This window comes from Pseudomonas putida, assembly GCF_028682635.1.
Classification (GTDB): Bacteria; Pseudomonadota; Gammaproteobacteria; order Pseudomonadales; family Pseudomonadaceae; genus Aquipseudomonas; species Aquipseudomonas putida_AE.
Window position 1 is genome coordinate 1 of the sequence record NZ_JANHLK010000016.1, and the last position, 115,343, is coordinate 115,343.

Consider the following 115,343-nt stretch of genomic DNA (forward strand, 5'->3'; position numbering starts at 1 on the left):
ATCTGTGTAACGCCACAAACCCAACATACCCACAAATCTGTAGGAGCTGGCTTGCCAGCGAAGGCGGCCTCAAGGTCGACCAATCTCTCACGGCTGTAGCCGATCCCCTGTAGGAGCTGGCTTGTCGGGTCGCCGCATCGCAGCGAAGGCGTCCTTGAAGCCGACTAATCCCTCACGGGTGTACCCGGACCTACTGTCCCACCGCAGCAACCCCAGCAGTACATTCAGTGCCACGGATACTTCTTCTCCCACTCCCACGCATGCGCCACGATCTGTTCCAGTGTGGCATATCGCGGTTGCCAGCCCAGCAAGCTCTTGGCCCGTCGAGCATCCGCCACCAGCCGTGGCGGGTCGCCAGCGCGGCGGGGCGCTTCACTGATGAAGATGTCCCGGCCGGTCACGCGACGCGCCGTGTCGATCACCTGCTGCACCGAGAAACCCTGGCCATTGCCAAGGTTGAAAGCCGTGCTGGCCCCCCCCGCCAACAAATAGTCCACCGCCTGCGCGTGAGCGGCCACCAGGTCGACAACGTGGACGTAGTCGCGAATACAGGTGCCGTCCGGCGTGTCGTAGTCAAAGCCAAAGACAGTAATGGTCTTGCGCCGCCCGGAGGCTGCCTGCAGGACCAGCGGCAGCAGGTGGGTCTCAGGTTCGTGGCGTTCGCCCAACTGCCCCTCAGGGTCTGCGCCGGCAGCGTTGAAGTAGCGCAGGCAAACCGACCTGAGCCCGTAGGCGCGGTCGAAATCTTCCAGCACCTGCTCCACCATCCACTTGCTGCGGCCATAGGGGTTGATCGCGGCCTTGGGGTGCGCTTCATCGATTGGCACATACGCCGGGTCGCCATAGACGGCGGCGGTGGAGGAGAAGATGAAGTGCTTGACCTCGGCGCGAACCATCGCCTTGAGCAGCGTCAGGGTCGCCGCCAGGTTGTTCTGGTAATACTTGGCCGGCTCCGTGACGGACTCACCCACCTGGATGAAGGAGGCGAAGTGGAACACCGCATCGAAGCGGTGGGTGCCGAACAGCGTGTCCAGGGCCTGGGCGTCGGCGATGTCGAGTTCGACCAGTGTCCCGCCCAGCACCGCGCTGCGGTAGCCGGTGGAAAAGTTGTCCGCCACCACCAGTTCGTGCCCCGCGCCAAGGAGCTGCTTGACCATGTGCGAACCGATGTAGCCTGCGCCGCCTATCACCAGGAATTTCATGCCGCTCTCCTTGATATCGATGCGGTGTCAGCGCGAGGCGGCCGACCCGTCCTTTAAAAGACCTTTGCTGTCACTTGAGACTGTCACTCGCTTGCGATGCTCGCTTGCGATGCTTTTTTCAGGAACAACCAATTGGACGCCTGCAGGCCGTCGAACTTGATCGTGTAGCGCCCATCCTGGTAAGTGGCCGGCAGTTTCCCAGGTCGTCCTCCGGGGCCGCCCTGGGTGTACAGGGTCAATCCCGCCGGGGCCTGGAGGGTCAGGGTGCCCTCCAGAGGCTCCACGTAAAATGGCGTCTTGTCGCCGTCCTTGGGGATGGCCCGGGTGCCCAGGGAAATCAGCAGGTCAGCGGACTTGCCGACGGGCGCGCCGTCCAGGCTTTGCACGACAACGCTGGCGTAGGCGGTCTTGATCTGTACCTGGATATTGCCCAACTTGATCGACTCACCGCCTATCCAGCCGGTGGCCGCCTGGGTGCGGGGCGTATCGATGGTGTAGATGCCTTGTTTCCAGTTGCGCTTGAGCTCACCGGTGTCCGTGGTGGACTCGGTGGCCGAGGCGTCCAGTAGCGACTTTGCCGGGTCATGAAACACCTGGGCGTTACTGGCGATGACGCCCGGTTGCAACCAGGGCAGTTGCGGCGTCCGGGGCATGGCGATCTGCAGTTTGCCTTTCTCCATGGCGGTGCGCAGCAGGGCCGAGTTGGCCGGTGTAATGCTTTGGTTGAACAGGGTCTCTGGCGTCGGCGCGAAGACATAGGTGGTCTTGGCTTCGTGAACGTCGGCGCGACGATAAAGCAAGGCGGCGGCGGGCAGGGTGGCCAGCATGGCCGGGTCGTTATAGGCGTGCCAGTTGCCCGCCGACATCCCTTGCTCGGAGAGCCCTTCCTGGCTATAGGCATATTGCATCAGCGCGTCCCAGCCCTGATGGCTGGCCGTGCCGGCCACATAGAGTGGCAGCGAGTGGCGGTCGGCGATCGGGAAGGGCTCGTTGTTCCATTCCGTGACGGTCAGGGGTTTGCCGACGACCTGGCCGGCGCCAATCCAGTCCACCAGGCTGGCGCTGGTCAGCGGGTTTTTCTCCAGCGACCCCGGGCCCCCGTAGATATGCACGTCGACCACGTCTCCGGCGGTCAGGGCCGGCAGGGCGCTGAGGCCGTTGCCGCCCCAGCTGCTGGTGGTGGCAATCGGCACTTTCACGCCGGTCTCGCGCAGGGAAGCGATCATGTCGACGTTGAAGCGCCGTTCCAGGTCATTGAGAAACAGCTTGGCGGGGCCAGGCTCCCAGGATCGCCAGGTCTGGTCTTGCGACAGGTCGTGCTGTTTGGCAAAGGCCTTGGCCGCGTTCATGTACAGCTCGGTGTGCCGGGGTACTGATTTGTCGGGCAACAGGGCGTTGCCATAGTGTTGGGTGATGTCGTTTTCGTTGGTGATCAGCACCGCGGCAATCGCCGGATCGTCCTTGTAGGCAAGGCCGGTATAGCTGTTGACGTGGCTCAGGTAATCCCTGGCAAAGCGTTTCATGGCCTGCTGGATTGTGACGTTTACGTAGGCGTAGCCCTTGAGGTCGGCGATGCCATACTGGCTCTTCGGCAATTCATCGAAGCCAAAGATGTTGTCGTTCGCCCAGAGGGCTCGTTCGACGTGCATGTCGAGCCAGACATAGATGCCCTCGTCCTTCAGGCTCTTGATCCACAGATCGAGCTTCTTCAGCGATTCTTCGTTCAGGTGCTGGGTATCGTGCACGACCCTGCCGTCACCGAAGATGTTGGGCAAGACCCACGGCGAGTCATGGTGGTGCAGTCGCACCAGGTTGAACCCCAGGGCCGAGAGGCGCTTGGCCTGCAGCTTGATCGCATCGTCCGGCGTGCGAAACAGCGTATAGGCCGAGAGGTTGGTGCCCCAGAAGCGCGCCGGGGTGTTGTCGGCAAACAGCAGTTGCTCGCCGACCGCCTTGACGAAGCCACGCTTGCCCGCAGGCTTTTCCTGGGCATTGAGAAAGGACAGGTCGACCGGCGCGGTCTTCCAGTCCAGCCTGTCGCTCGGCCAGCTCTTCGGGTCCGCGACGCCGAAGCGCTCGGCGGCGGTTGGCCCCAGCGCCACATCGCCGGACACGCTAAAGGTGGCCTTGACGGTTTTTCGACCGGGCTTGATCCGGTCCTTGTAGAAGAACGCCCGCACCTGGGACTTATCACCCGGTTCGAAATACACACTTTCCAGCGCGGGCTCAAAAAGCATCTCCATGCGCCGCCCCTGGGCATTACCCCAGGACCAGCCACGGTTGCCGGGCAGCAACACCGGCACGCCCATTTCTTCGGCAAGGGCCGGGTCGAAATTGAAGACGATGCCGCCGCCCATCACGTTCGACTTCATGCTGCGGGCATTGAGGACCAGGTCCATGCTCAATGTCTGCTGGTCTTCCTTGCGAATCTGCCCGGTCGCGTCGAAATCCAGCCTTTGGCTCTTGCCTTCCATGGCGTAGACATAGGGCGAGATCACCTTGAGCGAGGGGGTAAAGTCCGCCCAGTCCCAGTTGCTTCCCCAAAACACGAATTGAGAGGCCATGGCAGGGCTGCCGCCGCGCGTGACCTGGGGCAGGCCGCTGCGCTCATCGACGCTGACGACCCACTCCGCCGCCCGGGTGCCGGACGGCCAGATGACAAGAAACAGGAGAAAGACTGATAGCAGAGGCATGCGGTGAACAAAACACGTCATGAGCGTTACCAGGTCTGTTGAAGGGCACTCTTGCTGCTTGCAGTCTCCGCGCGCTTGAGCCTGCGCGCCATCTGAGCATAGGACACGCCCAGTCCGGCCACCGACCAATACACCACGGGGATGACCGTGATGCTACTGACGGTGATGATGGTTATCAGAATCCCGGCCAGGGTCGCCAGCAGCGCCCGTCCCAATCGTCGCGACTCATCATCCTTGTTGGGGTACGAACGCATCGCCTTGCGGATGCCGAGCACAATGGTGGCGAAAAACGCCACGAACAGCGTGAGCCCGATCAAGCCCATTTGCAGGGCGATGCCGATATAGGTGTTGACGATGTCGATGATGCCCTGGCCCTGGATCAGTGACTGCATTTCCGGAGTGCTGCGGTAATCGAAGGACCCCAGCCACGGATTACGCTGGATGACGATCACCGAGTTATCGATCAGTCGCTGACGGTAAGTGATGTTCTCGGCTTCTACCGAGCCGATGAAGGGCAGCAGATCAATGATTTTTTGTCCGCCAGGCACAATGGCCAGCAGCGGCAGGGCGAGTACGGCGGCGACTCCGAGCAGCATCAGGCGCCTGACCGCATAACGGCCGGTGCCGATGAACATGATGATCATGACCGCGGCACCGATCCACGGGCCGCGCGACAGGGGCGCGAACAAACCCCCGGCGAGCAGGAGGGCGCCGAGCCGTCGTTGCAGTTTGCTGCGCACGCCCTCCTGCAGGAACAGGTAAAAGCCGATGGCCACGGCAATCACATAGCCCAGCGCAATGGCCTGGCCGGTGGTGACGCTGGCGCGCAGCGAGCCGCCACGGCTGAGATAGGTGGAGATTTCCCATTGCACGCCCATGGCGTAGGTCAGCGCGTTGTACAGCAGCCAGCGGCGGGAAAATTCGAACAGACCGATCAGCGACAGCACCATGGCGGCGAGTAAAAAGCCCAGCATTACGTCCTTGAAGTCGCTGACATTCTTCACGGCTCGACTGGCCACGTAGTAAGGCAGGAAAACGTCGAGGAACAGATAGAGCGATTGGCGCAGGGTGTCTGTGGGCGTGGTCTGGCGCAGGAAAAGAGCGGACGTCAGGAGCAGATAGGCCAACAGGAGTTTGTCCGGCCAGGTGCGCCCGAAGGGCAGGGTGTCTGGTCGCCTGCGCAACGCCAGGAAAGCCGGGAGCAGTATGCACAGTGACAGTAGCCGTACATGGTTCAGGTCAAACAGATAGTTGATCAGGCCGAAGCCGGGGACCTGCGCCGACGCGGGTGGAATGAGAAACAACAGCAGGAAAAATAACGCCATGGGGTTGCGTTCGCGCTGCCGCGACACCGTCAGGATGATGGCGGTAACGCCCGCATACACCCAGAAACTGTGGGAAAAAAAGGCCACCAGCGTCAAGGCAAACCAGAGGTTGCGCCGCCGCGTGAAATCACTGTGAGGGATCAGGTCTGCCGCCGGTCGCCGTGCAAAAGCGAAGACGATACCGGCAAGGACCAGGATGACGACTAACGCGCGAAAGTGCTCAGGCATGGGCTACCGATTTATTTGATGAGAGAGCGATGGCTAATGGCTAGTGCTTTGCCTAATAGCGACTATAGTACCTTTCGAGTCATCCAATACCGGGGATTGATGTTATGCCTTCAGTTCACATATCGCCATCGTTTGGCCTTCGTCGTAAAGCGATATCTGCTGGGGCATGGAACCTCGGGGCGCTGGTCACCTCGCAAGCGATTCGCCTGGGTGGCAACCTGGTGATGACCCGTCTGCTGATGCCGGAAATGTTCGGCATCATCGCCATCGCCACCACCGTCTTGTTCGTCCTGCACCTGCTGTCCGACGTGGGGTTGCGGCAGAACATCCTGCAGAGCACGCGGGGCGACGACCCGGAGTTTCTCAATACCCTGTGGACCGTGCAGATCGTGCGCGGCTTTGTGCTGTTCGCCTTGACGCTGCTTCTCGCCGCCGCGGCCTGGTATTCGCAAGCCATCGATTTCTGGTCGCACAACTCCACCTATGCCTCACCGCAATTGCCGGCGGTGCTGGCCTGGACCGGCGTTACCGCGATCATCTACGGGTTCCAGTCGACAAAAGTCGACCTGGCCGTTCGCGCTTTCCAGCAAAAGAAAGTGGTGATCGCCGAGTTCGCTTCCCAGGTCGTCGGCTTGCTGGCGATGCTGGTCATCGGTTATTTCACCCATTCCATCTGGTCGCTGGTGGCTGCCGGGCTGATCACCGCGCTGGTCAGCACGCTGCTTGGGCACTACTGGTTCGAGGGGCCGTCCAACAGCCTGCGCTGGGAACGCGCAGCGCTTGACGAACTGGTGGTCTTCGGTCGCTGGATCCTGTTGTCTTCGGCCGTGGGCGTACTGTCCATGCAGGGCGACCGGATCATTTTCGGCGGCAGCATGACAGTCACCGAAATGGGCGTGTATTCCATTGCCGTACTGATCCTCGGCGCGGTCCAGACCGGTGTACTGAAAGTGGTCGGGGCCGTGGCCCTGCCGGCCTTCGGTGAGGCCGCGAGAACCAATGACTTCGATCGTCTGCGCCGGTTGTATTTCAAATTCAAGATGTTGGTCGACGTTGCGCTGCTGTTTCTGTGCGGGCTGTTCTGGGTCACCAGTCCATTGATCATCAGCATTTTGTACGATGAGCGTTACCACGATGCCGGCAAGATGATGGCCATTCTGTCGACGTCGTTTTTCATGATGCGCTACATCGTGGCCAACCAGATCTGGATCGCCCTGGGGCTCACCAAATACCAGGCCATCGACAACATCATTCGTGTCGTTTCGTTATGGGTGGTGGTGCCGGTATTGCTGGCTATCGGTGGCGTCGAATACGCGATCTGGGGGGTCGCGCTGCATACATTGCCTACCCTGGTGCTGGTTGTGTATGTCAATCGTCGCGTGGGTATCCTCGATATCAAGCGCGAGCTGATGGTGTTGCCTATGCTGGTGGTAGGCGCCTTGTGTGGCGAGTTGGTGCTGGTCGTTTTCCGCTGGCTGTTCGGTTGAACCGGTTGGCCGGGAATGTTGAAGCACCCTTGAAATCTGCGATGCAATCTCGATCCCATGGAGCTGTGAGTGATGAGTGAACGCGTGTTGAATAACTCTGCCATCAGTCGCAGAGGACTCATTCGGGCATTTGCCCTGTTAAGCCTGGGGGGGCTGGTAGTGAAATTTTCCGGGTTTGGGGCCCGGTCTCCTGCAGGAAAATCGGAGTTTGTCGTGATCAACGGGTGGGTGTTACCTGCCGCGCATTTCCGGTAACTGCACCTATGATCAAAGACTACCAAACGCAGAAAGACCTGCGCGATCACTATGATTTCTGCATCGTTGGCGCAGGCCCGGCCGGCATCACGCTGGCCTTGCGTTTGGCTGGCAATGGCTGGCGCGTCGTGCTTCTGGAGGGTGGGGGCCGCGAATATGCCCCGTATTCACAAAGCCTCTACAAGACATCGTCCACGGGGCTTGAGGCCTACACGGAAGAAACCCGCCTGCGCTACCTGGGCGGCACCTCCAACCATTGGGCCGGGCGTTGCCGACCCTTGGTGCCTTCGGACTTTACCCTCGCCCCGCAGGGGGATCTGCCCGGCTGGCCCATCGCGTTTTCCGAGATGGAGCGCAATCTGCCAGCGGCCATGGCCATTCTGGACCTGCCACTGGACTCGGGGTTCAAGACCGTCAACGCGGCCTTCAACAGCGACGAATTCGAAGCCGACCGTTTCCTGCTCAGCCCGCCGACGCGGTTTGCCCAGAAATATGCCAAGGAACTTGACGAGACCGAGGGCCTGGACGTCTTCATCAACTGCAATTGTGTCGACCTGGATTTCGACAAGGACACTGGCCGTATCGTCGCCGTTGTCGTGTCCGATTACGAACGCAACCAGGAGCGCATCTCGGCCAAGCAATTCATCCTGGCCACCGGCGCGATCGAGAATGCCAGGCAGCTGCTTAACAGCCAGTCATTGGCCGCCGCCGGCGTGGTCACCGAGGATGGCATGGTCGGTCGATGCTTCATGGAACACCTGAACATCGCACTGGGTAACTTCATCCTCAACGACGGTGAAAGCAGGGAATCCAGGCAGTTCTTCACCAAGGATGCCTTTGTGATCGAGCATCATTCCGGCAAAGGCAATGTCACCGCTTCCCTGGTGTCGCACGTGGAAACCTATGGGCGCATGGCGGCCATCAAGGGCTTTTTCGAGAATCTGGCCTGCAAGGCTGGCGTGGCGCACAAGATCGAGTTCATTGCCAAGTTCAACTGTCCCGGTGACGGGGAACTCGCGACGATGATCGAGCAGTTTCCCAACCGCAAGAGTCGCCTCTCATTGACTGAAGAGCGCGATGAACTGGGGATGAGAAAGGTCAACCTCAACTGGGAGCTCGCCCCCGAAGACCGCGAGACCATTAAAAGCATCGGCCTGGAGGTGGCCAAGTGTTTTGCCGAAGAGGGGCTTGGCTATGTCAAGCTGGACGAAGCGGTCTATGACGTTTCCTTGCCGCTGAGGGTCGGGCCGCATGCCCATCACATGGGCACGACCCGGATGGCGACTTCCCCGGAATTCGGGGTGGTTGATCAGAACTGCAAAGTGTTCGGCACCAACAATCTGTACGTCACCGGCAGCAGTGTTTTTGCCACGGCCGGCGCGAGCAATCCAACCATGCCGCTGTTGCAGCTGACGCTGCGGCTGGCGGACTACCTCAACCATCAAATGGGTCCTGCGCAGGGCAGATATTCTTCAGTGGAACAGTCTTAGGGAGAGCAACCAAAGCAGGGTGCCACTACAACAACAACCATGGTGCATCTGGTCTTGGTACCGATGTGAAACGCTGAAATTTGTGAGGCTGACAGGATGATTGGGCTAGCAAAGCGTGCAATACGTTACTACGTAAACAAAACGGGTCGGGGCAAGGGGCTATTCAAGAAGTTTTGCCACCCCACCGGCTATGAATGGGCAGATTACCTGGCGCGCTGGGGAGGCATATATTCGGTCGGCAAGGGCGTATGGATCAATCCCGGCTGCAACATCCCCGACCCTTCGCTGTTGCGCATTGGCAACAACGTCGGCTTGTCCGATTGCACGATATTCGGGCACGACGGACTCATTGGCGTATTCGAGATCAGCGCGGGTAAACAGCTCGACTCCGTCGGTGCGGTCGATATATTCGACAACTGTTTTATCGGTTATCAGTCCATCATCATGCCGGGTCGCAAAATCGGTCCGAATTCAATCGTCGCCGCCGGTGCCGTCGTCACCCGGGATGTTCCGCCCGGTGTCGTGGTGGGGGGGAACCCGGCGAAGGTGCTCTGCACCGTTGAGGACCTGATCAAGAAAATCGAAGAGCGTTGCGAAGACTATCCGTGGATGGAACTCATCCGCCAGCGCGGCACTCACTTCGACCCGGATTACGAGCCCAAGCTCAAGGCCATGAGAGCGCAGTACTTCTTCGGCGAGAAAGCCAATGAGTAGCGCGCCCCTGGATGTGCTCGTGGTCAACTACAACACGGCGGGCCTGTTGCAGCCGATGTTCAATGCACTGCGCCAGTCCAAGCGTGCCGATCCGGCGCGCTACCTGGTGGTGGACAACGCCTCGGCGGACAATTCGCTGGATTGCCTGGGCGATATTTGCCCAGAGGCCGTGCTGCTGGCCAATAAAGACAATGTCGGCTTTGGCCGGGCCAATAATCAATTGGTCGAACACCTGCAGGGCAAGTACGCGTTGCTGCTCAACACCGACGCATTCGTCTCCGACGACACCTTGGCCAAGACCCTGGAGTACATGGAGACCCATCCCGATTGCGGAATCCTCGGTGTACGCCTGGTCGGTCGGGACGGAGAAATGCAGCCATCCTGCCGCTATTTTCCGACGCCGCTTAATGTGTTCCTCGTGACGGCCGGGCTCGAACGGTTTTTCCCGTGGGTGAAACTGGTCGACGACCTGGAGTGGGATCATGCCTCGGTGCGTGAGTGTGACTGGGTGCCAGGCTGCTATTACCTGATCCGCCGTGAAGTGATCGACAAGGTCGGCTTGTTCGACCCGCGCTATTTCCTCTACTACGAGGAAGTCGATCACTGCCGGCGCGTCAAGCAGGCGGGGTGGAAGGTGGTCTACTACCCCCACACGACGGTGGTACATATTGGTGGCGAGAGTGCCAAGTCGGTCGACAAGCTGAACATGGACGGTCGCCAGCTGCAGACGCTGCAAATCGAAAGCGAGCTGTTGTATTTCCGCAAGCATCACGGTGTGTCGGGGCTGGCGTTTCACATGCTACTGGTCTGCCTGTGTGACCTGATCCTGGGGCTCAAGGCCTTGTTGAAAGGTCGCGGCCGGGCCGCCATCAAGGCCTGTTGGCAACATACACGGGTGACCTGGGCGCTGCTGCGCAAAACCAGACTCGGTAGCCAACCCACACGGTAGGACAGTCCATGTTCGATAACATACGTGCGGACCTGCGAGCATACGAGGGTGACTGGGGCGCCCAGGGTTTCTGGGTGATGCTGGTGTATCGCTTCGGGCGCTGGCGCTATGGTGTGCGCCCGGCGCCGTTGCGCAAATTGCTGTCGTTCATCTACAAAGTGCTCTTCAAGCTGGTGCAGATCGTGACGGGTATCGAGCTGCCGTGTGAAGTGGTGGTCGGGCGCAACTTCGTCATCGATCATTTCGGCGGCATCGTGATCAGTGGTTACGCGCAGTTTGGCGATGACTGCCGGATCCGCAATGGCGTGGTCGTGGGACTGAAGAACGTGAACGAGCCGATTGCTCCGGTGATGGGCAACAACGTCGATATCGGCACCGGCGCCAAGGTGCTGGGCAACATCCGCATTGGCAACAATGTGGTGATCGGTGCCAATGCCGTGGTGTTGACCGACGTACCGGACAACTCGGTGGCCGTCGGTGTGCCGGCGACGATCAAGCAGCGCAAGCTCGTCGATGCCGGGGAATACTCATGACCACGACGACGGGGGTGGGCGTCGTTGTCATCGGTCGCAATGAAGGCCAGCGCCTTGAGCGTTGCCTGGCATCGCTGGTCGGCGCGGCGCAGCAGATCGTCTATGTCGACTCCGGGTCGACCGATGGCTCGGTGCAGATGGCGCAGAGGCTGGGCGTCGAGGTGGTCGAGCTGGACATGAACATTGCCTTCACCGCGGCCCGGGCGCGCAATGAAGGGTTTGCCCGCTTGCAACGCTTGTTGCCGTCGATGCGTCATGTGCAGTTCGTCGATGGCGATTGTGAAGTGGTCGCCAGTTGGTTGCCCCATGCCCAGGCCTTTCTGGATGCGCAGCCCGAGGTGGCGGTGGTGTGCGGGCGGCGCCGCGAACGGTTTCCCCAGCGTTCCATTTATAACCTGATGTGCGATCTCGAATGGGATACGCCAACCGGTGCGACCAGCGCCTGTGGTGGCGATGCCCTGATGCGCGCGGACGCCTTCGCCACCGCGGGCGGGTACCGGCCGGACCTGATTGCCGGGGAAGAGCCGGAGCTCTGTGTGCGCCTGCGAGCCAAGGGCTGGAAGGTCTGGCGCCTGCCTGCGGAAATGACCTTGCACGATGCGAGCATGACCCGTTTCGGCCAGTGGTGGCGACGTACCCTGCGCGGTGGTTATGCCTTCGCCGAGGGCGCGTTTCTACATGGCGGCGCGCCGGAGCGCCATTGGCGCCGCGAGTCGCGCCGTGCCTGGTTCTGGGGCCTGGGCGTGCCGCTGGTTACGCTGATTGCCACGCTGATACTCGGTTGGCCGGGGCTGCTGGTGCTGCTGGTCTATCCCCTGCAGGTCGCGCGCCTGGCCCGGCGCGGTGCAGGCCCGGCGCGGCAAAACTGGTTGCTGGCGTTCTTCCTCGTACTGGGCAAATTTCCCGAGATGGTCGGGCAGGTCAAGTTTCTTTTGAACAGGTTCGGTGCCGGCAAATCCGCACTGATCGAATACAAGTGAGACTTCGATGGACTATTGGTTGATCGTCAAAAGCGTGTTCTCCGTGCACGCCGGCTATTCCCTGAGGGCATTGAAGAACAAACTCAAGTTCCTGCTGTTGGTGGTCAGGAACCGGACCGAGCTGGACCTGTTTTTCGGGCGCATGTCCAACGCGCTGGGCAGTACCGGTATCGAAAAACTCGGCGGCGATGCCCTGGGTGTCGTGCACTGGCCCTACATCAGCAAAAGCTGGGGCGCCCAGGACAAACTGGGGGTCATGGCCTCGCACTACGAGGTGGTCAGCAAGAGCTGCCCGCAATTGCTGCTGTTCGGTCGTGACGACAGCCTGGTCCTGAGCGATCTGACGGCCTGGTCGCCAGGTTGCACCCTGGTGCTGGACCGCCCGTTCTGGTTCATGCGTGAGGGCGAGCTGGTGCTGAACCTGTTCCAGGGCGATCTGCGCATCGCCTCGATCGCCTTCACCCTGTGTTTAACGGACGATGAGCTGTGCATCTTTATCGGCGCCGTCCAGGGCATCCATAAAGGCATCGAGAGCGACAGGTCGCTGGCCATCTACCGGGATGTCACCAAGGACTTCGAAGGCTTGCGCCCCCGGAGCTTCCTGATTGAAGTGACCAAGTACATTGCCGGCAATATCGGTGTCGGCAAGATCTACGCGGTGGGGGACGTCTATCGTCACCATCGCCACCCTTATTTTGGTGCGCACAAAGCCCAGGAGCTGGCCGCCAATTATGATTCGATCTGGCTCGAACACGGGGCGACCCCCTCGGAGCGCGAAGACTTCTTCGAAATTCCCATGGCCTCGTCCAGAAAGCCCCTTGAAACCATCGCTTCAAAAAAACGCGCCATGTATCGCCGGCGCTATGAGCTGCTGGACGATGCCTTTGCCCAGGTCGACAAGGTGCTGACAGGCAGCTACGCAGTGCATTGACGTCACCGGTTACTGGACTACTGTGGGGGGACCTGCAGTAACAAATTCGACGACAAAAGCCGGGTGCCCATGCGTATCGCTTACTTCATCAATCAATACCCGAAGGTCAGCCATAGCTTCATTCGTCGCGAGATCCTGGCGCTGGAACGCCAGGGCTTTGAGGTACAACGCATCGCGCTGCGAGGCTGGGATGCCGAGTTGGTGGACGCCGAGGACGAGTCCGAGCGCAGCAAGACCCAGTATGTGCTGGAGGGCGGCGTCAAGGCACTGTTGAAACCGGCGCTCGAGGTGTTGCGCGCCCAGCCGAAACGGTTTTTTTCGACGTTGTGGCTGGCGTTGCGCATGGGCCAGCGCGCCGATCGATCCTGGCCGTACCATCTGGTCTATTTGCTCGAAGCGTGCCGCGTCCTGGCGTGGATGCAGGCATTCGGCGCCCGGCATGTGCACGCCCATTTCGGCACCAACTCGACCGAAGTGGTGATGCTGGCCAACGCCCTTGGCGGGCCGGCGTACAGTTTTACCGTGCATGGCCCGGAAGAGTTCGACAAGCCGCAGTTCATTCATCTGGGCGAGAAAGTCCGGCGCTCGGCGTTTGTCGCGGCCATCAGCGCCTATGGGCGAAGCCAGCTGTATCGTTGGGTCGACCACGCGCACTGGGCTCGGGTCAAGGTCGTGCATTGTGGCCTGGAGCGGGCCTTTCACGACGTGCCGGCGGTGGCGGTGCCGTCCGCGCCGCGGTTGGTCTGCGTGGGGCGCCTGTGTGAACAGAAGGGCCAGTTGTTGTTGCTGGAGGCCGCGCGCCGCTTGGCTGAGCAAGGCGTGGCGTTCGAGCTGGTCCTGGCCGGCGACGGCGAAATGCGTCCGCAGATCGAAGAACTGATCACCCGGCATGGCTTGCAATCCCATGTGCGAATCACCGGCTGGATCAGCAGCGAGCAGGTGCGCACGGAAATTCTCGCCGCGCGGGCCCTGGTGCTGCCGAGCTTCGCCGAAGGCTTGCCGGTGGTCATCATGGAAGCCATGGCGTTGCGCCGCCCGGTGCTGACCACCTATGTCGCGGGCATTCCGGAACTGGTACGCCAGGGCGAGAACGGCTGGCTGTTTCCCGCAGGCGCGGTGGACGAGTTGACGGCGGCACTGGCGGACTGCCTCGCGCAACCTGTCGAAGTGTTGCAGCGCATGGGCGAGGCGGCTTACCAGCGCGTGCTCGAGCGCCACGATATCGATACCGAAGCGACCAAGTTGGCTCATCTGTTCAAGGCGCAAGCATGATCACATTCCTCAATTGGCTACTGGGCGTACCGCTGGCAATCCTCCTCCTGCCGGTGCTGGTGCTGTTCGTGCAGGTGCTGCTGGCGGGCTTGCCGGTGCGAGCGTCGGCACCGGCGCGACGCCCGCGACCGCGGGTGGCGGTGCTGGTGCCGGCGCACAATGAGTCCTCGATCATCACGGCCACCCTGGATTCCCTGCGCCCGCAACTGCTGGAGGGCGACCGCCTGCTGGTGGTGGCGGACAACTGTTCCGACGACACCGCGGCGACGGCTCGCGCGGCGGGCGCCGAGGTGGTGGAACGCAGCAACGATCAACAGCGTGGCAAGGGCTATGCGCTGGATTTTGGCGCGCGTCATCTGGCCAGCGATACGCCGGACGTCTTGATCATTGTCGATGCCGATTGCCAGGTCAGCGAGGGCTTCATCGAGCGCCTGGCCATCCAGTGCATGGACTCAGGAAGGCCAACCCAGGCCCTTGACTTGATGCGTGCGCCGGCGGGTTCCGGGTTGAAGGTGCAGATCGCCGAGTTTGCCTGGTGCGTGAAAAACAAGGCACGCCCGCTGGGCTGGGCCCGGCTGGGATTGCCCTGCCAACTGATGGGCACCGGCATGGCGTTCGTCTGGCGCGACCTGCCCTTGATCACGCTGGCCAGTGGTCACATCGTCGAAGACCTGAAAATGGGCCTGGATTTCTGTCGTGGCGGCAAGCCGCCGTTGTTTTGCCCCGACGCCCTGGTGACCAGCTATTTCCCGCGCAGTGACGAAGGCCTCACGACCCAGCGCACGCGCTGGGAGCACGGCCACCTGGGGGTAATCCTGGGAGACGCACCAAAATTGCTCGGCGAGTCGATTGCCCGCGGCAACTTCAACCTGCTGGCCATGACCCTGGATCTGCTGGTGCCGCCGCTGGCCTTGCTCACATTGTTGCTGGGCGCGGCGTTTACCTTGTCCTGGCTGGTGTTCTTCCTGTTCGGCGCCTGGCTGCCGGCCTTGATCGCTTCGCTCGGGGTGGCCCTGTTGATGGTGACCATCCTGCTGGCGTGGAGCCGGTTCGGTCGCGACATCATCGCCTTTTCCGCGTTGCTCTATGCGCCGTTCTACGCGCTGAAGAAAATTCCCCTGTACCTGGGCTTCCTGGTTAAACGCCAGGTTGAATGGGTGCGGTCCAAGCGAGACGACTCCTGATGCACGCTTTGACCTGGCAGCACAACTGGCAAACGATCATCCAGTCACTCAGGGTCATCAGCGACGCCGATGAACAGCAGCGCCTGATCGAGACCTTGTCCAAGCCGCAAGCAGCGACGGTGCTGGGGTTCGTCAATGCCCATGCGATGAACCTGATCGCCAGGGACAATAGCTACTACCAGGCACTCTCGGCCGCCGACGTGTTGCTGCGCGATGGCTCCGGCATGTCCATCCTGTTTCGCCGACTGGGCCGGGTGCCGGGGCTGAACATGAACGGCACGGACTTGATCCCCAAGTTGCTGGCGGCGTACAAGGGACGGCGCGTGGCCTTGTGGGGCACGCAGGAACCTTTCCTGGCCAATGCGGCCAGGCATTGCGAGGCGGCGTGGGCGGTCAATGTGGTGTCTGCCCACCATGGTTTCGCCGAGGTGCAGACCTACCTCGACCTGGCCCGGCAACATCAGCCGGAACTGGTGGTACTGGGCATGGGCATGCCCAAGCAGGAAGTCGTTGCGGCCAGGCTGGCGGCCAGCGGCGTGCCGTGCCTGATCGTGTGTGGCGGGGCGATCCTGGACTTTCTCGGCGGCAAGGTGAGTCGCGCTCCGCAATGGATGCGTGGCCTGGGTTGCGAATGGGTGTTCAGGCTGGCCAGTGAGCCCAGGCGCCTGTTCAGTCGATACGTAGTCGGTAACCCAATGTTCATCTTGAGGACGCTTGCCTGCACGGCACCGACTGGCGGGTAAGTCGGGGGCCAATATATACAGGGTCGGCGCTGTAATATCTTGCAAAACTCTGGCGCAGCATCTTTACTGCTCATATACGCGACGACTTGCTGGCGCGGTCGGTACTTGTGTCGTAATTAGTGAAAAAAACGACGAAAGTTTGACGTCAACCGCCACCGTATCGAAGCCTGGGTTGCAGTGTCTTATTCATTGATTCGAACTTTCGAATAATCTTTCCTTAATTAATTAGTGTTAATACCAAATGAAAGAATATGTGAAGGCACTGTTGCGTCAGTTGATTACGCCGTCGGTACGCTTTGAACTGAGGAAAGCCCATGCCTGGCTGCGCGATATCGCCGGTCGAGCCTGTTTCTGGCGCTGGGAATTTGTCAGGTTCAAGCTGCGCGAAGAGAGCGCTTACGACATTTTCTATGTGGGGCGCAAAGCCCAGCGCGACTTTGTGAAAGTTCTAATGGGCGCTGAACCTCAGGTCGCCAATCAGCAAGTTGAACCGGATAAATCGGGTCGAACGGTATTTGTCAGTGAAATACCGACGCCGGGCGCACTCTGTGTACCGCAGTATCTTAGCGCTGTTGTACCCCTGGGCAGATCGATCGAGGATATAACCGCCAGATACAACTCCGAATTGCGCCGCAATCTTCGCAAGAACCGCCTGCGCTATCGCCTGAAACAGGCGTTGAACGATGACGAAATCGAAAGCGCCGACCAGGGCATGCTGCAACCCTATGCCAGCGCCAGGCATGGCACGTCCGCTTCGCAAATCGAGCAGCAGGAAGTGCGCCGGGTGGCGAAAACCGCCGCCGGGCGCCTGGATCTGGTGCTGCTGGAGGACGAAGTCGTCGCCTGTCACCTTGGCTGCGTGATCACCCGCGCGGGCAAGCGCTACTGGAGCACGATCCGTTTCGGCTACCCGGAAACGGTCTACTCGGATGCGAAGAAGCTGCGCGAGATCAACTCCATCACCACCTTCATGGCGCTGGAATGGGCCTTGGAAAACGGCTTTGACTATTACGATATCGGCACGTGCCTGGCGCGTCCGGACGATGGCTTGCTGGAGTGGAAAAGAAGGCGCGGCGGCGATGTCGATACGCTGAACAACCACGGCTATCTATTTGTCCGGTTGCCAAAAGTGGGCGTCGCGCAATTTCTCTGGGAAACCCCTCTGTTTGCCGTAGAGGGTAAAAAACTGACCTTGCATCTGGGTTTGCCGGACGGGCCAAGCGATGAGGAAATCGCCGAGCGTTATCGTGAAATGGGTTTTGGTGGGCTCTCCAGGGTCTATCTGCATTGCGCCAAGGCGCCACCGGAAAAACTGCTCGAGACCTTACGCGGTCGCTACAGTCATCTGAAATCGCCCCCTGCCATGGAAAGCCTGATGTGCAACTGAACCTGACGTCGAGCAAGCGATGACAAGCGTTATTGGTAGTTAAACGTATTCAGAGTGGTAATCCTTATGTCGCAATCGAACCTGTTGGTGAGCGGCGCTGGGGCGAAATGGAGTTTTGCTGCGTACAAACACATGTTCAAAGAGAAACTTGCCAGGAAACCGCCGCTGGATCTGCAAAGTGTCGCGGTGAAAACCTGGGAAATGGCCCCAGCGGATGCATCGGTCGCGCCGCCTGCGTTTTACCTGCCCAACCAGCTTGAGCGGGTGACAGGATGGCAGTTTTATCCCTTCGAGCATCCCCGTCGCACCATGGAGGGCAACGGTCTTGTCCAGCACGGCCCGACACGCGCGTTTCTGCTCAAGGACGCCTGGTTGATCGACGGCGCGCTGTACAAAGGTGATGCCAAAACCTGGTTATCGCCCAGGTCCGGGTGGTTGCCGAAGGTTCGCATAGAAAACGAAATCGATCGCGGGGCGATGTATTGCACCGTGGGTGGGAACAAGTGGTTTGGCTCGTGGATGGTGGATGACTGTATCACCTATCCAATGGCCGCCCAGGAGGGCATCCCGGTCACCACGTCGCTCGCTGAAACCTCCATTTCCGCCGCCAGGCACGGGATACTTCACGCGCCGGGTTATGAAGACTGGCTGGGGATGAATCCGGTTCGTGTGCGCAATGCGTTTTTTCGCGAGCTGGTGATCTTTGACGACATCAGTCACAACCGTCATAAGCACCTGCGATTTCGCGGAATGTCTGAAAAGTTGCTGTCCCATGTCGATGCCAGTTCTCACCCAGGCGTGTTCGTCCTGCGGGGCAACAAGGGCGAGTTGCGTTTGTTGCGCAATGAACTGGAGCTGGCCGAACGTCTGCGTGAGCGCCGGGGGTTTCGCATCATTGACCCGTCCAAGTGCGATGTACCGACCATCGTCGCGGCCTGTGCCGGGGCCAGGACAGTGATCGGCATCGAAGGCAGTCAGCTCATACATGGCGTCAATCTACTGCAACCCGGCGGTTCGCTGCTGATCCTGCAACCGCCTGATCGTTTCGTCTGCTTCTTCAAGTACCTGACGGATCGCGATCAGCAGAACTTCGGTTTTGTGGTGGGTACCCCGGACGGCGAAGGTTTCCGCATCGACCCCGACGAGGTTGAGCGCACGCTCGATCTGTTCCCGGCCTGAACCCCTGTCTCGTTTGTAACCCGGTAGCGCTGATAACCAGCGCTACTCGAGGTTATGCATCCATGACGCAACTAGTAGGCATGCTTGCCCGAGAAGGCGGTCACCGTGCGGGCAAGAATGACGAAGTCGAGCCACAGCGACCAGTTGTTGATGTATTCGATGTCAGAATCGACCCGACGGATCATCTGCTCGATATCCTTGGTTTCACCCCGGTAGCCGCGCACCTGGGCCAGGCCCGTGATGCCGGGCTTGATGTTGTGGCGCGCAAAGTAGTCGGCGATGTCGGGTGAATATTGCGCATCGTGCTGGATGGCATGGGGACGAGGCCCGACCAGGGACATTTCGCCCATCAGCACATTGAACAGCTGCGGCAGTTCGTCCAGGCTGGTCTTGCGAATGAAGGCGCCGACCCGGGTCATGCGCGGATCATTCTTTTGCGCTTGCTTGACCACGCCGTCTTCAGGCTGGTGGACCTTCATGCTGCGAAACTTCCAGATGCGAAAGGGCCCGCCACTCCAGCCCATCCGTTGCTGGCGGAAGAACACCGGCCCCGGGCTGTCGAGCTTGATCGCAATGGCGACGATGGCCAGCACCGGCGCGGCAAACAGCAGGATGAGAAAGGCCAGCACGCGGTCTTCCAGGTTCTTGAGCAGCAGGCGCATGCCCATCAGTGGCGTTTCGGACAAGGTCAGCACGGGAATACCGGCAATCTCGCGAACGCTGTGATTGATCAGGCGCAGGGAAAAGATGTCCGGCACCCAGTTGACCGAGATGTGCTTGTCGAACAACTTCAGATACACATCCTTGATCACCTGCGAACCGTCCAGGGGCGTGACGAAATAGACGGTGCGAATGGAATGTTGCGCGACCAGGTCATCAAGGTCGGACAAATTGCCCAGTATCGCCAGGCGGTTGGGGTTATCCGAGCCATCCTTGCCATGGTCATCGGCCGCTCCGATCAGTACGGAGCCGACGACCCGTTCACCCAGCCAGGGATTGTTACTGATTTTCTGGTGGAGGAAGTCGGCCAGTTCTCCCGAGCCAATGATCAGCGCGTTGTCCCGTTGGGTGGGATGCGCCAGAAACTTCTTTTGCAGTTCACGCGTCCCGAGGTGCAACAGCAGCTGGGCAAAATAACCGATGACGAACAACTCACCGACCAATAGTCGTGAGTAGGTTTCGCTTTGTTTCGTAAGAAAGGCCATGGCGACGAGAAAACAAAAGGCGGCGGTCCATGCCTTGAACAGTTTGAAGGCCTTGACGGCGAACCCGACGTTGCTTCGATAGATGGCGTAGTGGTCGTACACGACGGCCAACGCCCCCAGCAACAGCAGGACCATGATCACATAGGCCTGGGTGATGTAGCCGATGTGATAATCAATCAGGTACCACGCGACACCGGTGACAGCCAGGCTATCGAGGCCGGCCTGGATAAAGATACTGGTGCTGCTTCTTCGCTGGAGTACGGAACGGCTACTGCTCGGCTCAAAAATCATGATCAGATCCCATTTTTGCTACCCCCTCGCGCCCAACAGGAACGCGATCCAGGTCAAAACTACCCTCGTTTCAGAGCTTTAGCCTCAGCGGCAAGCTACTTATAGTCGAGAAATCCACCCTCCACCGAAAATCCCGAGGCAGGGGAGAATGCGGGTCCTGTGCTATCACTTTAGCAGCACTGTGGATTCATTCACGTTATGGACGAAGTTTAGTCGGGAGCAGTGATGCAGGCGCCGGCTGGCCTGCTTTTCGGGTATCTGGACGACCATCGGTCGCAAGGGGATTATTCGGGCAGGCGCGAAGGCCTGGGCCCCGGTTGTGTCAATGCGTTCGCTGCTGTCAGTTGTTCATCCCGTCTTCGATGGCGATGCCTTGAGCGCGCATCCTGTCGATCAGTTCGGCGCGGGTGCCCGGCAGATTGAGCATGGTCTTGGCGCGCAGCGCCGCCACTTCGTCGGCACTGTAGGGCTGGTAGTCGGCGGGTCTGCTTTTGCCGGCCATGCCATCCTCGCGCATCAGCCAGTTGAGCAGGTCAGCCAGTTGCGCGTTGTTCAACGCCGATTGCGACATGCCCGGCACACGCACCAGGAATTCACGGCCGCCCGGCACTTTCAGGAAGTTGCCGACAAACCCGGTCATTCTCGGTGTGTCATTGGCCGCCGAGCCCATGCCGTTGCCCAGGTGGCAGCCGGCGCATTGCAGCTGGTAGTTCACGCCCACGCTGTAGCCGGCTTCGGCGATGGGCTTTTGCAGTTCTTCGTTGCCGGGGGCGTGACGCTGCGTCGGGTCCGGGATGGCCCGGGCATGGACGAGCGGGGCGCTCAGGGCGCAGACGAGACCGAGGACCAGCAACTTGCGCATAGATGTCTCCTTTTGTAGGAGCTCGGCTTGCCGGCGAAGGCGTCCTTATAAACGCCTTCGCCGGCAAGCCGGGCTCCTACAAATCAAATGCCGGTTGCCAGGGCAACCGGCGGTGGGTGTCAGACCGCCACGCCACGGATGATCGAAACGGTGCAGTGATAGATGTGCGATTTGGCCGCCAGGCACCAGTTCACATCGTTGTTGTTGAACGGGCGGTAGGCCGGTTCTTCACTGTCGTTGCGGGTGCAGGCGCACTGCGCGCAGCTTTGCTTACCGCAGCAGTCGTTGTACGAAATGATGTAGTCCTTGCCGTCGGCCGGGTTTCGGCAGGTGCCGATCCAGGTCACTTGCGAGGCTTCGGTGCCCGGTGGGCAGGACGTCACCGATCCGCCGCAGCAGCTGCACAGAAAACCGTCGATGGAACAGTAGCGCCAGTAGTCGCAACTGTTCGGATCACCCGGGTCACCGGCCTTCGGGTCAGTGGCGGCCAGCGCCTTGCTGGTGCGATCCAGGGGCAGCAGCAGGGGCAGGGCGGCACCGGCCACCATCAGCGAGCCCATGCGCGACAGCAGTTTGCGGCGCGAAGTAGTGTCGGCAACACGGCGCGTCGAGCGCTCGAACAACAGATCCAGCAGTTTCATGAAGGTCTCCCTGCCTTATCAGTGGCTATGGCCGTGGCTGTGGTCATGGTCGTGGGGCTGCGCGTTGAGGTATTGCTGCAGCGTGGCGTGCTTCAAGTGCTCAACTTCGAACAGGCTGTCCAGGTGTTCGCGGGAGTTGACCAGGCCTTTGGCGCGCAGGGTGCCGGACTTGTCGATCAGGGCGGCGTAGGGCAGCTTGCCGATCTGGTAGGTCATGCCCACTTCCGGGCCGACCACGTAGGTGGCGTCTTCGAGCTTGTGTTCGCGGATCAGCGCTTGCTGGGCATCCATGTCGCCATCGCTGACGAACACCACGTCGAGCGTACCGGCCTGTTCTTTGGCGATGGATTTGATCGCCGGCAGCAAGGACTTGCAGATCGGGCAGGTCGGCGAGAGGAAAAACAGCAGTTGCGATTTTTCACCGGCATAACCGAAGTTCACCGGGCGGCCCTTGCGGTCGGCGGCGGTGATTTGCGGTGCGGCTTCGTTGACGGCCACGCCTTTGTCGACCATCAGCGCGCCGGCCGGCGCCAGGCGACCGTGCAGCACGCCAATCTGACGGACCAGGCCCATGACGACAAACGCCACGGCCACCAGCAGCACCCAGAGCAGAACATTGGAAACTATCAAGCCTTCCATTTCGATTACCTACCAATCAATTTGAGCAGAAGAGGGGAGTTCGCCAGCAGGCCATCGGCCGCGGCGTAGATGAGCAGCGCGACAGCGGCGGCGGCCACGGTGACGAAGCCATCGAACACAGTCATGTCACGCACCACCGGCGCCACGCTGGCCAGCAGCGCCAGCGCCACCAGCACGGTGTTGCGCAGCAGCAGCACCGGGCGCAGGGGTTGTGCCTGGTCTGGACCGGCACAGCCGCAGTCGATGTCGCGACGACCGCGCCACAGGTTGATGCCGATGGCGGCGGCGTACAGCGCCAGCAGGCTGGCCGCGCTCAACGCCGCCCAGCCCCGGCTGACCGGGACCAGCAGCGCGAAAGCGATGGCCAGTTCCAGCAGCGGGATAAGCCTGGCGCTCGGGCGAACCAGTGCGGCAGGCAGCAGTTGATAATCCGCCAGCTGTTTGGCGAAGCGCCCCGGGGCGCGCACCTTGTGGGTCGCGGCACTGGCCAGCAGCGCCGAAATGGCGAGGGCGCAGGCATTAATGAAGATCGGATCTGATTGCATGGGCCGAATCTCGTTTAGTAGCTCATGACCTGGGTCGCGGTTTTGGCGACCTTGGCCATGCTGCCGGTGTGCTGGTTGGTCTTGAGGTCGAAGATCTGCAAGCCACCTTCAACGTCGGTGCCCAGCAACAGCGGCTTGTCGTCGCCGGTTGCCTGCATGCTCCACACCGGTGCCGGGGCTTGCAGGGTGGCGACTTTCTTCATGGTCTTGAGATCGAAGGCCCAGATGAAGGGGCTCGGGTCTTCCCATTTCATCGGTTCGTGGGCGTCATGCATCAGCACGTACAGGCGGTTGAGCTTCGGCGCGACGGCCATCAGCTGCCAGCCGCCCGGTGCCCAGCCGGCTTTCTTTTCTTCGTCGGTGGTCAGCGACCAGCTCGGCAGGATTTTCGGCGTGTCGCCGGAGAAATCCACGGCGCGCACGGTGCCGGTGGTGGTGGTGAAGTAGTAGGTGTCGCCGACGTTGACCGCGCGCTCCACCAGTTTTTCTGCGTTCGGATCGAAGTACGGCGTGCGGTTGCGCGCGGTTTCCTGGCCCTGGTCGTTGAGGGTCACCACCTGCAGGCTGCCGTCGCCGCACAGCGAGGCGAAACGGCGTTTGCCGACCGGGTAGTTGAGCACGCAACCGGGGATCGAGACTTCGCTGGCGACGGCCTTGCTCTGGGTGTCGACCACGGTCACCGAGGTCGAGGGGGTGAAGTTGTAGACGTAGACGAAACGGTCATCGCCGCTGGTCTTCAGGGCGTAGCGCTGGGTCAGCGACTCGGCGCGCTTGTTCGGGATCAGCACTTCCCAGGCCGGCGACAGGGTCGAGCTGTCCCAGGCGGTCAGGACGTCGGTGCGGGTGCCGCGGGTGCCGCGCGAATACCAGATGTCGGCGCTGTAGAGCAGCTTGCCGTCGTGGCTCAGGGCCGAAGGCGCGGCGAAACCGGTCGGCACCATGCCCAGCACACGTTTCTGATCCGGGTCGACCACGGTGACACGGCCGGCGACGAAGCTTTCGAACTCGACATCGACGACAAACGCGCGGTGCGGTTCAGCGGGGAAGGCCAGGGTGGTCTGGCCGATGCCGGTGTCGGCCGGCAAGTCCGCGCGGGCACTGTTCAAACCGAGTACAAGCAGGCTCAGGCCTAGCGCTGACTGTACGGAGATCCTGTTTGTTCGCATAAGGGGAACTTCCTGAATTGTTGGTAACGCGGATCGCGGGTGAGTGGGCAGATTCTGACCATCGAATAGTGCCTCGCCCGGCAATCCCAGGAATTGCCCTGCCTGCCAAGTGTTTGTGTATCTGTGCCAGTGTCATGTTGCAGGAGCGAGCTTGCTCGCGATGGACGTCAACGATAACGCGCGCTGCCTGAATGACCGGATCGTCCTGACGTTTTTCGCGAGCAAGCTCGCTCCTACAGGGGGCCGGGGGTGGCCAGGGGAAGGGAAAAGCTGAATACGGCACCGCAAGGCTCCAGGTTTTGCGCCCAGATATCGCCCCGGTGACGGCCGATGATGTTCTTGCACAGCGCCAGGCCGATGCCGTTGCCGCTGACCTTGGACGAGAAGAAACCGTCGAACAGCTTCTCCTGCGCCTGGGCCTGGATGCCGCGGCCGCTGTCCTCGATGCTCACCAGCGCCATGCCGTTGTCGGCGCGGGCATGGATGCGCAGCAAACGGCGTTCGACGGGGAGGTCGGCCATTTCTTCGATCGCATTGAACGCCAGGTTGAGGATCACCTGGCCGATCAACACCTTCTCGCAGCTCACCCGCAGCGGCTCGGGAGAGGTGATGACGTCCACGCGCACCATGCTCGGGTCGGCCCGCAGGCTGATGAAGTAGCGGGTTTCGCGCAGCAACTCGTTGAGGTCGATCAGCTCTTCGCTCTGCTCCAGTTTCACTACGTAATCGCGCACGCTCTTGATGATCACCGAGGCGTGCTCGATCTGCCGCACGGCATTCTGCAGACCCCAGGCGACGCCCTGATCTGCATCGGCGGCGTTGCCCAGGCGAATCACCGCGCCCTCGATGAAATTGCGCGTGGCGGCCAGCGGTTGGCTCAGTTCATGGGCGATGGCCACGGCCATTTCGCCCATGGCGTTGTAGCGCGCCAGGTATTCGAGTTTCTGCTCGCTGACCCGCCGCGCTTCTTCGGCCTGCACCTGTTCGGTGACGTCGCGGAATAACAGCAGGTGCCCGACCAGATCGTCCTCAATCTCGATGTAGCGGCAGGTTGCGTCATGCCAGCGCCACTCGCCGTCGCGCCGCTGCACTTTGTAGTGAACGCTGAACGGCGCGTGCTCCGGTGTTTCGTTGGCGAGCTGTTGCAACAGGCGCTGGCGTGAAGCGTCGTCGCACCAGCCGAGAAAATTCTTGCCCATCAGCTGACGCACTTCGCTAGCGAGCAAATGCGCGCCGGAATCGCTGATGAAGCGGATATCACCCTCGGGGCCCAGCACCGCCACGCCTTCGGCCAAATCCTGCATGAAAGCCTTGAGCCGACTTTCGAAACGCTTGAGGTCACGCTTGACCCTGTCCTCCTTGGAGATGTCGCGAAACTGCACCATCAGCACATCGCGACCGTCCAGGTGCACCAGGGTCGCCACCGCCTCGGAAAGAATCTCGACGCCTTGCTTGGAGCGATAGCACCACTCGATGGCGCGCTGGCCGGTGCGCGCGGCACCTTCCAGCCAGCGCAGCCCCACCGAGCGCCGGTACTTCGGTGCGTCGCGGGTCATGTCCGGGGCCTTGAGCGGCGTCAGTTCCTCCAGGGTAAAACCCAGCGCCGCCAGGGCGGCAGCGTTGGCCCAGAGAATTTCCTTGGTCTGCGCATCGTGAAGAATGATGCACAGCGGCATGGCTTCGATCAGCGCATAAAAATCGTTCGGTTTTGGCAAGTACATCGCACGGCCCTTGGCGGCAGAGATTTGCAGTATGGCGTTTTATACCTGCTCGCACAGCGGGATGCGCTCAGAGGTTACCGGTGTGGTTCTAGGGGTTTTCTTTAGCTGGGGGGCTGCACGCACCAATAGTTGCGCCGGCATGCGGTTTTTACACTGGACCGCAATGCAAGGGTGACTACCACCCATTACCTGTAGGAGCGAGCTTGCTCGCGAAAGGCGTCAACGATGACGCGGGCCGCCTGATTGCTCGCGGTGTCTGGTCGGCCATCGCGAGCAAGCTCGCTCCTACACAATAAGAAAAACGGAGAAAGCCCATGCTGCGTTCAGCGGTCGTGCAACAAGACGCAACGATCGGCGTTGACGAGAATGTCGTCGACAGCCCGGCCTTTGCGCAGGTACTGGAAGAAGTACGCCAACGCCGCAACGATTTCGACGCCGGCTCCCACGTGCCTCGGGACATGATCGAGCGCTTCAAGCAGGTGGGCATCTACCGCGCCGCCACGCCGAAATGCTACGGCGGCGACGCCCTGGCCCCGGCAAAGTTTCTGCAGATGATCGAGCGCATCTCCGAAGCCGACGGCTCTGCTGGCTGGGTCGCGAGCTTCGGCAGCGCCGGCGTCTATCTTGCCGCATTGCCAGCAGAAACCCTGGCTGAACTCTATTCGCAAAGCCCTGACCTGGTCTTTGCCGGCGGCCTGTTTCCGCTGCAACCGGCCGAGGTGGTAGAGGGTGGCTACCAGGTCAACGGCACCTGGAAGTTTGCCAGCGGCTGCAAAGGCGCCGACCTGCTGGGTGTGGGCATCGGTGCCGCAGGCGGCAAGCCGCGCACAGCGGTATTGCGTCCGGACCAGGTAGAGATCGTCGAGAACTGGGATGTGGTTGGCCTCAAAGGCACCGGCAGCCATGACCTGCGCGTCACCGACAAGCGCGTCGACGAGCGCTGGACCTTTATCCGGGGCGGGGCTGCAACCATCGATGAGCCGTTGTTCCGGTACCCGTCGATTGCCTACGCCGCGCAAGTGCTGGCGGTGGTCAACCTGGGCCTGGCCCGTGCTGCACTGGATGAAATCAGCCGCATGGCCGGCGGTTCGGGTATCACCGGCGCGCCGAAATTAGCCGACCGCGCTTACGTGCGTATCGAAATCGCCAAGGCTGAAGCCAAGCTCAGTGCTGCGCGCGGTTTCTTCTACAACGCCACCGAACAGGTATGGAACTCGATCCTCGCGGGCAACCCGGTCACGCCGGAGCAGACCAGCTTGTTGCGCCTGTCCGCCATCCACGTGTCCCAGGCCGGTGCCGCCGTGGTGCAGAGCGCCTACAGCCTGGCCGGTACCACTGCCATTTACCTGCGCCATCCGCTGCAGCGTTACCTGCGCGACTCGATGGTGGTGACCCAGCACGCCTTCCTCAGCGAAGGGCTGTACGACGGCGCCGGCTCGGTGTTCCTCGGCGTACCGCCGTTCCCGGGCTACATCTGAATTCTCTATTTCAAAAGGATCGACACTCATGACCCAGACCACTCAAGAACCCTTGCGCGTCGTCTTCTGCATCGGCATCACCCAGAACTTTTTCGACCTGCCCACCGGCGAAGGCCTGAGCGTGTGGAAAGGCTTCAGCCAGATGATGGGTGACCTCGGCGCGATGCCCGGCATCACCGTGCTCGGCGCCATGGATGACGACCGCCTGATGGTCGGCCCGTCGACCACCTCGCCCTGGACCGTGTACATCATGGCCGACGTCGACTGCCACCAGTCGGTGATCGACGCCTGCAACCTGTTCCGCACCACGCCGGTCGGCCAATACAGCCTGTGGCGCTACGCGAAGATCGAAGCGCGCATCGGTCGTCCGCTGACCATCCCTGATGCGGCCAGGGTGTAAGCCATGAACGAGGCCTTGCTGCAGCGTCTTCAGACACTCGAAGGGGAAAGCGCAGTGCGTCGCTTGATGGCGCGCTACATGGACCTGTGCGATGTGCCGCGGGCGGTGGTTGAAGCCAGTGAATTGGCCCGGTTGTTCACCGTCGATGCGATCTGGGAAGGCGTAGGCAGCTCCACTGCGCAGACGTTTGGCCAACATCGCGGACGTGAAGCAGTGGCCGCGTTTGTCGGTGGTTACCTGCCGCCTTCGGACCACTTCCGGTTGAACCTGCATTACCTCACCAGCGAGTCGATCGTGGTCGACGGCAGCGCGGCGCAAGGGCAGTGGATCATGCAGCAGATCTCCACCTACGCCGATGGCCGCAACGAGCTGTTCGGCACCCGCCTGAACATTGATTTCCGCTGTGTCGACGGCACCTGGCTGATCGCGCATTTCCGTACGCAACGGCTGTTCAACACGGAGCTCAATGCATGAGTACGTTCATCAGCGAATTCCTCCTCGGTGGCAACGGCAAGCGCGTGGCCATCAAGGACTCCATCGACATCGCCGGCCATCCGACCCGCTCGGGCAGCCGTGCCTTTGCCGATGCACCCGCAGCAACTAAAAACGCCGAAGTGGTGGACGCGATCCTCAACGCCGGCTGGCAGATCGTCGGCAAGACCAACCTGCACGAACTGGCCTTTGGCGTCACCGGCATCAACGACTGGACGGGCACGCCGATCAATCCGCAAGCGCCGGATCGTGTTCCTGGCGGCTCGTCCAGCGGTTCCGCTTCGGCGGTCGCGGCCGGGTTGGCGGATATCGCCATCGGCACCGACACCGGTGGTTCGGTGCGGGTGCCGGCGGCCTGCTGCGGCATCGCCGGGCTCAAGCCGACTTACGGTCGGGTCAGTCGTGTTGGCGCACATCCGCTGGAATCCAGCCTCGATTGCGTCGGGCCGTTCGCCAAAACCATGGACGATCTGATCGCCGCCATGCAGGTGATTTGCCCGGGCTTTGAAGTGCAGGGTCTGCCGGGCGCCGGTTGCAAAGTCGCCTTCCTTGAAGTGGGCTGTGAGCCGCACCTGCAAGCCAGCCTGGGTGCCGCCGCCGACCGCGCCGGATGGCGACGCGGCAACGTGCACCTGAGCGAATTCGAGGCGGCCTTCGCCGCCGGCCTGACCGTGATCAATTTCGAAAACTGGGCAGCGTTCGGCCACCTGACCGGCAAGGGCCTGATTGGCTCCGATGTAGAAACACGCTTGCTGGTGGCCAGCCGCACTACGCGTGACGAGCTGGCCCAGGCCGAAGCCGTGCGCACAGCGTTCACCCAACAAGTGGACGCGGCGCTGGAAGACTTTGCCGTATTGCTGCTGCCGACGATGCCAAGCCTGCCACCCACGCTGAGTGAAGCGCGTAGCGCCAGCAAGGCCGTCGCCGGCATGACGCCGCTGGTGCGCCCCTTCAACCTCAGCGGCCACCCAGCGCTGAGCGTGCCGGTGGAACTCGATTGCGGCGGGCTCAAAGTCGGCCTGCAGATCGTCGGTCGCAAAGGTCAGGACGAACTGGTCTGCGCCTTCGGTGCGCAGCTGCAAGCCTCAACTAATCAATCATAAAAAGAAGCCATGAGGAGAACCGCATGAGCACTCATGAATACCGGCTGATCGCAACGTCGAAAAGCCCCGAAGACCTGGTCCAGCATGACCGCGTCGACGTCTCGCTGTACAACGACCCGGCGCTGTTCGAAGCCGAGCTCGAGAAGATTTTCTACCGCACCTGGGTGTGGGTTGCCCACGAAAGCGAAGTGCGCAACAGCGGCGATTTCAAGACCGCCACCATCGGCCGTCGCCCGGTGATCGTCGTTCGCGACAAGAAGAACAACATCAACGTGCTGGAAAACCGTTGCCGCCACCGTGGCGCCACCGTGTGCGAGAAGCACAAGGGCAACGCCACCGGTTTCACCTGCCCGTACCACAGCTGGTCCTATGGCCTGGACGGCAAGCTGCGCGCGTTGCCGTATCCGGATGGCTATGAAGGCATCCTGGAGAAGTCCGAACTGCCGCTGACCAGCCTGCGCGTGGAAAGCTACGCCGGCATGGTCTTCGCCAGCTACAACGACGAGATCGAGCCGCTGGAAGACTTCCTCGGCGGCGCCAGACACTGGATGGACCTGTTCATGAAACAGGGCGCCGGCTACCCGATCAAGACCCAGGGCGAACACAAGTTCAGCTTCAAGGGCAACTGGAAGATCCAGCTGGAAAACACCACCGACGGTTATCACTTCCCGATCGTGCACAAGTCGTTCATGTCGTCGGTGGATGAAGAAACCTCGGAAATGCTCTCGTTCATGACCGACGAGCAAGCCGTCACCCACTCCCTGGGCAACGGCCACAGCGTGATGGTGATGGTGCCGGAGCACGTCGATCTGGATCACGATGACGGCACCGAGCAGTTGCAGGAACGCTTCGCCCACGTCACTGAAGAACTGTCGAAAACCATGCCGGCGGATCAAGTACGCCGCATCGTACGCTCGCTGCACGGCGCCGGTTTCAACCTGAACCTGTTCCCCAACATCGCCATGTCGATGTCGTTCTTCCGCGTCTTGCGTCCGGTGTCGGTCACCGAAACCGAGATCCGTCACGTCGCCCTCGGCATGGACGGCGGCCCGGAAATCGCCAACCGCGAACGCATGCGCATTCACGAACACTTCCAGGGCCCGTTCGGTTTCGGCAGCCCCGACGATGCTGAAGCCTGGGACCGCGTACAGCGCGGCTCGTACGCCGGCGTCGACGCGCCAATCCTGGTCAACCGCGGCCTGAACCGCGAAATCACCGCTGAAAACGGCGACAAGGTCAGCCACGCCACCGACGAGGGCGGCATGCGCGGTGCCTACGACATGTGGAAAAGGATGATGAGCCAATGAGCAATCACGACATGAACGGTTTTACCGGTCCCTTGGCTCAGGCCATCGAATTCATCTGGCGCGAAGCCGAACTGCTCGACCACAAGAATTACGCCGGGTGGGCGACCCTGTGGAGCGAGAGCGGCAAGTACATCGTGCCGATCGACCCGGACACCGAGGATTTCGAAGCGACGCTGAACTACGCCTACGACGACGCACGCATGCGTGACCTGCGCATCGAACGCCTGACCGCCGGCTATTCGCCGTCGGCGGTGGACGCGGCGAAAACCATCCGCACCGTCTCGCGTTTCCGCCTGGTGGAAGCGGCTGGCGACATCGTCGAAGTCAACTCGGCGCAGTTGCTGTACGCCTACAAGCGCGGGGTGCACACGCCATTCGTGGCCGACCTGAACCACCGCATCCGCTTCACCGATGGCGTGCCGACCCTGGAGCGCAAAGTGGTGCGGCTGATCAACTCTACCGACAGCCTGAGCGCGCTCGGCTTCCTTCTGTGAGGGCAACATCATGAGTCGAGTAGCCCTCGTAACGGGTGCCTCGCGCGGACTGGGCGAGTGCATCGCCCGCCGTCTGCACGCCGCCGGTTATCGCGTCGGACTGGCGGATGTGCGCCTCGATGGCGTGCAGGCGTTGGCCGCCGAGCTGGACGGCAGCGGCGCCACGGCCGTCGCCATCGAGCTGGATGTACGCAGCAAGGCCGACTTCCAGCGCGCCCGCGACCTGCTCGCTGCGCACTGGGGCGGTACTGACATTCTGGTGAACAACGCTGGCGTGTCGAAAGTCGCGGCGCTGATGGACATCACGCCCGAAGAGTTCGACGAGTCGATGGCGATCAACCTGCGCGGCACCTTTGTCGCCTGCCAGGTGTTCGGCGCCCACTTCGCCGAGCGTGGTTTTGGCCGCATCGTCAACATCGCCTCCCTGGCCGGGCAGAACGGCGGCACCGCCACTGGCGCGCATTACGCGGCGGCCAAGGGCGGCGTGGCGACGCTGACCAAAGTCTTCGCCCGTGAACTGGCGTCGCAAGGGGTGACTGTCAACAGCATCTCGCCAGGTCCCCTGGACCTGCCGGTGGTGCGCGAAACCGTGGCCCCGGAGCGTCTGGAACAGATCCTGAAAATGATCCCGGTCGGCACCCTCGGCGACCCGGCGTTCATCGCCGACAGCGTGCTGTTGCTGATCGCCGACAACGCAACGTCCGTAACCGGCGCGTGCCTGGACGTCAACGGCGGCCTGTTCATGCGCTGATGTCCAACCCGGAAAATAACCCTTGTAGGAGCCGGCTTGCCGGCGAAGGCGTCAACATAGGCGATGCAAGACTGAAGGCCGCCATCGCTGGCAAGCCAGCTCCTACAGGTGGGGCTGTGTTTAACAAGAAAATAAATAGTCAGGTGATGCAATGATGAAGGTGAAGATCGAAAGGATCGTCGACGAAGCGCTGGATATCCGTTCCTTTCGCCTCGTGCGCAGTGACGGCCAGCCGCTCGACACCTATGAACCGGGTGCCCACGTCGACCTCACCGGGCCGACCGGCGTGACCCGCCAGTACTCGCTGTGCAGCCCGCCAGAGGATCGCCGTGCCTACCTGGTGGCAGTGAAAAAAGAAGCGCAGTCGCGCGGTGGCTCCCTGGCGCTGCACGAGCAGGTGGAAGAGGGCATGGAGCTGGAAATGGGCGCGCCACGCAACCTGTTCCGTCTCGATGACAGTGCCCGCGAACACGTGTTGTTCGCCGCCGGTATCGGCGTGACGCCGCTGCTGAGCATGGCTTATCGACTGGCGCAGAGCGGTCAGCCGTACCGCCTGCATTATTTCGCCCGTTCGGCGCAATACGCGGCGTTTACTGAGCTGTTGGCGACGAAGTTTGCCGACAATGTGCAATTCCACTACGGCGTGGAACCGGCGGACCTGGACGGCGCATTGAGCGCCTGCCTTGAACGCGCCAATCCTGCGGCCCACGTCTACACCTGCGGCCCGGCACCGTTCATGAACAAAGTGGTGGAAGTGGCCGCGCGCACCCGTTCCGACGACGCCATTCACCTGGAGCACTTCGCCGCCGACCCTGCCGCCAACAGTGCCCCGGCCGGCGGTTTTGAAGTGGAGCTGGCCAGTTCCGGCGTGGTGCTGCACGTGCCGGCCGACAGCAGCCTGGTCGACGTGCTGCAAGCCCACGGTTGCGACATCGATACCGAGTGCCGCGAAGGCATCTGCGGCACCTGCATCGTCGAGGTGCTGGACGGCGTGCCGGAGCACCGTGACAACTGCCTTTCGAACAAGGAAAAAGCCTCCAACAAGCAGATCTGCGCCTGCGTTTCCCGGGCACTTTCCGCTCGTCTGGTATTGGACATTTAAGCGCTTTCTTCACTGGAAAGCTGACGCCGGAGCCTGTTGAATGGCGCCCGGCGGCCATCGAGGGAGGTGATGGCTACAGAAAAACCGTGTTAGCGAACCGCTCGACGAAGCGGTCGAGAAATAACAACAAAAAACCTGAGGCTTTGCGGACATGACTACAGCATCGACGGTGCGCAATGAGGCGTTCGAAAGTTGGTTGAGCCAGGTGAACCAGGCCTGCGGGCGTTTCGACGCCCGGGCGCTGGACACCGACTTCTATGGCCAATTGACGGAATTTCGCAGCGGCGCGATCAACCTCAGTGTTGTCGACATGGCGCACGTGCATCTGTATCGCACCAGCAAGGACGTCAGCACCAGCAGCGACGGCCATTACTACGCGGTGTTCCAGCTGCGCGGCAGTTCGCACCTGGAGCAGGGCGACAACCGCGCGCAACTGGGCTGTGGCGACATCGCCCTGATCGACGCCAGCCGCCCGAGCGACATGATCTACAACGACGATTGCCGACAGCTGTCGCTGATTCTGCCGCGTCAGGTGGTGGAGCGTGGTTCGCACTTCAACGCGGTCAACTGCGCCACGCGCATCGGCGCCAACAGCCCCCTGGCGGCGATGGCCAACAAGCTGGTGCTGGAGACTCGCCAGCAGGAAGGGCTGGACATGCAGGAAAGCGAAGCGGTGCTCGACGCCCTGGCCAGCCTGTTGCTGCCGGGGATCAGCGCCCGTGAAAGCGCTGCCGATTCCCATGAGCGGCAGTTCCGCAAGATCATCGCCTTCATCGACGCGCACCTGAGCGACGAAGAACTGTGCCCGGAACTGATCGCCCGTGAAGTGGGCATTTCCGTGCGCGGCCTGTACCGGATGTTCTCCAAGCGCGGCCTGGTGGTGGCGCAATACATCAAGCACCGACGCCTGGACTTCTGCGCGGAAAACCTGCGCCGCAGCGATGTCGAGCAGAAGCTGTCGGCGCTGTGTTATGCCTGGGGGTTCTCGGATTCGAGCTACTTCTCGTCGGCCTTCAAATCGCGCTTTGGCGTGTCGCCGGGGGCTTATCGCAAGCGGTATAGCCACAATTGATGTTGTATTTGCTGGCCCCTTCGCGAGCAAGCCCGCTCCCACATTGAATCTGCGGTGAACACAAAGTCTGTGTACGACCGGGATCTACCTGTGGGAGCGGGCTTGCTCGCGAAAGCGGTATGTCAGTCACCATCAATGTTGAATGTGCCAGCCTCATCGCGAGCAAGCTCGCTCCCACAGTGGACCTGCGGTGTAAAACCGAGATCAACCTGTGGGAGCCAGCCTGCTGGCGATGGCGGTGTGATGACCGCCGCAGATCCCTCAGTGCCGCGCCGGCTCATCCACCGGCAAATGCAGCACTTCGCGCACCAGCATGGCAATGCTGCTCACGCCCATCTTCTCCTTGATCTTGGTGCGGTGCACGTCAACGGTCTTCACGCTGATGTTCAGCTCCCGGGCGATCACCTTGCTGGCCTTGCCATCGATCACCAGCATCAACACTTCCCGCTCGCGGCTGGTCAGCAGCGCCAGCTTGCCCTGCAGGTTCTGCCGCTGTTGCTGGTCGGCCTGGGCGTGCACGGCGGTCTTTAGCGCCGCCTGGATGCGGTCGATCATCTGCTGCGGGTTGTAGGGCTTCTCGACGAAGTCCAGGGCGCCGTTCTTCATCGCCGTGACCGACATCGGAATGTCGCCATGGGCCGAGACGAAAATGGTCGGCAAGGTGCTGCCGCGCTGGTTGAGGATCTCCTGCAACTGGAAACCGCTGGTTTCCGGCATGCGCACATCCAGCACCAGGCAAGCGGGCTGCTGGGGGTCGTACTGGCTGAGGAACTCATCGGCGCCGGCGAAGCACTGCGCCTGCACGCTGACCGACTCCAGCAGCCAGGCCAGAGAGGTGCGCAGGTCCTTGTCATCGTCAACGATGTAAACAATCGGTTTGCGGGTTTGCATCAGGGCTGCCACGAAAATTCTAATTATTGTTTTCGCACGCGAACGCGCGGCACGCATCGGCTGTGTGTTTTCCAGCCTGTAAGCAGAATACCCACTGTCGGCGGCCCTTGCGATAAAGAAACCACCTAGTCGACTAGCGGAAACCCAACCTCGCCATGGGGATCGTCAGAATGGTTGCAGCGCGCGCGCAGCCTTAGTCTTGTTCCATCACCTACGGGCCGCTTCAAAGCGGTCCTCCTGAAGGAAGGGGCATCGACATGGCCGACCTGAGCCAGCAGCAAATCGACTTTCGCAACGCCATGGCGCAGCTGCCTGCTGCGGTGAACATCATCACCACCAATGGCCCGGGCGGCCGCTGCGGCATAACCGCCAGCGCCGTGTGCTCGGTCACCGACTCGCCGCCCACGGTGCTGGTGTGCGTCAACCGCAACAGCGCCACCCACGACGTGTTCCGCACCAACGGTCGCCTGTGCGTCAACGTGCTGTGTGGCGAACAGGAAGAGCTGGCCCGTCACTTCGCCGGCATGACCCAGGTGCCCATGGCTGAACGTTTTGCCTGGGACCTGTGGGACGACGGCGCCGCCGAAGTGCCGGTGCTGCGCGATGCCCTGGTGCAACTGCAGGGGCGGATCAGCGAGTGCAAGGAAGTGGGTTCGCACTCGGTGATGTTCGTGGAGCTGGATAATGTCGGCGTGCGGGAGCCGCGCGATAGCCTGGTGTACTTCAACCGCTTGTTCCATCGCCTGGAACATGCCGGAGCGCATTGCTGAATTGCATTTGTAGGAGCAGCCTGCGGCAGCTCCTCAGAACGCCTCCTTGACTTTCTGCCCGGCGACGCTGGCGCCGGACTTGCCCGGCAGCGGGTGCAGGTGCACGCGCAACGCATGTTTTTGCGCCAGGCTGTAGAAGTCGTGGGCGAAGTCATCGAGGTCGGCGGCCGTCAGTTTCTGGACATTGCCCATTCTTTACTCCTGTGAACCTTCAATTGTTCCATGCCGCGTCGGATCGGCCATTGGCGGTCAATGGCCCACCAGTTCTTCCAGCAACTGCTCTTTGTAGCCCTGGAGTACCGTCGAAGCGCGATCACGCGGATGAGGCAGGTCCACCTTGATTTCGTGTTTGATCCGCCCGGGATGAGCGTCCATGACGATCACCCGGTCACCCAGGTACAACGCTTCCTCGATGTCGTGGGTGACCATGATCACCGTGCAACGTTGCTGCACCCAGATGCGTTGCAACTCGTGTTGCAGGTGGACCCGCGTCAACGCATCGAGGGCGCCCAGGGGCTCGTCGAGCAACAGCACTTTCGGCTTGTTGATCAGCGCCCGGGCGATGGCGGCCCGTTGCGCCATGCCGCCGGACAGCTGGTGCGGGTAGGCGCTGGCAAAGCCATCAAGGTTGACCAGGCTTATGTGCTCGGCCACCAGCCGGTCCTTTTCCGCCTGGGACAGCGGGTGGTTCTTCAGCGCCAGGGCAATGTTCTGGCTCAGGGTCATCCACGGAAACAGCCGGTGGTCCTGGAATACGATCCCGCGCTCCAGGCTGGTGGCAACGACCCGCTTGCCGTCCAGCACAATGTCACCTTCGTAATCGGCCTCGAGCCCGACGATCAGCCGCAGCAGCGTAGACTTTCCGCATCCGCTGGCACCGACGATGCTGACGAATTCTCCGGGACGAACGTCGAGGTCGATCTTCTGCAGTACCGGCAGTGGTTGGCCTTCGATCCGGTAAGCCTTGCTCAGGCCGCGGATCTGAAGTGCGCCGGACTGCAAGGGAGTGCTGTGTAGCAAGGCATGTTGTGCAATTGCGTTCATGGAGTGGCCTTTCAACGAATGTTGCGCCAGCGCAGCAAGTGGCGGCTCAGGAGGGTGAACAGCAGGGTCATCAGGTAGCCGCAGAGGCCGATGCACAGAACGCTGAGGACGATGACCTCCATGCGCGAGCCGGCTTCGGCGTTCATCATCAGGTTGCCCAGGCCGGCGCCTGAAGACAGGAACAGCTCGCTGCCGACGGCGGTGACCCAGGCAAACGCGAGTGCGTGCAACACGCCGGTGGCGATGCTCGGCAGCGCCGCGGGCAGCAGCACATGGCGCAAGCGTTGCCAGCGACCCAGGACCAGCACCTGGCCGACTTCGCGGTAGCGCTGCTCGACATGGCTGAAGCCCTGATACGTGTTGAGCACCATCGGGTAGAACGCCGCGAGGCTGACGATCAGCACCTTGGAAAATTCGCCGTTGCCGAACCACATGGCGATCAGCGGAATCCAGCCGAGCATCGGCACCTGGCGAATGGAGTGGAACAGTGGTCCGATCAACCGGTTGGCCAGCGTTGAAAGCGCCATCAGCACCCCCAGCAGCACGCCGAAGAAAATGCCCAGGGCCAGGCCGGTGCTGGTGCGGGCCAGGCTGGCCCAGAGATTGACCAGCAGTTCGCCGTTGGCCAGCAGTTCGATCAAGGCCGAGCCTATGGCCGACAGCGGCACGAAGGCGTAGGCCCCGGCGGCGTCCTGGCGCGACAGCCATTCCCAGCCGGCGATCAACAACAGCGGTAACAGCAGGCCACGGGATCTGGCGAGTATTCTAGACATCGACGACTCCTAGCGGGTCTGCCAGCGGAACAGCCGCTGTTCCAGTTGGCGAAAGGTGAAATCCAGGGTGAAACCGATGAGGCCGGTGACCACGATCCCGACCATCACCACATCGATACGCAACATCTGCCGGCTCATTTCGATCATCTGCCCCAGGCCGCTGTCGGCGGCCAGCAACTCGGTGGCCACCAGCACCACCCAGGCGCGGGTCAGGCTGATGCGAAAGCCGGTGATGATCGGTGGCGCGGCGGCGGGCAGGGCGATTTCGCGGACCAATGTCGGCCAGCGCAGGCGATAGACGTCGGCGACCTCGAAGTAGCTGCGCGGGATGGCCTTGACCCCTTCGCTGGCGGCCAGGGCTACCGGGAAGAATGCGGTCTTGGCGACAATGATGATCTTGAAGGTTTCATCGATGCCGAACAGCAGCACGAACATCGGGATCAACGCGATGCTGGGAATCTGGCGCAGGGTGTGGAACAGCGGCGAGCAGTAGACCTCGACGTTCTTCGACAAGGCCATGAGCACGCCGAAAGCCAGGCCCAGCAGCGAGCCGATGGCAAATCCCGCCCCCAGTCGCGACAGGCTGTTGAGCAGGTGTTCGAGCAGCTCACCGCTGACCAGCAGTTCCTCGAATGTGTGCCAGACCTGCGCGGGTGGAACCAGCAGGTTGCGCGGAAAAATCCCGGCCTCGGCCACCACTGCCCACAGCAACAGCAGGGCAACGGGGGAGATGAGCCAGGTCAGGGAGGAGAGCAGACGTTGGGTACGCATGGCAGGTCTTATTTCGGCGAAGTACCCAAGGGGTATCGCAAGAGCTGTGCCAGCGCCGCAAGATAATGTTTGATCGGGATGACGCCATCGCTGGCAAGCCAGCTCCTACAGGACGGTGCATGACCTGTGGGAGCTGGCCTGCCGGCGATGGCGTCGGAATGAACAGCGCAGATTGATGCCTGATCAGCACCCACTGCTGCCAGGGCAACACCCCACCAGCAGTCCCGTCAGAAGTCGTAGCTGACGCTGGTGTAGTAGAACGCGCCCTGGGCGCCTTCGGGGCTGGTGATCGAGTATTTCGGTACACCGTACAACTGCACGCCGTCAGCCTCGTCCGGGTGGGTATCGAACAGGTTGATCGCCCCCAGCGAAACCTTCAGGGTCCTGTTGAAGGTATAGGACAAGTCCAGGTCGGTCACCCACTGCGGGCTATAGGTCTGGTCCAGGGTCGGGTTGGTCGCGTTGAGGCTCTTCCATTCACCATAGCGGCGCTGGGACAGGGTGATGCCCCAACCGTCATACAGCCAGTTGGCACTGAGGATCAGCTTGGTTTCGGGGGTGCCATCTTCGATCAGGCCCTGGGTGGTGCGGCCTACGATCTGTGAACCCTTGATGTTGCCGACATCCCTCAGGGCAGTGATTTTTGTGTTGTTCTGGCTTACGCCTGCGTTCAGGTTCAGCTGTCCCCATTGCTGCAGGTCCAGCTGATAGTTGCCGGACAGTTCGACACCGTCGGTGCGGGTGTCCGCGACGTTGGTGTAGAAGGCCGCACTCTGGATGTTCGCGTACGGCGTTCCGGCGAAGATCGGCGAGACAACCGATGCCGGCAGCTGGTCGGAGAGGGTGATGCGGTTGTCGATATCGATGCGGTAGGCGTCCAGCGTCACCGATGCATTGGGCAGTGGGCGCCACACCAGGCCCAGCGAATAGCTGGTGGACTCTTCCGGTTTCAGCGACTTGCCACCCAGCAACGCCGCTTCCGGGCTGTCGGCACGCAGTGTGCGTTGCTGCACCTCGACATAGTTGCCACTGCCGGGTGGCTGCTCCACCACCTGCACGCTGAACGACGACAAACCACTCTGCACCAGGGACGGTGCGCGATAGCCGGTACTGGCGGTGGCGCGGGCGGCAATCTGCGGGGTGAAGTCGTAACGCAGGGACAGTTTGCCGTTGGTGGTATCGCCGAAGTCCGAATAGTGCTCGCTGCGCACCGCGACGCCCGCCTGGAATTTTTCCGTGACCTGGCCTTCGACGTCGATGTAGGCACCCAGTACGTTGCGATCCAGCGAGGCTGCATCGACTTGCGTAATGCCGGAGTAGTAACCCGGAATGCGCCGCCCCGTAACCGGGTCGACGGTATTGAACAGCGGGCCATTTTGCCAACCCGCGGCCTCGCCTGCGCTCAGTTCGTAGTTCTCCTGGCGCCAGGCCAGGCCGGCAGACAATGTGAGCGGCTTGAACAACAGGTCGGTCGGGACATCCCGCACCCAGTCGAGGGTCACGTTGGTCTGATCGGCCTCACGCTCGCCGGTATGGATTCTTTGTGGACTGGTGACGCCCCAGCTGGGGTTGATCGCGTTGCGGTCGTCGGACTTCAGGGTGTTGTCGCCATGGTTGACGGCGAAATCGAATTTGCCCAGCAAATCGTCTTCGTAGCGCAGGCCGCCGGTCATGGCGTAGTCTTCCAGCGAATAGCGGGTGATCGGCAGGCGGCCGTCTGGAAAGCGTTGCAACGCGGTGCTGCCGTAGTTGTTGCGCAGCGTCGTCGGTGGGTCGAAGAATCCCTCGGCGTCGGTGTTCTTGTGGGAGTAGGTGGCAAAGCCATAGGCCGTCAAACCCTCGCCAATGCCGATTTCACTGTTGGCGGCGAAGTTGTATTGGTCCGACACATTGCCCGAGCCCCAACGCCAGGTCCGGTAACGGTTGTTCTGCTCGCGAGGCGTGTTGATGCTGGTGGAACCCGGGTAAAAAATCCGGTTGTCCGGATTGGTGTCGCTGGCCGGGTCCTGGCTGCCGGCGTCGAAACCCAGGGTGAGGAAGCCGTCGTTGGGCAGGGCGAAACCTTTCCAGCCGCTAAGCTTGCGCTGGATGCCGTCGCCCTTGTCGTAACCGCCGAAGCGGTAGCCGAGGTTTGCACCCTCGTCCTTTTCCTTGAGCACGATGTTGATCACCCCGGCGATGGCATCCGAGCCATATTGGGCCGCCGCGCCATCGCGCAGGATCTCTACGCGCTGGATCGAACTCAACGGGATCAGGCTCAAGTCAACCGCCGCTGCGCCGCGTCCATTGACCAGGCTCTGGCGGGTGACGTTGGCGCTGGTGTGGCGGCGCTTGCCGTTGACCAGCACCAACACCTGGTCAGACGCCAGGCCGCGCAACGATGCGCCCTGGGCGATGGAACCGGCAAAGGCGCCCTGGGGTGATTGCGGGTACGTGAACGAAGGGGACAGGGCCGTGAGGGCGCCGGACAGGTCGCTGGCGCCGGTCTGCTGCAGTTGTTCGCCCGACAGGACATCGATAGGCGCGGCGCTTTCCAGCGCAGTGACGTCGCTGCGACGGGTGCCGAGCACGACGACAGTGTCCAGGTGGTCGCTGCCGGCGACGGGGCGGGTTTCGGCAACCGCCACAGGCACGGCAAGGCTGCCAATGACCAGCGCGATAGCGCCGGCCAACGGGGTGTGATGGAACATGGATAAATTCCTTTCAGGCGAAGGTCAGAAGCGGCTGGTCACGCTCAGGCCGACGGTGCGCGGATCGCCGTAGGTGATGACGTATTGGCCCAGCGTGCCATTCGGACGGCCGTGAACCTGGTAGCGACGGTCGGTGACGTTGTTGACGAAACCGGTGACGCTGATTTTATCGTCCGGGCTGAACCAGGTCAGGCGGGTGTTGGCCAACGTGTAGTGCGGCTGGCTGAGCGTCTTGTCGGCGCTGCTCTGGCGGTCGGCGAGGAAGTATTCCTTGTCGCGGAAACTCACATCACCACCGGCCACCAGTTTGCCGCCGATCTCCAGCGGGAAGGTGTAGTCGGCACCGAGCGACACCACGTTGCGCGGCGAGCGCACGAAGCTGTTGCCGCTGTAGTCACCGGTGACCACGCCGGTGTTGGGGTTGGTGTTCTTGAAGTCGGTGTATTCGGTGTCCAGGAACGACACCGCCGCACGCAGGTGCAGGTAATCGGTCGGCTGGGCCTCGAGCTCAAGTTCGGCACCCTTGACCTTACCCTTGGCGCCGTTGGTCAGCGCCGTGGTGAGTACGCCGTTGTTGACCGTCAGCAGGTTCACCTGAATGTCCGAGTAGTCGTAATAGAAGATGTTGGCGTTGGCCGTCAGGCGATGGTCGAACCATTCGGACTTGAGGCCGATTTCGTAGGCGTCCAGTTGTTCCGGGTCCACCGTGGTCAGCTGCGCAAGGCTGGTCGACAGCCCGGTGTTGAAACCGCCGGAACGGAAGCCGTGGGCATAGCGAAAGAACACCCGCAGATTGTCGTTGATCCGGTATTCCGGCGTCAGGTCGTAGGTCCAGGCTTCCCAGGTGTTGGCTTCCTGGCGATTGCCATTGGTGCCGACACCGGGCAAAGGCACCAATGGGCCGTTGGCGCTGGTGCGGGTCAATTGGGTCAGGTCGAGGTCGATGTCTTTCTTTTCCTGGGTATAACGCAGACCGCCGGTCACGGTGAAGTCATCGGTGAAGTCGTATGTCAGGTTGCCGAACAGCGCGTAGCTATCGGTGGTGTGGTCGAAGTCGAGGTCACGAAAGTCGGTCGCGCCGATCTGGTTCGAGCCGGTGCCGTTGGGCGTCGGCCCGGGCGTGATGATGCGCTGGCCTGAGCTGTCGAGGTCTTCGTGGAAGTAATGCGCCCCCACCAGCCAGCGCAAGGTTTCCTGCTGTGGCGAGGCCAGGCGCAGCTCCTGGGAATATTGCGCATATCGGTTATCGGCAATCGCCGCGCCGTTGACTTCGTAAGGCGTGTAGTCGGCATCGCTGGTGGACTGACCGCGGATGTAATCATAGGCACTGATGGAGGTCAGGGTGTAGTCACCCAGGTGCCAGTTCAAGGTCAGCGATGTGCCATCGTGGTTGAGCTTGGAGTCTTCATTCACATTGATGGCGATATCGCGTCCGCTGGGTCTTTCATAGCCAACGTTGTAATAGCGCCCTACGGCCAGCGAGCCGTTGCTGCCGTCTCCTTTGTATTCGCGACTGTGGATTTTCCACAGCGCTTCCAGGTCGTCGTTCACCTGGGCGAGGAACTGCAGGCGTATGGCTTTCTTGTTGACGTCGCCGTAGGTGTTGTCGTCGACGAGGTTCTCCTGGAAACCGTCACGCTCCTCGGAATACAGCGAGACCCGCGCCGCGAGTTTCTCATCCACCAGCGCACCGCCCAGGGCTGCGCTGACGATGCGTTCGTTCTTGGTGCCAAACCCGATCGTGCCGAAGCCATCGGTGTCGAACGTCGGCTTTTTGGAAATGACGTTGACGGCGCCCGCGGTGGTGTTCTTGCCGTACAGGGTGCCTTGCGGGCCACGCAGGATTTCGATGCGCTCCAGGTCGAACAACGGCCCGCCGCCGGCAATCGGTGCGTTCAGGTACACGTCGTCGGCATAGATCCCTACCGGGAAGACGGTCGCAGGGCCGGTATCCCCGGTGCCGAGGCCACGGATGTACCAACGTGGCCGGCCATCGCCGTCCGGGTTTTTTGCGGAAGCGTTGGGCACGAACGTCGTGATGTCGCCCATGTTGCGCACGCCGTCGGCGACAAGGCTGGTGCCCTGTACCGCCGAGACCGCCACCGGAATCTCTTGCAGGGTTTCTTCCCTGTGTTGAGCGGTGACGGTCACGGTCTTGAGTGAAGGTTCGGTAGTGGTATTGCTGCTGTCGGCTTCCGTGGTTTCGGCTGCCAGCAATCCCTCGCTGACACCGCCCCCGGCCAGCAACAAGGTTAGCCAGATACTCTTGGCGATTGGATTAAGTTTATGCATTTAAGTCTCCCCCCGATAAAGTTTCACTAGTGGGGGTAGAGCAGAGATCGTGCCAAGAGGTTTTGTGGATCGGTTAGTTTTATTAAGTTGCTGTATTTAAAGGATATTAGTATTTGTGATAGTTGTGTTTGTTGAGGTTTTACAGGGTTTTTTTAGTTGGATCCAGTAGGGGGTAAAAAGTCTGCCAGACATTCAGCAGAAGTTGCTTGGCGGGTGTTGCTGGAGCAGCAAGCGGTGAGTGTGGGAGTGTTGCCTGGCCAGCAATGTATTGGCCTCAAGGATGCGGACCCTGTAGGAGCGAGCTTGCTCGCGAAAAAACTGAGAGCACCGCGGGGTGCCAGGCTCCCCGCGTCATCGTTGACCTCCATCGCGAGCAAGCTTGCTCCTACAGCTTTTTGTGTGATCAGTGATGACTGCAGGAGCCGGCCTGCTGCGGGCGACGTTCCGACGATGGCGGCATTGCTGGTGACGAAAAACTCAAACCGCCAAGCGAGAGGTAGAGCCAATGACATTTTCCAGCACGCTGAAGTCGATCCAGTCCCGCACATCGAAACGGCGTGGGATGAAGTCCCAACGATGCAGGAAATCGGTGAAATCCTGCAGCGCTTCAATGGAGCGGCCATCGAGCGTGGTGCGTAAACGCCGATGGGCGTCTTCGCCATAGGCGGCGGCGACCCAGTACTCGCTGGTGTTCAACTCCCGTGCAAGAAAGCGCCGGGTTTCATCCGGGTTGGCCCAGGCCCATTGTTCGGTGCGCAGCACGGTATCGACAATCTTCACACTGGCATCGAAATGCTCGTGTAGCAGGTGCGTGTCCACGGTCAGCGTCCGGGGCGTGCCATTGTTCGAGCGGATCAGTGGATCAGGGTGGGAGCCGGTATCGCCCACCACCTGCAGTCCGAACTCATTGGCCAGGTGCACGGCATGCGCGCCCTTGAGAAAGATCGCGTCGATGTCGCCGCGCAACAGCCCGATCAGCTCGTTGTTGCGACGGCTGAAGCGAGAAACCCCGAGGCTGACCTCCGAACCGAACACATGCTGCTTCTGGTCGTCGCTATAAGTACCGCCATAGGGATAGTCCACCAGTTCGACATCGCAGACCTCCAGGCCTTCGAGCTTGAGCGCGTTTTCCAGCCCGCGCAGGGCCTGGGCGCGGGTGAAGTCGATCTGCACGTTGGCCCATTTCGGTATGCCGAAACGACGGTTCTTCAGGTCGCGAATGCTCTTCACACCACTTTCCGCGGTGGTCAGGATCAACTGCACCTCGTCGCTCCAGGACAGTCCCAGCACCCGGGTCTGCACGCCGCTGGCGTAGGCCCAGATGGCGGGGATGTTGCCGCCGTGACGCACCGAGTTTTTCAGGTGATGGTCGTAATGGGCTTCGCGAACTTCCCGTTCACTGGACTCGCGCAAGGACTGAATGTTGGTACCGAACGGCAGAAAGGCTTGCGCCAGTCGACCGGACTGCACCGCGATGCCAAGCCCGGTGGGGACCGGGCTGTGGGTATACCAAAGCGTATCGAGTGGTTTGCTCATAATGGCCTTCAGTTCGAATCCATGAGATCTGGCGGGTTAGCCTGCCAGTGCGGTGTTTGTTGCCAGCAACCCTTGCAGCGGCCGGTGATCGATCCAGTCACGTACATCAAAACTGTTCGCAATGAAGCGCCAGCGATGCAGGAAGTGGGTGAAATCCTGCAAGGCCTCGATCGCCTGCTCATCCAGTTCGGTACGTAGGCGCAGGTGAGCGTCGTCGCCATAGGCGGCGCTGACCCAGTACTCGCTGCTATTGGTTTCGCGGGCCAGGTAGCGACGGGTTTCCTCTGGATGGGTGTGCGCCCAATGCTCGGCGCGCAGCACCGAATCGAGGATGCCGCTGGCGACGTCGAAGTGGTTTTCCAGCAGGTGCAGGTCCACCGCCAGCGTGCGAGGCGTGCCGTTGTTGCTGCGAATCAGCGGGTCGGGATGGGCGCCAGTGTCGATCACCGTGTGCAGGCCGAACTCATGTGCCTGGCGCGCCGCACTGGCACCTTTGAGGAAAATGGCATCGACCTCTCCGCGCAACAGGCCGACGAGTTCAAGGTTGCGTCCCTCGACCCGCTGCGTACTGATCGGCGTGCCATTGACGGTGCGCACCTGCGGATCGCTGAAGGTGCCCTCATAACGGAAGTTCACCAACTGCACATCACCGACCTGCAGGCCTTCCAGTTTCAGGGCGTTTTCCAGGCCGCGCAGGGCCTGGGCGCGGGTGAAGTCGATCTGCGCACCCGCCCAGTCCGGCAGGCCGAAGCGGCGTCCCTTGAGGTCTTTCACGGTGTTGATGCCGCTGTCGCCACGGGTCAGGATCAGTTGTACTTCGTCGGCCCAGGACAGCCCGATGACCCGGGTTTCCCGACCCTGGGCCCGGGCCCAGATGGCCGGGATGTTGCCGCCGTGGCGTACCGAATTGCGCAGGGTGTGATCGAAATGCGATTCGCGAACCACTTTGTCGGTGGACTCGCGCAGCGACTGGACCTGTGTGCCCAGGGTGCCGACGGTTTCCTGCAGCCAGCCTTTTTGCACAGCGATGCCAAGCCCGGTGGGGACCGGGCAGCGGGTGTACCAGAGGGTGTCGAGGGGGTGGGTCATCAATCAGTCTCCCGCAGCGCTCAGGCGCTGGCCTTCAAGTGGGTCGCAGGTGTTGCGACAGGGCGTTGGTGCACCAGCGGCAGGACTTCCTGGCCGATGCGCAAGGCTTCCTCCAGGTGCGGATTGCCGGCCAGGATGAAGGTCGAGAATCCGGCGTCGCGATATTCCACCAGGCGTTCGGCGATGTTCTGGTGGCTGCCCACCAATCCCACGGTCGGTCCCGGTTTGGCCTTGGCAAAACCGGCCCACAGGTTCGGGCCGATGATCAGGTCGTCGAAGCGATCGATGTTCTGGTGGTAGGCGGTTTGCCGTGCCCCGCCGACGGAATCGGAGCCGCTGGTAAAACCCTTGGCGACCACGCTGCCCTTGCCTTCGAGTTTGTCGAACTGGCGACGCAGATCTTTCCACGCCAACTCTTCGGTTTCCCGAGCGAACAGGTCGACCCGCAGGCCGAATCGCACGCTGCGACCCTGTTTATCCGCCAGTTCGCGCACCCGCTCGATGTGTGGCTTGAGCTTGTCGATGGGCTCGGCCCAGTTGAGGTAGACATCGGCGTGCCTGGCGGCGACATCCAGGGCGGCGTCGGAGAATCCGGAGAAGTACACGCCGGGTTTGCGCTCGTTGTGCAGGCCGTGGGGCAGGGCGCCGTTCTCCAGTTGGTAGATATCGCCCTCGTAGGAGAAACGCTCGTTTTGCCAAAGGCCCTGGATGATGTCGAGAAATTCGCCGGTGCGCTTGTAGCGCAGGTCGTGTTCGAGGAAGTCGCCGTTGGCCCGCTGACTGGCCGGATTGCCACCGGTGATGATGTTCCACTCCAGGCGACCACGGCTGAGGTTCTGCAGTATCGCTGCCTGTTGTGCGGCGTAGGCCGGCAGGGTCCAGGTGGCCTGGAACGCGATCAGGAACTTGATCCGCCGGGTTTCCCGGGCCAGGGCCGCCGCGGCAATCCACGGCTCTGGCCCGGTGGGCAGCAGGGCGCCTTCAAAACCGGCCAGTTCTGCGGCTTTCGCGACCTGGGCGATGTAGTCAATGTAGGTGAAGTCATCGGGTTCGCCATTGGGCAAGCGCCCTGGCGCAATGTGACCCGGGCGGTAGTCCGGGTTGCCGCGATTGTGTTTGTCGGTGGTCAGCTGCGGACCATCGGTGCCCAGTGGCAGGCGCCAGAAAAATTCAGTGCTCATGGGGTGCTCCTGATTCAGATACGCGTTGCGTCGCGCAGGTGCGAGGACGTCTTGCCAGGGTGGTTGCAACGGACATGCCATGCCCGGCGAGCGGGGTTTTGGTCAGCAGGGCCGGGCGTTTGGCGGGGGAGTGGAGAGGGAGGGAGGGCGGGGGTGCTGCTGTAGCAGCAGTGCGTCAGCAATGGTTGCTCGGGATGCAGCAGGTGGTTTTCAGGTGATCTGGCAATCGCCATCGCCGGCAGGCCGGCTCCCACAGAATCGGGGTCACAACGCTGACCTGTGGGGGCCGGCCTGCCGGCGATGGCGGTCGCGATCACGCCGATGCAGTAGCGACGATCTCGTCAATGGATGAACCGGCTTCGGCACTGCGCAGGTACGTCTGGTACAGCGCCGCATAAGCACCGCCCTGCTCGATCAATTGATGATGCGGCCCTTGTTCGACCAGGCGGCCGTGACGAATCACCGCGATGCGGTCGGCGTCGCGGATGGTTGCCAGGCGATGAGCGATGATGATGGCGGTGCGGCCTTCGCAAAGTCGTCGAAACGCCCGCTGAATACGGCGCTCGGTGTGGATATCGACCGCCGAGGTCGCCTCGTCCAGCACCAGTACCGCCGGGTTCGCCAGGTAAGCGCGCACCAGACAGACCAGTTGCCGCTGGCCATGACTCAGGTGCCCGCCCAGCGGCCCGACTTCGGTCTGGTACTGATGCGGCAAGCGTTCCAGCACCTCGTCCGCGCCCAGCTCTCGTGCGGCCGCAATCAGACTGGCATCGTCGGCAAGGGGCGAGGCCAGGCGCAGGTTGTCGAGGATGCTGCCGCTGAACAGCACGTTATCCTGCAGTACCACGCCGATATTGCGCCGCAGCTCCTGCTGGGCGAGGTCGCGTATGTCGATGCCATCGAGTTTCACCGCACCCGATTGCACCTCGTAGAAACGTGTCAGCAACTGCACCAGGGTGCTCTTGCCGTGGCCTGAAGGCCCAACGATCGCCAGCACTTCGCCGGCGCGGATGTGCAGGTTGAGCTCATTGATCACCGGTGTCGCAGCGCCAGGATCGTAGGCAAAGCCGACGCGTTCAAAACTCACCTGGCCTTTCGCTCGCCCAAGGTTTTGCACTGTGCTGCTGTCACTGATGTCGGGCCGGGTGTCGAGCAACAGGAAAATTCGCTGTGCCGATGCCGAGCCGGTGGCGTAGTGCTCGAACAAGTCCGACAGCTCCTGCAACGGCCCGAGAAACAGGAACACATAAAACAGGCTTTCCGCGATCTGGCCAACGGTGACATCCGCCTGCGCCAGGCCGTAGGCACCCACCAGCAACAGCACCGCCATGCCGGCCGAGCTGAGCAGGGCGGTGAACGGTGCGAACCAGCCGGATCGCAGGCTGCCGCGCACCAGCGCCTGATTGAAGTCATCCAGCAGGCCGCGATAGCGTCGCAGGTTTGGCGTTTGCCGGGCGCACTGCTGCAGCATGCGCGCACCGCTGACGCTCTCCACCAGATGGGCGGTGAAGCGGCTGCGGTTCTCCGCGACCTTCGCCCAGTTGCGGTGGGAGATGCGCTTGAAGCTCCAGGTCGCCAGCACCAGCAACGGCACGGTGGCAGCGAGGCTAAGGAAGAACCGCGGGTCGATCCGCCACAGCATCACCGCCGCCAGCCCGCAGCGCAGCAGAGCGCCGAGCAGCTCTGGCGGTCCCTGGATCAGCAGCGGTTCGAGGGCGTCGACGTCGCGGTCGGCGCGGGAAATGATTCGCCCGGCCTTGGTTCGGTCGAAATAGCTGACACTCAAGCCTTGTACATGGGCAAAGACGCGCACCCGCAAGTCGTTGAGCACCCGGATCGCTGCACTGCCAGCCACGCACTGCGAAACCCCGGCCAGCATGAAGCGCCCGAGCCAACTGAGCGCCAGCCCCAGGCCGAGCCACAGCACCAGACGTTCATCGAGCAGCCAGTGATCGTCCTGTTGGATCAGCCCGTGGTCGAGCAATTGACGAACGAACCAGGGGCGCATGAACACCGTGAACACCAGCAGCAATTCAATGCCGATGACGGCGAAAATGTGTTTGCGAATGGGCCTGAGCAGCGGCAGCAGTCGGCTGAACATGCTGCGGTCGAGGGCCTTCCTGGCCAGCATTTCTTCGATTTCGATGTCGCTCAGGGCTTTGCCGGCGATTGGGTTAGCCATGATCGATCCCTAGCAGGTCGCGGTAGTCCGGGTTGGTGTTGAGCAGTTCGGCATGTGTGCCGCTGGCGGCGATCCGGCCGTCCTGGAGCATCAGCACGCGGTCCGCCAGGAGAATGGTCGAGAGCTTGCTGGAGATCACCAGCAAGGTGGTGGCCCGACCCTGGTCGCGGCGCAGCTGGCGAATGTTGTTCAGCAACTGGCGCTCGCTGATGGCGTCCAGTGCGCTGGTGGCGTCGTCCAGGCACAGCACGTCCGGCTCGCCCAGCAGCGCGCGGGCCAGGCTCAGGCGCTGGCGCTGGCCGCCGGACAGCGTCACGCCGCGATCCCCCAGGGGCGTGGCCAAGCCGTGAGGCAGGCGGTCCAGCACATCTTCGGCGGCCGCCAGGCGTAAACCCTGGCGCAATTGTTCGTCGCTGGCATTGGGTGCGGTCAGGCGCAAGTTGGCTGCCAGGGTGTCGGAAAACAGAAAGCTTTCCTGGGGCACCACGTGCACCCGGCGTCTGAGTTCGTCCAGGTCCAGCTGACGAATGTCCTGCCATCCGGCGCTGTCCGACCCCAGCGACACGCGCCCGCAACCGGCATCGCTCAGGCGCGGCAACAGGCTGGCCAGCAGGCTTTTGCCGGTGCCGGTGGCACCGACCAGCGCGACGATTTCACCCGGCTGCAAGGTCAGCGAACAATCGTGGAGAATATCCAGCCCGCCGCCGGGCGCACTGACATTGACGTGTTCCAGTTTCAATCCCAGGGGGGTGTCGGGCAACCTGGCCTGGCCACTGCGGATGGCCGCCGGTTCGTCCAGCAGTTGCCAGATGCGCTCGGCGCTGGAGCGCGCGTCCGCAAAGGTCTGCATGACGCGGCCAATGCCCTCGATGCGAAACACCAGGGTGGTGGCGATCAGCAGCGAGGTGACCAGCTCGCCGATGCCCAATTGGGCGGTTGCCACCAGATGCGCGCCATACACCAGGATCCACACATGACCCAGGGCGACGATGGCTTGCGGCAGCGGTATCCGCGAGCTGGAATAGGCGAGTGCCTGACGGGCGTGGTCGGCGAACACCGTCACTTGCGTGGCGAAACGCTGGATGCGGCTGTGCTCAAGGCCAAAGGACTTGATTACCCGGACACCGCCGATGCCCTCGCTGAGCTCCTGGTTGACCCGGTCGTAGGCGGCACCCACGGCGCGATCGAGGCTGACCAGGCGTTCGGTCTGACGCACGAAAACCCACAGGCCTGCCACCGTCAGCAACAACGGCACCAGCCCCAGCAGCGGGTTGTACCAACTGAGCAGGCCAACCGTCGCCAGCACCACCAGCGGTGTTTCCACGACCTGCCGCCAGAAGCTGATCAGGGCATCGCGAACCTTGTCGGCATCACGGGTGGTGCGGGTAATCATCTCCCCCATGCCGTGCTGCCAGTGATAACCCAGGTGCAGGTTCTGTACCTGTTGCAGGATGCGTTCGCGCAGGCGCGTCAGCAGTTCCTGGCTGAGCACCAGTGACCACACGCTGGCGGCGTATTGCAACACGCCACGACCCAGGGCCACGGCGAGCATCAGCCACAGCCAGTACCAGCCCAGGCTGGCGTCGAGGGTGCCATCGGCCTGGCGCACGACGGCGCGACCGGCGCTGACGTCGTTCACCGCATGCCCGATCAGCCATTGCTGCCAGACCAGCGCGAGGTTCACGGAAATGAACAGCGCCGCGACCAGGGCAAAGCGCCAGGGCATTTCCCGGTAGATCGCCAGGCAGCGCAATAGGGGGTGTTTTTCGATCATGTCATTGCTCTTTGGGGCGGGTGGCGCCCTGTTTTTCCTTGGCGTTGAGGATCGCGGTGTACTCTCCCGGATCGACGCCGTTGAGGTAGTAGTTGCCGACGTGATGCAGGCGCCAGCGGATTGGGTCGTGGGTGGTGTGGACCCGGGCGTTGCGCCAGAAGCGGTCGAGGTTCCATTTGCTCAGTGATGAGCTGGCGCCGAGCAGCGAGAAAATGTCGCTGGAAATCTTCAGCGAGGCTGCATCCGAGTGGGCACGGGCGGTGGCCACCGAGAGAATCAGCTCGTCCTGCAGAGTCTTGTTGTCCGGGTCGAGTTCGTGCTGGTCGAACACCCGTGCAGCATCGCGCAGCAAGGATTGCGCACCGCGCAGGGCCACGGCGTATTCGCCGATCTGCTTGATGATGTGCGGCTCCTGATTGGCGTGATCGACGCCACTTTCCACCCATGGCCGGGCGTTGTGGTTGAGGTAGTCCACCGCGGCCGCCAGCGCGCCTTCGGCGATGCCGGTGTCGATGGCGGCATGGAGAATCTGCGGGAAGGTCAGGCCGGTGCGCTTCATCGGACCTTTGCGCTGGGAAACGAAGCCTTCGTCGAGCTCGATGTAGTCGAAGATCACCGTGCCACTGACGGAGTTCTTCTGGCCGAAGGCTTCCCAGTCATCCACCAGTGTCAGGCCGGGCGTGTTGCGGTTGAGCAGCACCCCGGCGCCGCCCTCGTCGCTGGCGGCCGTCAGGGAGATCCACTCGGCAAGGTAGGAACCGGTGGAGTAGAACTTGCTGCCATTGAGGATCAGCTTGCCATCGGCACGCCGCTCGACCCGGGTCTTGAGCGCGAACTTGTTCTTGCCGCCGACTTCCGCCAAGGCGTTGCCGAAACGTTTGCCAGCGAGTACATCGCGGATCAGCCGGTCGCGAATCTCATCGCTGTAGCCGGTGAAAATCCCGCGCAACATGACGTTGTGGATTTGCAGCAACTGGCCGACGCCGCCGTCGGCGACTGATATGAGGCGTACGGTTTCGACGATGGTTTCCACCGAAGCGCCAAGACCGCCAAACGCTTTCGGCACGCCAATGGCGGTCAGTCCGCTTTCGGACAACAGTTGTGCCTGACGCCAGGGCAATTGGCCGTTCTGGCTGGTGTCTGCGGCGATTTCGGCGATCTCCACAGCTATTTCCCTGGCCGCGGAAATGGCTTGAGCTTCGCTCTGCAGCAGTCGGATCGGTGCCTGTTCCTGTATCAGGTGCCCGCTGGGGTTGTGTTCGACCTTGCTCATTGCTGTCCCTCTGTCGTTGATCTGCTGATGACCTTGTAGGAGCCGGCTGGCTGCGGGCGGCGTTCCGACGATGGCGTCCTTGAGTACGGCGCAAGGCTTGAAGGCCAATCGCTGGCAAGCCAGCTCCTACAGGTTTTGCGGTGTTCTCGGGTGTTGAGAGGGCCTTGAGCAAGTTCTGCGCCAAGGGCTTGAAAGCGTGCCGGGCACAGGGTTTGGTGAAGCGCGAGAAAGGGTAGTGTTGCTGGAGAAGCAACCTGTCGACCGCGACTGCTCGAGCAGCAGCAGCCGATGCGCATTGCTGCTGGCAGGCCAGCAATTTGCAGCACCTGGTCAATTCCTTGCAGGCGCCAAGCCACGTAAACCGGGGGTTTCAGCTGTTGGCACGGGCACTGCAATGGCTTGGGCAACAGTCACATGCCCAACCAGATGGAGCTGCTCATGACGCTTGCTGCGAAACACATCCAACCCGATACCACGGCAGAACTGGAGCAGATCTGGTTCACCCGTTGCCCGGTGCCGACGGCTTCCGGAATCGCCTATAAACTCGGCTGGCTGAGCGATGAATTCGCCGCTGACGGCCTGCCGGTTTCGACCCTGCAGGAGGCTCGTCAACTGGGGCATCACCACTACGATCACGAGCTGCCGGGACTGTTTCGCGAAGGCGGTAACGTACCGGCGCTGGCAGCCCGTGCGGCCGGTGCGCCGAGCCGCTTGATCGGCCTGACCTGGATCGAGGAATGGCAAACCATCCTGGTTCGCCCTGACTCCGGCATCCAGCGCCCGCAGGATCTCAAAGGCAAGCGCCTGGCGCTTCCAGCCTGGGGTGAAACCCGCCCGGGGAGCATCGCTCGTGCCATGAGCCTGCACGGTTACAAAGGCGCACTGAGCCTGGCCGGGCTGGGTTTCGGTGATGTCGAACTGGTGGAGGTCGCCCTGCAGGACCAGGAGCGGGCGGCCAATCCCCAGGAAGGATTGCAGCGCCTGTGGTCGGGTCTCGATTACCTGGTGCGTGGGGAAGTCGACGCGGTTTATGTCAAAGGTGCTTCCGCCGCCGATGCCGCACGGCGTCTGGGCCTGGTGGTGGGTATCGACCTGGACCTGATCGCTGAACCGCGCTATCGCATCAACAACGGAACGCCGCGTCCGATCACCGTGCACCAGAGCCTGCTCGACAACCATTTCGACCTGGTGGTGCGTTTCCTCGCGCAAACCCTCAGCGCCGCCGATTGGGCTGCCAATAACCGCGAGGCACTCAATGCCATTCTCGAAGAGGAAACCCGTGCCGGCAGCGCCGGGGTCGCCGAGGCCTATCGCGGGGAATTCCACACCACGCTGGCACCGGACCTCTCTGCACAGCGTCTTGAGTTCCTCGATATCCAGAAAGACTTCCTTTACCTGCACGGCTTCCTGGAACGCGATTTTTCCATCGCCGACTGGGTCGATCCGCGCCCGTTGCAAGCCGCCCATGAACTGTTGGCCAAGCGCCGCGCCTGAATCCGGAGAACTGCCATGACCGTACTGATTAATGAACAACTGATCAGCCAAGCGCTGAAGGCCTTCATCGACAAGGTGCTGATCGAGGCTGAAGAAGCCTTCACGGTGTTCCGTGAAACCAACACCATCACCGCCAATGGCACGGTAGGTTTCATCGAACGCGTACCCGGCGAAGAGCTGCTGGTGTCGGTCAACTACGGCGGTCCGTGGAACTACCGCAAACCACTGCAAGCGACGGTCACCGATTTTGACGGCAAGGTGATCTACGGCAAAGGCAAGGGCGGTTTGGGCCGCTACACCAGACTGTTCCAGCAGCATCCGGATGTCACCACCGTGTCCCACGTGCATTCGCCGTACCTCGGCGCCTGGGCACAGACCCATCGCACCCTGCCATTTCACTACGTGCCGGTGCAGCGTTATCAACTGGCCCGGGAGTTGCCGGTCTACATCGACCGACGTCAGCCGGAAGTCGATTTCATCCTCGACAGGATTGCCGAGAACCCTTTCACCCTGGCGATTCTGGAAGCCAACGGTGGTTCTACCGTGTGGGGCAAACAGGGTTTGCGCGCCACGGCTGAATTCATCCTGTTGCTCGAGGAGGGGGCGCAACTGCAATTGCTCGCCGATGCCCTGGGCGGTTCCCGCGCCTACGGTCCCGGTGTGCTGACCCAGCAATGGAAAATGAGCGGGCTGTACGAAAAAGCCACGGAACTTGGCCTGGTGCCCGCCATCGATCGTCGCACCTGACCCGCCGATCTCCCAGCCACCAAAAAACCTGTGGGAACCGGCCTGCCGGCGATGGCGGCCGAGAAATTGATGCAGGGCCCGAGGGCCTCATCGCCGGCAGGCCGGCTCCCACAGGTCGACACATAACCAAGGTACATGCCCATGGCTGTAAAAATTCTCTGGTACCTCACAACCCCCGACGGGCCTTATCCGTGGGAGCCCGAGGGCCGCTGGAAAACCGATTTCGAGCATCTGAAGCAACTGGCCGTGGCCAGTGATCGCCTGGGGTATTACGGATCGCTGCTGGGCTCCAGCCCCAACGAAAGCCTGGCCGTTTCCGCCGCGTTGATCGATGCCACCCAGCGCCTGCGTTTCCTGGTGGCGCAGCACCCCGGCGAGTTATCGCCCGCGGTGTTGGCCAAGTGGGCCCTGACCTTCGATCAGTTTTCCAACGGTCGTCTGTTGTTCAACGTTGTCAACGGCAACGATGCCGGCCTGGCTACCCTCGGCGTGCATTACCCCCACGATGAGCGCTATGACTTCAGCCTCGAGTACTGGCGAGCCTTCCAGGCCTTCTACGCCGGTGATACCTCGGGATATGACGGCCAGTACGTCAAGCTGGCACCGCGCACACCGGCCGCTGCCAGTCATCCATTGGGTGGCTGGCATCCGCCCAGGCAGAAACCCGGCATCCCGTTGTGGGGCGCCGGCACCTCGGGGCCGGGCGTTGCCCATTCCGTGCAGTTGCTCGACGTGTACCTGAGCTTCGCCAACACCCCACCAAAACTTGGCGAGAAATTCCGCAAAGTGGCGGCCGAGGCAGCAAAAATCGGTCGCGAGCTGACGTTCGGCACCCGCCTGCAAATCATTGTCCGTGAGACCGAAGAGGAAGCCTGGGCCCACGCCGAAAAGCTCTTGCAACGCACCTCGCTGCAAACCGCACGCGCGGCCATCGAACGGCAACTGCCACCGGGCGAGACCCTGGACAGCTTCCGCAGCGACGACCCGCAGATCCAGCGCAACGTCGACGCCGTCCGTGCAGGTCGCCTGCCCAAGGCAAGGGACCTGCAGATCTATCCCAACGTCTGGCTGGGTCCGAGCCTGTTCGGCTTCAACATCCTCGGCCCGGCGGCCGGCACCTATCTGGTAGGCAGCGCCGAGCAGGTTGCCGAGCGTATTCGCGAGTACGAAGCACAGGGTACATCGGCGTTCATTCTCTCCGGCTTCCCGTTGATCGATGAGGCGCACCGGGTGGCGGACCTGTTGTTCCCATTGCTCGACCTTGATCACGGTTTCGACGTGCCGCGCCTGCGCGCTGACACGCCGGTGCCACAACGCGCCAACGTGGTCGAGCGGGCCTGAGGAGTCATTCATGAGCGAAGGATTTTCCCGGCGCAGGTTTCTGGGTAACGGCCTGGCGGTCTGTGGTGGCCTGATATCAGGCAGCAGCCTGCTCAGCGGTTGCGACAGTGGAGCAGCCGTCAGTGGCGCAACGGCATTGTCCAGTACACCGGTGCACGGCGGTCGTTTGCGGGTCGGCATTATCGATGGCGACCAGTCAGGCAACCTTGACGCGCATAAACCGGTGGGCGGCGGGATCATTCGCGGCTGGGCTCTGTACAGCAAGTTCTGGGAATGGAACACCGACGTCAGCACGCGCCTGGCCCTGGCCGAGTTCGCCGAGCCCAACGCCGATGCCAGCGCCTGGACCATTCGCATCAAGCCGGGGCTGGAGTTTCATCACGGCAAGAGCATCGGCGCCGACGACATGCTGTTCTCGATCCTGCGCCTGACCGATCCGAAACTGGCATCGCCGTTTGCCGGCCTGGTGGGTGCGATCGATCGCAATGCCCTGCGCAAACTCGATGAGCGCACCATTGAAATCCGTTTCAAGCAGGGGCAGAGCTTTTTCCCGCTGGATGAAACCCTGATCAGTTTCGGTGGCATCGTTCCCACCGACTACGACCCGATCAGCAATCCGGTGGGCGCCGGGCCTTACAAACTCAAAAGCTTCATTCCCGGTCAGCGCTCGCTCTACGAGCGTTTTGCCAATTACTACAAGCCTGGCCAGCCCTATGCCGATGAGCTGGAAATCATCGAATTCAAGGATCAGGTGTCCCGTGCCGCCGCGTTGCGTGCCGGGCAGATCGACGTCGCCAGCGGCGTGCAGGCTGAGCACAGCGCGTTGCTCAAGGCCGATTCCCGGCTCAATTTCTACGCGTCGCCCAGCACCTCGTTTACCGGCTTCAACCTGAATCTGGCCAAGGCGCCCTTTCAGGACCAGCGAGTGCGCCAGGCTTTTCGCCTGCTGGCTGATCGGCGTGAACTGGTCGATCGCGGCCTCAACGGTTTCGGACGGATCGCCAATGACCTGTATTCGCCCCATGACCCGACGTACAACCACGGCATCGTCCAGCGTCCGTACGACCTGGATCAGGCGCGTTCGCTGTTGCGCCAGGCCGGGCAAAACGATCTGCGCGTGGAGCTGACCACTACGCCGGGGCCGGGCGTCAATGCGGCGCTGGTGTTTGCCCAGCAGGCAAAGAAGGCCGGCGTCGAGATCAAGGTCACCCAGGTCGATGGCTCGGTGTTCAACGGTGCGCAACGGGAAAACTGGTCGTTGTCCCCGGGCTCCACTCCGGCCCGGGGTTTCCTTGCCTCGGCGCTGCACAACGACGCGCCCCAGGCCATTTACAACCGTAGCAATTTCCACGACGAGCGTTTCACCTCGTTGTACCAACAGGCGTTGGCACAGCCGGATCTGCAACAGCGCAAGGTGCTCGTGCATGAAGCCCAGGCTATTCAACACGAGCGGGGCGGGCTGCTGATCTGGGGTTTCAATGACGTGCTGGATGCCGCCTCTGTTCGAGTCGCAGGGCTGGCGCCTGAACAAACGACCTTTGCTTCATGGCGTTTCGATGAAATGTGGGTGAACCATGCCTGAATCTTCCTGCAAGCATCCGCGCACACCAGCCTGGCTGTCCTGGTTCATCGGCCGCCTGGGTTATGGCCTGCTGACCGCTTGGGTCATCAGCCTGGTGGTGTTCATTGCCACGCAGGCACTGCCCTCGGACCCGGCGCGGGTGATCCTCGGTCCCGATGCGCCGCTGGAAAGCATCCTCACCTTGCAGCGCCAGTTGGGCCTGGACCGGCCGATCATCGAGCAATACCTGCGCTGGCTGGGAAATGCCCTGAGTGGCGAGCTGGGGGTATCGCTGGACTCCAATGTGCCGGTCGGCAACATCCTGTTCGGCCGCTTCGGCTACACATTGGCGCTGCTGGCCGGGGTGATTGCCGTGGTTGTGCCGGCGGCGTTGTTGCTCGGCGTGTCATTGGCCTTGCGCCGTGACAGTCGCCTGGATCGCTGGAGCCTGTCGCTGCTGATTTTCCTCAAGGCCACCCCGGGTTTTCTCCTGGCCATCGGTCTGGTGCTGCTGTTTTCCATGCCGCACATGGACGTGTTGCCGGCGGTGTCGATTCTCGATCCGGACAAATCGCTGCTGCGCCAATTGCAGTTCCTGGTATTGCCGGTGCTGGCCCTGAGTCTGTCGACGTTGCCGTACCTGACGCGCATGGTGCGGGCGTCGATGATCGAGGCGCTGGAGTCCGACTATGTCGTCGCCGCCAGGCTGCGGGGTATTCCCGAGTGGCGAATCGTCTGGCGTCACACCTTGCCCAATGCATTGATCCCGGCGATCCAGGGCGTGGCCCTGACCTTGCGCACCTTGATCGGCGGGGCGCTGCTGGCCGAGGTGATCTTCAGCTATCCGGGCATCGGCACTTCGCTTAACTCGGCGATCCAGATGCGCGACTTGCCGATGGTCCAGGCCATCGTGCTGGTGATCACCCTGGGCGTGGTGTTGATCAACCTGTTCGCGGATCTGCTGACGGTGCTGCTGACGCCAAAACTGCGCACCGCCCGCCGGGTGACCATGATCCGGCGTAACCGTCGGGGCATCCAGCCCTGGTGGCGTCGCTCCCCATCCAAGGCACCTTGAGAGGTGAGGCATGACTGATTCGCGACCTGTGCGCTGGCCGCTGTGGCTGGCGCAACCGCAAACCCGCAAGGGCGCGTTGATTACCCTGGCGGTGGTGGTGCTTGCACTGCTTGGCCCTTTTTTAGCTCCCCACAGCCCAACGGAAATGCTCGGTTCGGTGTACGGCGCCCCCGTGGGCACAGCGTTGCTGGGCTATGACTTTCTCGGCCATGACGTGTTGTCGCGCTTGCTCAGTGGCGGCGTGTCGGTGCTGTGGATGTCAGTGGCGGCAGCGTCGATCGCGTTGCTGGCGGGTAGCACCCTGGGCCTGTTGGCGGGATTTTCCCGGCGACGCCTGGATCAATTGATCACCTGGCTGGCGGACGTGTCGCTGGCCTTTCCCGACCTGATCCTGGTGCTGTTGATTGTCTCCATGCTGGGGCGTGCGCCTTGGCTGATCGTATTGACCGTGTCCATCGCCTTTACCCCGGGCGTGATTCGTCTGGCCCGGGGCAGCGCGGTGGCGGTGGCGGGGCAGGAGTTCGTCGAGGCCGCGCAGATGATGGGCTATTCAAGGCGGCGGATTCTGTTCAGGGAAATCCTGCCGAACATCCTTACACCGCTGCTGGTGCACTTCGGCAACATGCTGACCTGGGGCGTGGGCATGCTTTCGGGGTTGAGTTTCCTCGGTTACGGCGTCGCGCCACCGACGGCTGATTGGGGGCTGATGATCAACGAGAACCAGGCGGGTTTGCTGGTGCAACCTTGGGCGGTATTGGCCCCGGCGATCCTGATCGGCATCTTCGCCTATGGCACCAATATCCTGGCCGAAGGCATCGGTCGCAGCAGTTCAAGGATCGGAGAGAAACAGCCATGAACGCTATTGCCGGGATCGAATCCCGTCCTCCTGTAGTGACTACGCAGGTGTTGCAGGTTCGCGATTTGCGCGTCGAGTTGCCGGGGCAGATCGACGTACTGTCCGGCGTCACCTTCAATCTTGAGCGCGGAGAAATTATTGGATTGGTCGGGGAGTCCGGTTCCGGCAAGACCACCCTGGCTACCGCCTTGCTGGCCCATGCCCGAAGGGGCGCACGGATCGTCGGCGGGCAGGTCGAAGTGTCCGGTCAATCGCTGCTGACGCTTGCGGGCGAGGATCTGCGTCGGGCTCGGGGCAGCCTGATCGGCTACGTGGCCCAGGACCCGGCAACCGCGCTGAATCCGGCGTTGCGTATCGGCAGTCTGCTGCGTGAAACCCTGGGCGTTCATCAGGTTGAACTCGATCGCGCCGCGCAACAGCAGCGCATCGTCGAGACCTTGCGCGACGTCGGCCTGCCCGATGATGCGCAGTTCCTGCGACGCTTTCCCCATCAACTGTCCGGCGGGCAGCAACAGCGGGTGATGCTGGCGCTGGCCTTCGTACTGCGTCCGGCATTGATCGTCCTCGACGAGCCGACCACTGCGCTGGACGTCACCACCCAGGCTCACATCCTGGCGACGTTGCGCCGGTTGTGTAAAAGCCTGGGCGTGGCGGCGGTGTATGTGTCCCATGACCTGGCGGTGATCAAGGACCTGGTGGACCGAGTGATGGTGATGTATGCCGGGCGTATCGTCGAGGTTGCACAGCGCGACGTGCTGTTCCACCAACCGGCTCATCCCTATACCCGGGGCTTGCTGGCGGCGATTCCCGATGTGTCGCAACGCCGGGACTTGCTGGCGATTGCCGGACATGCACCGGCACCGGGACAGCGGCCGCAAGGATGTGCCTTCGCACCGCGCTGCTCCCGTCGCGTTGCGGCGTGTTCGGTACTCGAGCCGTCATTGCAGGAACTGTCGTTACGGCAGCGGGTGGCCTGCCTGGCCCCGCATCTTCAAGCCATGCAACGGGTTGCCCCAGCCTCTGTAGCGCCAATCGCCGAGGCGGTGGAGTGCCCGCCGCTGTTGGAGGTCAAGGACCTGAACCTGGCCTACGACCGGCAGGTGCTGTTCGATGTGTCGCTGCGGGTGGCTACCGGCGAGTGCCTGGCGCTGGTGGGCGAGTCCGGGTCGGGCAAGACCAGCCTGGCCCGTACCGTTGCCGGGCTGGGAGAAAACGCCGAGGGCGAGCTGCGTTACGCGGGCGAGTCGTTGAGCCTGTCGGCGCGGCAGCGCAGTGGGTCGCTACGGCATCAGATCCAGTACATCTTCCAGAATCCATACCGGGCGCTGAATCCGCGGCAAACGGTTTTCCAGACGCTGAGTGCGCCTTTGGAGCATTTCTTCGGTATCAAGGGAGCGTCTGCTCGGCAAAAAGTGCATGCCGTACTCAAGCGGGTCTCGTTGCCGTCCTCGGTGGCGGACCAGTATCCCCACAGCCTGTCCGGTGGTGAACGCCAGCGCGTGGCGATTGCACGGGCGTTGGTCTGTGAGCCAAAGCTGCTGATCTGCGACGAAATCACCTCGGCACTGGACGTCTCGGTACAGGCATCGATCCTGGCGTTGTTACGGCAATTGCAGCGGGAAGGGCTGACGCTACTGTTCGTCACCCACGACCTGGGCGTTGTCCGTGCCATTGCCGATCGGGTGTTGGTGCTGAAATTGGGAAGGGTGGTGGAGCAGGGGCGGGTCGATCAGGTCCTGGACCAACCGCAGGCGACCTATACCCGCACCCTGCTGGAGAACTCCCCGACATTGGGGTGACATGGATTTGCGCGGCCATGTTGAATTTGTGACATGACACGTATCTGTAGGAGCCGGCTTGCCGGCGAAGCGATGGTGGCCGTTATGCCGCCTTCGCTGCGATGCGGCGACCCGACAAGCCAGCTCCTACAGGTTTGCAGCGGTATGTTGATTTTGTGACGTGACACATATCTGTAGGAGCCGGCTTGCTGGCGAAGCGATGGTGGCCGTTATGCCGCCTTCGCTGGCAAGCCAGCTCCTACAGGATTTGCGGGGGTACGTTGGGTTTGTGACGTGACACATATCTGTAGGAGCCGGCTTGCTGGCGAAGCGATGGTGGCCGTTATGCCGCCTTCGCTGGCAAGCCAGCTCCTACAGGTTTGCGGCGGTATGTTGATTTTGTGGTGTGACACATCTCTGTAGGAGCCGGCTTGCCGGCGAAGCGATGGTGGCCGTTATGCCGTCATCGCTGGCAAGCCAGCTCCTACAGGATTTGCGGGGTAAGTTGGATTTGTGGCATGCACGCGTCTGTAGGAGCCGGCTTGCCGGCGAAGCGATGGTGGCCGTTATGCCGCCTTCGCTGGCAAGCCAGCTCCTACAGGTTTGCGGCGGTATGTTGATTTTGTGGTGTGACACATCTCTGTAGGAGCCGGCTTGCCGGCGAAGCGATGGTGGCCGTTATGCCGCCATCGCTGCGATGCGGCGGCCCGACAAGCCAGCTCCTACAGGATTTGCGGTGGTATGTTGATTTTGTGACGTGACACATATCTGTAGGAGCCGGCTTGCTGGCGAAGCGATGGTGGCCGTTATGCCGCCTTCGCTGCGATGCGGCGGCCCGACAAGCCAGCTCCTACAGTATTTGCGGGGTAAGTTGGATTTGTGGCATGCACGCGTTCTGTAGGAGCCGGCTTGCCGGCGATGGCGTTGGTGAATATTGCGCTGTGCTTATGCCACCCGCGCCTTCCGACGTCGCACTTCTTCGCGCACCGCCGGGATGATCCAGCGTCCGTAGTCCACGGTGTCATAGAGCGGGTCATAACCCCGGTTAAGGAAAGTGGTCACGCCCAGGTCGACATAATCGAGCAAGGCCTGGGCCACCGTTTCCGGGGTGCCGACCAGGGCGGTGGTGTCGCCGTAGGCCCCGACGGCGGTGGCGGTGGGCATCCAGAGTGCACGGTCATGACGATCACCCAGGGCTGCGGCGGCAAGCAAACGTTCGGAACCGGTGCCCTTGATACGTTTTTGCCACGGGCTGCCGGCCGCGAATTGCGGATTGGCCTTGATCTGTTCGAGGATCTGTTGCGCCCGTTGCCAGGCCAGTTCCTCGGTAGCACCCAGAATCAAGCGTACGGACAGGCTGACTCGCGGCGCCTCGACACCCGCCGCGCTGGCAGCCGCCCGCAGTTTGCCGATCTGCTCGGCCACACCACTCAAGGGTTCACCCCACAAGGCATACAGGTCCGCATGCTTTACCGCGATCTGATAGGCGATGTCCGAAGACCCGCCGAAGGAAATCGGAATGTGCGGCTGCTGCAACGGCTTGACCGGTGAGAAAGCGCCCTTGATGTTGAAATACTCCCCCTCGAAGTCGAACGGCTCTTCAGCCGTCCAGGTACGCCGGACGATCTCCAGGTATTCGTCAGTACGTTTGTAGCGTTCGGTCTTGTCCAGCAGGAAGTCGCCCTCCTGGGGTTCGGCGGTGATGCCGGTGATGGCATGCAGGCGAATCCGGCCGCCGCCGGTGGTGTGATCCAGTGTCGCGAAAGCCCGCGCGGCAACGGTCGGGGCAGTGAGGGCTGGACGGTGGGCGATCATGAAACCCAGGCGCTCGGTATGAGCGGCGGCATAGGCCGCGATCTGCAGACTGTCGGCGCTGCCCGGGCCGCTGGCGATCAGCACCCGGTCGAAGCCGGCCTGTTCATGGGCACGGGCGTGGTGGCGGATAAACCCCAGATCGAAATCCGGGCTGCGCACGCCCCGGGTCTCGGACCACTGGCGGGGGAAAATCATGCCGACAAATTCAATGGACATTGGAACACTCCTGAGGGCGGAAGGCGGGCTGGCCGCGGGCTTAGAACTGGTAATCCACCTGGGCCAGCAAGGTGCGGCCAGGCATGGGTTGCAAAAACGTATTGGTGGAACCGGCCAGGCCGCTGACGAAGTTCAGCTCGTTGGTCAGGTTGAGCACGCGCAGGGTGGTGCTCCACTGCGGCTGGCGGTAATACACGGCAAGGTCGAGGTTGTATTCGTCGGGGATCTTCACGGTCTTGCTCAGGTTCAGGTACCAGCTGCTGGTCCACCAGCCGGAAAGCTCCGCGCCAAAACCTGAGTCGAAGCGATAGTCGACATACCCGCTGGCGGTGTACTCGGGAATCTGCACCGCGTCGAAGCGCCCGGACGGCCGCTGGTTGAGGCTGTTGTTGTCGCCGAACACCGTGCCGTTGTCGGGTATGAACCCCGCCGAGGCAAAACCGGCCTGGGAGGCAAATTCGTTGTAGGCGGTGAGTTTGGAAAGGTTCAGTGCCGTGCGCAGGTGATCATCGGGCTGGTAGCGAATGGTCGACTCCACGCCCTTGATCACCAGTCGGGCAATGTTGTTGTTGCTGTCGGGTGACTGATCCCGTTCCTGCTTGAACGCTGCCAGGGTCATGAACAGTTCGTTGGGCACGGCTTCGACTTTCAACCCCACTTCGTGCAGCACGCTGAGGCTTTCGAACGCCAGCGGGTTGAGCAGGTTGGCGCCGGCACCACTGCCCCAGCCCAGGCCGTTGGAGAAGAACCCGGTGTTGACCGCCAACGAGCGATCGAAGGTGTAGTACAGCGTGCTGTTTTCGGTCGGCTTTACGTATGGGCTGACCTGAAAGGCGAACAGCCGGTAGTTGTCACTGTCCTTGCGCGGGTTGCCGCCGGCGAGCACGAACGGGTTTTCGATTTCGGCATCGATCCAGCTGCGGCTGGCGCCGATGTTCAGGCCGACGCGCTCACCCAATCGCAGGTTGTGCTGGGTGAACAACGTCCGCGTGGACCAGGTACTTTCAGCGGTGTAAGGCGCGACAGATTCGGCGTACAGCCCGTGACCGGCCGGGTACATCGGGGGCAGATTCAGCCAACCATAGAAGTTGGAGAATTGCGACACGCCGGGCTGGCCAATCCAGGCAGCATTGCCACCGGCGGGATTGGAACCGGTCAGCCCCAGCAGATCCCCCGGATTTTTGCCCGAAGGGTCCTGCGTCAGGTCATAGGCGTTGATGGTCGAGCCGAAACTGTTGTTGGCGGCGATCGACTGGTTGAACTCGCGGCGGTAGATCAGCCCGGTATTGCTGTCATCACGCAGGGTCAAGCCGCCCAACTGCACTTCGTTGCGCGAGCGGAACTCGAAGCGGTTATCGAAAATATTGTCCTTGGACTGCACCTGGAAAGAACCGACGGCGTCGGTCATGTCCCGTGAGCGTTGGTAAAACGTGTTGTTGGCCAGGGTGATGGTGGGGGTCAGATCGGCTTCTACCCGCAGTTGCGTGGTGAAGCGCCGGGAGGTGTTTTCATCCTCGTCGCGCTGGCCGGTTTGGGACGATAGCGAGGTCAGGCCGTTGCCCGCCAGCGACGGGTCATACACCCAGCCACGCAGGCTGCCGGGGTTGCTTTGGGTGTTTGGGGAAGCTGACTGAAAACTGCCATCGACCACGCTGTATTGGCCCTGGGCGTTACGTTGGCGTTTGACCCAGCCCAGGGTCGGCGCATCAGCCGCACCGGAAGCGAGTACCGGCGACCACAGGGTGTTGCCGTTCTGGATGATCGGCGTGGCCCGTCCGGCGTAATACTTGCCGTGGTCGACCAACGCCTGGTTGGCGCGGTTCCAGCCGTGGGTGATGTTGTAGTCGTAGTAGTCGTCGTAACTGGCATTCCAGTCGACGCGCACGTTGTCATTGCGCCAGGCGAGGGCGCCGTAGAAGGCGTCGAAGTTGTTGTCGACGTTGTCGTAGTAATCCTCCTGGCGCTGCTTGGTAATGCTGATCCGGTAGGCGAGATTGTCACTCAGCGGGCCGGTGTTATCGACGCTGAATTTGCTCGAGTCACGGGATTCGCCGTCGGGTACCCAGGTGCCCAACTCACCGCTGAGCCGGGTCTTGAACTCGCTGAAATTGGGTTTCTTGCTCAGGTAGTTGACGTAGCCACCACTGCCGGACACCGAGCCATAGGTGACGGATGACGGACCGGCGACGATGTCGGCGCCTTCATAGGCGTTGAAGTTGGCCGGGTGGCGCACACCGTACGCGCGCTGGCCGTCCTGGAAGACTTCAGAGCCCTGGGCGCGAAATTGCGGCGCGATCCCGGCGTTCTGGCCGCCACCACGGGTGATGCCCGGCGCGTATTTGACCAGGTCGTCGGCGCTGCGGATCGGGTCGTTGGCCAGTTGCTCGGCATTGACCTGAGTGATCGAGCGCGGGGTGTCGAGCACCTTGGTTTCGATTCCGCCGTAGATCGAAGACTCCGGCCGGGTGGGCAGGGCGTCATCGTCGGAATCGCTGGCGCTGGCCTGGACAGTGACGGTTTGCAGTTGGGTGTCGGCGGCGAAGGTTGGTAGCGAAAATGTCGACACCACCGCCATAGCCAGGGCGGAGCGTTTTACAGGCAAACGAAAGGCGATAGAGGGCATGACGAATGAGCCTCGCAACAAAAAAAATGGGTATGGCGATGTCCCTGACACCCGGCAAAACCCCGTGGGAGCTGGCCTGCCGGCGATGACGTCGTAACGTTCACCGCCACCATCGCCGGAACGCCGCCCGCAGCAGGGCGGCTCCCACAGGTCGCGGTGTGTCAGGCCGTGTCTTTCAACCAGAGCTTTTCAAAGCGCCAGGTGCTGAACAGCGACTCCTCGGCCGCCGCGCCGCCTACGCGGTTGGCCACGCTATCGAGCAGATCGGCGTAACCCCAGATCAACAGGCCGCCGCGCTCGTACTGGATTTGCTGCACCTGATGCACCAGGGTCCTGCGTTTTTCCAGGTCGGGTTGGGCCATGGCCGCCAGGAACAGCTCACTGAACTGCGGGTCGTGGAAGTGGGTCTTGTTTGACACGGCAAATGGCGCGTCGGTATGGATCGCACTGGCCAGGAACGGTGCGCCGATGCTGCCGCCGGTACTCAAGGTCCAGTCGTTGCGCTGCGGGCCCTGGAAAGTGGCCAGGTCGACCTGCTTGACCTTGAGGGTCACGCCAATGCGCTTGGCCTGTTCCGCCAGCACCAGCGCTGACGTCAGTCCCGGACCGGGTGTCGTCACCAGTTCCAGTTCAAGGTTTTCATGCCCGGCTTCCTTGAGCAGTTGCGCCGCCCGTTGCGGGTCGTGGGCACGCGGTCCAAGGCCATGGTTGAACGTCGGATCGCTCGGGGCATACAGGTCGTTGGCGACCCGGCCCTGACCATTGAGCGCCCGGCGCACCAGTTCCTCCCGATCAGCCAACAGACGAAACGCCTCGCGTACCCGTGGATCGTTGAACGGTGGTTTGTCGAGGTTCATGTCGAACGACAGCCAGTTGCCGGTCACCGATTTGAGCACCCTCAGCCGAGGATCGCGCTGCAGCACTTCCAGCTGTTCGGTGGGCATCACGTTGGCCATGTCGATCTGTCCGGAACGCAGGGCGGCCAGGCGCGAGACCTGATCCTTGAAGTCGATGATCTCCAGCTCGTCGGCGTAGGGTTTGCCGTCCTTGTAGTAGTTCTCGAACCGCGTGAACAACGAACGCTGGCCGGGGGTGAAGCTTTTCAGTTTGTAGGGGCCGGCGCCCACCGGGTTGTTGACCGGGTGATAGTCCACCGGCACGATGCCGCCAAAATTGACCCAGGTTTCCGCCAACGGCATGTAGCTGCGGCCTTCGCGAAAGTTCAGGCGTACGGTGCGCGAATCGAGCTTGACCAGGTTGTCGCGGTCCACCCAGTGCAGCAGCGCGGCATAGGGCGATGCCAGTTGCGGGTCGGTCAGGCGGCGGATGGAGAAGATCAGGTCATCGGCGTCGATGGTCTTGCCATGGTGAAATTCCAGGTCTGGACGCAGGCGAAGCGTCCAGCTGCTGGCATCGGCATTCGGCTCGGCGAATTCCGCCAGGGCCAGGCGCGGTTGCATCTGCTCGTCCCATTCCCACAGCTTGCTGTAGAGAGCAAAGCCGCGAACGATGCCGCTGCCGATGGGTTTGTGGGCGTCGAGGTTGCCGCTCTGGTTACCGTCGAGAATGCCCAGGCGCAGACGTCCGCCATACCGCGGTTGATCGTCGCCAATGGCGCTGGCGATCGGTTTTTCGCTACTCGGGCCGCAGCCGGCGAGCAGGCCGCCACCGAGCAGCAAGCCACCGCCCAGCAGCGCACTGTGGCCGAGAAAATCCCGGCGGCTGAATGATGAGTGATCGTCGCTCATGGCATCAGGCTCCGGCCGGGCCGTTGGCGGAGCGCAACTCCAGCGGCGCTTCTGACGGTCGACTCAATTGCACGCGTTCACTGCGAAAGTGCGGCAGGATGTGCTCGCCCAGGCGATAGGCTTCCTCCAGATGGGGGTAGCCGGCGAGGAAGAACAGATCGATGCCGATGGCGTTGTACTCGCGAATCCGCGCCACGACATTTTCGTAGCTGCCCACCAGCGCGCAGCCTGGTGGAATGCCGATGTAGCCGAAACCGGTCCAGACGTTGGGGTGGATGAAAAAGTCGTCGAAGCCTTGGGTCTCGGCTTTTTGCGCGAATTCATTTTCGTAGCTGAGTTTGCGCGCGGTGCGCAGCCCGGCATGGGCCGCCACAGCCTTGACCGCGCCCCTGGCGATGCCTTCATCGAAGAAGCGCTTGGCCTCGGTGCGGGCCAGTTCCTCGGTCTCGCGGGTAATGACATCGATCGACAAACCAAAACGAATGTCGGTGCGCCCATACTTCAACGCACGCGCGCGTATATCGGCAATCAGCGCGGCAATTTCGTCCGGGTGCTCAGCGCGCATCAGGTAGAAGTCGGCGTGCCTGGCCGCGAACTCCCGGGCCGGGATCGATGAGCCCGCCGTGCAGATCAGTGGCAGCTCGGCCTTTTTCAACGGCCCGCGCAAACCACCGCCTTCGGCTTTGTAGAACTTGCCCTCGTAGTGGAAGTTCTCGTTGTGCCAATAACCCTTGACCACGTCCATGAACTCGATGGCCCGTTCATAGCGCTCATCGTGATCGCTGAAGTCGCCGACCTGGCGCTGAATCGCGTCCGAGCCGCCGTTGATGATGTTCCAGACCAACCGGTTGCCGGTGGCGCGCTGATAAGTCGCGGCTTGCTGCACCGCCACCCACGGCGTGTAGTGATAGGGCTGGAACGCCGTGACGAATTTCAGCGTTCGGGTTTCCCGTGCCAGCAACGAGCAGACCGTCCACGGCTCTTCGCCGGAGGGGGCGTTGACCATCAGCGCGCCACCGAAGCCGTTGATTTCCGCGGCTTTGGCGATCTGTCCCAGGTAATCGATGTAAGTGAAGTGGTCACCGACGCTGAAGGCCGAGACAGCGCCGGTGCTCGGGCCGCCACGGTGCCAGTCGCCACGGTTGCGCGGGTCGCCGGGGAGGAACTGGGTTTCGCCATGCAGGGGCAGGCGGGTGAAGAATTCAATGCTCATGTCGAGGGCTCCGTCTCACTGCACGCTGGGATTGCAGATCGGGGTGATCGGCTGGTCGTTGATGACCTTGTGGGCGAACGGCACCGAGTCCTTGAGGGAGGCGTTGACGGTTTCGCTGTGGCCCAACCCTTTGTAGAGATGGCCCTCAACCACCGAGCCGGTCTTGCAGGCGTCCTGCATCAGCGCGACCTGGGTCGAGGCGGCCGGGGTCTTGTCTTCGGCACCGGTGCCGATGAATATCGGTTGGGCCAGTTTCAATGTCGGGTAGGACACCTGTTTCTGCCACGCCGCGAGCTGGTCGCCCTGGTAGTCTTTTTTTGCATTGGCCGGTGTCAGGCCGACGCCCACCACATCGCTGACCAGCGCCGCCAGGCAACTGGTGCGGGCCTGCTCGAACAGTGGCAAGGCCTTGTCGGTGTAGAAGTCCTTGGGGTTGATACTCGGGTCATACTGCTGGGCTGCCAGCAAGGTGTAGAAGCCGTAGGCGAGTGACGCGTCGACCTTGTTGACGTCCTGTTCACCGACGTTTTTCGCACCCACGGTGTAGATCACGCCGGTGCCGATGCTGCCTTTGACGCCGAGGTCGGGCGCATAAGTCGGCGCGTAGGCGGCGGAGGCGAACGCGCCCGCGCCTCCTTGGGACTGCCCGACGATCAGCACTTTGTTGGCCAGCCCCGGAACTCCGGCGACCACGGCTTTGGCCGCATCGAGGATGCCGTAGGCCGCCATGCGATTGTTCAGCAACGGATGGCCACCGGGAACGCCAAGGCCCTGATAGTCGGTGGCGACAATGGCATAACCTTCGTCCAGCCAGCGGCTGAGGTATTGCACGTCACGATAGGAGCGACCTTGCCAGGACGGCGCGCAAACATCCGCGACACCGACGGTGCCATGGCCCCAACTGGCCACCGGCCAACCACCGGCCGGCGCCTTGCCCTTGGGCAGGAACAGCGTGCCCGAGACCACGATCGGGGTCTTGTTGTCGATGCCGTCGGTGGAGCTGTAGAGAATCCGCTGGGCGCTGGCGGCGTTGGGCAGGCTAAGGGTCTTGTCCAACGGCTCGCTGCGCAGCAGTTTGCCCGGTGTGGTCGGGATCACGTCTTGCCAGGTGTAGAACGCCGAGACTCGGCCGTCGCCTTGCAGCGGATCGGGTTTGGGTGCATGCACGCCGGCGGCCATGGCGTTCAAGGACAGCGCCAGGACGCTCAGCCCGAAGACGAATTTTTGCGGCAGTTTCATCTGGATTTCCCTATTCATGGAGGGTGCTGACCTGGCCACGCAGGGCCGGCCAGTAGTCGGTGAGCTTCAGATCGATCAGCGCCTGGTTGGTGAAACCGGTGGCCAGCGATGGGGTGATGTCGTAGTTGTCGCGGATAAGGTGATTAGCCAGGGCGTAGGCTGTCAGCGCCTGGTAGTGGGCCTTGAGTTGCTGGTCGCTTTTGGGCGCCCAACGATCTTTCCAGGCCACGGGATCGTTCTGGTCGTCGCGGCGCAACACGCTTTCAGCGGTGCCGGCGCGGGAGGAGAGTTGGTAGTACGCGTCCTGATTCTGCTCCTGGGAGATCCACCAGGCAGCCTTGACCCAGGCAGTGGCCAGCAATTGAGTCAGGTCCGGGTGTTGCTGGACAAAAAGGTCGGTGCCCCACAGGTCGGAGACCAGGCGCCAGTCGTTGGCGCCTTGTTTGGTCGACCAGATGATCTTGCCTACGCCTTTGTCTTCCAGGGCATAGGCTTCGCTGAGCAGCACCGCCGCGTCGACTTTACCGGCGGACACGGCTGCCGCGCCGACCTGCGGGTTGAGGTTGGCGATCTTGAAATCATCGAGCTTGAGGCTTTTGCTTGCGAGGAAGTTACTGAAGGCAAATTCCCAGGGGCGACCGCGGTGCAGGGCCACGCGCTTGCCCTTGAGGTCTTCGATGATCTTGGCCTCGGAGCCTGCCGGTACCACCAGGTAGATGTTGTTACCGCTACCACCGGGCACGATCAGCTTGCCCGGCACACCACCCGCACCGGCGATGACGGAAGGCAGGTCGCCGCGCACGGCAAAGTCGATGCTGTTGTTGCTGAAGCCTTCGTTGATCTGCGGACCGGCGCCGGCGTGGGGCAGGGCGATCCACTCCAGCTTGATGTCGCGCTGGCTCAGTTGTTGTTCAAGCCAGCCGTCCTCGATCACTCGCCCGGCGATCCCGCCAAATACCGGTTTGCCACCTTGGGTGTAGGCGACAATGGCGATCTTCACCGCGGTCGGAGCCTGTTCGGCCAGTGCGATGGCACTGAGCAGTAAGCCGGTCAATGCGACCAGGCCGTTGCGCCAGAAACTTTTCATTGAAATCTCCCTGTGTGGCTATTTGGCAAACACGCCCAGGGAGAGAGCAGATTGCATGCCACTGCGCGCAAAAACGTCTGCAGGCCTTGCGCGGCGGGGCTTTCGAGGAAGTGAGCGAGCGTGGTAAGCCAGGCTGGGTGCTGATCTGTCAGCAGGGTGATGCTTGCCCATTGCTGCTCCAGCAACAGGGCAGGAACAGTTCAATGGCTTATTCGTATTGGGAATATATAAATACTAATTAATAATTTTTTAGTCTATATATCTTCGTGCACTATTGAGCACGCGCTTTTACTGCCAGGAATGCACCATGTCGCTGATCACACATCCAAACGCCCGCGAATTGACCAAATCGGTGCGGGCCACCGTTCTGGTGTTCAAGGACCCGCGCTCACAGGAGTTGCTCAGTAGAATCGAGCGCCTGGCGCCCAGCGAAGCCAATACGTTGATCATCGGCGAAACCGGTACCGGCAAGGAGCTGGTCGCCCGCCACATCCACCACTTGAGCCGCCGCGGGCGTGAGCCCTTTGTGGCGGTCAATTGCGGTGCCTTTGCCGAAACCCTGGTGGAAAGCGAGTTGTTCGGGCATGAGAAAGGCGCATTCACGGGTGCCACGACCACCAAGGCCGGTTGGTTCGAGGCGGCCAATGGCGGCACGCTGTTTCTCGATGAAATCGGCGATCTGCCACTGAACATGCAGGTCAAGCTGCTGCGGGTATTGCAGGAGCGAGAGGTGGTGCGCCTGGGTTCGCGTACGCCGATTCCGATCAACGTACGACTGGTCGCCGCGACCAACGTCAACCTTGCCGATGCAGTCGTTGCCGGGCATTTTCGCGAGGACCTGTTCTACCGTCTGCACGTCGCCACGATTCGCCTGCCGCCCTTGCGCGAACGGCCGGGCGACATCCTGCCACTGGCCGAGTTTTTCCTTGAGGAGCACTGCCAGCGCCTGGGTTACAACCGCGCCTCATTGAGTGTCGAGGCGGAGCGAAAACTGCTGGAACACAGTTGGCCGGGCAACATCCGCGAACTGGAAAACTCCATTCACCACGCCTTGCTGGTGTGCCGTAACCAGCGAGTCGCACCGGGGGACTTGCACCTGGTGGACATGCGCTCCTCAGGCATCCGCCATGAACAGGAGCAAACGGTTCAAACGAGTCATGCCATTGCCGGCCCGGTGGACCTGGAAACGGCGCTCAACGCGCTGTTCGAGCAGAACATTCCAGATCTCTACGAGCACATCGAGGAGACCATCTTTCGTGCGGCCTACCGTTTCTGCCATGGCAACCAATTGCAGACCGGACGACTGCTGAACATCAGCCGCAATATCGTGAGGGCTCGACTGGAAAAGATCGGAGAACTGAACAAGCCACTGTCGGTGGAGGAGTAATGTCGCAGCGACCCACCGCTGACCCCTGTGGGAGTGGGCTTGCCCGCGAAAGCGGTGTGTCAGTCGACATTGATGTTGAATGTGCCGTCCCCTTCGCGAGCAAGCCCGCTCCCACACTCGATCTCCAGTGAACACAAAGACTGTGTTCGCCGAGGATCAAATGTGGGAGCGGGCTTGCCCGCGAAAGCGGTGTGTCAGTCGACATTGATGTTGAATGTGCCGGCCCCTTCGCGAGCAAGCCCGCTCCCACACTCGATCTCCAGTGAACACAAAGACTGTGTTCGCCGAGGATCAAATGTGGGAGCGGGCTTGCCTGCGAAAGCGGTGTGTCAGTCGACATTGATGTTGAATGTGCCGGCCCCTTCGCGAGCAAGCCCGCTCCCACACTCGATCTCCAGTGAGCACAAAGACTGTGTTCGCCGAGGATCAAATGTGGGAGCGGGCTTGCCCGCGAAAGCGGTGTGTCAGTCGACGTTGATGTTGAATGTGCCGTCCCCTTCGCGAGCAAGCCCGCTCCCACACTCGATCTCCAGTGAGCACAAAGACTGAGTTCGAAGAGGATCAAATGTGGGAGCGGGCTTGCTCGCGAAAGCGGTGGATCAGGCCTGCAGATATTCCCGAGCCAACCTGCACGCCCGCTCAATCAACATCGGCGCCATCTCAATCGCCGTCGGCGTGCCCTGGCGGGTATGAATCCAGCCCAGGTAAGTGGTACCGCGCAGCATCAAAAACAGCGCCAGCGTCTGTCGATCCGCCTCGGTCAGCGGCTTGAGCGCGTGGTAACCCTCCAGCAACGCCGCCTTGATCTGTTCATAACGCGGGTCATCGAGACAGAAGTACAGGGCGGTGGCCAGCTCAAACATGTGCCAGCCGAACCCGGCGTCGTCGAAGTCGATCAGGCGCAACTGCGGGCCTTCGATCAGCAGGTTTTCCGGGACCAGGTCGGCGTGGATCATGCCGAAGTTGCCCAGGTGCCGGCCGTATTGCCGCAAGTCACGCCGGGCCGTGCGCCGGGCCTGTTGCAGCAGGTCCCGTTGCTCATCGCCCAGATGCTCCAGCTCCCAGAATCGCCCCCAGAACGGATTCGCCCCGATCAGGCCTTCCTCGTCCCAGGCATGCCGGACAAACTCGTCCGGCTGCTGCCAATCCGCCGAATGCAGATGAATGCGCGCCGCCATCTTGCCGGCCTCAGCAAACAGAAAGTCGATCTCGGTGTCGGCCTGCACCCCAGCCTCCGAGGTGCCGGCAGTAGCGCCCGGCAACCAGGCGAGCATGTCGACATGGCGTTGGCCGATCTCGACATGGCTCACTTCGATCAGGTGGCGCTGGTCCTGGGCGCGAATGATCTGCGGCACGGTAATCCCCGCGCTTTCCAGCGCTTCCATCCATTGCAGCTCGGAGCGCAGCGCCGCTTCGCAGTGATAGCCGTTGCGATGGATACGCAGGGCCACCCGTTGGCCGTCGTGGCGGCGGGCAGAGAACACCGCGTTCTCGCGGTATTTCACCAGTTCGATGTCGCCGAACTCACCCTCCCAGTGTTGCAGGGCGTGGCGAGCCAGATCGTGCAACCGGGCGACTTGCTGATCATGGTTCAGGGTATGGAATTCAGTCATGGCAGAGGCCTCAAATTGCGCTCAGGGCGTGGTCCAGGGTGTCGACGAACAGGTCCGCGTGCTCGCGGCTGAACACCAGCGGCGGGCGCAGCTTGAGAATGTTGTCGCCGGCGCCGATCTTGCTGATCAGCACGCCGTTCTCGCGCATGTCATTGACGACCTTGCGCGCTTCCAGCCCGGCGGGTTCCTTGCTGGCGTGGTCGCGCACCAGCTCCATGGCGAAGAACAGGCCCTTGCCACGCACGTCGCCGATGATCGAGTGTTTGCCTGCCAGCCCTTGCAGGCGTTGCTGGACGTAGGCGCCGACGTTTTGCGCGTTGCGCAGCAGTTGCTGATCCTCGATCACGTCCAGCACCGCCATGCCGACTGCCGCCGCGACGGGTGAGCCGCCAAAGGTGTTGAAGTACATGGCGTTGCGGCCGAAGGACTCGACCAGCGCTTTGTGCGTGATCAGCCCCGCCAGCGGGTAGCCGTTGCCCATGGGTTTGCCCAGGGTGACGATGTCCGGCACGACGCCGTGGGCCTGATGGCCCCAGAGATGATCGCCGGTGCGGCCGAACCCCGATTGCACTTCATCGGCGATGAACAGGCCACCGGCGGCGCGGATCAACTCGGCGGCCTTGGCGACGAAACTCGCCGGCACCCGGGGCAAGCCTTCGTTGGCGAACAGGGTATCGATCAGCAACGCGGCCGGGCGAATGCCCTGGGCCTGCAGCGAAGCGATGGCGGCCGCGATGTTGGCCGCGTATTGCTCGGCCAGTTGCGTTTCGGTGGTGCCGGCCGGCGCGTGGTACAGGCACGGAATCGGCACGGCGCGGGCATGGGCGGCGAAGGGTTCCGGGGAGGGCAGGGCGGTGGTGACTTCGGCCAGCGACGCCGAGTTGCCGTGGTAGTTGTAGTCACTGACGATGATGCCGGTGCCGCCGCTGGCGTAGCGCGCCAGGCGCAGCGCCAGTTCGTTGGCCTCGGTGCCGGTGCAGGTGAACATCGCGGTGTCCAGCGGTTGGCCGAAGGTCGCGGTCAAGCGCTCGGCATAACGCACCACCTGCTCGTCGAGGTAGCGGGTGTGGATGTTCAGCGTGGTGGCCTGGCGGTGCATGGCGTCGGTCACGTGGGGGTTGCAGTGGCCGACGCAGGGCACGTTGTTATAGACGTCGAGGTATCGGCGCCCCTCGACGTCGAACAGCCACACGCCTTCACCGCGCACCAGGTGCAGGGGCTTGTCGTAGAACAGTGGCGAGGCGCTGCCGAGCACGCGGTGACGGCGTTGCAACAGGGTCGCTTCAGGCATGGTCTGGAACCTCGATGACAGGGCTGCGACGGGCGCGCAGCAGGAAGTTGAAAATGCACAGGACGAAGGTCACCCCGAGGGCGATCAGCATCAGCAGGTCGAGCTGGAAGCAGGCGGCGATCACCACCAGCGTCAGCGCCAGGCCCAGCCAGGCGACGACTGTGCCGCCGGCCAGGGTGAATGGGCGTGGCAGGTCCGGCTGGTTGCGCTTGATGCGCAGGTAGGCGCCGAAAATGAACAGGTAGCAGACGTTGAGCAGCAGGACCACGGCGAGCATCACGGTGGCCGGATCGACTTCCGAGAGCGGGAGGCCGATGGCGCCGATCAGCAACAGCGCCGGCCAGGGCGTGCCGCGCTTGCCGGTCTTGCCCAGCCACTGCGGGAACAGGCCGTCGCGTGCCATCGCGAACAACTGCCGGGAGGCCGCGTAAACCAGGGAGAAGAAGGTCGCGATCAAACCGAACACGCCGCCGCAGCCAATCACCTTGGCCAGCCACGAGTCCGCACCGAACGCGCTGTTGCTGGACATCGCCGCGTACAGCGGATCGCCCGCCGAGCCCACCAACTCGACACCGCCAGCGCCCGGTGCGCACACCAGCACCACCAACGCGGTGACCAACAGGGTGCCGATGGCGGCAAGAATGCCGCGTGGCATCGTACGGCCGGGGTTTTCAGCTTCCTCCGCCGCCGAACCGGTCTGCTCGACGGTGATGAACAGCCAGATCGCGAAAGGCAAGCAGGCGAAGACGCCGCCGAGGCTGACCGGGGTGGCGACATTGGCGGGCAATGCCAGCAGGTTGGCCAGTTCGACATGCGGCGCCATGGCCACGCCGAAGGTCAGCAGGGCGACGACGGCGATCACACCGGCAATGAACGTCAGGCCCATGGCCTCACCCACACCACGCAGGTGGATGCCGATGATCACTGCGAACAGGGCGATCTTCACCGGCCAGCCACCAAGCCCGAAAATCGACTCGGTGTAGGCACAAATGAAGGTCGCCGCCGCGCCGGTGCCGATGGTCAAGGCCAACGCACAAGCCACCCCGACCAGGTAACCCACGAACGGCCCGAAGGCACTTTGCGCATACACGAACACACCGCCGGCGCTGGGCAACGCGGTGGACAGTTCCGCCACACTCAACGCCAGCCCACCGCACAGCAGCGCCATCAACAAAGTGGCGACCAGCATGTTCAACCAACCACCGGCCGCCAGGCCAAAGTTCCAGCCGGAAAACTGCCCGGCCACCACCAACGCAATTCCAAGGCCGGCGATCTTTGGCCAGCCCAACGCACTTTTCTTGAGCACAAACGTCTCCCGCGGCCCGAGGGCCGATTTATTGTTTTAGTGAGGAATCGAGGGGTTCAGCGTTGCTTTACGCGCTTCGATACTACGCGTGGGGTGCGACGCGGCATGTTTGTGCGCATGCCAGGTGGTTGGTTGTGGGTGCCAGATTTCACCTGGCTCCGTGTGGCCACAGGAGTGCCATGAGCAAGCCTGCCCGGTATGGAAATATGCCTCCAGATTTGCGTTCCGGTACGGTCGTCATCGGCTGAGTGTCCCTGCCAATCGACCATCAAGGCTACCGTCTGTCGTATTTTTACGAGTGGAAAAGGCAAGTTCAAAAAGGATTTCATGGGGAAAGCAAGAAACTTCTTACTCCGTCCTACAGATGGCTATACCTCGCCGCTATTCGCCTTGTTTCAGTTTTCCGAAAACAATGTGGCGAATTTTTAAGAAGTTAAATAAAAATATTAATTAGATGTGGTTTTTTAAACTTAAAACCAACAGAAATAACCCTTTCTGCCTCTGTACGAAATTTCCTGAGAGATTGAATGAATTTTCCTGCATGCAGACAACTCAGTCTCTTGCGTTCAGTTCTCGAAGCTATTAGAAATAAAGGCGTCACCAAATACCGGTGGCACTTTCTCTAACAGCGAGTAATTAATTATGAACACTGAAAATCTTGGTGAGATTCTTTACTTTGGAGATGAGTTTGACTATGGCTTATGCCCACACATGGCTGGAGGCTCAGGTGGTCAAGGCGGATGTGGGGGAAGCGGAGGATGCGGAGGTGGCGGCGGTTGTAGTGGCGGGAGCGGGGGTAGCGGCGGGTGTGGAGGGAATAATATAACCACACCAATATCATCCGATAACGATTAAAAAACCAAAAAACTATGGCTTTTCTGGTATTTACCAGAAAAGCCATTTTGAGGGATTTTATGATGTTGACTATACAAAGCTACGACATACTAAATTTTCCTACTGATAGTTTGATTGTTTCAAGACGGGGCGTGTCAAAGATAAGCTCGCCCGATTTGTTGGCAGCGTTAACGAAATTGAAAAAATACACAAACATTTCAAAGGTCGAATTCGACAAAATACTGATGGAGCACGGCTTGAATCCGGAGTGCGCTTATGAGTTTTTAGAAAAAGCACTTTCCATTAAGGATTGCACCAACTTGTACTTCGAAAAAACGATAGTGGCTCATGATTGGGGTAAGGACAACGACCTGGAAAAACTACTAAAAAGTGAAATAAATACGCCGTTGGAAATAAGCGAAATCTCAAGTTCGCTCACAGATGTCGTTTCAAATAAAAAATACTACATTGTTATCATGTGTGTTAACTATGATTATGATCTTCTGAAAAAACTATACTTTGATCTAGTAGTTGCGGCGCCTGAAAGTGCGATTAGCGTCTGCTATTGTGTGGGTGGTTCTTATTGCATTAGTCAGCCATATTTGCCGAAGGTCGGAAATCCGTGTCATTTTTGCAGTGTGGATAGGCTTATGAACTACGAGGATTATCAAAGTAGCAGGAACGCCTGGTCAAAGCTCGTTCAATTTTGCAGAAATAAACACGTTGCAGTACCTGCAAGTCCGTTGAATGTTCTTCAGCGCTCACTATTGGTCGGAGCGTTGATTAGGAAGATAAAACTGCTGACGAGTTCCGACAGCGACTTTCGCTATCAGGACAACATTCTGCAAGAGACGCATATTGACTTTGCTAGTAATTTGGTGAGAGAAGCTTCGGCTGCCCATTGGAATATGTGCGACTGCTTGAGGATGCAAAAATGAAGTACATTCCTCATGATTACTATCTTAGATTCATGGATTCGAATGTTCATGCAGAGACTTTAGCTTTTCATGCAAGGGGGAACTATACAATTCATGATGCCTTCAGGCACGCTACTCGTCTGCACAATATCAGTGATAAGGATCTTTCTCAGTTGACTGGGAACGAGTTGCGACTTTATCCAGATATGGATTTAACCTTACCTATAAACATTAAGGATAAAACTATTCCGGCTATTTGTCGTAATGAGTCGTGTGAAATCTTCTCGGACAAATCTATAGATTTCTCTAGAATCGAAAAGTTGGTGTCCCCGCTTCTGTGCCCAAAAAAAGATAGCTATAAGAGGGGGTACCCAAGTGGCGGTGCGCTATACCCCGCTGAAATATTTATCTGTTCGCTTATGAATGACAGCGAAAGTTGGCCGTGCCCTGAGAAAGTTTTACACCTCCTACCTAAGTCAAAAGAGTTTGAAGTGGTTCAGGGCACACATGACGTCGAAGACCTGAAAAAAGCAATCTTGTCTGCTCCAGGCATCATTGGTACACCTAGTGTCGCAATAATTTATGCTGTATATATCCCTAAAACTTTATTCAAGTATAGATGTAGAGGATATCGACTTGCATTAATGGAGGTCGGCTCAATTTATATGTTGATCGAATTGCAAGCAAAAAACCTAGGCTTGCGGTGCAGGTTATGGTCAGCATATACCGATACGATGGTGTGTAAAGCAATTGGTCTTAACCCAACAATTTTCTTCCCGATGTGCGTACACTTTATTGGTGAGCAGCATGATCCTGAATAATTCCAGTCACTACTCAATATTACCTGGTACGCTTATTTGTCAACCATCGTGTGTATTGTCTTTCCCGTCATCGGTCGAAGTGGAGGATTCTTGGTTAAATGGAGGGTCTGGTGTAGGAGATGGTTCCTCATCTATAAAAGCGGCGATAGGGGAATATTTTGAAAGACGTCACTTCTACATGGAGGTGATGCCGAATGTTGTTGGAAATATCAATCATTCGCTGACGAGCGTGGAAGCTGAAAAATTTGTCTTTGCGTTCTCTCAAACGAATGATAATGACTTGACCTCCGCACAGCTCTTCAGCCATTCATATAATTTAACCAAGGTTTCTCGTACGTCGGACTTTTCCATTTGCCACATACCCACTGCGTGTATTTCTCTAAATTATCATAAGATCGAAAGCGAAAATCCAATATACCCGCTTCGAGATACTTGTGGTTGTAGCTTTCACTGGTGTTTTGAAAGTGCGAGTTTTGGAGCAATCAAAGAATCTTTGGAAAGGCAGTTTTTGTCTAGATTTTGGCTCACAAGAGAATGCCGAAGCTTGATTGCCGATCAAAATGTCAAAGAGGCGTTATTTGGGAGTGGTGCTAAATCTCTGTACGAGGCACTTAATAAATCAGGTGAGCTTTCGGTCATGGATATATCCGATCCTGACTATCCTGGTTTCTGCATATTGACCGTTTACGGTCAAAATAATAAACAGCGACATGTCCAGTATTGCGCAGGGATGTCGTATGCAAAAACGCTTGCTGGTGCACTTGAAAAATCAATATATGAGCTTTGGCAAACTTACAGGTTTATTGATTTGTTTCGGGCGACTGAGCGTGATATTGGCGAAGTAAAAGATCCATACTTGAAACATTTTCTGAACTGTAATACTTATGATACGTACGAGGAGATAACTCGTATAAAGCTTCGCGGTATGGCTATCACCGAATCTCGTTTTGACTTTAGCCTCTCAGGTCTTTTAGCTGCACTCAAGGTTCGGCGAATTGATGGCTATTTATATGTTAATTCACTCATTTTGAATGATAATATATACTTCTTCTGCAAGTTTGTTTCTCCGGATTTTTTTCTGCATATGAATAATTCCAAGGGGATAAATACTCATAATAAGTACTCTCAAGGTTTTGTCGATCAGATGGTTGTAGAGAGAAAAAATATTATGGTTCCATTTCCATGAAAGGGGGTGTTTATGCCAGTTTGCACTATCTCAAGGTCCCTTGCGCTTGCGTTGCTTTTTATAAAGGAGCAATTAAAGGAGCCTGTCGCGTTGTTTTGGATGATTATTTCCCCTGTAACGACTTACTACTTGCTTACTTATTCTAGAGGAGGGCTTTCTCCTTCGGGGGTGAGCTACATCGAAAGTACATCCTGGTTCTATGCTTATATTTCTTCAAGCGTCGCATTCTTTGGGTTTTCCTTTTATATCGTAGGCAGGCGGGAAAGTGGTTATATACGGTCATTCGTTTATACGTCAGACGCAAAGCTGATATTTATGGTGGCGCAGTTTTTAGCGTACTCACTGATTGCCTTGATTTACTGTGCCACTTTCTATGCGCTAACCTATTTTTCATTCGGATCTTTCAATCTGTCCGATCTCTTGCAAGTTATTTCTCGTTTCTATATTTGTTATATCCTGTTTGTCGTGCCAGGGATTTTGTTGGGGTTTCTGCCATTAAGTTTTCAAAATGCTAATACAATTTTTTCAATCGTGTCATTTTTAATGCTGGTTTTTGGTATTCTAAGTGCTGGTGGGTTGCACCCTGTAGTTGAGGCTGTCAATAAAGTTAATCCTCTATTTGTTGCGAATAAGCTTATGGTAGGAGGCTATGAAAAGTACTATATTTTAATTTTTTGGATTATTGGCTCGTTTGCAGCGATTTTTTTGTTGTCACTGCGATTTTTACGCATAAATCCCGTATGGAGTCGGTATTGATGAGTATTCTAGAAACCAAGTCCCTGTGTTTCGGGTATTCCGATAAAGTGCTATTCAATGATGCGTCTATCCAAGTAGTTCCGGGGAGCATTACCGGATTGCTGGGGCCAAACGGTTCTGGGAAAACTACTTTTTTCGATATTGTCTGCGGGCTAAAAAAAGTAAAGGAAGGGCAGGTTTTCAATAGATTTGCCTCCCAGGTCTATTTATCGCAAACGATCATGACGCCGCCAGTGCTGCGTATGTCCGATATATTTAGAATGACGACGTTGCTTTGTTCTTCGACCCGTACCTCGCAAGAGCAAGCGTTGAAGAAACTCACTGCCTGGAGTCCAGAGATAGTTCAGCGATATAAAGAGATCTGGTCAAAAAAATCTTCTGTTTGCAGTTATGGTGAGAAGCGTTGGTTTTTTACTCTTTCTTTGCTGGCCATAGAAGCGGATCTAGTGATACTGGATGAGCCAACCGCTGGCGTTGATCCTGAATTCAGGCATTATATTTGGAAGTGTCTACGTGGTGCGGCTAATGAGGGAGCGGCAATTCTAGTGTCGTCCCACAATGTCGAAGAGGTTGTGGGTAACTGTGACATCTTCTACATGATTAGCCAGCAACAGTTCAAACCGTTTAGCTCAGGTGGTGAGTTCGTGAGACGTTACGATGCAAGCAGTTTGGATGAAGCTTTTATCCGTGCGGCCGCGGAGCCTGTGCGCATAGCACGATAGGTGTTTAGGCATAAGTGTCAGTCATTTCGTGCCCGATGAACTGAACGAATTGAAGTTTTCAAAATCATTCGGCAGTTCAGCTTTCAGCAAAGAAAGCCCTAAGTCATATACCGGCCATAAGGGCGCCTTCACAGGCTCGCTTCTACAGGAATCTTCGACGAACACCGGTAAATCGTTCGACGCTGATCAGATATAGGTAGCTCGCCAGCGAAGTCGATTTTTCAGACAACTCCGTTGTTAAATCCGAAAACTCCCCACCAACTGATTCAACCTCGCCGCCTGCTGCTCCAGCTCCGTACAAGCCCGCAACGTCGCCTGCAGGTTCTCCACCCCTTGCTGGTTCAGCGTGTTGATCTGGGTGATGTCGACGTTCAAGGCCTCGACCACGGCGGTCTGTTCTTCGGTGGCGGCGGCGACGGACTGGTTGACGTTGTCGATCTCGCCGATGCGTTGGGTCACGCTGCTCAAGCGGGTGCCGGCGAGATTGGCGATGGTGACGCTTTCTTCGCTGTGTTGCTGGCTTTCGGTCATGGTGGTGACCGAGTCGCGGGCGCCCACTTGCAGCTCCTCGATCATTTGCTGGATCTCCAGTGCCGAGGTTTGGGTGCGGCCAGCGAGGCTGCGCACTTCGTCGGCAACCACGGCAAAGCCGCGGCCCGCTTCACCGGCACGTGCCGCTTCGATGGCGGCGTTGAGTGCCAGCAGGTTGGTCTGCTGGGAGATGCCCTTGATCACTTCGAGGATCTGCCCGATGTTCACGGTCTTGTCGTTGAGCACTTCGATGTTGCTGCACGACGCGCTGATCTTGCCGGACAGTTCGTTCATCACTTCTATCGTGCGCTGCACCACCTGGCGACCGTCTTCGGCTTGTTGTCGGGCGGAAGAAGCCTGCTGTGAGGCATCGGAGGCGTTATGCGCGATCTCCTGGGCAGCGGCGCCCAACTGGTTGATGGCGGCGGCGACGCTGTTGGTGCGGCTCGATTGATCGTCGAAATTGCTCAGGGACGAATTGGAGGCGTCCAGCACGCGGCGGGCACCTTCGTTGACGCCATGGGCCGCCGACGACACTTCGCGGATCGACTGGTGAATGCGCTCGACAAAACGGTTGAACGCCGTGGCCAACTGGCCGATTTCATCCCGCGATTGCACTTGCAGGCGCCGTGTCAGGTCGCCTTCGCCGAGGGAGATATCTTCCATGACCCGGGTCAGCACTTTTAGCGGCCGGGTGATGCGCTGTGCCGTGTAGCCCATCAGCAGCAGGCCGAGCAGGGCCGAGCCGCCACCGAGCAGCAGTTCCAGCGCAGTGCTTTGCATGCTTTTGGCATCGAGTTGTTTTTGCAGGGTGGTGACCGGTGCCAGCAATACGTCTTGTGGTACACCCACCAGCACACCCCAGGGCGCGGCACCGGCAATCGGCGGCAGCGGTTCGAGGACCTTGATCTGCTGCGGGTCGACAAACACCTTCGGCCGACCCTGGCGCAAGGCGTCCATCACCTGGGCGTTGTCCATCGGTTGGCCGAGGCGACTGATGTCCTGGCTGTTGGCGGAGATCACGCCACGGGGACTGACGATACTGATCTGGCCATGGCCGTCGAACAGCTGCAGCGCGCTGGCTTCGCTGTTCTTTTGCAACGCGGCGAGGTTGATGTCGAGGCCGACCACGGCGATGACTTTGCCGTTCTCCAGCAGCGGGAAGGCGACGCTGGTCACCAGTTTGCGACTGCCGGATGCCTCGTCGAAGTAGGGCTCCAGCACGCAGGCCTGGCGGGTGTCGCGGGCGCAGGTGTAGAAGGCGTTGTAGGGTGCGCCGCTGGGGCCCGGCTCGGTGTTGGCCAGCAGGCCTTCATCGCCGATCACCGCTTGCAGTTCGCCGGGGTTGCCCTGCACCCAGTACTGGGAGAAGCGTCCGGTTTCGTTGCTGCCCAGGTCCGGCTTGTCGGCGAAACCGGCGTCGGCGCCGTCCAGCGCGTCGGGTTCGAAAATGACGTAAAGCCCGAGCAGGTCGGGCTTGTCCATCAGGGCCTGTTGAAGCTGGGTACTCAGCTCGTGGCGCAGTTGTTGGCGGGTCAGGTTGCCCTGTTGCTGGAGTTGCCTCAGATACAACAGGTACCGCGATAATCCCTGGCCGTATTCGTGGGTCTGCATGAAGGTGCGTTGCACTTGCATGGCCTGCACTTTGCCCAGGGCCTGCATGTGTTCCTTGGCGGCATCGGCGAGCATGTCGCTGCTGGCCCGGGCCACTTGCTGGCTGCTTTGGTGCGTCTGGTAGAGCGACAGGCCCATCAGCAAGCCCACCACCAACACCAGGCAGAGGCCGGCGAGCAGGGTGATCTTGCTCTGTATCGTGAGAAATCTTTTGTGCATTGGAAACACCTTTTTCCCTGGAATGCATTGGCGCTGCCATCACGAACCTGTAGGAGCTGCCGCAGGCTGCGATCTTTTGACTTTCAAGATCAAAAGATCGCAGCCTGCGGCAGCTCCTACAGGGGCTCGAGATTAGAAAGTAGTGGCGAATATCAGCTGGCTGTAGAGGTTCTTGTCGTTGTTGCCCAACTGCGTGCCGCCCTGGTCGGCGCTCTTGTCCGGCTGGAACAGGCCCACCAGCGGCATCACCGTGAGGTGGTCGTTGAGGTGCCATTCGGCGTACAGGTCGACTTCGTGGCCATCGGTGTTGCCCAGGTCGCGGTCGATGGTGTCGAAGTTGAAGTACATCGCGCCGACGGTCAGGTTCTCCAGCGGCGAGACGGTGAACTTGAGTTGCTGGATGCGCGAGTTGCTGTTGAACGGGCCGGCGTAGTTGCCCGCCACTTCACCCTGGAACCAGGTGCCGAAGCCGCGGCTGAAGCCGTAGAACAGCGTGTCGTAGCCTTCCGAGAAACGGCTGTAGCGGTAGCCGGCATAGGGCGTCCAGGGTGCTTCGGAAAAGGTCCAGCCGGCTTCCAGGTACCAGGCATCCTCGGTGGCCGTGTGGGGTTTGTCCTGCTTGGCGTATTCGCCGGACAGGAACAGGTCCTTGACCCCGGCGTTGCCGGTGGCGCGCAGGCTGTAGGTCTTCATGCCGTCGCGCTCGAGCTGCGCGGGGGAGGCGTACTGCTCGTCGACGTCCGTGGTGTCGATGTAGGTCAGGCCGACGGTGCCAGCCTCGGACACGTGTTCCAGGGTGCCGACGTACATTTCGGTCATGGCCTGGGCGCGATTGTTGGACTTGAGCCACATCAGGTCACTGCGCCAGCCTTCCTTGCCGCCGATACGCAGCACTGCGGTTTCATCGAACGCCTTGCGCGCGGCCAGCCAGTAGGCGCCACCGCGATTGAACTCGCCGTCGGCCAGGCCTTTGCCCAGGTTCAGCGCATCGCCGTTGATCAGGAAACCGTCGCCGACCATGATGTTCTGGCGGCCGAACGACAGGTCGATACCGTCAGCGCCCAGCACCGGGAACAGGTCGCTCGAGCGCCAGCCGAGGTAGGCGTCTTCGAACTTGCTGGTGCGTTCCGAGCCGTCGGTGAAGCCGGCGGCATCACCGTCGCCCCAGGTGCCGGAGCTGAGCATGTTCGCCGCGCCGTACGCCGTGCCGACCCCCGCCAGGCCCTGGTCGAAGCTCAGGCCGTACTTGATGTAGCCCTCGCGCCACGACGACGAACCTTCGTCGAGTCGACCCGACAGGGCGTAGTTTTCCTGGCTGTGGAAAACGCCGAAAACCGCCTCCAGGGTGGCGTTCAGGTGACTGTCGTCAGTGGCGTAGAGTTCGTAGGCGTTCGCTTGGCCAGCACTGATCATCAGCGCCAGGGTCGAGAGGCGAAGCAAGGGGGACTTGGGCATGGTGTGGCATCCGTTCTTGTTCTTGAGCGCAGGTTTGCGTCCCGCCAGATACTAATGCCGGGATTTTTTGCGCCTTGTTGCCTCGGTGCCAAAGAGTTGGTTGTGCTTGCCAGATTGCAGGGCGGGGTGACAGTGCACAGGTCCGTGCACTGCTCGGGAAGGGGCGTTTTTCGATCTAACGAATTCGTCTCAGGTTCCTGGCCTTCAACTTGCGGAGCATGCCCATGACATCCCGCAGCACAGGAGTCCTGTCGAAGAGCGACAGTGCATGCAGGTCGGTGCGTGAGGGTCTTTGATAGCCAAGATTCCAGGTGAAGTAGTAGGCCTGCACGTCTTTGTTCGAATGAATGAGCGTATTGAGGGCCGCGTCATAGTGCATCGGACCGCCGTCCGGATGCCCCGGCGGACGCTCGAGGATCTGCAGCAGAAAGTCCCTCAGCCTGACAATGCATTTGCCGTTTACCGCATAGAAATGCGACAGGTGTATGGGTTGGTCGACCGCTTTCCAGGAGGGCGAACTGGAGTCGCCTTCAAACGGATGGCCGAAGTAGGCGATGTCCCACTCCATGCCTTGCAGGGACTCGATGGCCTGTTTGCCATACTCGCCAATGCGCCTGGAAAACTGAATGTCATCCTCCAGGATCAGGATGTTGCTTACGTTCAGGCGGATCGCCTCTTCCAGAATGCCCAAGTGACTCATGAAGCAGCCCCGGGCGCCGATGCTGGGGAAGCCATCGTCCTCACTGGGCGTCACCGCCTGGAAAAAGCTGACTTTTTCATGATCGAAGGGAAAACCGTTGCGCGCGAATTCTTCCACCGTTTCTACACGGCGATCCTTTCTCGACGAAATATTGATGATTCTGGCTCGATCAAAATAGTCGGTCACATTCATCCAGCAATTCCTCAGCGCAGGTGTTCAGGGCGGCTGGGTTGCAGTATAGGCAGAACTTTGAATGTCGCTTTGCCATCACCCGTCATGCCCATGCAGCAGTTTGGCAGAACCGCCAACACAACTGGCACGCAGGGCAAAACCTGCGAATCGCGCAGCACCGACAATCCCTCTCAACCTGCCGAACCCCGTCGCCTCGGCGCTTTCTGTGTTGACGTTCGCCGGCTGGCGAACGCGTGAATTTTCAAGGTCGTTTCCCATGTTCGCCACCCTGCGTTTGCCCCTCGTTGGTTTGTTGACCTTCACCCTGGCCCAGGCCGCCCTGGCGGCCGATTGCGCACCGGTCAAGAGTCGTGGTGCCGAGCTGTTCGCCAATGAATGTGGGGTCTGCCATGCGGTGAGCAAAGGCACGACCGGCATGATGGGGCCGAACCTGGCGGGTGTGATCGGGCGCAAGTCCGGCTCGGTGGAAGGCTTCAACTACTCGCAGGCCATGCGCAACAAGAACATCGACTGGCAAGCCGAGAACATCGCGCAACTCATCACCCAACCCCAGGCCTATGTGCCTGGCACCTACATGCCCTACATGGGCATGGCTTCGGCAGATGATCGCCAGGCGGTCGTGTGCTTCCTCAAAGAACAACAGAACTGAAGGTGATTCATGAGCAACGTTGAAATCCTGCCGCAGGTTGCTGCATTCCTCGATCGCCAGCACGGCTGCTTCATCGATGGCCAGTGGGTGTTTGCCGAAGGCCCGAGCATTGCCGTGGTCAACCCGGCCACCGGGCAAACCCTGTGCGAAACCCTCGACGCGCCCCTGGAAATCGTCGAGCGCGCCGTGCAGTCGGCGCACCAGGCCTTCAAGTCCGGCGTGTGGTCGGGCCTGCGTCCGGCGGACCGTGAGCGCATCCTGCTGAACTTCACCCGCCTGGTCGAGGAGCATGCCGAAGAGCTCGCGCAACTGGAAACCCTGAGCCAGGGCAAGTCGATCAACATGGCCCGCGCGCTGGACCTGAACGCCACGGTGGAGTTCATGCGCTACATGTCCGGCTGGGCGACGAAGATCGAAGGGCAGACCTTCGATGTGTCGATCCCGCTGCCGCCGGGCGCCAAATTCACCGCGTTCACCAAGCGTGAGCCGGTGGGCGTCGTGGTCGGCATCGTGCCGTGGAACTTCCCGCTGCTGATCGCCGCCTGGAAACTGATGCCGGCGCTGGCCACCGGTTGCACGGTGATCATCAAGCCGGCGATGGAAACCCCGTTGACCGCCATGCGCCTGGCCGAACTGGCCCTGGAAGCGGGCATTCCGGCGGGCGTGTTCAACGTGGTGACCGGCGGCGGGGCCTCGGTCGGCGGCGTACTGACCGCGCACCCGCTGGTGAGCAAGGTGTCGTTCACCGGCTCGACCGCCGTGGGCAAGAGCGTCGGTGTGGCGTGCATGGAAAACATGACGCGCTTCTCCCTGGAGCTGGGCGGCAAGAACCCGATGATCGTGCTCGCCGATGCCGACATCGAAAAAGCCGTGCAGGGCGCGATCCTCGGCGGCCTGCTGAACAATGGCCAGGTGTGCGCGGCGGCCTCGCGCTTCTACGTGCATCGTTCGATCCACGACCAGTTTGTCGAAGCACTCGCGGCGGCGGTCTCGGCAATGCCGATTGGCGCGGGCATGAACGGCGAAGCGGCGATCAACCCGTTGGTGTCGCGCAAGCAGCAGCAAAGCGTGCTCAAGCACATCGAGCTGGCCCGCCAGGAAGGTGCGCGGGTGGTGGCGGGCGGCGAGTTGCTGGAAGGCGAGGGCTTCTTCGTCCAGCCGACCATTCTCGCCGACATCGACCACAGCATGGCCGTGGCGCGCGAAGAGGTATTCGGTCCGGTGCTGGGGGTGATGCCGTTCGACGATGAAGACGCGGTCATCGCGCTGGCCAACGACAACCGTTACGGGCTGGCCGCCAGCCTGTGGACCAACGACCTGGGCAAGGCCATGAACCTGGTGCCGCGCATCGAAGCCGGTACGGTGTGGGTCAACGCCCACGTGCTGCTCGACCCGGCGATGCCGTTCGGTGGCGTCAAGCAATCGGGCATGGGGCGCGAGTTCGGTCGTGCGGTGATCGAGGCCTACACCGAGCTTAAATCGGTGTGTATCGCCCACTGATGAACCTGTAGGAGCTGTGTAGGAGCTGACGAGTGAAACGAGGCTGCGATCTTTTTATTGTAAAAAAGCAAGATCAAAAGATCGCAGCCTGCGGCAGCTCCTACATAAGCCGCGTTACGCCGTTGGCGGTTTCGCCAGTTCAATCCCGGCGGCGCCCAGCCGCTTGAGAATCTCGAACAGCAGCTCGCTCTTGATCGAAACCACCATGCGTGGGCTGCTGACATAACCGGTGACGGTCAGGGTAATGCCTTCAGGCTTGAGCTGGCTGAAGCGCACCACCGGTGCCGGCTTCTCCAGGATGGTCTCGTGCTCGCGGAAGGTGTCCAACAGCAGGTTGCGCACCTGCTCGGGGTCGATGTCCAGCGGGAACATCAGTTCGAGTGACGCCACCCCCTGGGCGCTGCCGCCGAGGGTGACGTTGCGCAGGTTCTGCGAGATCAATTGCGAGTTCGGCACGATCACGATCGAGCGGTCGGCCAGCTGTATTTCGGTGGCCCGCACGTTGATCCGGCGGATGTCGCCTTCGACCCCGCTGATGCTGATCAGGTCGCCGACCTTCACCGGGCGCTCGGTCAACAGGATGATGCCGGAAACGAAGTTCTTGACGATCTCCTGCAAGCCGAAGCCGATGCCCACCGAGAGGGCGCTGACGATCCAGGCCAGGTTGGTCCACTTGACCCCCAGCGACGACAGCATCAGCAGCATCACCAGGGCATAGCCGATGTTGGAAAATAGCGTGCTGAGCGAGGCACACATGCCCGGGTCCATTTCGGTTTTCGGCAGGAATTCGTTGTCCAGCCAGCGCCGCAGCGAACGAATCAGGTAGACGCCGATGATCACGGCGAGCAAGGCATGCAACAGGTTGGCCGGGACGATGTTCAGTCTGCGCAGGCCGTCGCCACCGAGGATGGCGAGGATGTTGGTGGCCAGTTGTTCGAGGGTCGACCCGATGCCACCCACCACCAGGGTGATCAGCGCGATCAGCAACAACGAGGCGCGGCCGGCACCGGAGAGGATGATCGAAATCTGTTCCAGCCGCGTATCGCCAATGCCCAATAGCTGTTTCAAGGACTTGCCGGTGGAGGTGCGGGGGGAAAACAGGTGTTCGCAGCCGTCTTTGACCAGCTGGGTCAGCAAATAAAAGCCGGCGAAGATGATGTAGAACCACACCAGTTCGTAAGTGATGAAGCGCGACAGCGATACGTAGCCGGCGAGCAAGGCCAGGAGTGAAATCACGATCGCAATGCTGGCGAACGAATAGATCAGCCCGGCGAAGGTCCGGCCAGCCTCGGGGGCGACCCCCGCCATGACCATGTCCCGGCGGGTTTTGCTGACGCGAAACAGCAGCATCGCGATCATGACCGAGACGATCAGGGCGACCGCGCCCCGGACCGAGATCACCAGCTCCGCGCTCATGCTGGTGGCGTTGGTCATCTGCGCCAGCGATACCAGCAACAGCAGTGTCCAGGCCAGCCGTGCCGGGTAGGGCTCCATCGCCAGGGCGAGCGGATCGGCAAAGTTTGGCAGGCGCCATGAGGGGTGCTGCGTGGACAGCAGTGCGCGACTCAGGCCGAGGATCAGCACGCAGGTATAGACGATCTTTTCGAAGTCCTGGGAAAACCCCGTCAGCTGTGGCGTCAGCGGCAGTTCGCGGGTGAAGGCAAAAAACAGCAGGCGCAAGGCTATCCAGGCCGTCAGCACCGTGGCGATGACCGAGGCCAGGGCCAGGGCGCTACGCCGCAGGCGACCTTCCGGCATGCGATGGATGCACAACCAGGTCAGCCCGCGTTCGGCCAGCCGCCGTCCCACGACCCAAAGCAGCACGGCCATCGCGATCAACAGGCTGGTCAGCAGGCGCGCGCCCGGTTGCCAGGTGGCGTCCAGGGTGTCCTTGATCTGGTGCAGGAAGGCGCTGAATTTTTCCCGGTCATGCTCTGGCGGATTGAGCAGGGGGGCCCAGAACCAGGGGTTGAGTACGCTCCTGGTCCGCTGGGTCATTTCGGTTTCCAGCAGGCTGCGGCGGATGGCGGCAATCTGGGTCAGCAGTTCGGCGGCGCTGGCCTTGAGCGCTACCAGGGTTTTCAGTTTGGCGTCGACCCGGGATTTCTGTTCGGTCAGGGTGATTCTCTGGAGGGCGATATCGGACTTCTCGGGCGCGGCATCCGCCACTGGCGGCGGGCCCAGCACGCCCAATTGCGCCTGCAACTGGTCCTGCTCGGGCAACAGCAGTGCCGAGAGGCGATCGACCTCCTTGACGAGCGCCTGCACCAGATCCTGCGGGCTTTCCAGCTGGCTGTAGTTGATGGCCTGTGACACTTGCTGCTTGTAGCTGCCGAGTTGGCCCTGCAGCACCTCCAGATCGCTGTCGGAAACGCTGGCGGAAGCGGGTGCCTGGGCGATTGTGGGGATATCGGGCATGGGCGCCGCCGACAGCCATCCGGCGCTCGGCCCGAACAGTAAAGCGATGAGAATCACGAAGCTCAAGGCATTGCGCATCGGCGTGCTCGACTGGTTATGTGTCACTCCAACCTATGAGGTTAGGTCATGACTCAACGTTATCGAGGCTTTTTTGGTCGCAAGTGCAACGGCAAGATCAAAAGATCGCAGCCTGCGGCAGCTCCTACAGGGGATCGCATTCGATTTGCTGGCGTTATTCGCCCGCTCGCCGGGCCGGAAAGAACAACTCGAAACACGTCACACCATCAGCACTCGTGACGCTGCACTGGCCATTGTGCAACTGCATGATCGTCGCCACGATCGACAACCCCAGGCCGTTGGATTGCGCCGAGCGCTCGCGGGATTCGTCGACGCGGTAAAAGCGTTCGAACAGCCGGGGCAGGTGTTCGGCGGGGATCGTCTGGCCCTGGTTGCGCACCTGCAGGCGGATGCCATCGGCAGTGGGCGTGGCGCAGATGAATAGCTCGGAGTTCGGCGCGCCGTACTTGATGGCGTTGGCGCACAGGTTGGCCAGGGCGCGGCGCAACAGCATCGGCTCGGCCCAGATCACACCGCTGCCTTGGGCGTTGATGGCGATTCCGACATCCGCCGCGAGCCCTTCGAAATAGTCGGCCATGCGTTCCATTTCATCCAGGGCGCCCAGTTCCTGGCGTTGGCGCAGGGCACTGGCCGGGTCGGTGCGGGCCAGGAACAGCATGTTGTCGAGCATGCGTGCCAGGCGCTCAAGTTCCTCGACATTGGAGGCGAGCAACTGTTGATAGTGCTCGATGCTGCGGTCTTGCTGCAGGGCGACCTGGGTTTCACCGAGCAGGTTATTGATCGGCGTGCGCAGCTCATGGGCCATGTCGGTGGACACCTGGCCCAGTTGCACGAAACCTCTGCCGAGGCGGTCGAGCATGGCATTGAAGGCCTCGATCATCGGTAGCAACTCCAGCGGCGCGCCCTGGCTGTCCAGGCGTTCGCCGAGATTACCGACGCCGATGCCCTGGGCATGCCGGGCCACGCGCCGCACCGGCAACAGGCCGCGCTGCACCAGCACGTAGCCGGAAAGTGCCAGCAGAATCGCCGCCACGCTGGCGAACAGGTAGACGTTGAGCCGGTAACTGGCGAGCACCGCCGTGCGTTCAGTCATCAGGCGCCCGGTCACCACTTCCAGCGTGCCCTGGTCACCGGAGGCGATGGTCGCCGCCAGTGCGGAAAAAGGTACGCCATTAACGTTGGGCAAGTGTTGCACGTCGCCGAGGCCCAGTGGGTGGTCCATGGCCATGGGGGTCAATACGGGCATGTCCAGATTGCCCGGATTCACCTGCAGCAACGGCGGTTGCCCGGGCGCGCCGATACTCAACAGGGCTTCGCGGTTGCCGAGCATGTTCTGGAACAGCGCGGGTTTGCTGCGGATCAGCTCCAGGGTGTTGCTGTCGTTGAGGAACGTGCGCAGTTGATCGATGCGGGTGATCAGCGCCGCGTCATCACGGCGGATCAATTCGCGCTCCAGGTCACGGTACAACGCCACGCCCAGGGACGTCAGTGAGACAAACGCCAGGAACGCGAACACCAGCGCCAGGCGCAGCGTCAGGGAGTGGCGCAGATGCGACAGGCTGTTCATGGCTGCGTATCGAAGCGATAGCCGATACCGCGCACACTGTGGATCAGCTTCAGCTGGAAGGGATCGTCGATCTTCAGCCGCAAGCGCCGCACGGCGACGTCCACCACGTTGGTATCGCTGTCGAAATTCATGTCCCAGACCCGTGAGGCGATCATCGAGCGTGACAGCACTTCACCCAGGTGCGTGGCGAACAGGTGCAGCAGGGCGAATTCCTTGTTGGTCAGCGTAATGCGCGTGCCGGCGCGGGTAACGCGGCGCTTGAGCACATCGATCGCCAGGTCCTCGATGTGCAACTGTTCTTCTTCGCGGGTGGGGCCGCGGCGGGTCAGGGTGCGCAGGCGGGCCACCAGTTCGGCGAAGGAAAACGGCTTGATCAGGTAATCGTCGGCGCCCAGTTCCAGGCCCTTGATGCGGTCGGCGATGTCATCGCGGGCGGTGAGGAACAGCACCGGGGTATCGGCTTCCTTGCGCAGGCGCCGCAGGACTTCCCAGCCGTCCATTTTGGGCATCATCACGTCCAGCACGATCACATCGAAATCATGTTCCAGGGCCAGGTGCAAGCCATCGACGCCGTCGCGGGCCAGGCTCACCGTGTAACCGAGTTCCTGCAAGCCGTTGAGCAGGTAATTGCCGGCCTTGGGTTCATCTTCGACGACGAGAATGTTCATGGGCTTCTGCCTGGTTCGGGGTCAGCAGGATTGCGCGCCGCGCAGGCGGGCGACTGCGGCATGCCGCTGCCGCCAGTGTAGCCCGGTCATCCGCCGGTATGCAGGGATGACGATCAGTGATCATTGGTGCAACCGCTGCCCTGGACCAGGTAATCGAGCTCATGCTGGCGACCCTGGTGGTCGAGGTAGTTCAGTTGGGCCGGGACGATGCCGCATTGTTGCGAAATGTCCGTTTCACCCAGCACTTTGGCGACGTCGAGGTGGACGAAGGCTGCATCCTTGTCGTGGATCACTGGGGCGGAGCTTTGGGTATCGGCAAATGCCGAGCCGGTTGCGAGGAGGGCGGCGAAACCGAGGATGTACATTTTCATGACGGTGATCTCTATTCAGGTTTGAGTGGGCTGTCGGCAGGTTGCCTGGCAGTGAGTTCAGGTTAACCAGGCGATCCGAACAGCCCACCAACAGCTCGATGACAAAGTTGTAATAAATGGCCGCCGGTTAAGGCTGGCGACCGGTGGCCGCAAGGATCAGGTCGGCGATTTCCTTCGAGTGGGACACCAGCGACAAGTGGCTCGACGGCAATTCGATGGTGGTGGCACCCATGCGCTTGGCCAGGAAGCGCTCAAGGTCCGGGTTGATCGTCTGGTCCTGGCTGGATACCGCGTACCACGACGGTTTGGTGTGCCAGGCCGCGGCGGTGGTGCGGTCGGTGAACAGGGTCTTGGCGATCGGTTGTTGCACGGCGAACAGCTGCATGGCTTTATCGTGAGGGACGTCGCCGGCGAAGTACTTGAGGAAGGCGTCTTGCTTGAGGCTGACGAAACCGTCGTGTTCTTCGGTACCGGCGCGTACCGGCATGGTCGGGTATTTGGCCGACAGTGCGACGAAATCTTCCCCGGCATCCGGCGCACGCGCGGCGACATACACCAGCGAACTGACTTTCGGATTGACCCCGGCCTCGCTGACCACCGTGCCGGCGTAGGAATGGCCGACCAGCACGGTCGGGCCGTCTTGCTGATCGAGCACGCGCTGGGTCGCGGCCACATCATCGGCCACCGACGTCAGCGGGTTTTGCACCGCCGTAACGTGCAGACCGGCCGCCTGCAAGCGGCTGATCACATCCGCCCAACTGGAGCCATCGGCCCAGGAACCGTGCACCAGCACGACGTTGTTGGCCTTGACCGGTGCGGTCGTGGTTGCAGCCATGGCGGACCCGCTGCCCAGTACGAAGAGGCTGGCGGCGATCAGGCAGAGTTTGCTCAATGGATTCATGGTATCGACCCTTGTCATCATCAGTGGGAGGCGTGTCACCCGGTGCGGGTGACTGACGACTTCACTGTATGAAGCGAAGGTGCTGGCTACGCTGACAACTCGATGACAAGTCTGTAATGCAACAAGTCCTTCAGGTGTAGGCCAGCAATCGGCCGCAGAGGATCACGCTGACCCAAAGCGCGATGGAAAACAGGGCCTGCACCTTGGCCACGCCCGGTGCCGGGTTGCCGGTATTCCACGCCGTGACGGAACGGTACACGCCGACATGGAACAGCACGGCGTTTAAGCCCGCCGTGGCGATCAGGCACAGCTTGAGGATGAAAATGTCATTGGAGGCGAAGTCGTGAGGGTGGGCGGAAAACATCATCAGCCCGGCCGGAACGATCAACAGCAAAGCCGCAACGGACCATGGCAGGAGATGGCGGGCGAGGGCCGTCACCTGGATGTTGCGCGATAGGCCGAGTACCCGCAGGTCGAACATCAGCACCGAACCGACCAGTATCGTGAAGCCGAGGATGTGCACCACCTCCACCAACGGATACAGCCATAAATCACCGCGCATGGCTGAGCCAAGCGACGAATCATTGAGCCAGTCCATCCAGCCCTGGTTGGTTTGCATCAGCGCAACTCTATGGTTTTGTCGCCGATCGTGATGCGTTCTGCACGCAACTCATCGGGTTTGTTACGGTTCTGATAACCGACCACGCTGGCTTGGGTGCCGACCGCCAGCATGTCCTTCGCCAGCCCACGGTTTTCCATGCGCGAGGGCGGTGCGAGCACCACATTCCAGGTCTTGTCCGCCGTCTTGAGGTTGACGAAGCCGTGGGGGTGGGAGTAACCGGACGCTTCAATGGTGCCGTTCAGTTGCAAGGGTTTGCTGGAGTCGTACTCGCTCCAGCCGTGATGGGCGAATGCCGCAGTGGCCACCAACAGCAATGACACGCCAAAGCCCTTGAGCATGTAATTCATGACGGGTTCTCCTGTTGCAGAGGTCTTGGGTCGACGTTTTTCAGGATAGTTGGCGCATTTCGCGGGCTGGAACACCCCGACCAAAAGAATGTTTCAGTCTGTGACGCAGGACTCGCAGGGCTCGGCAGGCCTTAGACGGAACCATGTTCTACGCTTACCCGCAGATGGCACCCATAAAAACAATGCTAGAGGGAGAGACACCATGTCCGCTTTGTTTCGTCGCGTCGGCCATTGCCTGGCTGCAGGCCTTGTTGCTGCCGCAATCAGCACCCCCGTGCTGGCGCTGGACACCGTCAAGTTCATGGCCCCCGGTTCCGTGGGCGGCGGTTATGACCAGACGGCCCGGGTGCTGGGCAAAGCCCTGATCGAGGCCAACGTCGCCAAGGCCGTCACCTTTGAGAACAAGGGGGGCGCGGGCGGTACGCTAGGGCTGGCGCAGTTTGCCAACAGCACCAAGGGCGACCCGAATGCGCTGCTGGTGGTCGGTGCGATCATGGTGGCGGGCATCGAGCAGAACAAACCGCAGATCAGCCTGAAGGACGTGACGCCGATCGCCCGGTTGTTCACCGAATACAACGTGCTCGCGGTGCGCAAGGATTCGCCGTACAAGACCCTCGATGACCTGATCAAGGATTTCAAGGCCAAGCCCACCAGCGTGACCTTTGGCGGTGGTTCCAAAGGCTCGATCGACCACATCGGCATCGCCGAACTGGCCGGCAAGCTGGATGTGCCGGTCAACAAGGTGAATTACATCGCCACCGGCGGTGGCGGTGAAATCGTCGCCCAGGCCCTGGGCGGCCAGATCAAGGTGATCACCGGCGGTTACGCCGAACTGGGTCAATACATCAAGAACGGCCAGTTCCGCGTGCTCGCCATCGGTGCGCCCGAACGCGTGCCCGGGATCGACGCGCCGACCCTCAAGGAAAGCGGCTATGACGTGGTCATCGGCAACTGGCGCGGTGTCTATGGTGCCGCCGGCCTCACGCCCGAGCAGCGCAAGGAAGTGACCGACGCGGTGGTGGCCGCCAGCAAAAGCAAAGTCTGGCAGGACAACATCAAGACCAACGCCTGGACGGAGAGCGTGCTGACCGGTGATGATTTCGGCAAATTCGTCGACGAAGAACACGTGCGGTTGCGCGCGATGCTGGTCAAGGTCGGGTTGCTTTGAAATGGCCGGATCCCGCGCAGTCGTGCCGACCCAGTTGGCCATCGGCATCGGCCTGATTACCCTCAGCGTGGTGCTGGCGGTGGGCGCCTGGCGCTTTCCGCCGGAGATGGGCTTCGTGATTCTGCCGGCCTATGTCTACCCCTGGGTGGTCGCGGGGTTTCTCGGGGCAGTGGGCGTGTTGTTGAGTTATCAGGCGGTCAGCGGCGGTTTTCGCGAGCTGGATAACCAACAGGCGCACACAGTGGCGGGCGGCAAGGCCGGCGCAGCCTGGGTCACCGCAGGGTTGATCGGTGTGGCCGTGCTCATCAACGTCATCGGTTTCGTGCTGGCCGCCGGGCTGCTGTTCGCCTGTTCGGCCCGCGGTTTTGGCAGTCGTCATCCACTGCGCGACCTGGCGATCGGCATGGCCCTGACCCTGCCGATCTACTGGTTGTTCAACGCCGGGCTGGGGGTTTCCCTGCCGCCGCTGGTCAACGCCTGGATCTGATCCAAGGAGATCGACAGCATGGACATTCTCGCCAGCCTGGCAATGGGTTTTTCCGCGGCGCTGACGCCGATCAATCTGCTATGGGGCTTCATCGGTTGCCTGCTGGGCACCGCCATTGGCGTATTGCCGGGGATCGGGCCGGCGCTGACGGTGGCCTTGCTGCTGCCGATCACTGCCAAGGTCGATCCCACCGGTGCGCTGATCATGTTCGCCGGGATCTATTACGGCGCGCAGTTCGGCGGTTCAACCACTTCGATCCTGCTCAATACGCCCGGAGAGTCGTCGTCCATGGTCACGGCCCTGGAAGGCAACCTCATGGCGCGTAATGGTCGGGCCGGGCCGGCGCTGGCCACGGCGGCGATCGGCTCCTTCGTCGCCGGCACCATTGCGACGGTGCTGCTGACCCTGTTTGCCCCGGTCGTGGCCAGGCTGGCGCTGAATTTCGGGCCGGCGGAGTATTTCGCGATCCTGGTGCTGTCCTTCACCACGGTCTCGGCGGTACTTGGCGCCTCGATGCTGCGTGGTTTTGCTTCACTGGGGATCGGCTTGACCATCGGCATGATCGGCCTCGACTCGACGTCGGGCATTGCCCGCTACACCCTGGGCGTGCCCGAACTGGTGGATGGCATCGAGGTGGTGCTGGTGGCAGTCGGTCTGTTCGCGGTCGGCGAAGCCCTGTACAGCCTGCTTTATCAAACCGAGCAAGCGGAGGGCCGGCATCGCCTGACGTCATTGTGGATGACCCGCGCCGACTGGAAACGCTCGGTGCCTGCCTGGTTGCGGGGCACCTTTATTGGCTTCCCGTTTGGCTCGATCCCGGCGGGTGGCGCGGAGATCCCGACCTTCCTGTCCTATTCCACCGAACGCAAACTGAGCAAATACCCCAAGGAGTTTTCCGCTAACAAGGGCGAGGGCGCCATCGAAGGGGTGGCCGGCCCCGAAGCGGCCAACAACGCCAGTGCCACTGGCTCGCTGGTGCCGTTGCTGACCCTGGGCATCCCGACCTCCGCCACGGCGGCGATCCTGTTGGCGGCCTTCCAGAACTACAACCTGCAACCGGGGCCGATGCTCTTCGAGACGTCCGCCGATTTGGTGTGGACCCTGGTGGCTTCGCTGTACATCGGCAACGTCATCCTGCTGGTGCTGAACCTGCCGCTGGTGGGCCTGTGGGTCAAGCTGCTGCAGATCCCCCGACCTTACCTGAACGCCGGGATCCTGGTGTTCGCCACCATCGGCGTCTACGGCATGCGCCATTCTTCCTTCGACCTGCTGCTGATGCTGGGGATCGGCTGGGCCGGGGTGTTGATGCGCCGTTTCGATTTCCCGGTAGCGCCGGTGATCGTCGGCATGCTGCTGGGGCCGATGGCCGAGAAACAGCTGCGCAATGCCCTGTCGATCAGTGAGGGGGACTGGACGATATTCCTGACCCAGCCGATTTCGGCGGCGTTCATGGCGCTGACGTTGTTGGTGCTGGTGGTGCCACCGCTGTTGCATGCGCGTGGGATCAAGTTGCATGAAGATGACTGACGCGTCGGTCCCCCTGTAGGAGCAGCCGGCCGACGCTCGATTGCTCGCGAAAAACCTGTGAACACCGCGGGGTGTCAGGCTCCCCGCGTCATCGTTGACCTCCATCGCGAGCAAGCTTGCTCCTACAGGTTGGAGGGTGTTCCTGTCTGCTCGGCAAACCACTGCAAGATCGCCCCGCACGCCGGATGCGCGGCCGATGACGGCTGCAGGCACAGGGCGTAAATCCCCCGGGTCTTCAACGGCTCGCCAAACGGAATGACCAGCACGCCGCGTTCGATCGACTCGCCCGCCAGGGTCATGTCGGTCATGGCCACACCCAGCCCGCGGGCGGCGGCATCCAGTGCCAGTTCGTCGAGGTTGAAGGGAAGGTGGCGAAACTCGTCCAGTGACCTGCCGCCATTGGCGGCCAGCCAATACCGCCAGTCGTTCCTGTCGCTCGAACGGTGCAGCAGCGCAAAGCCGGCGAGATCCTCCTGTAAGGCCAGCGCCAGTCCGGGCGCACACACCGGCACCAGCGTTTCCTCGAACAGGGTCAGGCAATCCGGGGCAGCGGACGGTTCGGGCAGGTAGAGGATGTAGGCGTCGCTGTCGCTGGCCGGTTCCACCACCTCGGTGGCGACGGTCTCGATCGCCAGCGATACCTGCGGATGATGGCGGTAGAAATCATTCAGCCTTGGTAACAGCCAGCGCACTGCCAGGGACACGTGCATGCGGATGCGGAACGGGCGCTTTTGCGGGGCGATCCGGTCTTCGAGGGCCTTGAGGTGTTCAAGGATGTGCCGCGCACTGGCGAGCACCTGTTCGCCTTCGGCTGTGAGCTGCAGGCTGCGGCTGGTCCTGAGGAACATCGAGGTGCCGTAGTGACTCTCCAATTGCTGGATTTTGCGGCTCACGGCGCTTTGGGTCAGGCACAGCGTTTGGGCGGCCTGGGTGAAGCTGCCGGAATCCGCGACCTCGACCAAGGCCTGCAGGCCCTGGAGCGAGGGCACGTGGCGAATCTTATCCATGCGTTTTCAGAATACCCGGATGATTTAATAACGTTGGTTGCCGATGCAATGTCCCTTTAGATTCTAGTCATAGCGGCCTTCATCTGAAACCACCCATGCAAATACAGCATGCGGTATTGCGAGAGGCCGGCACAACGACAGTCTACGAGGTGACGCATGGAAAACGTATGTGGCTGGATTGCGCAAGCCGGGGACAGCCCGTTGCGCGATCCGCTCAAGGGCACGCAGCAGGCCGATTGGCTGGTGATCGGCGCCGGCATCACCGGGCTGAGTGCCGCTCACTCACTGGCTGAACTGCATCCCCAGGCACGCATTGTGCTGGTCGACCGCCAGCGCGCGGCGCAAGGTGCATCGGCGCGCAACTCTGGGTTCGTGGTCGCCCACGAACATCCCGGCCATGCCGAGTTGCAAGGCACCCCGGGATTCGCTGGCTACCAGGCCGATACCGCAATTGGCCGTACCGCCAGCGACGAGGTGCGCAAGCGCATTGCCCGGCACGGCATCGAATGCGATTTTCGCGAATCGGGCTATTTCTTTGCGGTGAGCGATCCGCGCAAGTTGACCCAGGTCGAGTCCAAGCTGCAGACCTTGCGTGCCGTGGGCGCCTCAGCAGAGTTTCTGCAAGGAGACCGGTTGCGCCAGAAGTTGGGAACCCGGCACTACCAGGCGGCGATCTGGTGCGGCAATGGCAATGCGCTGCTGCAACCGGCGAAATACGTCAAAGGGCTGCTCGATGCATTGCCGCCACAGGTGACCCTGTTTGAAAACACCGAGATCAGCGGCCTGCAGCGCCTGGGCAATGGCCGCATCCGCGCCAGCGGCGCCCAGGGTTGCATCGAGGCGCGGCATGTGCTGGTTTGCCTCAATGCCTTCATTCCCCGTTCCGGCATCAGTGACAGTGGCACCTTCGCCATGGAACTCAGCGCCAGCCTGACCCGGCCCCTGAGCGACGAAGAATTCCAGGCCCTTGGCGCCGTCGAGCCCTGGGGCGTGCTGTCGACCCGCCCCCTGGGAGCCACGGTGCGCCTGACCCCGGATCGCCGGGTGATGATCCGCAACACCGCCGAATACCGCGCCCACGACTTGTCGCCCGGCGAACTGGCGACCCGGCGCCAGCACCATGTCCTGGGTTTGCAGCGTCGTTTCCCGATGTTGGGCGCGCAGGACATCCAATACACCTGGACCGGCCACCTCAGCGCTTCGCGCTCCGGGCAGCCGTATTTCGCCAAGGTCGAGGAGGGCGTGTTCGCCGTGGCCGGGTGCAATGGCTCCGGCGTGGCGCGCGGCACGTTGTGGGGACGGCTGCTGGCGGAGCTGGCGTCGGGCATCGACTCGCCGCTCCTGCAATCGGTCAAAGGCCGCGCCCAGCCCGGCTGGCTGCCGCCCAAACCCTTGCTCGATATCGGTGCCATGCTGCGCATGCGCGTAGAGACGGCCCGGGCCAGAAGCGAAATCTAGAACACCGCCTTTCACATACAACAAAAGCACTTCAACACGAAGGTGATCGAACATGCGCGTCAATACTGTTTCCCTGGTGGCACTGCTCTCAACGTTGAGTGCCGCCGCCTACGCCGATGAAACCGTGAACATTTCCAACTGGAACGGCTACATCGCCGACGACACCCTGGCCACGTTCACCAAAGAAACCGGGATCAAGGCCACTTACGACATCCATGACAGCAACGAAGTGCTGGAATCGAAGCTGATGACCGGCAATACCGGGTATGACGTGGTCAGCCCGTCGAACCATTTCCTCTCGCGCCTGATCAAGGCCGGTGCCATCCAGAAGCTCGACAGGAGCCAGCTCCCGGGCTGGAGCAACCTCGACCCGGTGCTGATGAAAAAGCTCGAGGTCAACGACCCCGGCAACCAGTACGGTTATCCCTACATGTGGGGCACCGCGGGCATTGGTTATAACGTCGAGAAGATCAAGGCGATCTTCGGCAATACCGACGTCACCCGCTCCTGGAGCCTGTTTTTCGATGAGGCCAACATCAGGAAGCTCAGCGAATGTGGCGTGGCGATCATCGACAACCCGACGCAAGTGCTGCCGATCACCCTCAACTACCTGGGGTTGCCGCCCCATAGCCACACGCCTGAAGACTACAAGAAAGCCGAACAGGCGCTGCTGAAGATCCGGCCTTACGTCCAGTATTTCCACGCCTCCAAATACATCAGCGACCTGGCCAACGGCAACGTCTGCGCGGTGATCGGCTTCAACGGCGACATCGTGCAGGCAGCCGCCAGCGCCAAGGAGGCGAAAAACGGCATCGACATTGCCTATTCGATCCCGGATGAGGGCTCCACCCTGTGGTTCGACATGGTGGTCATGCCCAAGAACGCGCCGCACCAGAAGAACGGCTACTCCTACATGAACTACCTGCTGCAACCGCAGGTCATCGCCAACATCACCAACAGCATCCATTACGCCAACCCCAACAGCGCAGCGGACGTTGATGTGGTGCCGGCGGTGAAGCAGGACCTGGCGATCTACCCGCCCAAGGCGGTGATGGACAAGCTATTCACGGTGGAAGACCTGCCAGCCTCCATCGCCCGCTTGACCACGCGGCTGTGGACCAAGTTGAAGACCAATACCTGATTGCTGGCAAGCCAGCTCCTACAGGATTTGCGGGGAGCATGTTGAATGGGGCATTACGCGCATCTGTAGGAGCCGGCTTGCTGGCGATGCGATGGTGGCCGTTACGCCGCCATCGCTGGCAAGCCAGCTCCTACAGGATTTGTGAATGCTGTTGGATTTGGGGCATTACGCACATCTGTAGGAGCCGGCTTGCTGGTGATGCGATGGTGGCCGTGACGCCGCCATCGCTGGCAAGCCAGCTCCTACAGGATTTGTAAATGCTGTTGGATTTGGGGCATTACGCGCATCTGTAGGAGCCGGCTTGCTGGCGATGCGATGGTGGCCGTGACGCCGCCATCGCTGGCAAGCCAGCTCCTACAGGATTTGTGAATGCTGTTGGATTTGGGGCATTACGCACATCTGTAGGAGCCGGCTTGCTGGCGATGCGATGGTGGCCGTTACGCCGTCATCGCTGGCAAGCCAGCTCCTACAGGATTTGTGAATGCTGTTGGATTTGGGGCATTACGCACATCTGTAGGAGCCGGCTTGCTGGTGATGCGATGGTGGCCGTGACGCCGCCATCGCTGGCAAGCCAGCTCCTACAGGATTTGTAAATGCTGTTGGATTTGGGGCATTACGCGCATCTGTAGGAGCCGGCTTGCTGGCGATGCGATGGTGGCCGTGACGCCGCCATCGCTGGCAAGCCAGCTCCTACAGGATTTGTGAATGCTGTTGGATCTGGGGCATTACGCGCATCTGTGGGAGCCGGCTTGCTGGCGATGCGATGGTGGCCGTGACGCCGCCATCGCTGGCAAGCCAGCTCCTACAGGATTTGTGAATGCTGTTGGATTTGGGGCATTACGCGCATCTGTAGGAGCCGGCTTGCTGGCGATGCGATGGTGGCCGTTACGCCGTCATCGCTGGCAAGCCAGCTTCTACAGGATTTGTGGATGCTGTTGGATCTGGGGCATTACGCGCATCTGTGGGAGCCGGCTTGCTGGCGATGCGATGGTGGCCGTTACGCCGTCATCGCTGGCAAGCCAGCTTCTACAGGATTTGTGGATGCTGTTGGATCTGGGGCATTACGCGCATCTGTAGGAGCCGGCTTGCTGGCGATGCGATGGTGGCCGTGACGCCGCCATCGCTGCGATGCGGCGACCCGACAAGCCAGCTCCTACAGGATTTGTGAATGCTGTTGGATTTGGGGCATTACGCACATCTGTAGGAGCCGGCTTGCTGGCGATGCGATGGTGGCCGTGATGCCGCCATCGCTGGCAAGCCAGCTCCTACAGGATTTGTGAATGCTGTTGGATTTGGGGCATTACGCGCATCTGTAGGAGCCGGCTTGCTGGCGATGCGATGGTGGCCGTGACGCCGTCATCGCTGGCAAGCCAGCTCCTACAGGATTTGTGAATGCTGTTGGATTTGGGGCATTACGCGCATCTGTAGGAGCCGGCTTGCTGGCGATGCGATGGTGGCCGTGACGCCGTTTTCGCTAGCCGCCAGCAGCAGGGTGGTTCAGCCGTCGATAGCCGGAAAATCGATATCGGTCAGGGCGACGTTGTTCAGGTAGTGGGTCAGCGTTTTGATCCTGTTGATGCGCCACATCCTGAGCAGTCGCGATCAGCAGCCGGGCATGATGGCCGGCCTGGCCGATCCACGCCTGGCGCGCCCTTTGAACCAAATGCACGAAGCGCCCGGCAAGGCCTGGAGCGTGGCCGAACTGGCGGTGGCGGCCAACATGTCCCGGGCCAGTTTCGCCGAGCACTTCAAACGGTTGGTCGGGCAGGCCCCGATGGATTATCTGGTCAGCTGGCGCATCAGCCTGGCGCAGAAGCGCCTGGGTGAAGGCAAGCCCATTGCCCTGATCGCCGAAGAGGTCGGTTATGAAAGCCCTTCGGCACTGGCCCGGGCGTTTTGCCGCAAGACCGGGGTCAGTCCCCGGCAGTGGAGAGGATAACGCGGCCAGCGTATGTTGGCCGGCGCACTGGCGGGCCACGGCAGCTGTGCTAGCTTCTTGGGGGGGAATCTCTGGTTTGCCAGCGTCCCGTCGTGTCTACCTCGTACAGGCCCTGGGGAGTCGATCAATAATATGCAGGATGCGCGCCCAAACCCGACGCTGGACCTGGAGTATTGTGTCGAACGTCCGATTTTCATGGACTTCCTGCAGCACGCCGGACGCACGCCCGATGCCGTGGCGGTGGTTTCCCAACACGCCACGTGCAGCTACGGCGAACTGGAAGCGATCAGCCAGCGCCTGGCGGGCTTTCTGCTTGAACAGGGCGCGAGGCCATCCGACCGGGTGGTTATCGTCTCCGGGCGCTGTGCGGGGCTGGTCTACGCCATGCTCGGTGCCTCGCGCGCCGGCTTGACCTTCACCGTTGCCGACATGGCCTATCCCCGTGCGCGCATCGAGCAGATCATCCAGGTGCTCGAGCCGAGTTTTGTCCTCGTTTGCGGCGAGGCCGCGTTCGAGCTCGATCCCCGGCGATCGTCCGCGATACGCTTGGTCAATATCCCTGAAATGCCCGGCGACGTGCTGAAGGCCTTCGCCGTCGAGCCAAGGGGCTTGCCAGAGGTCAATCCTGGAGACCCGGCCTATATCACCTTCACCTCGGGCAGTACCGGCGAGCCGAAGGGGATTGTCACCCATCACTCGCCCCTGGTGCATTTCATCGAATGGCATAGCCAGCGTCATTCGTTGACCAGGGACAGTTGCTTTTCCCTGCTGTCAGGGCTGGGTCACGATCCGGTCTACAGGGACGTGTTCACGCCGCTGTCCATTGGCGCAAAGGTCGTGATCCCGGCCCAGTCGACCGTTATCGATCCAGCCGCATTGGCCAAATGGATACACCAGCACGGGATCTCCGTCATTCACCTCACGCCGCCCTTGGGCAAACTCATTGAAACCGGGGCGAAGATCAGTGGCTTGCAGTTCGATGACCTGCGCTACCTGTTCTGGGGCGGGGATGCCTTGAGCAACACCCTGTACCAGCAAATCTGCGCCATCGCCCCCAACGCCATCAGCGTCAACTTCTACGGCACGACCGAAACGCCCCAGGCGATGGCTTACCATCAGATCGATCCCGCGCTCGACAATTCAAGGATCCCGCTGGGCAAAGGTATCGAAGGCGCGCAACTGTTGCTGGTCAATGAGGCCAATCGGTTGGTCGGCGAAGGCGAAGTCGGGGAGATCCTGATACGCAGCCCGTATCTGTCCCTGGGTTACTACGGTGATGCAGCGCTGACCAAGGAAAAGTTCGTGGTCAACCCCTTTACCCGGGCCGAGGGTGACATCTGCTATCGAACCGGCGACCTGGGCACCTACCTTGCCGATGGCAGTGTCATGTTCCGCGGGCGCGGCGACAGCCAGGTGAAGATTCGCGGCCATCGCATCGAGCTCGCTGAAATCGAAGGTGCGATCTCCAGGCATCCGCGGATCAAACAGTGCGTGGTGCTGGCCGACAACGACCGTTCGAACGTGAAGCTGGTGGCCTGCTGCGTTGCAGCCAAGCCGGTTGCAGCGGTTGAACTGCGTGAGCAGGTGGGGCAGGCGCTGCCTGACTACATGGTGCCGGCGTTGTTCGTGTTCGTGGAGTCCATTCCACTGACGCCCAACGGCAAGATCGACAAGCGGGCATTGCAGGCGCTGGTCGATAGCCAGGCGGCCCCCGTCAATGCCAGCCAGGACCTGTCGCCGCTGGCGCTCAAGTTGTCCCAGGCATGGGCGGAAATTCTTGAAGTGCCGCGCATCGATCCGCAGTTGACGTTCGTTGAACTAGGCGGGGATTCACTCTCGTTCGTGCAGGCTTCCATGGTGCTGGAAGAGCTGATCGGCCATCTGCCCGATCAATGGGAAATGATCCCGGTCGTTGAATTGTGTGAACTGGCCAGCGACACCAAGGCCTCGCGGTTTTCGATCCGGGCCATGGAAGTGCCGGTGTTTTTACGCGTGGTGTCCATCGTGTTGATTGTGATGGGGCATTTCAATGTGTATACGCCGTGGCCGGTGTTCGGCGAAACCATGGCCCTGTTCCTGATTTCCGGGGTCAGCCTGGCGAGGTTTCAGTTCAAGGCCATCAATGAGTACGGGAGCGTGCGCACGCTGGTGAAGTCCGTTGCCAGTATCGCGGTGCCAACGATCCTCTATACGGTGTTGGTGCAATTGCTGTTCGACAAAGTGCATTGGCAATCACTGTTGCTGATTTCCAATTGGTTTACAGCGGATAGCGTCGGTGTCTTCACCTATTGGTACATAGAACTGCTGGTGCAGATGCTGGTGATCATCGGGTTCGCGCTGTCGTTCGAGCGCGTGAGAAACATCATCAGTGCAGACCCGTTTCGTTGTTTTGTCATAGCGTCCTGCGTGTTGGCGGTGGCTGACGTGCTGATCAGTCTCTATGTGTTCGATGCGAGCGCGCTGTTCAATCGGGTGCCACAGCATTACCTGGCGATCATGGTGCTCGGCATGGCCATTCACAGTGCCAGTACAACCACCCAGAAGTGGATCGTCAGTGCCGTTGCCGTCCTGGTGGTGGGTTGGCAGGACATGGTGGCCATGTTGGGGTATGGACCGTTCGCCGGCGAGATCTGGAGCCATTTCGATATCGCCCTGCCTGCCGCGCTCCTGGTGATCTGGGTCCGGTCCATTCCCGTACCCGGTCTGATGGCGCGGGGCATGGCGTTGATTGCCTCCTCGACCCTGTATATCTACTTGACGCACTTCCAGTTCCTGTCGGTGGCCCGGCGCCTCGGCGATTATCCGCTGCTCGCGGTGGTGCTCGCCGTCGTCGGTGGCGTGGCGGTGGCGTATGTCTGGAACAAGGTGGTGCGCTGGGTGATGATGCGCGGCAATGGCGACGGCAAGAAGCGTGGTGCGGATAAAATCGAGCGGGTGGCGTGACGGTTCCGTAAACTGGCGGCGCAACAGGCGTTGCGCCGTGCATGCCGCTGCTGACATGCGCGCGCCGCCGACTTACCACCTCAAGCAAGAGATCCCCATGGCAAACCAAGACCTGACCTTCGTTCCCGATCCCGATGCGGACTCCATTTCCTCAGACGTCGCCGGTTTCGCCGGCATGCTGGTCTCCACCCAGATTCCGACCCGTGCCGATGGCAGCCTTGAACTGGGCGATATCACCCTGCAAAGCGAGTGCACTCTGCAAGCGCTGAAAGTGGCGCTGGAGCGCGCCGGCAGTTCCATGGACCGGGTGCTGCACCTGACCATCTACCTCACCGACATGGCCGACCGCGCCGCGTTCAACGAGGTCTACAAGCGCTTCTTCGCCAAACCGTGGCCGGTGCGCGCTGCGGTGGGCGTGGCGTCGTTGGCGGTCGAAGGGATGCGGGTGGAAGTCACCGCAATGGCTGCCAAAGCCTGATCGTAATCCCACACGCGAACTGTAGGAGCTGGCTTGCTAGCGAAGAGGCCAGAAAGAGCAACGCAATACTCAAGGCCGCCTTCGCTGGCAAGCCAGCTCCTACAAGGGGTTTGTGGTACGCGCAGATGCATCTGGGTATCCGGAAGCCGCCACCTGGCAGTACACGGGTGCCCCTCAGGCATTTCACCGCTACAATGCGCGCCTCGACCGTGACAGCCTGACTAAAAAATATTATGTCCCTGCCCAAACATCACCTGGAATTGCTCAGCCCCGCCCGTGACGTGGCGATCGCCCGCGAGGCCATCCTGCATGGCGCTGATGCCGTCTACCTCGGCGGCCCGAGCTTCGGCGCCCGGCATAACGCCTGCAACGAGGTGAGCGATATCGCCGCCCTGGTGGAGTTCGCCCATCGCTACCACGCCCGGGTGTTCACCACCATCAACACCATCCTGCACGACAACGAGCTGGAGCCGGCCCGCAAGCTGATCCACGAACTGTACGATGCCGGTGTCGACGCGCTGATCGTCCAGGACCTGGGCGTGATGGAACTGGACATCCCGCCGATCGAGCTGCATGCCAGCACCCAGACCGACATCCGCACCCTGGAGCGGGCGAAATTCCTCGACCAGGCCGGTTTCTCGCAACTGGTACTGGCCCGCGAGCTGAACCTGCAGGAAATTAGCGCCATCGCCGACGAAACCGACGCGGCGATCGAGTTCTTCATCCACGGTGCGCTGTGCGTGGCGTTCTCCGGCCAGTGCAACATTTCCCACGCCCACACCGGCCGCAGCGCCAACCGCGGCGACTGCTCCCAGGCCTGCCGCCTGCCGTATACCCTCAAGGACGAGAAGGGCGGGGTGATCGCCTACGAGAAGCACCTGCTGTCGATGAAGGACAACAACCAGAGCGCCAACATCCGCGCCCTGGTGGAAGCTGGCGTGCGCTCGTTCAAGATCGAAGGGCGCTACAAGGACATGGGCTACGTGAAGAACATCACCGCCTATTACCGCCAGCGCCTGGACGCCGTGCTCGAAGACCGCCCGGACCTGGCCCGCGCGTCCAGCGGCCGCACCGCGCATTTCTTCCTGCCCGATCCGGACAAGACCTTCCACCGTGGCAGCACCGACTACTTCGTCAGCGAGCGCAAGATCGACATCGGCGCCTTTGACTCGCCAACCTTCACCGGCCTGCCGGTGGGCGTGGTGGAAAAAGTCGGCAAGCGCGATCTGCTGGTGGTCACCCACGAGCCGCTGTCCAACGGTGACGGCCTCAACGTCCTGGTCAAGCGTGAAGTGGTGGGCTGGCGGACGAACATCGCCGAGCCAAAAGGTGAATTCGAAGAAGACGGCGAGAAACGCTATCGCTACCGCGTCGAGCCGAACGAGATGCCCAAGGGCTTGCACCAGTTGCGCCCGAATCACCCGTTGAGCCGCAACCTGGATCACAACTGGGCCCAGGCGCTGCAAAAGACCTCCGCCGAGCGCCGGATCGGTCTTTCCTGGGTGGCGCGCCTGCGTGAAGAGCGCCTGGAACTGATTGCCACCAGCGAAGAGGGCATCAGCGCCAGTGTGGCCCTGGATGGTCCGTTCGGCGTGGCCAACAAGCCGGAGCAGGCCCTGGAGCAGCTGCACGATCTGCTGGGCCAACTGGGCACCACCGAGTACCACGCCACCAACATCAAGCTGGACGCGCCGCAGGCGTTCTTCATTCCCAACTCGCAGCTCAAGGCCTTGCGCCGCGAAGTGATCGAAGCACTCACCGTGGCGCGCATCGCGGCCCATCCACGGGGCGGCCGCAAGCCCGAGACCACACCACCGCCGGTGTACCCGGAGTCGCACCTGTCGTTCCTGGCCAACGTCTACAACCAGAAGGCCCGCGACTTCTATCACCGTCACGGGGTCAAGCTGATCGATGCGGCCTATGAGGCCCATGAGGAGACTGGCGAAGTGCCGGTGATGATCACCAAGCATTGCCTGCGGTTCTCCTTCAACCTGTGCCCCAAGCAGGCCAAGGGCGTGACGGGCGTGCGCACCAAGGTCGCGCCGATGCAGTTGATCCACGGCGACGAAGTGCTGACGTTGAAATTCGACTGCAAGCCTTGCGAAATGCACGTGATCGGCAAGATGAAGGGGCACATCCTCGATCTGCCGCAACCGGGCAGCGTGCAACAGGTCGTCGGGCACATCAGCCCCGAAGACCTGCTCAAGACCATCCACCGCGCGCCCCACTGAGTGATCGGCGAGCGCGCAGTCAAAGGCTGCGCGCTCGCCAACTCACCCCTCGCAGTTCAGCTCACTTCAGGTCGAAGCGGTCAAGGTTCATCACCTTGGTCCAGGCCGCCACGAAGTCCTTGATGAACTTCTCCTCGCCATTACTGGCATAGAACTCCGACAGCGCGCGCAATTGCGAGTTGGAGCCGAAGACCAGGTCGACTCGGGTGCCCGTCCACTTTTTCTGGCCGGTCTTGCGATCGCTCGCTTCAAACTCTTCCTGGGCGTCCGACACCGGTTTCCACTCCACACCCATGTCCAGCAGGTTGGTGAAGAAGTCGGTGGTCAGTGCCTCGGGCCGCGTAGTGAAGACGCCGTGGGAGGTGTTTCCGGCGTTGGTCTTGAGCACGCGCAGACCGCCGATCAGCACGGTCATTTCCGGCGCGGTCAGGGTCAGCAACTGCGCCTTGTCGATCAACAGCGACTCCGCCGATACGCTGTATCTGCCCTTGAGGTAATTGCGGAAGCCATCGGCGATCGGTTCGAGAAAACCGAACGACTCGACATCGGTCTGTTCCTGGGAAGCGTCCATGCGCCCTGGGGTGAACGGCACCGTGACCGTGTGCCCGGCATTTTTCGCGGCTTGTTCAACCCCCGCATTACCGGCGAGGACGATCAGGTCGGCGAGGGAGATTTTCTTGCCGCCGGCGTTGTATTCCTGCTGGATACTTTCGAGTTTCGCCAGTACGTTCCCCAGTTGGTCGGGCTGGTTGGCCTGCCAGAACTTCTGTGGGGCCAGGCGCAAACGCCCGCCGTTGGCACCGCCGCGTTTGTCCGAACCGCGGAAGGTGGAGGCCGCCGCCCACGCCGTCGAGACCAGTTGCGAGACCGACAGGCCCGAGGCCAGCAGCTTGCTTTTCAGGGCCGCGACGTCACTGTCGTCGACCAGTGGATGATCGACGGCAGGAATCGGGTCTTGCCACAGCAGTTCTTCATTAGGCATTTCCGGGCCGAGGTAGCGTGAGAGCGGGCCCATGTCGCGGTGGATCAGCTTGTACCAGGCACGGGCGAAGGCGTCGGCCAGTTGATCGGGGTTCTCCAGGAAACGCCGGGAAATCGGCTCGTAGATCGGGTCGAAGCGCAGCGCCAGGTCGGTGGTCAGCATGGTTGGATTACGGCGTTTTGACGGGTCGTGCGCGTCGGGGATGATCCCGGCACCGGCACCGTTTTTCGGCGTCCATTGGTGGGCGCCCGCGGGGCTCTTGGTCAGTTCCCATTCGAAGCCGAATACGTTCTCCAGGAAGTTGTTGCTCCACTTCGTGGGGGTGGTGGTCCAGGTCACTTCCAGGCCGCTGGTGATAGTGTCCGGGCCTTTGCCGCTGCCGAATTTGTTCCTCCAGCCCAGACCCTGTTCTTCCAGGCCAGCCGCTTCGGGCTCGGGACCCACGTTGTCGGCGGGGCCGGCGCCATGGGTCTTGCCGAACGCGTGACCGCCGGCGATCAGCGCCACGGTTTCCTCATCGTTCATGGCCATGCGGCCGAAGGTTTCACGGATGTCCTTGCCGGCGGCCACCGGGTCCGGGTTGCCTTCCGGGCCTTCCGGGTTCACATAGATCAGGCCCATTTGCACGGCTGCCAGAGGGTTTTCCAGGTTGCGGCCCTGATCGGTACGGCTCTCCTCGTTTTTCCCAGGTTCCGCAACGAGCGGGCCTTCGCCGGGTTCCTGCACGGGTTTTTGCGCCTTGTCGTAGCGCACGTCACCGCCCAGCCATTTGTTTTCCGAGCCCCAGTAGACATCCTCGTCCGGTTCCCAGACGTCAGGCCGGCCACCGGAAAAGCCGAAGGTCTTGAAGCCCATGGATTCCAGCGCGACGTTACCGGTCAGGACGATCAGGTCGGCCCAGGAAATCTTGTCGCCATACTTTTGCTTGATCGGCCACAGCAGGCGGCGGGCCTTGTCCAGGCTGACGTTGTCCGGCCAACTGTTGAGCGGTGCAAAACGCTGCTGGCCAGAGCCGGCGCCGCCACGGCCATCGCCGGTACGATAGGTGCCGGCGGAGTGCCAGGCCATGCGCACGAACAGCGGGCCGTAGTGACCGAAATCCGCCGGCCACCAGTCTTGCGAGTCGGTCATCAGGGCAGCGAGGTCACGCTTGAGCGCGGCAAAATCCAGGGACTTGAATGCCTCGGCATACTTGAAGCCCTCGTCCGTGGGGGTAGATAGGGACGAGTGCTGGTGCAGGATCTTCAGATTAAGCTGGTTCGGCCACCAATCGCGGTTCGTGGTGCCACCACCAGCGGCGTGATTGAACGGGCATTTCGTTTCAGTTCCCATCTGTGAGCTACCTTTGGTCGTGTTCATTCAGCCATCGTCCCGGTTGAGGTCCGATAGCGGTGAGTGAAATCAATGACTCAGGCTGTTGGCCCAGCAAGTCGATCAACTGATCATCGTGGCCAAACGGGCATCGCGGCACTGGCAAGCGAGTAACCAACGCGATGACCCAGGTATGCCTAGTCGGTTTCTGACTCCTGCTTTATCTTCTTATCAGGTCTGGGCCGGCCAGACCGCACCGGCGCTAGTTAAGGCTAGACCGCCCTTGGGCAGACGGCTAATAGCTGGAGTATTTGTAGTCGATAGGTGGAATCTTTCAAGGCGCCTGAAAATTACGCCTCGAAATGTTTCCTATGAAAGCGTCAGTGGCGTATCGCCAGCGAAGAGGCCCGAGAGACCAGCGCAATACTCAAGGCCCCCTTCGCCGGCAAGCCGGGCTCCTACAATGTTGTGTGTTAGACATGAATCCGTGGTTTTCCACGGACCTGTAGGAGCTGGCTTGCCAGCGAAGAGGCCCAAGAGAGCAGCGCAATACTCAAGGCAGCCTTCGCCGGCAAGCCGGGCTCCTACAATGTTGTGTGTTGGCCATGAATCCATGGTTTTCCACGGACCTGTAGGAGCTGGCTTGCCAGCGAAGAGGCCCGAGAGACCAGCGCAATACTCAAGACCGCCTTCGCCGGCAAGCCGGGCTCCTACACTGTTTTGTGTTGCGCATGAATCCGTGGTCGTCCTCGGACCTGTAGGAGCTGGCTTGCCAGCGAAGAGGCCCGAAAAAACAGCGCAATACTCAAGGCCGCCTTCGCCGGCAAGCCGGGCTCCTACAATGTTGTGTGTTGGACATGGAACCGTGGTCGTCCTCGGACCTGTAGGAGCTGGCTTGCCAGCGAAGAGGCCCGAGAGACCAGCGCAATACTCAAGGCCGCCTTCGCCGGCAAGCCGGGCTCCTACAATGTTGTGTGTTGGACATGGAACCGTGGTCGTCCTCGGACCTGTAGGAGCTGGCTTGCCAGCGAAGAGGCCCGAGAGACCAGCGCAATACTCAACACCGCCTTCGCCGGCAAGCCGGGCTCCTACAATGTTTTGTGTTGGGCATGGAGCCGTGGTCGTCCTCGGACCTGTAGGAGCTGGCTTGCCAGCGAAGAGGCCCGAAAAACCAGCGCAATACCCAAGACCGCCTTCGCCGGCAAGCCGGGCTCCTACAATGTTGTGTGTTGGACATGAATCCGTGGTTTTCCACGGACCTGTAGGCGCTGGCTTGCCAGCGAAGAGGCCCGAGAGACCAGCGCAATACTCAAGGCCGCCTTCGCCGGCAAGCCGGGCTCCTACAATGTTCCAACCACTCAATAGACATCCCGCAAATAACGCTTCTGCTCACTCATCTGGCGCCAATAATCAGCGGCGTCTTGCGGATCCAGTCCACCATGTCGTTGCGCGACCTGGCGCAACGTCTGATCGACGTCCCTGGCCATGCAGCTGGCATCGCCACAGATGTACAACCGGGCGCCGTCCTGCAGCCAGCGCCAGAGTTCGGCGCCTTGTTCGCGGATGCGGTCCTGTACGTAGATCTTCTCCGCCTGGTCACGGGAAAACGCCAGGCTCAGGTGCGTCAGCAGGCCATCGTGCTGCATGCCTTGCAGTTCATCGCGGTAATAGAAATCGCTGGCGGCGTGCTGTTCACCGAAGAACAGCCAGTTCCTGCCCTGGTCGCCCCGCGCGCGGCGCTCTTGCAGGAAGGCGCGGAAGGGTGCGATGCCGGTGCCGGGGCCGATCATGATCATCGGTACATCACCGTCGCTGGGCACGCGAAAATGTTTCGACGGCTGGACGAAAACCGGTACCTCGGCGTCCTGCGCGCGGTCGGCGAGAAAGGTCGAGGACACGCCCTTGCGTTTGCCGTAGCGCACCGCGGCCACGGTGAGATGGACTTCCCGTGGATGCGCCTTGGCGCTTGACGCAATGGAATACAGGCGCGGTTGCAGGCGTTTGAAGGTGCCCAGCAGCTCGCTTGCCGAGCAGTCGAGCGGATACTCCTGCAGCACGTCCGCCAGTTGCCGTCCCCACAACCATTCTTTCAGCTGAGCCTTGCGGTCATTGCCCAGCAGCTGTTTCAAGCCCGGGTTGGCGCTGCGCTCGGCGATGAAGGCGAGGGTGTCGCTGTTGGGCCGGGCGATTTCAAAGTGTTCGGTCAGGGCCTGACGCAACGACACCTCGCCGAATTGATCGACGCTCACCGGCGCCTCGGCATTCAACCGGGTCAGGTCGAGCAACTCATCGACCAGTTCAGGACAATTGCGCGGATGGACGCCCAGCGCGTCACCCGCCTCGTAGCCCAATCCCGAATCCGCCAGGTCCAGGGAAAACATCCGGGTTTCCTTATGCGGGCTCTGGCTGTTCAGGTGAAGGTTGACCAGCAGCCGTGAGGCACGGGGCTTGGCCTTGCCCGTAGTCTCGATGGGACTGGCGGCACCCTGCGCCTCGACAGCGACCGCTGGCTCGGGCCTGAGGGTCTTCTGTAATTGCGCCACCCAGGTATCGGCGCGCTCTTCGAATTCGGTGTCGCAGTCGACCCGTTCCAGCAGACGGGTGGCGCCCAGTTCCTGCAGGCGCTGATCGAGTTGCTTGCCGTGACGGCAGAACTGGTCGTAGGCCGGATCACCCAAGGCGAGCACGGCAAAGCGCAGCGATTCCAGGCGTGTCTGGGTGGTGCTGAGGCTGTGCCAAAAACCTTCGCCGTTGTCCGGCGGGTCGCCATCGCCGAATGTGCTGCTGATCAGGGCCAGGTTCTGCGTGCTGGTCAACTTGCTGGCCGGAAAATCGGCCATCGCGCTCAGCTCCACGGCGAAGCCGCCGTCACGCAGGCGCGCGGCCAAACGCTCGGCCAGGGTTTCGGCATTGCCGGTTTGCGAGGCCCAGAGCAAGGTCACGGCGGGTGCGTTGGCGGCGGCTGGGGTTTCAACCTGGTTGCCCAGCGCAACACCCGCGTCGACCCGGCTGAACAACCCACCCAGGAGCCCGTCCAGCCACAGCCGCGTCTCGGTCGCCAGCGGCGCGCTGGGCGGCAGCACCGGCACACCAGGCGCCTGGCGACCGGCGGGGGATTGCAGGCCA

General features: G+C 61.1%; 90 protein-coding genes and 3 pseudogenes (1 of these 93 running past the window's edge). 47 read left to right on the forward strand and 46 right to left on the reverse strand.

Annotation, left to right across the window (positions count from 1 at the left end; translation table 11 throughout):
• Positions 1-224: 224 nt before the first annotated feature.
• The 3 genes from galE to NPS56_RS19605 form a co-directional block, all read right to left on the reverse strand.
• The gene (gene galE / locus NPS56_RS19595; protein ID WP_274076135.1) at positions 225-1,202 is read right to left on the reverse strand and encodes a UDP-glucose 4-epimerase GalE; all 978 of its coding nucleotides are present in this window, start codon (positions 1,200-1,202) and stop codon (positions 225-227) included.
• A gap of 83 nt (positions 1,203-1,285) precedes the next feature.
• Positions 1,286-3,916: a glycosyl hydrolase family 5 gene (locus NPS56_RS19600; RefSeq protein ID WP_406592849.1), complete on the reverse strand. Its 2,631-nt coding sequence runs from the start codon at positions 3,914-3,916 to the stop codon at positions 1,286-1,288.
• A gap of 5 nt (positions 3,917-3,921) precedes the next feature.
• A complete protein-coding gene (locus NPS56_RS19605) occupies positions 3,922-5,448 on the reverse strand; it encodes an O-antigen ligase family protein (protein ID WP_274076137.1) in 1,527 nt (508 codons plus the stop codon).
• 104 nt (positions 5,449-5,552) lie between these two features.
• Between NPS56_RS19605 and NPS56_RS19610 the strand changes: the two genes are divergently transcribed.
• From NPS56_RS19610 to NPS56_RS19665, 12 genes are all read left to right on the forward strand, one after another.
• Positions 5,553-6,935 (forward strand): oligosaccharide flippase family protein, encoded by a 1,383-nt coding sequence (locus NPS56_RS19610; RefSeq protein ID WP_274076138.1) that lies wholly within the window; start codon positions 5,553-5,555, stop codon positions 6,933-6,935.
• A gap of 263 nt (positions 6,936-7,198) precedes the next feature.
• Positions 7,199-8,680 (forward strand): FAD-dependent oxidoreductase, encoded by a 1,482-nt coding sequence (locus NPS56_RS19615; RefSeq protein ID WP_274076139.1) that lies wholly within the window; start codon positions 7,199-7,201, stop codon positions 8,678-8,680.
• A gap of 96 nt (positions 8,681-8,776) precedes the next feature.
• Positions 8,777-9,394, forward strand: a complete 618-nt coding sequence (locus tag NPS56_RS19620) for an acyltransferase (RefSeq protein WP_274076140.1) — start codon at positions 8,777-8,779, stop codon at positions 9,392-9,394.
• On the forward strand, positions 9,387-10,343 hold the full coding sequence (locus tag NPS56_RS19625) for a glycosyltransferase family 2 protein (protein WP_274076141.1): 957 nt from the start codon (positions 9,387-9,389) through the stop codon (positions 10,341-10,343). The genes NPS56_RS19620 and NPS56_RS19625 overlap by 8 nt, the downstream gene beginning before the upstream one ends.
• Positions 10,344-10,351: 8 nt before the next feature.
• The gene (locus NPS56_RS19630) at positions 10,352-10,876 is read left to right on the forward strand and encodes a serine O-acetyltransferase (RefSeq protein ID WP_274076142.1); all 525 of its coding nucleotides are present in this window, start codon (positions 10,352-10,354) and stop codon (positions 10,874-10,876) included.
• Positions 10,873-11,856: a glycosyltransferase gene (locus NPS56_RS19635; protein WP_274076143.1), complete on the forward strand. Its 984-nt coding sequence runs from the start codon at positions 10,873-10,875 to the stop codon at positions 11,854-11,856. The genes NPS56_RS19630 and NPS56_RS19635 overlap by 4 nt, the downstream gene beginning before the upstream one ends.
• A gap of 7 nt (positions 11,857-11,863) precedes the next feature.
• Positions 11,864-12,787, forward strand: coding sequence for a DUF535 family protein (locus NPS56_RS19640; RefSeq protein ID WP_274076144.1), 924 nt, complete (start codon positions 11,864-11,866; stop codon positions 12,785-12,787).
• 69 nt (positions 12,788-12,856) lie between these two features.
• Complete coding sequence (locus NPS56_RS19645; RefSeq protein WP_274076145.1) at positions 12,857-14,059, forward strand: glycosyltransferase family 4 protein; 1,203 nt, start codon at positions 12,857-12,859, stop codon at positions 14,057-14,059.
• Positions 14,056-15,243 (forward strand): glycosyltransferase family 2 protein, encoded by a 1,188-nt coding sequence (locus tag NPS56_RS19650; protein WP_274076146.1) that lies wholly within the window; start codon positions 14,056-14,058, stop codon positions 15,241-15,243. Before NPS56_RS19645 ends, NPS56_RS19650 begins: the two co-directional genes overlap by 4 nt.
• Complete coding sequence (locus NPS56_RS19655) at positions 15,243-15,986, forward strand: WecB/TagA/CpsF family glycosyltransferase (RefSeq protein ID WP_274076147.1); 744 nt, start codon at positions 15,243-15,245, stop codon at positions 15,984-15,986. Before NPS56_RS19650 ends, NPS56_RS19655 begins: the two co-directional genes overlap by 1 nt.
• A 241-nt stretch (positions 15,987-16,227) precedes the next feature.
• Positions 16,228-17,373 carry a hypothetical protein gene (locus tag NPS56_RS19660; protein WP_274076148.1) on the forward strand — a complete coding sequence of 382 codons (1,146 nt, stop codon included), beginning with the start codon at positions 16,228-16,230 and terminating at the stop codon, positions 17,371-17,373.
• Positions 17,374-17,439: 66 nt separating this feature from the next.
• A complete protein-coding gene (locus tag NPS56_RS19665; protein WP_274076149.1) occupies positions 17,440-18,552 on the forward strand; it encodes a glycosyltransferase 61 family protein in 1,113 nt (370 codons plus the stop codon).
• Between the two features lie 71 nt (positions 18,553-18,623).
• Here NPS56_RS19665 and NPS56_RS19670 read toward each other — a convergent pair whose 3' ends face one another.
• From NPS56_RS19670 to NPS56_RS19700, 7 genes are all read right to left on the reverse strand, one after another.
• Positions 18,624-20,048 (reverse strand): undecaprenyl-phosphate glucose phosphotransferase, encoded by a 1,425-nt coding sequence (locus NPS56_RS19670; protein ID WP_274076150.1) that lies wholly within the window; start codon positions 20,046-20,048, stop codon positions 18,624-18,626.
• A 340-nt stretch (positions 20,049-20,388) separates the two neighbouring features.
• Positions 20,389-20,910 carry a cytochrome C gene (locus NPS56_RS19675; RefSeq protein WP_274076151.1) on the reverse strand — a complete coding sequence of 174 codons (522 nt, stop codon included), beginning with the start codon at positions 20,908-20,910 and terminating at the stop codon, positions 20,389-20,391.
• A gap of 119 nt (positions 20,911-21,029) precedes the next feature.
• Positions 21,030-21,551 (reverse strand): methylamine dehydrogenase light chain, encoded by a 522-nt coding sequence (locus NPS56_RS19680; RefSeq protein WP_027620621.1) that lies wholly within the window; start codon positions 21,549-21,551, stop codon positions 21,030-21,032.
• Positions 21,552-21,569: 18 nt separating this feature from the next.
• The gene (gene mauD / locus NPS56_RS19685) at positions 21,570-22,190 is read right to left on the reverse strand and encodes a methylamine dehydrogenase accessory protein MauD (protein WP_075949195.1); all 621 of its coding nucleotides are present in this window, start codon (positions 22,188-22,190) and stop codon (positions 21,570-21,572) included.
• 5 nt (positions 22,191-22,195) lie between these two features.
• On the reverse strand, positions 22,196-22,735 hold the full coding sequence (locus tag NPS56_RS19690; RefSeq protein WP_274076152.1) for a MauE/DoxX family redox-associated membrane protein: 540 nt from the start codon (positions 22,733-22,735) through the stop codon (positions 22,196-22,198).
• Between the two features lie 14 nt (positions 22,736-22,749).
• Entirely contained in the window at positions 22,750-23,901 is a 1,152-nt protein-coding gene (locus NPS56_RS19695) for an amine dehydrogenase large subunit (protein ID WP_274076153.1), read from the reverse strand.
• A 233-nt stretch (positions 23,902-24,134) separates the two neighbouring features.
• Positions 24,135-25,622 carry a sensor histidine kinase gene (locus NPS56_RS19700; RefSeq protein ID WP_274076154.1) on the reverse strand — a complete coding sequence of 496 codons (1,488 nt, stop codon included), beginning with the start codon at positions 25,620-25,622 and terminating at the stop codon, positions 24,135-24,137.
• Between the two features lie 314 nt (positions 25,623-25,936).
• Here NPS56_RS19700 and NPS56_RS19705 point away from each other — a divergent pair, with 314 nt between their 5' ends.
• From NPS56_RS19705 to feaR, 9 genes are all read left to right on the forward strand, one after another.
• On the forward strand, positions 25,937-27,100 hold the full coding sequence (locus tag NPS56_RS19705; protein WP_274076155.1) for an acyl-CoA dehydrogenase family protein: 1,164 nt from the start codon (positions 25,937-25,939) through the stop codon (positions 27,098-27,100).
• A gap of 28 nt (positions 27,101-27,128) precedes the next feature.
• Entirely contained in the window at positions 27,129-27,500 is a 372-nt protein-coding gene (locus NPS56_RS19710; protein ID WP_046816379.1) for a hypothetical protein, read from the forward strand.
• 3 nt (positions 27,501-27,503) lie between these two features.
• On the forward strand, positions 27,504-27,974 hold the full coding sequence (locus tag NPS56_RS19715) for a nuclear transport factor 2 family protein (RefSeq protein ID WP_274076156.1): 471 nt from the start codon (positions 27,504-27,506) through the stop codon (positions 27,972-27,974).
• Positions 27,971-29,095, forward strand: coding sequence for an amidase (locus tag NPS56_RS19720; protein WP_274076157.1), 1,125 nt, complete (start codon positions 27,971-27,973; stop codon positions 29,093-29,095). Before NPS56_RS19715 ends, NPS56_RS19720 begins: the two co-directional genes overlap by 4 nt.
• Positions 29,096-29,118: 23 nt before the next feature.
• Entirely contained in the window at positions 29,119-30,402 is a 1,284-nt protein-coding gene (locus tag NPS56_RS19725) for an aromatic ring-hydroxylating oxygenase subunit alpha (protein WP_274076158.1), read from the forward strand.
• A complete protein-coding gene (locus tag NPS56_RS19730) occupies positions 30,399-30,896 on the forward strand; it encodes an aromatic-ring-hydroxylating dioxygenase subunit beta (RefSeq protein WP_274076159.1) in 498 nt (165 codons plus the stop codon). The genes NPS56_RS19725 and NPS56_RS19730 overlap by 4 nt, the downstream gene beginning before the upstream one ends.
• A gap of 10 nt (positions 30,897-30,906) precedes the next feature.
• Positions 30,907-31,647 (forward strand): SDR family NAD(P)-dependent oxidoreductase, encoded by a 741-nt coding sequence (locus tag NPS56_RS19735; RefSeq protein ID WP_274076160.1) that lies wholly within the window; start codon positions 30,907-30,909, stop codon positions 31,645-31,647.
• A gap of 151 nt (positions 31,648-31,798) precedes the next feature.
• Complete coding sequence (locus NPS56_RS19740) at positions 31,799-32,749, forward strand: PDR/VanB family oxidoreductase (RefSeq protein WP_274076161.1); 951 nt, start codon at positions 31,799-31,801, stop codon at positions 32,747-32,749.
• Between the two features lie 151 nt (positions 32,750-32,900).
• Positions 32,901-33,821, forward strand: coding sequence for a transcriptional regulator FeaR (feaR, locus tag NPS56_RS19745; RefSeq protein WP_274076162.1), 921 nt, complete (start codon positions 32,901-32,903; stop codon positions 33,819-33,821).
• 261 nt (positions 33,822-34,082) lie between these two features.
• On the opposite strand, the gene NPS56_RS19750 is transcribed toward feaR, so the two are convergent.
• Entirely contained in the window at positions 34,083-34,712 is a 630-nt protein-coding gene (locus NPS56_RS19750) for a response regulator transcription factor (protein WP_274076163.1), read from the reverse strand.
• Positions 34,713-34,969: 257 nt separating this feature from the next.
• On the opposite strand from NPS56_RS19750, the gene hpaC reads away from it, so the two are divergent.
• Entirely contained in the window at positions 34,970-35,482 is a 513-nt protein-coding gene (gene hpaC, locus NPS56_RS19755) for a 4-hydroxyphenylacetate 3-monooxygenase, reductase component (RefSeq protein WP_274076164.1), read from the forward strand.
• A 33-nt stretch (positions 35,483-35,515) separates the two neighbouring features.
• On the opposite strand, the pseudogene NPS56_RS19760 reads toward hpaC, so the two are convergent.
• The 12 genes and pseudogenes from NPS56_RS19760 to NPS56_RS19815 all read right to left on the reverse strand — a co-directional run.
• A pseudogene (locus tag NPS56_RS19760) lies at positions 35,516-35,659 on the reverse strand (MotA/TolQ/ExbB proton channel family protein); the annotation flags it as partial.
• A gap of 72 nt (positions 35,660-35,731) precedes the next feature.
• A complete protein-coding gene (locus NPS56_RS19765; RefSeq protein WP_274076165.1) occupies positions 35,732-36,526 on the reverse strand; it encodes an ABC transporter ATP-binding protein in 795 nt (264 codons plus the stop codon).
• Positions 36,527-36,537: 11 nt separating this feature from the next.
• Positions 36,538-37,299, reverse strand: a complete 762-nt coding sequence (locus tag NPS56_RS19770) for an ABC transporter permease (protein ID WP_274076166.1) — start codon at positions 37,297-37,299, stop codon at positions 36,538-36,540.
• A gap of 9 nt (positions 37,300-37,308) precedes the next feature.
• Positions 37,309-38,070 (reverse strand): ABC transporter permease, encoded by a 762-nt coding sequence (locus NPS56_RS19775; protein WP_274076167.1) that lies wholly within the window; start codon positions 38,068-38,070, stop codon positions 37,309-37,311.
• A gap of 227 nt (positions 38,071-38,297) precedes the next feature.
• Positions 38,298-40,760 (reverse strand): TonB-dependent receptor plug domain-containing protein, encoded by a 2,463-nt coding sequence (locus NPS56_RS19780; RefSeq protein ID WP_274076168.1) that lies wholly within the window; start codon positions 40,758-40,760, stop codon positions 38,298-38,300.
• A gap of 24 nt (positions 40,761-40,784) precedes the next feature.
• Positions 40,785-43,052, reverse strand: coding sequence for a TonB-dependent receptor (locus NPS56_RS19785; protein ID WP_274076169.1), 2,268 nt, complete (start codon positions 43,050-43,052; stop codon positions 40,785-40,787).
• A 477-nt stretch (positions 43,053-43,529) separates the two neighbouring features.
• Positions 43,530-44,588 (reverse strand): ABC transporter substrate-binding protein, encoded by a 1,059-nt coding sequence (locus NPS56_RS19790; protein ID WP_274076170.1) that lies wholly within the window; start codon positions 44,586-44,588, stop codon positions 43,530-43,532.
• 36 nt (positions 44,589-44,624) lie between these two features.
• On the reverse strand, positions 44,625-45,677 hold the full coding sequence (locus NPS56_RS19795; RefSeq protein WP_274076171.1) for an ABC transporter substrate-binding protein: 1,053 nt from the start codon (positions 45,675-45,677) through the stop codon (positions 44,625-44,627).
• Between the two features lie 20 nt (positions 45,678-45,697).
• Positions 45,698-46,858, reverse strand: coding sequence for an LLM class flavin-dependent oxidoreductase (locus NPS56_RS19800; protein ID WP_274076172.1), 1,161 nt, complete (start codon positions 46,856-46,858; stop codon positions 45,698-45,700).
• Between the two features lie 313 nt (positions 46,859-47,171).
• A complete protein-coding gene (locus tag NPS56_RS19805; RefSeq protein ID WP_274076173.1) occupies positions 47,172-49,040 on the reverse strand; it encodes an ABC transporter ATP-binding protein in 1,869 nt (622 codons plus the stop codon).
• The gene (locus tag NPS56_RS19810; RefSeq protein ID WP_274076174.1) at positions 49,033-50,814 is read right to left on the reverse strand and encodes an ABC transporter ATP-binding protein; all 1,782 of its coding nucleotides are present in this window, start codon (positions 50,812-50,814) and stop codon (positions 49,033-49,035) included. The genes NPS56_RS19805 and NPS56_RS19810 overlap by 8 nt, the downstream gene beginning before the upstream one ends.
• A 1-nt stretch (position 50,815) precedes the next feature.
• Positions 50,816-52,087: an acyl-CoA dehydrogenase family protein gene (locus tag NPS56_RS19815; RefSeq protein ID WP_274076175.1), complete on the reverse strand. Its 1,272-nt coding sequence runs from the start codon at positions 52,085-52,087 to the stop codon at positions 50,816-50,818.
• Between the two features lie 438 nt (positions 52,088-52,525).
• On the opposite strand from NPS56_RS19815, the gene NPS56_RS19820 reads away from it, so the two are divergent.
• From NPS56_RS19820 to NPS56_RS19850, 7 genes are all read left to right on the forward strand, one after another.
• Positions 52,526-53,581 carry an ABC transporter substrate-binding protein gene (locus NPS56_RS19820; protein ID WP_274076176.1) on the forward strand — a complete coding sequence of 352 codons (1,056 nt, stop codon included), beginning with the start codon at positions 52,526-52,528 and terminating at the stop codon, positions 53,579-53,581.
• A gap of 15 nt (positions 53,582-53,596) precedes the next feature.
• Positions 53,597-54,328 (forward strand): class II aldolase/adducin family protein, encoded by a 732-nt coding sequence (locus NPS56_RS19825; RefSeq protein ID WP_274076177.1) that lies wholly within the window; start codon positions 53,597-53,599, stop codon positions 54,326-54,328.
• Between the two features lie 141 nt (positions 54,329-54,469).
• Positions 54,470-55,669: an LLM class flavin-dependent oxidoreductase gene (locus NPS56_RS19830; protein WP_274076178.1), complete on the forward strand. Its 1,200-nt coding sequence runs from the start codon at positions 54,470-54,472 to the stop codon at positions 55,667-55,669.
• Between the two features lie 10 nt (positions 55,670-55,679).
• Positions 55,680-57,251: an ABC transporter substrate-binding protein gene (locus NPS56_RS19835; RefSeq protein ID WP_274076179.1), complete on the forward strand. Its 1,572-nt coding sequence runs from the start codon at positions 55,680-55,682 to the stop codon at positions 57,249-57,251.
• On the forward strand, positions 57,244-58,305 hold the full coding sequence (locus NPS56_RS19840; protein ID WP_274076180.1) for an ABC transporter permease: 1,062 nt from the start codon (positions 57,244-57,246) through the stop codon (positions 58,303-58,305). Before NPS56_RS19835 ends, NPS56_RS19840 begins: the two co-directional genes overlap by 8 nt.
• Before the next feature lie 10 nt (positions 58,306-58,315).
• Positions 58,316-59,161, forward strand: coding sequence for an ABC transporter permease (locus tag NPS56_RS19845; protein ID WP_274076181.1), 846 nt, complete (start codon positions 58,316-58,318; stop codon positions 59,159-59,161).
• A complete protein-coding gene (locus tag NPS56_RS19850) occupies positions 59,158-60,960 on the forward strand; it encodes an ABC transporter ATP-binding protein (protein WP_274076182.1) in 1,803 nt (600 codons plus the stop codon). The genes NPS56_RS19845 and NPS56_RS19850 overlap by 4 nt, the downstream gene beginning before the upstream one ends.
• 924 nt (positions 60,961-61,884) lie before the next feature.
• On the opposite strand, the gene NPS56_RS19855 is transcribed toward NPS56_RS19850, so the two are convergent.
• From NPS56_RS19855 to NPS56_RS19880, 6 genes are all read right to left on the reverse strand, one after another.
• A complete protein-coding gene (locus NPS56_RS19855) occupies positions 61,885-62,970 on the reverse strand; it encodes an LLM class flavin-dependent oxidoreductase (RefSeq protein ID WP_274076183.1) in 1,086 nt (361 codons plus the stop codon).
• Between the two features lie 40 nt (positions 62,971-63,010).
• On the reverse strand, positions 63,011-65,593 hold the full coding sequence (locus tag NPS56_RS19860) for a TonB-dependent receptor plug domain-containing protein (protein WP_274076184.1): 2,583 nt from the start codon (positions 65,591-65,593) through the stop codon (positions 63,011-63,013).
• A gap of 161 nt (positions 65,594-65,754) precedes the next feature.
• On the reverse strand, positions 65,755-67,341 hold the full coding sequence (locus NPS56_RS19865) for an ABC transporter substrate-binding protein (protein ID WP_274076185.1): 1,587 nt from the start codon (positions 67,339-67,341) through the stop codon (positions 65,755-65,757).
• A gap of 4 nt (positions 67,342-67,345) precedes the next feature.
• Positions 67,346-68,554 (reverse strand): LLM class flavin-dependent oxidoreductase, encoded by a 1,209-nt coding sequence (locus tag NPS56_RS19870; RefSeq protein ID WP_274076186.1) that lies wholly within the window; start codon positions 68,552-68,554, stop codon positions 67,346-67,348.
• Positions 68,555-68,569: 15 nt separating this feature from the next.
• Positions 68,570-69,793 carry a lipase family protein gene (locus NPS56_RS19875; RefSeq protein ID WP_274076187.1) on the reverse strand — a complete coding sequence of 408 codons (1,224 nt, stop codon included), beginning with the start codon at positions 69,791-69,793 and terminating at the stop codon, positions 68,570-68,572.
• A 10-nt stretch (positions 69,794-69,803) separates the two neighbouring features.
• On the reverse strand, positions 69,804-70,880 hold the full coding sequence (locus NPS56_RS19880; protein WP_274076188.1) for an ABC transporter substrate-binding protein: 1,077 nt from the start codon (positions 70,878-70,880) through the stop codon (positions 69,804-69,806).
• Between the two features lie 307 nt (positions 70,881-71,187).
• Here NPS56_RS19880 and NPS56_RS19885 point away from each other — a divergent pair, with 307 nt between their 5' ends.
• Positions 71,188-72,267, forward strand: a complete 1,080-nt coding sequence (locus tag NPS56_RS19885; RefSeq protein WP_274076189.1) for a sigma-54 interaction domain-containing protein — start codon at positions 71,188-71,190, stop codon at positions 72,265-72,267.
• 599 nt (positions 72,268-72,866) lie between these two features.
• On the opposite strand, the gene NPS56_RS19890 is transcribed toward NPS56_RS19885, so the two are convergent.
• Genes NPS56_RS19890 through NPS56_RS19900 form a run of 3 tightly spaced genes read right to left on the reverse strand, consistent with a single transcriptional unit; the run spans position 72,867 to position 76,477 of the window.
• Entirely contained in the window at positions 72,867-73,880 is a 1,014-nt protein-coding gene (locus NPS56_RS19890; protein WP_274076190.1) for a phosphotransferase enzyme family protein, read from the reverse strand.
• A 10-nt stretch (positions 73,881-73,890) separates the two neighbouring features.
• Positions 73,891-75,171, reverse strand: coding sequence for an aspartate aminotransferase family protein (locus NPS56_RS19895; RefSeq protein WP_274076191.1), 1,281 nt, complete (start codon positions 75,169-75,171; stop codon positions 73,891-73,893).
• Entirely contained in the window at positions 75,164-76,477 is a 1,314-nt protein-coding gene (locus NPS56_RS19900; RefSeq protein WP_274076192.1) for an amino acid permease, read from the reverse strand. The genes NPS56_RS19895 and NPS56_RS19900 overlap by 8 nt, the downstream gene beginning before the upstream one ends.
• A gap of 917 nt (positions 76,478-77,394) precedes the next feature.
• On the opposite strand from NPS56_RS19900, the gene NPS56_RS19905 reads away from it, so the two are divergent.
• Genes NPS56_RS19905 through NPS56_RS19925 form a run of 5 tightly spaced genes read left to right on the forward strand, consistent with a single transcriptional unit; the run spans position 77,395 to position 81,713 of the window.
• Positions 77,395-78,249, forward strand: a complete 855-nt coding sequence (locus NPS56_RS19905) for an McbB family protein (protein ID WP_274076193.1) — start codon at positions 77,395-77,397, stop codon at positions 78,247-78,249.
• Positions 78,246-79,049, forward strand: a complete 804-nt coding sequence (locus NPS56_RS19910; RefSeq protein ID WP_274076194.1) for a SagB/ThcOx family dehydrogenase — start codon at positions 78,246-78,248, stop codon at positions 79,047-79,049. Before NPS56_RS19905 ends, NPS56_RS19910 begins: the two co-directional genes overlap by 4 nt.
• Positions 79,036-80,235 (forward strand): YcaO-like family protein, encoded by a 1,200-nt coding sequence (locus NPS56_RS19915; RefSeq protein ID WP_274076195.1) that lies wholly within the window; start codon positions 79,036-79,038, stop codon positions 80,233-80,235. The genes NPS56_RS19910 and NPS56_RS19915 overlap by 14 nt, the downstream gene beginning before the upstream one ends.
• A gap of 12 nt (positions 80,236-80,247) precedes the next feature.
• Positions 80,248-80,991 (forward strand): ABC transporter permease, encoded by a 744-nt coding sequence (locus NPS56_RS19920; protein ID WP_274076196.1) that lies wholly within the window; start codon positions 80,248-80,250, stop codon positions 80,989-80,991.
• Positions 80,991-81,713 (forward strand): ATP-binding cassette domain-containing protein, encoded by a 723-nt coding sequence (locus NPS56_RS19925; protein WP_274076197.1) that lies wholly within the window; start codon positions 80,991-80,993, stop codon positions 81,711-81,713. The genes NPS56_RS19920 and NPS56_RS19925 overlap by 1 nt, the downstream gene beginning before the upstream one ends.
• Positions 81,714-81,950: 237 nt before the next feature.
• On the opposite strand, the gene NPS56_RS31365 is transcribed toward NPS56_RS19925, so the two are convergent.
• From NPS56_RS31365 to NPS56_RS19940, 4 genes and pseudogenes are all read right to left on the reverse strand, one after another.
• Positions 81,951-82,781, reverse strand: a complete 831-nt coding sequence (locus tag NPS56_RS31365; protein ID WP_425313639.1) for a methyl-accepting chemotaxis protein — start codon at positions 82,779-82,781, stop codon at positions 81,951-81,953.
• 24 nt (positions 82,782-82,805) lie between these two features.
• A pseudogene (locus NPS56_RS31370) lies at positions 82,806-84,077 on the reverse strand (HAMP domain-containing protein); the annotation flags it as partial.
• 132 nt (positions 84,078-84,209) lie between these two features.
• Positions 84,210-85,532: a hypothetical protein gene (locus NPS56_RS19935; protein WP_274076199.1), complete on the reverse strand. Its 1,323-nt coding sequence runs from the start codon at positions 85,530-85,532 to the stop codon at positions 84,210-84,212.
• 175 nt (positions 85,533-85,707) lie between these two features.
• Entirely contained in the window at positions 85,708-86,424 is a 717-nt protein-coding gene (locus NPS56_RS19940; RefSeq protein ID WP_274076200.1) for a glycosyltransferase family 25 protein, read from the reverse strand.
• 256 nt (positions 86,425-86,680) lie between these two features.
• On the opposite strand from NPS56_RS19940, the gene NPS56_RS19945 reads away from it, so the two are divergent.
• The gene (locus NPS56_RS19945; protein ID WP_274076201.1) at positions 86,681-87,073 is read left to right on the forward strand and encodes a c-type cytochrome; all 393 of its coding nucleotides are present in this window, start codon (positions 86,681-86,683) and stop codon (positions 87,071-87,073) included.
• A 9-nt stretch (positions 87,074-87,082) separates the two neighbouring features.
• Entirely contained in the window at positions 87,083-88,573 is a 1,491-nt protein-coding gene (locus NPS56_RS19950) for an aldehyde dehydrogenase family protein (RefSeq protein WP_274076202.1), read from the forward strand.
• Positions 88,574-88,687: 114 nt separating this feature from the next.
• Here NPS56_RS19950 and NPS56_RS19955 read toward each other — a convergent pair whose 3' ends face one another.
• From NPS56_RS19955 to NPS56_RS19985, 7 genes are all read right to left on the reverse strand, one after another.
• Complete coding sequence (locus NPS56_RS19955; protein ID WP_274076203.1) at positions 88,688-91,069, reverse strand: DUF3772 domain-containing protein; 2,382 nt, start codon at positions 91,067-91,069, stop codon at positions 88,688-88,690.
• Between the two features lie 154 nt (positions 91,070-91,223).
• Positions 91,224-92,636: a heavy metal sensor histidine kinase gene (locus NPS56_RS19960; protein WP_274076204.1), complete on the reverse strand. Its 1,413-nt coding sequence runs from the start codon at positions 92,634-92,636 to the stop codon at positions 91,224-91,226.
• The gene (locus tag NPS56_RS19965; protein WP_274076205.1) at positions 92,633-93,304 is read right to left on the reverse strand and encodes a heavy metal response regulator transcription factor; all 672 of its coding nucleotides are present in this window, start codon (positions 93,302-93,304) and stop codon (positions 92,633-92,635) included. Before NPS56_RS19965 ends, NPS56_RS19960 begins: the two co-directional genes overlap by 4 nt.
• A gap of 113 nt (positions 93,305-93,417) precedes the next feature.
• Positions 93,418-93,675: a DUF2790 domain-containing protein gene (locus NPS56_RS19970; protein WP_274076206.1), complete on the reverse strand. Its 258-nt coding sequence runs from the start codon at positions 93,673-93,675 to the stop codon at positions 93,418-93,420.
• Positions 93,676-93,802: 127 nt separating this feature from the next.
• Positions 93,803-94,576, reverse strand: coding sequence for an alpha/beta hydrolase (locus tag NPS56_RS19975; RefSeq protein WP_274076207.1), 774 nt, complete (start codon positions 94,574-94,576; stop codon positions 93,803-93,805).
• A gap of 130 nt (positions 94,577-94,706) precedes the next feature.
• On the reverse strand, positions 94,707-95,195 hold the full coding sequence (locus NPS56_RS19980; RefSeq protein WP_274076208.1) for a DUF6644 family protein: 489 nt from the start codon (positions 95,193-95,195) through the stop codon (positions 94,707-94,709).
• Complete coding sequence (locus tag NPS56_RS19985; RefSeq protein WP_274076209.1) at positions 95,195-95,545, reverse strand: DUF6152 family protein; 351 nt, start codon at positions 95,543-95,545, stop codon at positions 95,195-95,197. Before NPS56_RS19985 ends, NPS56_RS19980 begins: the two co-directional genes overlap by 1 nt.
• A gap of 202 nt (positions 95,546-95,747) precedes the next feature.
• On the opposite strand from NPS56_RS19985, the gene NPS56_RS19990 reads away from it, so the two are divergent.
• From NPS56_RS19990 to NPS56_RS20000, 3 genes are read left to right on the forward strand one after another with little or no spacing between them, the layout of a single operon-like run.
• On the forward strand, positions 95,748-96,713 hold the full coding sequence (locus tag NPS56_RS19990) for a Bug family tripartite tricarboxylate transporter substrate binding protein (RefSeq protein ID WP_274076210.1): 966 nt from the start codon (positions 95,748-95,750) through the stop codon (positions 96,711-96,713).
• A gap of 1 nt (position 96,714) precedes the next feature.
• Positions 96,715-97,200 (forward strand): tripartite tricarboxylate transporter TctB family protein, encoded by a 486-nt coding sequence (locus NPS56_RS19995; RefSeq protein ID WP_274076211.1) that lies wholly within the window; start codon positions 96,715-96,717, stop codon positions 97,198-97,200.
• Between the two features lie 18 nt (positions 97,201-97,218).
• Positions 97,219-98,727, forward strand: a complete 1,509-nt coding sequence (locus NPS56_RS20000; RefSeq protein ID WP_274076212.1) for a tripartite tricarboxylate transporter permease — start codon at positions 97,219-97,221, stop codon at positions 98,725-98,727.
• Between the two features lie 122 nt (positions 98,728-98,849).
• Here NPS56_RS20000 and NPS56_RS20005 read toward each other — a convergent pair whose 3' ends face one another.
• Positions 98,850-99,734, reverse strand: coding sequence for a LysR substrate-binding domain-containing protein (locus tag NPS56_RS20005; protein ID WP_274076213.1), 885 nt, complete (start codon positions 99,732-99,734; stop codon positions 98,850-98,852).
• A gap of 156 nt (positions 99,735-99,890) precedes the next feature.
• Between NPS56_RS20005 and NPS56_RS20010 the strand changes: the two genes are divergently transcribed.
• From NPS56_RS20010 to NPS56_RS20040, 7 genes and pseudogenes are all read left to right on the forward strand, one after another.
• Positions 99,891-101,192, forward strand: coding sequence for an NAD(P)/FAD-dependent oxidoreductase (locus NPS56_RS20010; RefSeq protein ID WP_274076214.1), 1,302 nt, complete (start codon positions 99,891-99,893; stop codon positions 101,190-101,192).
• A gap of 52 nt (positions 101,193-101,244) precedes the next feature.
• On the forward strand, positions 101,245-102,333 hold the full coding sequence (locus NPS56_RS20015; protein WP_274076215.1) for a polyamine ABC transporter substrate-binding protein: 1,089 nt from the start codon (positions 101,245-101,247) through the stop codon (positions 102,331-102,333).
• Between the two features lie 705 nt (positions 102,334-103,038).
• Positions 103,039-103,410, forward strand: coding sequence for a hypothetical protein (locus NPS56_RS20020; protein WP_274076216.1), 372 nt, complete (start codon positions 103,039-103,041; stop codon positions 103,408-103,410).
• A 484-nt stretch (positions 103,411-103,894) separates the two neighbouring features.
• Positions 103,895-104,272 (forward strand): annotated as a pseudogene (locus NPS56_RS20025) (helix-turn-helix domain-containing protein); the annotation flags it as partial.
• 132 nt (positions 104,273-104,404) lie between these two features.
• Positions 104,405-107,215 carry an amino acid adenylation domain-containing protein gene (locus NPS56_RS20030; protein ID WP_274076217.1) on the forward strand — a complete coding sequence of 937 codons (2,811 nt, stop codon included), beginning with the start codon at positions 104,405-104,407 and terminating at the stop codon, positions 107,213-107,215.
• A gap of 97 nt (positions 107,216-107,312) precedes the next feature.
• Positions 107,313-107,693 (forward strand): RidA family protein, encoded by a 381-nt coding sequence (locus tag NPS56_RS20035; RefSeq protein WP_033044524.1) that lies wholly within the window; start codon positions 107,313-107,315, stop codon positions 107,691-107,693.
• Positions 107,694-107,926: 233 nt separating this feature from the next.
• Positions 107,927-109,924, forward strand: a complete 1,998-nt coding sequence (locus NPS56_RS20040; RefSeq protein ID WP_274076218.1) for a peptidase U32 family protein — start codon at positions 107,927-107,929, stop codon at positions 109,922-109,924.
• Between the two features lie 61 nt (positions 109,925-109,985).
• Here the strand turns inward: NPS56_RS20040 and katG are convergent, their stop codons facing one another.
• Positions 109,986-112,238 (reverse strand): catalase/peroxidase HPI, encoded by a 2,253-nt coding sequence (gene katG, locus NPS56_RS20045; RefSeq protein ID WP_274076219.1) that lies wholly within the window; start codon positions 112,236-112,238, stop codon positions 109,986-109,988.
• A 1,337-nt stretch (positions 112,239-113,575) separates the two neighbouring features.
• Positions 113,576-115,343 carry the final stretch of a bifunctional nitrate reductase/sulfite reductase flavoprotein subunit alpha gene (locus tag NPS56_RS20050; protein WP_274076220.1) on the reverse strand. The gene runs 2,327 nt beyond the window's last position, so the window shows 1,768 of its 4,095 coding nt (coding positions 2,328-4,095); its start codon lies beyond the right edge, outside the window; it ends in the stop codon at positions 113,576-113,578.

Bases quoted from the DNA above. Each gene is read 5' to 3' on its own strand.
- galE (WP_274076135.1), bottom strand. From the start codon at position 1,202: ATGAAATTCCTGGTGATAGGCGGCGCAGGCTACATCGGTTCGCACATG.
- NPS56_RS19600 (WP_406592849.1), bottom strand. From the start codon at position 3,916: ATGACGTGTTTTGTTCACCGCATGCCTCTGCTATCAGTCTTTCTCCTG.
- NPS56_RS19605 (WP_274076137.1), bottom strand. From the start codon at position 5,448: ATGCCTGAGCACTTTCGCGCGTTAGTCGTCATCCTGGTCCTTGCCGGT.
- NPS56_RS19610 (WP_274076138.1), top strand. From the start codon at position 5,553: ATGCCTTCAGTTCACATATCGCCATCGTTTGGCCTTCGTCGTAAAGCG.
- NPS56_RS19615 (WP_274076139.1), top strand. From the start codon at position 7,199: ATGATCAAAGACTACCAAACGCAGAAAGACCTGCGCGATCACTATGAT.
- NPS56_RS19620 (WP_274076140.1), top strand. From the start codon at position 8,777: ATGATTGGGCTAGCAAAGCGTGCAATACGTTACTACGTAAACAAAACG.
- NPS56_RS19625 (WP_274076141.1), top strand. From the start codon at position 9,387: ATGAGTAGCGCGCCCCTGGATGTGCTCGTGGTCAACTACAACACGGCG.
- NPS56_RS19630 (WP_274076142.1), top strand. From the start codon at position 10,352: ATGTTCGATAACATACGTGCGGACCTGCGAGCATACGAGGGTGACTGG.
- NPS56_RS19635 (WP_274076143.1), top strand. From the start codon at position 10,873: ATGACCACGACGACGGGGGTGGGCGTCGTTGTCATCGGTCGCAATGAA.
- NPS56_RS19640 (WP_274076144.1), top strand. From the start codon at position 11,864: ATGGACTATTGGTTGATCGTCAAAAGCGTGTTCTCCGTGCACGCCGGC.
- NPS56_RS19645 (WP_274076145.1), top strand. From the start codon at position 12,857: ATGCGTATCGCTTACTTCATCAATCAATACCCGAAGGTCAGCCATAGC.
- NPS56_RS19650 (WP_274076146.1), top strand. From the start codon at position 14,056: ATGATCACATTCCTCAATTGGCTACTGGGCGTACCGCTGGCAATCCTC.
- NPS56_RS19655 (WP_274076147.1), top strand. From the start codon at position 15,243: ATGCACGCTTTGACCTGGCAGCACAACTGGCAAACGATCATCCAGTCA.
- NPS56_RS19660 (WP_274076148.1), top strand. From the start codon at position 16,228: ATGAAAGAATATGTGAAGGCACTGTTGCGTCAGTTGATTACGCCGTCG.
- NPS56_RS19665 (WP_274076149.1), top strand. From the start codon at position 17,440: ATGTCGCAATCGAACCTGTTGGTGAGCGGCGCTGGGGCGAAATGGAGT.
- NPS56_RS19670 (WP_274076150.1), bottom strand. From the start codon at position 20,048: ATGATTTTTGAGCCGAGCAGTAGCCGTTCCGTACTCCAGCGAAGAAGC.
- NPS56_RS19675 (WP_274076151.1), bottom strand. From the start codon at position 20,910: ATGCGCAAGTTGCTGGTCCTCGGTCTCGTCTGCGCCCTGAGCGCCCCG.
- NPS56_RS19680 (WP_027620621.1), bottom strand. From the start codon at position 21,551: ATGAAACTGCTGGATCTGTTGTTCGAGCGCTCGACGCGCCGTGTTGCC.
- mauD (WP_075949195.1), bottom strand. From the start codon at position 22,190: ATGGAAGGCTTGATAGTTTCCAATGTTCTGCTCTGGGTGCTGCTGGTG.
- NPS56_RS19690 (WP_274076152.1), bottom strand. From the start codon at position 22,735: ATGCAATCAGATCCGATCTTCATTAATGCCTGCGCCCTCGCCATTTCG.
- NPS56_RS19695 (WP_274076153.1), bottom strand. From the start codon at position 23,901: ATGCGAACAAACAGGATCTCCGTACAGTCAGCGCTAGGCCTGAGCCTG.
- NPS56_RS19700 (WP_274076154.1), bottom strand. From the start codon at position 25,622: ATGTACTTGCCAAAACCGAACGATTTTTATGCGCTGATCGAAGCCATG.
- NPS56_RS19705 (WP_274076155.1), top strand. From the start codon at position 25,937: ATGCTGCGTTCAGCGGTCGTGCAACAAGACGCAACGATCGGCGTTGAC.
- NPS56_RS19710 (WP_046816379.1), top strand. From the start codon at position 27,129: ATGACCCAGACCACTCAAGAACCCTTGCGCGTCGTCTTCTGCATCGGC.
- NPS56_RS19715 (WP_274076156.1), top strand. From the start codon at position 27,504: ATGAACGAGGCCTTGCTGCAGCGTCTTCAGACACTCGAAGGGGAAAGC.
- NPS56_RS19720 (WP_274076157.1), top strand. From the start codon at position 27,971: ATGAGTACGTTCATCAGCGAATTCCTCCTCGGTGGCAACGGCAAGCGC.
- NPS56_RS19725 (WP_274076158.1), top strand. From the start codon at position 29,119: ATGAGCACTCATGAATACCGGCTGATCGCAACGTCGAAAAGCCCCGAA.
- NPS56_RS19730 (WP_274076159.1), top strand. From the start codon at position 30,399: ATGAGCAATCACGACATGAACGGTTTTACCGGTCCCTTGGCTCAGGCC.
- NPS56_RS19735 (WP_274076160.1), top strand. From the start codon at position 30,907: ATGAGTCGAGTAGCCCTCGTAACGGGTGCCTCGCGCGGACTGGGCGAG.
- NPS56_RS19740 (WP_274076161.1), top strand. From the start codon at position 31,799: ATGATGAAGGTGAAGATCGAAAGGATCGTCGACGAAGCGCTGGATATC.
- feaR (WP_274076162.1), top strand. From the start codon at position 32,901: ATGACTACAGCATCGACGGTGCGCAATGAGGCGTTCGAAAGTTGGTTG.
- NPS56_RS19750 (WP_274076163.1), bottom strand. From the start codon at position 34,712: ATGCAAACCCGCAAACCGATTGTTTACATCGTTGACGATGACAAGGAC.
- hpaC (WP_274076164.1), top strand. From the start codon at position 34,970: ATGGCCGACCTGAGCCAGCAGCAAATCGACTTTCGCAACGCCATGGCG.
- NPS56_RS19765 (WP_274076165.1), bottom strand. From the start codon at position 36,526: ATGAACGCAATTGCACAACATGCCTTGCTACACAGCACTCCCTTGCAG.
- NPS56_RS19770 (WP_274076166.1), bottom strand. From the start codon at position 37,299: ATGTCTAGAATACTCGCCAGATCCCGTGGCCTGCTGTTACCGCTGTTG.
- NPS56_RS19775 (WP_274076167.1), bottom strand. From the start codon at position 38,070: ATGCGTACCCAACGTCTGCTCTCCTCCCTGACCTGGCTCATCTCCCCC.
- NPS56_RS19780 (WP_274076168.1), bottom strand. From the start codon at position 40,760: ATGTTCCATCACACCCCGTTGGCCGGCGCTATCGCGCTGGTCATTGGC.
- NPS56_RS19785 (WP_274076169.1), bottom strand. From the start codon at position 43,052: ATGCATAAACTTAATCCAATCGCCAAGAGTATCTGGCTAACCTTGTTG.
- NPS56_RS19790 (WP_274076170.1), bottom strand. From the start codon at position 44,588: ATGAGCAAACCACTCGATACGCTTTGGTATACCCACAGCCCGGTCCCC.
- NPS56_RS19795 (WP_274076171.1), bottom strand. From the start codon at position 45,677: ATGACCCACCCCCTCGACACCCTCTGGTACACCCGCTGCCCGGTCCCC.
- NPS56_RS19800 (WP_274076172.1), bottom strand. From the start codon at position 46,858: ATGAGCACTGAATTTTTCTGGCGCCTGCCACTGGGCACCGATGGTCCG.
- NPS56_RS19805 (WP_274076173.1), bottom strand. From the start codon at position 49,040: ATGGCTAACCCAATCGCCGGCAAAGCCCTGAGCGACATCGAAATCGAA.
- NPS56_RS19810 (WP_274076174.1), bottom strand. From the start codon at position 50,814: ATGATCGAAAAACACCCCCTATTGCGCTGCCTGGCGATCTACCGGGAA.
- NPS56_RS19815 (WP_274076175.1), bottom strand. From the start codon at position 52,087: ATGAGCAAGGTCGAACACAACCCCAGCGGGCACCTGATACAGGAACAG.
- NPS56_RS19820 (WP_274076176.1), top strand. From the start codon at position 52,526: ATGACGCTTGCTGCGAAACACATCCAACCCGATACCACGGCAGAACTG.
- NPS56_RS19825 (WP_274076177.1), top strand. From the start codon at position 53,597: ATGACCGTACTGATTAATGAACAACTGATCAGCCAAGCGCTGAAGGCC.
- NPS56_RS19830 (WP_274076178.1), top strand. From the start codon at position 54,470: ATGGCTGTAAAAATTCTCTGGTACCTCACAACCCCCGACGGGCCTTAT.
- NPS56_RS19835 (WP_274076179.1), top strand. From the start codon at position 55,680: ATGAGCGAAGGATTTTCCCGGCGCAGGTTTCTGGGTAACGGCCTGGCG.
- NPS56_RS19840 (WP_274076180.1), top strand. From the start codon at position 57,244: ATGCCTGAATCTTCCTGCAAGCATCCGCGCACACCAGCCTGGCTGTCC.
- NPS56_RS19845 (WP_274076181.1), top strand. From the start codon at position 58,316: ATGACTGATTCGCGACCTGTGCGCTGGCCGCTGTGGCTGGCGCAACCG.
- NPS56_RS19850 (WP_274076182.1), top strand. From the start codon at position 59,158: ATGAACGCTATTGCCGGGATCGAATCCCGTCCTCCTGTAGTGACTACG.
- NPS56_RS19855 (WP_274076183.1), bottom strand. From the start codon at position 62,970: ATGTCCATTGAATTTGTCGGCATGATTTTCCCCCGCCAGTGGTCCGAG.
- NPS56_RS19860 (WP_274076184.1), bottom strand. From the start codon at position 65,593: ATGCCCTCTATCGCCTTTCGTTTGCCTGTAAAACGCTCCGCCCTGGCT.
- NPS56_RS19865 (WP_274076185.1), bottom strand. From the start codon at position 67,341: ATGAGCGACGATCACTCATCATTCAGCCGCCGGGATTTTCTCGGCCAC.
- NPS56_RS19870 (WP_274076186.1), bottom strand. From the start codon at position 68,554: ATGAGCATTGAATTCTTCACCCGCCTGCCCCTGCATGGCGAAACCCAG.
- NPS56_RS19875 (WP_274076187.1), bottom strand. From the start codon at position 69,793: ATGAAACTGCCGCAAAAATTCGTCTTCGGGCTGAGCGTCCTGGCGCTG.
- NPS56_RS19880 (WP_274076188.1), bottom strand. From the start codon at position 70,880: ATGAAAAGTTTCTGGCGCAACGGCCTGGTCGCATTGACCGGCTTACTG.
- NPS56_RS19885 (WP_274076189.1), top strand. From the start codon at position 71,188: ATGTCGCTGATCACACATCCAAACGCCCGCGAATTGACCAAATCGGTG.
- NPS56_RS19890 (WP_274076190.1), bottom strand. From the start codon at position 73,880: ATGACTGAATTCCATACCCTGAACCATGATCAGCAAGTCGCCCGGTTG.
- NPS56_RS19895 (WP_274076191.1), bottom strand. From the start codon at position 75,171: ATGCCTGAAGCGACCCTGTTGCAACGCCGTCACCGCGTGCTCGGCAGC.
- NPS56_RS19905 (WP_274076193.1), top strand. From the start codon at position 77,395: ATGTTGACTATACAAAGCTACGACATACTAAATTTTCCTACTGATAGT.
- NPS56_RS19910 (WP_274076194.1), top strand. From the start codon at position 78,246: ATGAAGTACATTCCTCATGATTACTATCTTAGATTCATGGATTCGAAT.
- NPS56_RS19915 (WP_274076195.1), top strand. From the start codon at position 79,036: ATGATCCTGAATAATTCCAGTCACTACTCAATATTACCTGGTACGCTT.
- NPS56_RS19920 (WP_274076196.1), top strand. From the start codon at position 80,248: ATGCCAGTTTGCACTATCTCAAGGTCCCTTGCGCTTGCGTTGCTTTTT.
- NPS56_RS19925 (WP_274076197.1), top strand. From the start codon at position 80,991: ATGAGTATTCTAGAAACCAAGTCCCTGTGTTTCGGGTATTCCGATAAA.
- NPS56_RS19935 (WP_274076199.1), bottom strand. From the start codon at position 85,532: ATGCCCAAGTCCCCCTTGCTTCGCCTCTCGACCCTGGCGCTGATGATC.
- NPS56_RS19940 (WP_274076200.1), bottom strand. From the start codon at position 86,424: ATGAATGTGACCGACTATTTTGATCGAGCCAGAATCATCAATATTTCG.
- NPS56_RS19945 (WP_274076201.1), top strand. From the start codon at position 86,681: ATGTTCGCCACCCTGCGTTTGCCCCTCGTTGGTTTGTTGACCTTCACC.
- NPS56_RS19950 (WP_274076202.1), top strand. From the start codon at position 87,083: ATGAGCAACGTTGAAATCCTGCCGCAGGTTGCTGCATTCCTCGATCGC.
- NPS56_RS19955 (WP_274076203.1), bottom strand. From the start codon at position 91,069: ATGCGCAATGCCTTGAGCTTCGTGATTCTCATCGCTTTACTGTTCGGG.
- NPS56_RS19960 (WP_274076204.1), bottom strand. From the start codon at position 92,636: ATGAACAGCCTGTCGCATCTGCGCCACTCCCTGACGCTGCGCCTGGCG.
- NPS56_RS19965 (WP_274076205.1), bottom strand. From the start codon at position 93,304: ATGAACATTCTCGTCGTCGAAGATGAACCCAAGGCCGGCAATTACCTG.
- NPS56_RS19970 (WP_274076206.1), bottom strand. From the start codon at position 93,675: ATGAAAATGTACATCCTCGGTTTCGCCGCCCTCCTCGCAACCGGCTCG.
- NPS56_RS19975 (WP_274076207.1), bottom strand. From the start codon at position 94,576: ATGAATCCATTGAGCAAACTCTGCCTGATCGCCGCCAGCCTCTTCGTA.
- NPS56_RS19980 (WP_274076208.1), bottom strand. From the start codon at position 95,195: ATGCAAACCAACCAGGGCTGGATGGACTGGCTCAATGATTCGTCGCTT.
- NPS56_RS19985 (WP_274076209.1), bottom strand. From the start codon at position 95,545: ATGAATTACATGCTCAAGGGCTTTGGCGTGTCATTGCTGTTGGTGGCC.
- NPS56_RS19990 (WP_274076210.1), top strand. From the start codon at position 95,748: ATGTCCGCTTTGTTTCGTCGCGTCGGCCATTGCCTGGCTGCAGGCCTT.
- NPS56_RS19995 (WP_274076211.1), top strand. From the start codon at position 96,715: ATGGCCGGATCCCGCGCAGTCGTGCCGACCCAGTTGGCCATCGGCATC.
- NPS56_RS20000 (WP_274076212.1), top strand. From the start codon at position 97,219: ATGGACATTCTCGCCAGCCTGGCAATGGGTTTTTCCGCGGCGCTGACG.
- NPS56_RS20005 (WP_274076213.1), bottom strand. From the start codon at position 99,734: ATGGATAAGATTCGCCACGTGCCCTCGCTCCAGGGCCTGCAGGCCTTG.
- NPS56_RS20010 (WP_274076214.1), top strand. From the start codon at position 99,891: ATGGAAAACGTATGTGGCTGGATTGCGCAAGCCGGGGACAGCCCGTTG.
- NPS56_RS20015 (WP_274076215.1), top strand. From the start codon at position 101,245: ATGCGCGTCAATACTGTTTCCCTGGTGGCACTGCTCTCAACGTTGAGT.
- NPS56_RS20020 (WP_274076216.1), top strand. From the start codon at position 103,039: ATGCTGTTGGATCTGGGGCATTACGCGCATCTGTGGGAGCCGGCTTGC.
- NPS56_RS20030 (WP_274076217.1), top strand. From the start codon at position 104,405: ATGCAGGATGCGCGCCCAAACCCGACGCTGGACCTGGAGTATTGTGTC.
- NPS56_RS20035 (WP_033044524.1), top strand. From the start codon at position 107,313: ATGGCAAACCAAGACCTGACCTTCGTTCCCGATCCCGATGCGGACTCC.
- NPS56_RS20040 (WP_274076218.1), top strand. From the start codon at position 107,927: ATGTCCCTGCCCAAACATCACCTGGAATTGCTCAGCCCCGCCCGTGAC.
- katG (WP_274076219.1), bottom strand. From the start codon at position 112,238: ATGGGAACTGAAACGAAATGCCCGTTCAATCACGCCGCTGGTGGTGGC.